This window comes from Arthrobacter sp. STN4 (assembly GCF_024539665.1).
Lineage (GTDB): Bacteria > Actinomycetota > Actinomycetes > Actinomycetales > Micrococcaceae > Specibacter.
Genome location: NZ_JAKZGX010000002.1, coordinates 57672 through 170957 on the forward strand (window position 1 = coordinate 57672; position 113286 = coordinate 170957).

Annotated in this window: 113 protein-coding genes and 1 pseudogene (1 of these 114 cut by a window edge); 49 read left to right on the forward strand and 65 right to left on the reverse strand. The window is 63.1% G+C overall.

Translation table 11 applies throughout. The features are described from left to right. The 8 genes from MMF96_RS02460 to MMF96_RS02495 all read left to right on the forward strand — a co-directional run bounded on the left by MMF96_RS02460 (position 1) and on the right by MMF96_RS02495 (position 9511). Positions 1 to 762 (forward strand): hypothetical protein, encoded by a 762-nt coding sequence (locus MMF96_RS02460; RefSeq protein ID WP_256882428.1) that lies wholly within the window; start codon positions 1 to 3, stop codon positions 760 to 762. A gap of 111 nt (positions 763 to 873) precedes the next feature. Next, on the forward strand, positions 874 to 1788 hold the full coding sequence (locus MMF96_RS02465; RefSeq protein ID WP_256882429.1) for a hypothetical protein: 915 nt from the start codon (positions 874 to 876) through the stop codon (positions 1786 to 1788). A gap of 153 nt (positions 1789 to 1941) precedes the next feature. Continuing rightward, positions 1942 to 2697, forward strand: a complete 756-nt coding sequence (locus tag MMF96_RS02470) for a hypothetical protein (RefSeq protein WP_256882430.1) — start codon at positions 1942 to 1944, stop codon at positions 2695 to 2697. Continuing rightward, positions 2694 to 3251, forward strand: a complete 558-nt coding sequence (locus MMF96_RS02475; RefSeq protein WP_256882431.1) for a hypothetical protein — start codon at positions 2694 to 2696, stop codon at positions 3249 to 3251. Before MMF96_RS02470 ends, MMF96_RS02475 begins: the two co-directional genes overlap by 4 nt. Then, complete coding sequence (locus tag MMF96_RS02480) at positions 3244 to 4314, forward strand: hypothetical protein (RefSeq protein WP_256882432.1); 1071 nt, start codon at positions 3244 to 3246, stop codon at positions 4312 to 4314. Before MMF96_RS02475 ends, MMF96_RS02480 begins: the two co-directional genes overlap by 8 nt. Positions 4315 to 4317: 3 nt before the next feature. Then, positions 4318 to 7077 (forward strand): FtsK/SpoIIIE domain-containing protein, encoded by a 2760-nt coding sequence (locus tag MMF96_RS02485; protein ID WP_256882433.1) that lies wholly within the window; start codon positions 4318 to 4320, stop codon positions 7075 to 7077. A 57-nt stretch (positions 7078 to 7134) separates the two neighbouring features. Then, on the forward strand, positions 7135 to 7989 hold the full coding sequence (locus tag MMF96_RS02490) for a hypothetical protein (RefSeq protein WP_256882434.1): 855 nt from the start codon (positions 7135 to 7137) through the stop codon (positions 7987 to 7989). 142 nt (positions 7990 to 8131) lie between these two features. Beyond that, complete coding sequence (locus tag MMF96_RS02495; protein ID WP_256882435.1) at positions 8132 to 9511, forward strand: hypothetical protein; 1380 nt, start codon at positions 8132 to 8134, stop codon at positions 9509 to 9511. Positions 9512 to 9634: 123 nt separating this feature from the next. Here MMF96_RS02495 and MMF96_RS02500 read toward each other — a convergent pair whose 3' ends face one another. Together MMF96_RS02500 and MMF96_RS02505 are read right to left on the reverse strand one after the other, a co-directional pair. Next, positions 9635 to 10204: a hypothetical protein gene (locus MMF96_RS02500; RefSeq protein WP_256882436.1), complete on the reverse strand. Its 570-nt coding sequence runs from the start codon at positions 10202 to 10204 to the stop codon at positions 9635 to 9637. Positions 10205 to 10524: 320 nt separating this feature from the next. Then, positions 10525 to 11814: a hypothetical protein gene (locus MMF96_RS02505; protein ID WP_256882437.1), complete on the reverse strand. Its 1290-nt coding sequence runs from the start codon at positions 11812 to 11814 to the stop codon at positions 10525 to 10527. Positions 11815 to 12009: 195 nt separating this feature from the next. Between MMF96_RS02505 and MMF96_RS02510 the strand changes: the two genes are divergently transcribed. After that, a complete protein-coding gene (locus MMF96_RS02510; RefSeq protein WP_256882438.1) occupies positions 12010 to 12324 on the forward strand; it encodes a hypothetical protein in 315 nt (104 codons plus the stop codon). An 18-nt stretch (positions 12325 to 12342) separates the two neighbouring features. On the opposite strand, the gene MMF96_RS02515 is transcribed toward MMF96_RS02510, so the two are convergent. Both MMF96_RS02515 and MMF96_RS02520 read right to left on the reverse strand, forming a co-directional pair. Further along, the gene (locus MMF96_RS02515; protein ID WP_256882439.1) at positions 12343 to 13047 is read right to left on the reverse strand and encodes a hypothetical protein; all 705 of its coding nucleotides are present in this window, start codon (positions 13045 to 13047) and stop codon (positions 12343 to 12345) included. A gap of 10 nt (positions 13048 to 13057) precedes the next feature. Next, positions 13058 to 13726 (reverse strand): excisionase family DNA-binding protein, encoded by a 669-nt coding sequence (locus tag MMF96_RS02520; RefSeq protein ID WP_256882440.1) that lies wholly within the window; start codon positions 13724 to 13726, stop codon positions 13058 to 13060. Positions 13727 to 13824: 98 nt separating this feature from the next. Here MMF96_RS02520 and MMF96_RS02525 point away from each other — a divergent pair, with 98 nt between their 5' ends. Beyond that, positions 13825 to 13995 (forward strand): hypothetical protein, encoded by a 171-nt coding sequence (locus MMF96_RS02525; RefSeq protein ID WP_256882441.1) that lies wholly within the window; start codon positions 13825 to 13827, stop codon positions 13993 to 13995. Positions 13996 to 14164: 169 nt separating this feature from the next. Here MMF96_RS02525 and MMF96_RS02530 read toward each other — a convergent pair whose 3' ends face one another. The 10 genes and pseudogenes from MMF96_RS02530 to MMF96_RS19845 form a co-directional block, all read right to left on the reverse strand. Continuing rightward, positions 14165 to 14512, reverse strand: a complete 348-nt coding sequence (locus tag MMF96_RS02530) for a hypothetical protein (protein WP_256882442.1) — start codon at positions 14510 to 14512, stop codon at positions 14165 to 14167. A gap of 168 nt (positions 14513 to 14680) precedes the next feature. Continuing rightward, positions 14681 to 14899: pseudogene (locus tag MMF96_RS19840) on the reverse strand (DUF4236 domain-containing protein); the annotation flags it as partial. A gap of 212 nt (positions 14900 to 15111) precedes the next feature. After that, positions 15112 to 15381, reverse strand: coding sequence for a hypothetical protein (locus tag MMF96_RS02535; RefSeq protein ID WP_256882443.1), 270 nt, complete (start codon positions 15379 to 15381; stop codon positions 15112 to 15114). A gap of 67 nt (positions 15382 to 15448) precedes the next feature. Then, complete coding sequence (locus MMF96_RS02540) at positions 15449 to 15883, reverse strand: hypothetical protein (RefSeq protein ID WP_256882444.1); 435 nt, start codon at positions 15881 to 15883, stop codon at positions 15449 to 15451. 205 nt (positions 15884 to 16088) lie between these two features. Then, a complete protein-coding gene (locus tag MMF96_RS02545; protein ID WP_256882445.1) occupies positions 16089 to 16382 on the reverse strand; it encodes an NrdH-redoxin in 294 nt (97 codons plus the stop codon). Positions 16383 to 16470: 88 nt separating this feature from the next. Beyond that, on the reverse strand, positions 16471 to 16854 hold the full coding sequence (locus MMF96_RS02550) for a hypothetical protein (RefSeq protein WP_256882446.1): 384 nt from the start codon (positions 16852 to 16854) through the stop codon (positions 16471 to 16473). Between the two features lie 96 nt (positions 16855 to 16950). Beyond that, positions 16951 to 17250, reverse strand: a complete 300-nt coding sequence (locus MMF96_RS02555; RefSeq protein ID WP_256882447.1) for a hypothetical protein — start codon at positions 17248 to 17250, stop codon at positions 16951 to 16953. A gap of 44 nt (positions 17251 to 17294) precedes the next feature. Continuing rightward, positions 17295 to 18143, reverse strand: coding sequence for a hypothetical protein (locus MMF96_RS02560; protein WP_256882448.1), 849 nt, complete (start codon positions 18141 to 18143; stop codon positions 17295 to 17297). A 31-nt stretch (positions 18144 to 18174) separates the two neighbouring features. Next, on the reverse strand, positions 18175 to 18372 hold the full coding sequence (locus MMF96_RS02565; protein ID WP_256882449.1) for a helix-turn-helix domain-containing protein: 198 nt from the start codon (positions 18370 to 18372) through the stop codon (positions 18175 to 18177). Between the two features lie 217 nt (positions 18373 to 18589). Next, the gene (locus tag MMF96_RS19845) at positions 18590 to 19639 is read right to left on the reverse strand and encodes a hypothetical protein (RefSeq protein ID WP_375141394.1); all 1050 of its coding nucleotides are present in this window, start codon (positions 19637 to 19639) and stop codon (positions 18590 to 18592) included. A gap of 1308 nt (positions 19640 to 20947) precedes the next feature. Here MMF96_RS19845 and MMF96_RS19850 point away from each other — a divergent pair. Further along, complete coding sequence (locus MMF96_RS19850; RefSeq protein ID WP_375141395.1) at positions 20948 to 21352, forward strand: hypothetical protein; 405 nt, start codon at positions 20948 to 20950, stop codon at positions 21350 to 21352. 108 nt (positions 21353 to 21460) lie between these two features. On the opposite strand, the gene MMF96_RS02575 is transcribed toward MMF96_RS19850, so the two are convergent. The 5 genes from MMF96_RS02575 to MMF96_RS02595 all read right to left on the reverse strand — a co-directional run bounded on the left by MMF96_RS02575 (position 21461) and on the right by MMF96_RS02595 (position 24833). Continuing rightward, positions 21461 to 21661, reverse strand: coding sequence for a hypothetical protein (locus MMF96_RS02575; RefSeq protein WP_256882451.1), 201 nt, complete (start codon positions 21659 to 21661; stop codon positions 21461 to 21463). A 158-nt stretch (positions 21662 to 21819) separates the two neighbouring features. Next, positions 21820 to 22470 carry a hypothetical protein gene (locus MMF96_RS02580; RefSeq protein ID WP_256882452.1) on the reverse strand — a complete coding sequence of 217 codons (651 nt, stop codon included), beginning with the start codon at positions 22468 to 22470 and terminating at the stop codon, positions 21820 to 21822. Between the two features lie 137 nt (positions 22471 to 22607). Further along, positions 22608 to 23078: a helix-turn-helix domain-containing protein gene (locus tag MMF96_RS02585; protein WP_256882453.1), complete on the reverse strand. Its 471-nt coding sequence runs from the start codon at positions 23076 to 23078 to the stop codon at positions 22608 to 22610. 490 nt (positions 23079 to 23568) lie between these two features. Next, a complete protein-coding gene (locus tag MMF96_RS02590; protein WP_256882454.1) occupies positions 23569 to 23784 on the reverse strand; it encodes a hypothetical protein in 216 nt (71 codons plus the stop codon). 203 nt (positions 23785 to 23987) lie between these two features. After that, positions 23988 to 24833, reverse strand: coding sequence for a GIY-YIG nuclease family protein (locus MMF96_RS02595; RefSeq protein ID WP_256882455.1), 846 nt, complete (start codon positions 24831 to 24833; stop codon positions 23988 to 23990). 190 nt (positions 24834 to 25023) lie between these two features. On the opposite strand from MMF96_RS02595, the gene MMF96_RS02600 reads away from it, so the two are divergent. Beyond that, the gene (locus MMF96_RS02600; protein WP_256882456.1) at positions 25024 to 25674 is read left to right on the forward strand and encodes a hypothetical protein; all 651 of its coding nucleotides are present in this window, start codon (positions 25024 to 25026) and stop codon (positions 25672 to 25674) included. On the opposite strand, the gene MMF96_RS02605 is transcribed toward MMF96_RS02600, so the two are convergent. Both MMF96_RS02605 and MMF96_RS02610 read right to left on the reverse strand, forming a co-directional pair. Next, positions 25658 to 25807 carry a hypothetical protein gene (locus MMF96_RS02605; RefSeq protein ID WP_256882457.1) on the reverse strand — a complete coding sequence of 50 codons (150 nt, stop codon included), beginning with the start codon at positions 25805 to 25807 and terminating at the stop codon, positions 25658 to 25660. The genes MMF96_RS02600 and MMF96_RS02605 overlap by 17 nt on opposite strands. A gap of 79 nt (positions 25808 to 25886) precedes the next feature. After that, positions 25887 to 27185 (reverse strand): hypothetical protein, encoded by a 1299-nt coding sequence (locus MMF96_RS02610; RefSeq protein WP_256882458.1) that lies wholly within the window; start codon positions 27183 to 27185, stop codon positions 25887 to 25889. A gap of 79 nt (positions 27186 to 27264) precedes the next feature. Here MMF96_RS02610 and MMF96_RS02615 point away from each other — a divergent pair, with 79 nt between their 5' ends. Further along, positions 27265 to 27501 (forward strand): hypothetical protein, encoded by a 237-nt coding sequence (locus MMF96_RS02615; protein ID WP_256882459.1) that lies wholly within the window; start codon positions 27265 to 27267, stop codon positions 27499 to 27501. 54 nt (positions 27502 to 27555) lie between these two features. Here MMF96_RS02615 and MMF96_RS02620 read toward each other — a convergent pair whose 3' ends face one another. Further along, on the reverse strand, positions 27556 to 27921 hold the full coding sequence (locus MMF96_RS02620) for an SHOCT domain-containing protein (protein WP_256882460.1): 366 nt from the start codon (positions 27919 to 27921) through the stop codon (positions 27556 to 27558). 649 nt (positions 27922 to 28570) lie between these two features. On the opposite strand from MMF96_RS02620, the gene MMF96_RS02625 reads away from it, so the two are divergent. Next, a complete protein-coding gene (locus MMF96_RS02625; protein WP_256882461.1) occupies positions 28571 to 29185 on the forward strand; it encodes a recombinase family protein in 615 nt (204 codons plus the stop codon). Positions 29186 to 29255: 70 nt separating this feature from the next. Here the strand turns inward: MMF96_RS02625 and MMF96_RS02630 are convergent, their stop codons facing one another. After that, positions 29256 to 30695 (reverse strand): Fic family protein, encoded by a 1440-nt coding sequence (locus MMF96_RS02630; protein WP_256882462.1) that lies wholly within the window; start codon positions 30693 to 30695, stop codon positions 29256 to 29258. 279 nt (positions 30696 to 30974) lie between these two features. Here MMF96_RS02630 and MMF96_RS19725 point away from each other — a divergent pair, with 279 nt between their 5' ends. Continuing rightward, positions 30975 to 32417, forward strand: coding sequence for a DUF2971 domain-containing protein (locus MMF96_RS19725; protein ID WP_256882463.1), 1443 nt, complete (start codon positions 30975 to 30977; stop codon positions 32415 to 32417). 109 nt (positions 32418 to 32526) lie between these two features. Here MMF96_RS19725 and MMF96_RS02640 read toward each other — a convergent pair whose 3' ends face one another. Beyond that, positions 32527 to 33462 (reverse strand): DUF4238 domain-containing protein, encoded by a 936-nt coding sequence (locus MMF96_RS02640; protein WP_256882464.1) that lies wholly within the window; start codon positions 33460 to 33462, stop codon positions 32527 to 32529. Positions 33463 to 33617: 155 nt separating this feature from the next. On the opposite strand from MMF96_RS02640, the gene MMF96_RS02645 reads away from it, so the two are divergent. Beyond that, the gene (locus MMF96_RS02645; protein ID WP_256882465.1) at positions 33618 to 33872 is read left to right on the forward strand and encodes a hypothetical protein; all 255 of its coding nucleotides are present in this window, start codon (positions 33618 to 33620) and stop codon (positions 33870 to 33872) included. Positions 33873 to 33958: 86 nt separating this feature from the next. Here MMF96_RS02645 and MMF96_RS02650 read toward each other — a convergent pair whose 3' ends face one another. From MMF96_RS02650 to MMF96_RS02680, 7 genes are all read right to left on the reverse strand, one after another. Then, positions 33959 to 34246 (reverse strand): hypothetical protein, encoded by a 288-nt coding sequence (locus MMF96_RS02650; RefSeq protein ID WP_256882466.1) that lies wholly within the window; start codon positions 34244 to 34246, stop codon positions 33959 to 33961. Between the two features lie 159 nt (positions 34247 to 34405). Beyond that, a complete protein-coding gene (locus MMF96_RS02655) occupies positions 34406 to 35011 on the reverse strand; it encodes a hypothetical protein (protein ID WP_256882467.1) in 606 nt (201 codons plus the stop codon). 119 nt (positions 35012 to 35130) lie between these two features. Beyond that, complete coding sequence (locus MMF96_RS02660) at positions 35131 to 35259, reverse strand: hypothetical protein (RefSeq protein WP_256882468.1); 129 nt, start codon at positions 35257 to 35259, stop codon at positions 35131 to 35133. A 314-nt stretch (positions 35260 to 35573) separates the two neighbouring features. Then, positions 35574 to 35978: a hypothetical protein gene (locus tag MMF96_RS02665; RefSeq protein ID WP_256882469.1), complete on the reverse strand. Its 405-nt coding sequence runs from the start codon at positions 35976 to 35978 to the stop codon at positions 35574 to 35576. Positions 35979 to 36165: 187 nt separating this feature from the next. After that, complete coding sequence (locus tag MMF96_RS02670) at positions 36166 to 36909, reverse strand: hypothetical protein (RefSeq protein WP_256882470.1); 744 nt, start codon at positions 36907 to 36909, stop codon at positions 36166 to 36168. A 65-nt stretch (positions 36910 to 36974) separates the two neighbouring features. Further along, positions 36975 to 37721: a hypothetical protein gene (locus MMF96_RS02675; protein WP_256882471.1), complete on the reverse strand. Its 747-nt coding sequence runs from the start codon at positions 37719 to 37721 to the stop codon at positions 36975 to 36977. A 240-nt stretch (positions 37722 to 37961) separates the two neighbouring features. Next, entirely contained in the window at positions 37962 to 38666 is a 705-nt protein-coding gene (locus MMF96_RS02680) for an SOS response-associated peptidase (protein ID WP_256882472.1), read from the reverse strand. A gap of 187 nt (positions 38667 to 38853) precedes the next feature. On the opposite strand from MMF96_RS02680, the gene MMF96_RS02685 reads away from it, so the two are divergent. The 4 genes from MMF96_RS02685 to MMF96_RS02700 all read left to right on the forward strand — a co-directional run bounded on the left by MMF96_RS02685 (position 38854) and on the right by MMF96_RS02700 (position 45505). Continuing rightward, a complete protein-coding gene (locus MMF96_RS02685) occupies positions 38854 to 40368 on the forward strand; it encodes a class I SAM-dependent DNA methyltransferase (protein ID WP_256882473.1) in 1515 nt (504 codons plus the stop codon). After that, the gene (locus MMF96_RS02690; protein WP_256882474.1) at positions 40361 to 41578 is read left to right on the forward strand and encodes a restriction endonuclease subunit S; all 1218 of its coding nucleotides are present in this window, start codon (positions 40361 to 40363) and stop codon (positions 41576 to 41578) included. Before MMF96_RS02685 ends, MMF96_RS02690 begins: the two co-directional genes overlap by 8 nt. 22 nt (positions 41579 to 41600) lie before the next feature. After that, a complete protein-coding gene (locus MMF96_RS02695; RefSeq protein ID WP_256882475.1) occupies positions 41601 to 44639 on the forward strand; it encodes a type I restriction endonuclease subunit R in 3039 nt (1012 codons plus the stop codon). A gap of 347 nt (positions 44640 to 44986) precedes the next feature. After that, positions 44987 to 45505, forward strand: coding sequence for a hypothetical protein (locus tag MMF96_RS02700; protein ID WP_256882476.1), 519 nt, complete (start codon positions 44987 to 44989; stop codon positions 45503 to 45505). Between the two features lie 30 nt (positions 45506 to 45535). Here MMF96_RS02700 and MMF96_RS02705 read toward each other — a convergent pair whose 3' ends face one another. The 3 genes from MMF96_RS02705 to MMF96_RS02715 form a co-directional block, all read right to left on the reverse strand. Beyond that, positions 45536 to 45862 carry a hypothetical protein gene (locus MMF96_RS02705; RefSeq protein WP_256882477.1) on the reverse strand — a complete coding sequence of 109 codons (327 nt, stop codon included), beginning with the start codon at positions 45860 to 45862 and terminating at the stop codon, positions 45536 to 45538. A 689-nt stretch (positions 45863 to 46551) separates the two neighbouring features. Further along, a complete protein-coding gene (locus tag MMF96_RS02710; protein WP_256882478.1) occupies positions 46552 to 47178 on the reverse strand; it encodes a helicase associated domain-containing protein in 627 nt (208 codons plus the stop codon). A gap of 46 nt (positions 47179 to 47224) precedes the next feature. Next, positions 47225 to 48352 (reverse strand): DNA methyltransferase, encoded by a 1128-nt coding sequence (locus tag MMF96_RS02715; RefSeq protein WP_256882479.1) that lies wholly within the window; start codon positions 48350 to 48352, stop codon positions 47225 to 47227. Between the two features lie 218 nt (positions 48353 to 48570). Here MMF96_RS02715 and MMF96_RS02720 point away from each other — a divergent pair, with 218 nt between their 5' ends. The 12 genes from MMF96_RS02720 to MMF96_RS02775 all read left to right on the forward strand — a co-directional run bounded on the left by MMF96_RS02720 (position 48571) and on the right by MMF96_RS02775 (position 57294). Then, positions 48571 to 49299: a hypothetical protein gene (locus MMF96_RS02720; protein ID WP_256882480.1), complete on the forward strand. Its 729-nt coding sequence runs from the start codon at positions 48571 to 48573 to the stop codon at positions 49297 to 49299. Then, entirely contained in the window at positions 49299 to 49700 is a 402-nt protein-coding gene (locus MMF96_RS02725) for a hypothetical protein (protein WP_256882481.1), read from the forward strand. Before MMF96_RS02720 ends, MMF96_RS02725 begins: the two co-directional genes overlap by 1 nt. A gap of 176 nt (positions 49701 to 49876) precedes the next feature. Then, positions 49877 to 50341, forward strand: coding sequence for a hypothetical protein (locus MMF96_RS02730; protein ID WP_256882482.1), 465 nt, complete (start codon positions 49877 to 49879; stop codon positions 50339 to 50341). 103 nt (positions 50342 to 50444) lie between these two features. Further along, a complete protein-coding gene (locus tag MMF96_RS02735) occupies positions 50445 to 51104 on the forward strand; it encodes a hypothetical protein (RefSeq protein ID WP_256882483.1) in 660 nt (219 codons plus the stop codon). A 114-nt stretch (positions 51105 to 51218) separates the two neighbouring features. Then, on the forward strand, positions 51219 to 51668 hold the full coding sequence (locus MMF96_RS02740) for a hypothetical protein (RefSeq protein ID WP_256882484.1): 450 nt from the start codon (positions 51219 to 51221) through the stop codon (positions 51666 to 51668). 83 nt (positions 51669 to 51751) lie between these two features. Further along, positions 51752 to 52954, forward strand: a complete 1203-nt coding sequence (locus tag MMF96_RS02745) for a hypothetical protein (protein WP_256882485.1) — start codon at positions 51752 to 51754, stop codon at positions 52952 to 52954. A 113-nt stretch (positions 52955 to 53067) separates the two neighbouring features. Then, positions 53068 to 54351 carry an SNF2-related protein gene (locus MMF96_RS02750; protein WP_256882486.1) on the forward strand — a complete coding sequence of 428 codons (1284 nt, stop codon included), beginning with the start codon at positions 53068 to 53070 and terminating at the stop codon, positions 54349 to 54351. 79 nt (positions 54352 to 54430) lie between these two features. Further along, positions 54431 to 55759 carry a DUF3440 domain-containing protein gene (locus tag MMF96_RS02755; RefSeq protein WP_256882487.1) on the forward strand — a complete coding sequence of 443 codons (1329 nt, stop codon included), beginning with the start codon at positions 54431 to 54433 and terminating at the stop codon, positions 55757 to 55759. Further along, complete coding sequence (locus MMF96_RS02760) at positions 55759 to 56292, forward strand: ParB/RepB/Spo0J family partition protein (RefSeq protein WP_256882488.1); 534 nt, start codon at positions 55759 to 55761, stop codon at positions 56290 to 56292. The genes MMF96_RS02755 and MMF96_RS02760 overlap by 1 nt, the downstream gene beginning before the upstream one ends. A 14-nt stretch (positions 56293 to 56306) precedes the next feature. Next, positions 56307 to 56564 (forward strand): hypothetical protein, encoded by a 258-nt coding sequence (locus MMF96_RS02765; protein WP_256882489.1) that lies wholly within the window; start codon positions 56307 to 56309, stop codon positions 56562 to 56564. Positions 56565 to 56646: 82 nt separating this feature from the next. Beyond that, complete coding sequence (locus MMF96_RS02770) at positions 56647 to 56811, forward strand: hypothetical protein (protein WP_256882490.1); 165 nt, start codon at positions 56647 to 56649, stop codon at positions 56809 to 56811. A gap of 234 nt (positions 56812 to 57045) precedes the next feature. Further along, on the forward strand, positions 57046 to 57294 hold the full coding sequence (locus tag MMF96_RS02775) for a hypothetical protein (RefSeq protein WP_256882491.1): 249 nt from the start codon (positions 57046 to 57048) through the stop codon (positions 57292 to 57294). Between the two features lie 161 nt (positions 57295 to 57455). On the opposite strand, the gene MMF96_RS02780 is transcribed toward MMF96_RS02775, so the two are convergent. Further along, a complete protein-coding gene (locus MMF96_RS02780; RefSeq protein WP_256882492.1) occupies positions 57456 to 57764 on the reverse strand; it encodes a hypothetical protein in 309 nt (102 codons plus the stop codon). 55 nt (positions 57765 to 57819) lie between these two features. On the opposite strand from MMF96_RS02780, the gene MMF96_RS02785 reads away from it, so the two are divergent. Beyond that, positions 57820 to 58236 carry a hypothetical protein gene (locus tag MMF96_RS02785; protein WP_256882493.1) on the forward strand — a complete coding sequence of 139 codons (417 nt, stop codon included), beginning with the start codon at positions 57820 to 57822 and terminating at the stop codon, positions 58234 to 58236. Continuing rightward, positions 58218 to 59477, forward strand: a complete 1260-nt coding sequence (locus tag MMF96_RS02790; protein WP_256882494.1) for a hypothetical protein — start codon at positions 58218 to 58220, stop codon at positions 59475 to 59477. The genes MMF96_RS02785 and MMF96_RS02790 overlap by 19 nt, the downstream gene beginning before the upstream one ends. Positions 59478 to 59486: 9 nt before the next feature. On the opposite strand, the gene MMF96_RS02795 is transcribed toward MMF96_RS02790, so the two are convergent. Beyond that, positions 59487 to 59744 carry a hypothetical protein gene (locus MMF96_RS02795; protein WP_256882495.1) on the reverse strand — a complete coding sequence of 86 codons (258 nt, stop codon included), beginning with the start codon at positions 59742 to 59744 and terminating at the stop codon, positions 59487 to 59489. A 281-nt stretch (positions 59745 to 60025) separates the two neighbouring features. Here MMF96_RS02795 and MMF96_RS02800 point away from each other — a divergent pair, with 281 nt between their 5' ends. Further along, positions 60026 to 60559: a hypothetical protein gene (locus tag MMF96_RS02800; RefSeq protein WP_256882496.1), complete on the forward strand. Its 534-nt coding sequence runs from the start codon at positions 60026 to 60028 to the stop codon at positions 60557 to 60559. Positions 60560 to 61043: 484 nt separating this feature from the next. On the opposite strand, the gene MMF96_RS02805 is transcribed toward MMF96_RS02800, so the two are convergent. Beyond that, entirely contained in the window at positions 61044 to 61781 is a 738-nt protein-coding gene (locus tag MMF96_RS02805) for a metallophosphoesterase family protein (RefSeq protein ID WP_256882497.1), read from the reverse strand. 953 nt (positions 61782 to 62734) lie between these two features. Between MMF96_RS02805 and MMF96_RS02810 the strand changes: the two genes are divergently transcribed. Beyond that, on the forward strand, positions 62735 to 63292 hold the full coding sequence (locus tag MMF96_RS02810) for a hypothetical protein (protein WP_256882498.1): 558 nt from the start codon (positions 62735 to 62737) through the stop codon (positions 63290 to 63292). Positions 63293 to 63301: 9 nt separating this feature from the next. Beyond that, positions 63302 to 63703, forward strand: coding sequence for a hypothetical protein (locus tag MMF96_RS02815; RefSeq protein ID WP_256882499.1), 402 nt, complete (start codon positions 63302 to 63304; stop codon positions 63701 to 63703). 137 nt (positions 63704 to 63840) lie between these two features. Here the strand turns inward: MMF96_RS02815 and MMF96_RS02820 are convergent, their stop codons facing one another. The 3 genes from MMF96_RS02820 to MMF96_RS02830 all read right to left on the reverse strand — a co-directional run bounded on the left by MMF96_RS02820 (position 63841) and on the right by MMF96_RS02830 (position 68564). Further along, positions 63841 to 65403 (reverse strand): hypothetical protein, encoded by a 1563-nt coding sequence (locus MMF96_RS02820; RefSeq protein WP_256882500.1) that lies wholly within the window; start codon positions 65401 to 65403, stop codon positions 63841 to 63843. 58 nt (positions 65404 to 65461) lie between these two features. Further along, positions 65462 to 66892 (reverse strand): integrase core domain-containing protein, encoded by a 1431-nt coding sequence (locus tag MMF96_RS02825; protein ID WP_256882501.1) that lies wholly within the window; start codon positions 66890 to 66892, stop codon positions 65462 to 65464. A gap of 1465 nt (positions 66893 to 68357) precedes the next feature. After that, positions 68358 to 68564, reverse strand: coding sequence for a hypothetical protein (locus MMF96_RS02830; protein WP_256882502.1), 207 nt, complete (start codon positions 68562 to 68564; stop codon positions 68358 to 68360). A 570-nt stretch (positions 68565 to 69134) separates the two neighbouring features. On the opposite strand from MMF96_RS02830, the gene MMF96_RS02835 reads away from it, so the two are divergent. The 4 genes from MMF96_RS02835 to MMF96_RS02850 all read left to right on the forward strand — a co-directional run bounded on the left by MMF96_RS02835 (position 69135) and on the right by MMF96_RS02850 (position 71157). After that, a complete protein-coding gene (locus tag MMF96_RS02835) occupies positions 69135 to 69692 on the forward strand; it encodes a hypothetical protein (protein WP_256882503.1) in 558 nt (185 codons plus the stop codon). Continuing rightward, positions 69689 to 70489 (forward strand): DUF2637 domain-containing protein, encoded by an 801-nt coding sequence (locus tag MMF96_RS02840; protein WP_256882504.1) that lies wholly within the window; start codon positions 69689 to 69691, stop codon positions 70487 to 70489. The genes MMF96_RS02835 and MMF96_RS02840 overlap by 4 nt, the downstream gene beginning before the upstream one ends. 32 nt (positions 70490 to 70521) lie before the next feature. After that, complete coding sequence (locus MMF96_RS02845; protein ID WP_256882505.1) at positions 70522 to 70764, forward strand: hypothetical protein; 243 nt, start codon at positions 70522 to 70524, stop codon at positions 70762 to 70764. A gap of 198 nt (positions 70765 to 70962) precedes the next feature. Then, positions 70963 to 71157, forward strand: coding sequence for a hypothetical protein (locus tag MMF96_RS02850; protein WP_256882506.1), 195 nt, complete (start codon positions 70963 to 70965; stop codon positions 71155 to 71157). Positions 71158 to 71163: 6 nt separating this feature from the next. Here the strand turns inward: MMF96_RS02850 and MMF96_RS19730 are convergent, their stop codons facing one another. After that, complete coding sequence (locus MMF96_RS19730; protein WP_256882507.1) at positions 71164 to 72552, reverse strand: recombinase family protein; 1389 nt, start codon at positions 72550 to 72552, stop codon at positions 71164 to 71166. Then, the gene (locus tag MMF96_RS02860; RefSeq protein ID WP_256882508.1) at positions 72452 to 73573 is read right to left on the reverse strand and encodes a CpaF family protein; all 1122 of its coding nucleotides are present in this window, start codon (positions 73571 to 73573) and stop codon (positions 72452 to 72454) included. The genes MMF96_RS19730 and MMF96_RS02860 overlap by 101 nt, the downstream gene beginning before the upstream one ends. 180 nt (positions 73574 to 73753) lie before the next feature. Here MMF96_RS02860 and MMF96_RS19735 point away from each other — a divergent pair, with 180 nt between their 5' ends. After that, positions 73754 to 75070: an alpha/beta hydrolase family protein gene (locus MMF96_RS19735; RefSeq protein WP_176615423.1), complete on the forward strand. Its 1317-nt coding sequence runs from the start codon at positions 73754 to 73756 to the stop codon at positions 75068 to 75070. Between the two features lie 69 nt (positions 75071 to 75139). After that, a complete protein-coding gene (locus MMF96_RS02870; RefSeq protein WP_256882509.1) occupies positions 75140 to 77158 on the forward strand; it encodes a DUF6541 family protein in 2019 nt (672 codons plus the stop codon). A 92-nt stretch (positions 77159 to 77250) separates the two neighbouring features. Here MMF96_RS02870 and galE read toward each other — a convergent pair whose 3' ends face one another. Beyond that, on the reverse strand, positions 77251 to 78264 hold the full coding sequence (gene galE, locus MMF96_RS02875) for a UDP-glucose 4-epimerase GalE (RefSeq protein ID WP_256882510.1): 1014 nt from the start codon (positions 78262 to 78264) through the stop codon (positions 77251 to 77253). A 191-nt stretch (positions 78265 to 78455) separates the two neighbouring features. Between galE and MMF96_RS02880 the strand changes: the two genes are divergently transcribed. Continuing rightward, positions 78456 to 79328, forward strand: coding sequence for a glycosyltransferase family A protein (locus MMF96_RS02880; protein ID WP_256882511.1), 873 nt, complete (start codon positions 78456 to 78458; stop codon positions 79326 to 79328). Positions 79329 to 79491: 163 nt separating this feature from the next. Here the strand turns inward: MMF96_RS02880 and MMF96_RS02885 are convergent, their stop codons facing one another. After that, a complete protein-coding gene (locus tag MMF96_RS02885; RefSeq protein WP_176615427.1) occupies positions 79492 to 79890 on the reverse strand; it encodes a hypothetical protein in 399 nt (132 codons plus the stop codon). Between MMF96_RS02885 and MMF96_RS02890 the strand changes: the two genes are divergently transcribed. Continuing rightward, positions 79868 to 82951, forward strand: coding sequence for a GH25 family lysozyme (locus MMF96_RS02890; protein ID WP_256882512.1), 3084 nt, complete (start codon positions 79868 to 79870; stop codon positions 82949 to 82951). The genes MMF96_RS02885 and MMF96_RS02890 overlap by 23 nt on opposite strands. Positions 82952 to 82980: 29 nt before the next feature. On the opposite strand, the gene MMF96_RS02895 is transcribed toward MMF96_RS02890, so the two are convergent. The 7 genes from MMF96_RS02895 to MMF96_RS02925 form a co-directional block, all read right to left on the reverse strand. After that, positions 82981 to 84111 (reverse strand): glycosyltransferase family 1 protein, encoded by a 1131-nt coding sequence (locus MMF96_RS02895; RefSeq protein ID WP_176615429.1) that lies wholly within the window; start codon positions 84109 to 84111, stop codon positions 82981 to 82983. Positions 84112 to 84168: 57 nt separating this feature from the next. Beyond that, complete coding sequence (locus tag MMF96_RS02900; RefSeq protein WP_256882513.1) at positions 84169 to 85278, reverse strand: acyltransferase; 1110 nt, start codon at positions 85276 to 85278, stop codon at positions 84169 to 84171. Further along, positions 85275 to 85691, reverse strand: coding sequence for a DUF2304 domain-containing protein (locus tag MMF96_RS02905; RefSeq protein WP_176615431.1), 417 nt, complete (start codon positions 85689 to 85691; stop codon positions 85275 to 85277). Before MMF96_RS02905 ends, MMF96_RS02900 begins: the two co-directional genes overlap by 4 nt. A gap of 4 nt (positions 85692 to 85695) precedes the next feature. Next, positions 85696 to 86334, reverse strand: coding sequence for a glycosyltransferase family 2 protein (locus tag MMF96_RS02910; protein WP_176615432.1), 639 nt, complete (start codon positions 86332 to 86334; stop codon positions 85696 to 85698). A gap of 83 nt (positions 86335 to 86417) precedes the next feature. Further along, a complete protein-coding gene (locus tag MMF96_RS02915) occupies positions 86418 to 86852 on the reverse strand; it encodes a hypothetical protein (protein ID WP_256882514.1) in 435 nt (144 codons plus the stop codon). 50 nt (positions 86853 to 86902) lie between these two features. Then, positions 86903 to 88168 carry a glycosyltransferase gene (locus tag MMF96_RS02920; RefSeq protein WP_256882515.1) on the reverse strand — a complete coding sequence of 422 codons (1266 nt, stop codon included), beginning with the start codon at positions 88166 to 88168 and terminating at the stop codon, positions 86903 to 86905. Between the two features lie 74 nt (positions 88169 to 88242). After that, positions 88243 to 89208, reverse strand: coding sequence for a hypothetical protein (locus MMF96_RS02925; protein ID WP_176615435.1), 966 nt, complete (start codon positions 89206 to 89208; stop codon positions 88243 to 88245). 165 nt (positions 89209 to 89373) lie between these two features. On the opposite strand from MMF96_RS02925, the gene MMF96_RS02930 reads away from it, so the two are divergent. Continuing rightward, positions 89374 to 91197: an ABC transporter ATP-binding protein gene (locus MMF96_RS02930; RefSeq protein WP_256882516.1), complete on the forward strand. Its 1824-nt coding sequence runs from the start codon at positions 89374 to 89376 to the stop codon at positions 91195 to 91197. A gap of 12 nt (positions 91198 to 91209) precedes the next feature. Here the strand turns inward: MMF96_RS02930 and MMF96_RS02935 are convergent, their stop codons facing one another. The 3 genes from MMF96_RS02935 to MMF96_RS02945 form a co-directional block, all read right to left on the reverse strand. Next, positions 91210 to 92433, reverse strand: a complete 1224-nt coding sequence (locus tag MMF96_RS02935) for a glycosyltransferase (RefSeq protein ID WP_256127686.1) — start codon at positions 92431 to 92433, stop codon at positions 91210 to 91212. 72 nt (positions 92434 to 92505) lie between these two features. Beyond that, positions 92506 to 93627, reverse strand: coding sequence for a glycosyltransferase (locus tag MMF96_RS02940; protein ID WP_256882517.1), 1122 nt, complete (start codon positions 93625 to 93627; stop codon positions 92506 to 92508). Positions 93628 to 93673: 46 nt separating this feature from the next. Then, on the reverse strand, positions 93674 to 94783 hold the full coding sequence (locus MMF96_RS02945; RefSeq protein ID WP_256882518.1) for a glycosyltransferase family 2 protein: 1110 nt from the start codon (positions 94781 to 94783) through the stop codon (positions 93674 to 93676). Between the two features lie 55 nt (positions 94784 to 94838). Here MMF96_RS02945 and MMF96_RS02950 point away from each other — a divergent pair, with 55 nt between their 5' ends. Beyond that, positions 94839 to 95975, forward strand: coding sequence for a glycosyltransferase family 2 protein (locus MMF96_RS02950; protein ID WP_256882519.1), 1137 nt, complete (start codon positions 94839 to 94841; stop codon positions 95973 to 95975). Between the two features lie 9 nt (positions 95976 to 95984). Further along, positions 95985 to 97049 (forward strand): non-hydrolyzing UDP-N-acetylglucosamine 2-epimerase, encoded by a 1065-nt coding sequence (wecB, locus tag MMF96_RS02955; RefSeq protein ID WP_176615441.1) that lies wholly within the window; start codon positions 95985 to 95987, stop codon positions 97047 to 97049. Between the two features lie 97 nt (positions 97050 to 97146). Here the strand turns inward: wecB and MMF96_RS02960 are convergent, their stop codons facing one another. The 11 genes from MMF96_RS02960 to glf all read right to left on the reverse strand — a co-directional run bounded on the left by MMF96_RS02960 (position 97147) and on the right by glf (position 110481). Continuing rightward, the gene (locus MMF96_RS02960; protein WP_256882520.1) at positions 97147 to 98190 is read right to left on the reverse strand and encodes a D-glucuronyl C5-epimerase family protein; all 1044 of its coding nucleotides are present in this window, start codon (positions 98188 to 98190) and stop codon (positions 97147 to 97149) included. Further along, entirely contained in the window at positions 98187 to 99359 is a 1173-nt protein-coding gene (locus MMF96_RS02965; protein ID WP_256882521.1) for a glycosyltransferase family 4 protein, read from the reverse strand. Before MMF96_RS02965 ends, MMF96_RS02960 begins: the two co-directional genes overlap by 4 nt. Further along, positions 99359 to 100351 carry a Gfo/Idh/MocA family protein gene (locus MMF96_RS02970; protein WP_176615444.1) on the reverse strand — a complete coding sequence of 331 codons (993 nt, stop codon included), beginning with the start codon at positions 100349 to 100351 and terminating at the stop codon, positions 99359 to 99361. Before MMF96_RS02970 ends, MMF96_RS02965 begins: the two co-directional genes overlap by 1 nt. A 3-nt stretch (positions 100352 to 100354) precedes the next feature. Beyond that, a complete protein-coding gene (locus MMF96_RS02975; protein ID WP_256882522.1) occupies positions 100355 to 101446 on the reverse strand; it encodes a DegT/DnrJ/EryC1/StrS aminotransferase family protein in 1092 nt (363 codons plus the stop codon). After that, a complete protein-coding gene (locus tag MMF96_RS02980; RefSeq protein ID WP_176615446.1) occupies positions 101443 to 102039 on the reverse strand; it encodes an acyltransferase in 597 nt (198 codons plus the stop codon). The genes MMF96_RS02975 and MMF96_RS02980 overlap by 4 nt, the downstream gene beginning before the upstream one ends. Positions 102040 to 102084: 45 nt before the next feature. Continuing rightward, complete coding sequence (locus MMF96_RS02985; RefSeq protein WP_256882523.1) at positions 102085 to 103374, reverse strand: nucleotide sugar dehydrogenase; 1290 nt, start codon at positions 103372 to 103374, stop codon at positions 102085 to 102087. Between the two features lie 152 nt (positions 103375 to 103526). Then, positions 103527 to 105626: an acyltransferase family protein gene (locus tag MMF96_RS02990; RefSeq protein ID WP_176615448.1), complete on the reverse strand. Its 2100-nt coding sequence runs from the start codon at positions 105624 to 105626 to the stop codon at positions 103527 to 103529. 9 nt (positions 105627 to 105635) lie between these two features. Further along, the gene (locus MMF96_RS02995) at positions 105636 to 106364 is read right to left on the reverse strand and encodes an ABC transporter ATP-binding protein (RefSeq protein WP_176615449.1); all 729 of its coding nucleotides are present in this window, start codon (positions 106362 to 106364) and stop codon (positions 105636 to 105638) included. 1 nt (position 106365) lies between these two features. Then, positions 106366 to 107244, reverse strand: a complete 879-nt coding sequence (locus MMF96_RS03000; RefSeq protein WP_176615450.1) for an ABC transporter permease — start codon at positions 107242 to 107244, stop codon at positions 106366 to 106368. A 4-nt stretch (positions 107245 to 107248) separates the two neighbouring features. Next, positions 107249 to 109261 (reverse strand): glycosyltransferase, encoded by a 2013-nt coding sequence (locus tag MMF96_RS03005; protein ID WP_256882525.1) that lies wholly within the window; start codon positions 109259 to 109261, stop codon positions 107249 to 107251. After that, on the reverse strand, positions 109258 to 110481 hold the full coding sequence (gene glf, locus MMF96_RS03010; RefSeq protein ID WP_256882526.1) for a UDP-galactopyranose mutase: 1224 nt from the start codon (positions 110479 to 110481) through the stop codon (positions 109258 to 109260). Before glf ends, MMF96_RS03005 begins: the two co-directional genes overlap by 4 nt. 226 nt (positions 110482 to 110707) lie before the next feature. Between glf and MMF96_RS03015 the strand changes: the two genes are divergently transcribed. Next, positions 110708 to 113286, forward strand: the 5' portion of a protein-coding gene (locus tag MMF96_RS03015) for an FtsK/SpoIIIE domain-containing protein (RefSeq protein WP_256882527.1). Its footprint extends 1945 nt past the window's final position; only the first 2579 of its 4524 coding nucleotides appear in the window; its start codon is at positions 110708 to 110710; its stop codon lies off the right edge, out of view.

Consider the following 113286-nt stretch of genomic DNA (forward strand, 5'->3'; position numbering starts at 1 on the left):
ATGGCAGCGAAGAAGAAGGAACCGAAGTGGCTGGAGCCTCTCGAATTCGCGATCGAGGAGCTCACTGAAGTCCGGGATCAGGCAACCGAAGGCCGCTTGCATACAGCTTCCGAGCTCCTTTCCGCCGCCCGCCGCGTCGAGGACGCCGTAAATGCTTTGGAGCCCTCCACTTCCCGCTTTGAAATTGACACCCCCTCGGTCACCACCGGGCTGGTCCGCGAAGCCCGCGCTCTGCCTGCAGGCGAGCGCCCCACCTGGGAGGCTGTCGCCGAAGCACTCGGGCTCTCCATGGCCCAACGCGCCTTCGACCGCCACGCCCCCGGCGGCGCGGCACGGCGGCAAGCCACTCGCGAGCGCGTTTACGCCGCGCGTACCCCCCACCCACGCCAGGAACTCCCCGGCCTCTCAACTGCCGAGGCCGAAGCGCACTTTAACGCAAGCAGAACCAAGGTCCGATCCCTCGTGGAGCAAGGACTACTCCACGCCTATCCCCACCTGAACGAAGACGGCACCCCCGTCACCGTCCGTCGCGCCGGAAAGGACATCGTCCAGCTCCGCTACTACACCGAGGGCTCCACCATCGAACAGGCTGCCAACGCGCTCAACGTGACGCCGGCCGAAGTGAAGGCCATGGCGGCGGCCGGGGAGATCGGATCTGCGCCGGTTCTCGATGCTGAGCATAAGCCGGTCATTGATTCGGCCACGGGGGAAACTGTGCGCTGGTACTGGCCGGAGCACACGCCTGTGGCTGCGGAGGAGTAGCCCGCACGCCGGAGAGGTTTCCAGCGGCCGCCTCACACATGACAAGCGACCGAGGCACACGCTAAGCTTTCATTAGCGTAGTACCGGATGTACTTTTTCGAGGAGCCCGCATTGAAAACACCCGCCCGCATCACCGCCGCAGCCCTGGCCAGCATGATCCTGCTCGGCGGCGGCGCTGCCGCAGCCCTGGCCGAAGACGGCGTAACCTCGCCGGCTGTACAGGAGCAGCAGAGCAACATCGGCTTGGTCGACGCAGATTTCACCGAGGAGATCACCCTCAAGGCACCCACGGGCGCCTATGAAAAGCCCAGCCGTGCGGAGGATTCCATCTACCAGGTGCGGAACGCACCGGCACCGGAAGGCTATCCGATGCCCGCAACGCCCACTTTCAAGGGCGCGGATGGCTTCGCGTGGGTAGCCGTAACTGACTATGCCTACGGGAAGTACGGCGGGCAGTTTTACATCCCCGCATCCGCCGTAGCTTTATCCGCACCGGCAGGCACCTTCCAAGCCGCCCGGGATGCAGAGGCTGAAACCCTCGCTGCCGCCCATGCAATCCACATGAAGGCCTTTTCCGGGACGGGCATCGTAAAGCCTGGCGCAGGCTGGCGGGCCACCGAGGACGCCTCCGCACAGCCCGTCGCGGTCGCGCAGTTTCCCGGCCTCGAGGCACCGATGAGCGAGCCATACTCGGTAGGCAGCGAAAAGTGGCGAAAGTTGCACGGCACGGATACAGCAGGCAAGGATGCCGTCTTCTTCGTGCGCGACGCCGACGTGAAGAACTTCAAGACGGACGCACCCGCCACCCCCACCGCCGCCCCAGAGGTCGTCCCGGAGGGCATCCAGTCCGCCGATGCGGTGAGCTCCACAGTGGGTGCCGGCCAGCCGAACAACCTCGGCGTGGCATTTGCCCTGGGCGGCTTTGTTCTGGTGGCAGGCGGCGGGTACTGGACCTGGGACCGGAAGCGGAAGGCGGTGACGCAAAAGGCAGGAGGAGCAGAGGAAGCCGCAGGCCAGGAAAGCTAAACAACCAACAGACAAGAAAGGCGAGTCGCAACGCGGCTCGCCTTTCTTGTGCCCGCGGGCCGTTATTACAAAAAGTTGCGGCCAAACGGGGTCCCGGATTAAACTAGATACAAACGTACAACCGGATGTATCTCGCGAACGGAAGCCAGCCGCATGAAACCTCTCTCCAGGGCAGTCACCACAGCTGCCGTCACCGCAGTCCTGCTGCTGGCTGGCCCGGCTGGCCTGGCATTGGCTGCAGACAGCACTGCGTCGGCAACCGCCCCCGAGCCCCTCCAATCTGAAAATAGTCTTCTGGAGGAGATCACCCTCAAGCGCGGCACAGTGCAGGTCTACGACCGGTACGGCCTCCCCCGCGCCGATCAGACGCCTGGCCTGCCAATTCTGGAGGGGCCAAGTACTGCAGCGCCGCTCCAAATCGCGGCGAGTGCGCCTTTCCAGTCACTCGACGGGACCTCCTGGCGGGCAGTGAGCCTCAAGACCGCATGCGTCAGCGGCAGCTACGCCGCGTTCTTCATTCCTGAGGCCGTCGTGGCTACCTCGGCGCCTGCGACCGCGCCGGCCACCGAGCTGCGTGCGGACCGCAACGGCGGCGTGCCGACCGTGCCCTGCACACCCAACGCAGCCGTGCCCTTTGCCCCGACCCCCGACACCTCCACCGTCGCCTCCGTCCACAAGGCCGCCACAGAGGCAGCCGTTTACAACCAGATGCTCCACGCCGCCAACCTCGCCATTGTTGATGCCCGCGACGCAAACGCCACGGACAACGCCAAGGACGTCGTCGAGGCTGAGCGGGGCGGCATGGGACCGGCCGGCGTGGCCATGGTCACCGGCGGGGCCTTGATTCTGGGCGCGCTGGCGACCGGCATTGCTGTGGCGGGGATTCGTGGAAAGAAGGTTCAGCGATGAGCGACCCGAAGGTTGTTCGCGTCAAGGTTGAGACGGTTTCGCCGCAGCAGCGAACGATCTTCCTGCTCCTGATGGGTGCTGGAATCCTCATCTTCGGAATGGTGGGCCAAGCATACGGCGTGCTGGATGCGATCGTCTCGGTTCTCGTGGTGGCCGCTTTCCACCTAGCGATGAATTGGAAGGATCCCTCCGGTTCCGCCGTTGCACGCCCGTCTCGAATGGCCGGCACTCTGGCCCAGGCGCAAACCGATGCCCCGGTCCTCTCGCTCCTCCTCAACCGCGGCAGCCGGCTCCTGGAACTGGCCAAGGGCCTGGCCAAGGGCGCTCTTTTCCTGGCTGCCAAGGCCGTCTTCTTCCACGGCTACAAGATCCTGCTGACGCCGATCAATATCGTCAACCAGCCACTTCCGTGGGCGGGGTTCGCCGTCCTCCTGGTAGCCGCCGCGGCCGCCTGGCATTGGGAAGGCGTCATGACCGCGGTCCGGCCTCTCCTGCGCATGCGTCCCACTCGCACTGAGACACCCGCAACCACGAAGGACTCCGACAATGCGTAAGCTCCCCCGCCACCTCGCCGTTGCCGTTCTCATGGCCGGTATCCTCACCGCCTACGTGCCGCTCGGCGCCCAGGCTGCTGAAGAGCCGGTGCCGACCGCGAGCGCAAGCGCTGAGGCCGGTTCGTCCAACACCGCTGCTGCAACGGCAACAGTCAGCAAGGATGCGCCAGTAACCGTCGGGGAGGGCGAGCTGATTGCCATCGGCAAGGTCCAGGTTCTGGAGCCGGGCACCGACAAGTCCATCGCCCAACTCGCAATCGGCGATCACATCAAATACACGAGCTTCGACCGCCGCGACGAATTCAACGCGAGCTACACGGTCACTACGGACCTGGGCCAGCACGGAAGCGTCGGCGACACCTTCGTCGTGTCCATGCCAGCGAAGGGGCTCGCTCTCGATCAGCGAGTGGTAATCAACAAGACCGCCGCGGCGAAATCCGATGTGCTTTCCATGATGGGAGGTCCACTCGGTGCTGCCGCCTACGACATATACTCGGCCCCCACCGGCGAAGCCGAGGTGATCGGAAGACTACTGCCCGGCCAGAAGTACCTGGCTTCGAAGCCCCAGGCGGGGGCCACATCCCTCTTCGGTAGTAGCCAGTGGATTGCCATTCTCACTGATCCCGCCACGGGCGCCTACGGGTGGATCCACGCCGAATCTGCCGCCATCGACGAGCACCCTGATGAGGCTGCGGTAGTGACCACGCCCGAGCCGGCAGACGCGGCCACAGCTGAGGCAACCGAGATCGCTGCTGAAACCCCTACACCCGAGGTGACGGCAAGCTCCACCCCCACCCCCGCTGTCGCCGCTCCGGCCGCCCAAGTGCCTGCCGTCAAGAAGAACACGACGCCGGTCATTGGCCTGGGTGCCGGGGCTGTCGTGCTGATTGTGGCTGGGGCGACTGTTGCTGCCAAGCGGAAGCGCAGGGCTGAGGAAGAGGACGGGGACGAAGTTGTTCCGGCCGAGGTGGCCGCGGCCGTGACCGTGGCACCTGAGGCCCCTGCTGAGGCCGCCTCTGCTGAGGTCGAAGACCCCGCCTCCTACTGGGAGGAGGAGGACTAGGCCATGGGCATCGTCAAAGGCGTCGCAACAGGAATCGCAAAGCAGGCAGTCCGCCGATCTGTGTTCTACATGATCGCCAAGGTCGTGGGATTCTTCCTGGCGATCGGCTTCGGTTGGTGGGGTGATCAGTGGTGGAAGGTCGCGAAGGATCCGCACTCGGAGAGTCCTTTTGCCCGGGCTGTCCAGTGGACCAGCTACGTGGCCTGGATGCTGATTTCGCTGGGCGCTGTGACGGTCTTCGGATACAAGGCGCTTCCTTTGGTGGCCTTCAGTGCCTGGGTGGTCACGCTCAGGATGTGTGCCATCGCCGGGATCGGCCTCCGGCCTACCGCCTTCATCCGCGTGTGGACGGCAGCCTTTGGCAACCCATTCGCCGGCGGCTTGCTGCTGGTCTTTGGCGTCCTGCTCCCCGTGGCCGCCGGATACCTCGTCTGGCCCCTCGCAACAGAAGTCCTATGGGCAGCTTGGTGTGTCTGGATCGCATCCAGCCACACCGTTGGGATCCTGCGCGCCAACCGGCACCGCATCGACCGTGAACTGACATCGCACCTGGGGCCAGCTCTGGCCACCGTGTGCGCTGTGTCGGTCCAGCAGTTCGACGACCAGACCGAATTCCGGCGGGAGAAGTCAACGGGTGCGATCATTCTGGAGCCGGCTCCGGCAAGCGTGACTTCGAAGAGGAATAACAGCAGCTTGGAGGCTGCCCTGGCCTTGTCAATGCCCGACTGGGTGGTCGACACCAAGCGCTCAAACCACCGCCGCCTCGTCCTCCGCCCAGCCGACTTCGCGACCCAGGAGCGCAGGCACATGCTCCTGGAGTCCGGTGGCCTCATGGACCGCGCCACCGTCGTGCACGACGTCGACCGCAGCCACCCCGTACCGCTCCCGGCCGGCATCGACGTCACCACGGTCGACGGCCACGCAGCCCTGCAGGCAAAGATCACTGCGAGGAAGGGCGAAGGCTGGACCGTCGGCGCCGTCGAGGGCTCGACCGCTTTCCTGATGAAGGGCGAATCGCCTGTGCGCCCCGGGGAAACAGTTTGGCACCTGGGCGCTGAAAGCCTCGGGGAAAAAGATGCTGCCCGCCTGGCCCAGGCCCGGGCTAAAGCCCTCAATGTCGACATCGTCGAGTGGGATTACGACTCCAAGACGGCAACCGTGGCCCGACTCCTACCAGCCGTCAAACACTTGCGCAACCGTCTCGCCCAACACATGGGCGTCCTGCGGCACGAGGTTGAACTCAAGGCGACCTTCGGCGTCGATGACTCCGGCGCCGGCATCCTGGCCGCCGTGGAGATATTCCGTGCCAAGACCCCTTCCGGCTCCTCGGCCAACCGTTCGCTGTGGTGGATCGACATTGCCTCGACAATCGTCGGGTCTGCCGGCTGGACTGTCCGCGAGGATCCGAAAACTGGTCACGTCCATATGCTCCACGGCGTGCCGCGCAAGCTGCCGGCCCGCGTACCGATGCAGGGATTGCTGCCCGAGTGCCAGGCACCCGCGGACTGGGCAACGCTGCCGCTCGGCCTGGACGCGACCGGCTCCGTCGTCGGCGTGGACCTGGAGCTTGGCCCGCACACGCTGGCCGCCGGCCCGACCGGATCGGGGAAGACGATCTTCCTGACCCAGCTGATCATGAGCGCCAAGATGCGCGGGCACGATGTGATCATGGTCGACTGCGTCAAGGAAGGCGCAGACTTCGAGGCCATCCGCCCCTGGTGCTCCGGCTGGATCGAAAATCTCTACGACGCCGCCGAGATGATCCAGAGCGTCTACGCCGAACTCACCCGCCGCAAAAAGCTCGTCAAGCAGCACAAAGTCCGCTTCTGGGCCGACCTGCCCGCGAGCGTCCGGGAAACGGAGAACGTTCGTCCGGTGCTGCTGGTGATCGACGAGTACTTTTCCCTGATCCTCCAGGTGAAGGTCGACAAGCTCCTCGCCAACACCTTGCTCGGCGACGAGCTGGAGAAGCAGAATACGCAGAAGGCAATCTTTGCGACATACGTCCAGAAGATCGCCCGCGAGGCCCGCTTCGTGGGAATACACCTCGCCATCGCCATGCAGCGCCCGGACGCTGCGGTCATCGGCGGGGAATTCCGGTCAAACCTTACCTCGGCCGTTCAGCTGGCCAAACCCGGCTCGCTGCCCGACCGGGCCTCCATCGCCATGATCTTCTCGGGCGACCAGGTCGACGCGGCCAGCGCAGAGCTCGCCGAACTGGACGACGCCCGGTCGCGCGGCCTGGCAGTCATGGGTGCTGACGGCGGCGGCGTGAGCGGCTTCCGCGTCGGCTGGGCCGAAGCGACCGCGATGCCGGAGCTGCTCCAGGCGCGCGGCATCCCGACCGCAACCCCTTGGGGCAGTCAGCCACACAACGTGCTGGGCGAAAAATACGAGGAGGCTTTCGACTACACCAAAAAGGCCGTCGTGGAGCTGGAATCCATGGATCTGGACGGGCTGGACTTGGACGATCTGGTGATGGAGGTCGACAACGGAGACGCGCGGAACGATTCCCCCGCATCTGCCGCCGCTTTCGATGTCGACGACCTCGGCCTCCCTGAACACCTCTCCCCCGCACCCATCGGCACTCCAACCACCGACCCCGACCCGTTCGCCGAACCGACCAACGGCGCGGCACCGAAGCGTCCGGCCCTTGTGATCGAGGACGACGAGGCCTTCGACGAGGGGCCGGCTGCGGTGAAGCCGAAGTTGGTCCCGGCGGGGTTGCCGCTGCCATTCGACCCCGACGACCCGTTCGCCTGACAGATCCATCAACAACCTACCCAACAACAACTGCAACACCGATCGAAAGGACACAAAATGTGCCGATCCATTGCCGAGACTGGCCGCCGATGCGCTGCCCACTCCCCCGAGAACCGTGCCGCCGAGCGCGCCCAGGTCCGCCTGGACTTCACTTTTGAGGATCACCTCGAGAGGCTCCAGGCTGAGACTGCCAGCCTCCGTGAGGTTGTGGCCGGCGGCGAGCCAACCGCCATCGGGGCCGCCGTCGCCGCATGGCTCAAAGCCTGGCGGGAGCTCATGGCTGCCATGGCCAAGGCGTACACCCGGGCACGGGCCAAGGCCGAGCGGGCCGCAACTGTCCTCGGTGAGCACCAGGCCGAGCGCCTGCAGCGGATCCTGGACGGCGAGCGCCGCGAGTTCGCCGAGAAGGCCGTCAAGGCCCACGCTGACGCTGTGGTGGCCCTGCGCCGGGCCGAGCAGCGCCGGCGGGAACTCCTGATCCAGGTGGAGATGGATGCCGCGGCGCAGGATCTTGGCACCCAGCACGACCTAGCCAAAATGGCATTGGAGGAGGCCGTCCAGCAGCTCACCCTCATGCACGCGGAGAGCGAGCGCCTTCGCCGCATCATCTTGCCGGCCGACGAGACTACTGCGAGCTCGGGGCCGCGCCGGGGGTTGCCCGGGCCGACCATGCTTGCCTTTCTTGAGGCCAAGCGCCGGGAGGATTTTTGGGCCGGCCAGCACACCCAGCTTACCCGCAAACTCCGGGAGACCCCCTCGAAGGAGGCCACTCTGCGCATGCTGGCAGCGGTCACCGAGGCATGCGAGGCCGGGCGGCAGTACGTGGCCGCCTGCGCGGAAACCAAGGAGGGGCTGCTCAACATCGGCCGCCCGCGCTCCACCGCAACCGAGTCCGAGCTGCTAGCCGCATAGCCGGCCGGTGCGCAGTACAAGAAGGGCCCTGCCGGTTGGTGGGGCCCTTTTCGTGCGTGATAGCGGATTGGCGGGATGCGGCCCGGGTCCCGTAGAATTATACATACCGTAGTTCGTTCGTATTTTATCGAAAGGCCGCCTCATGGTCCCCGCCCGCAACACCCGCAAAACACGATCGGCACATGTTCTCTCCGCAGCGGCGCTGGCCGGTGCGCTCCTCGTGGCGCCGCTGGTAGCTGCCGCTGCAGCCCCCGGCACCGTGCCGACGGCCTTCTCCCAGCAGGCCACTTTCACTGCCCCCGTACTGGCCGGCGATCCGGTGATCGCGGAGAGCAGCCCGGGCGATTTTTATGTGAATTTCCGCGAGGGAATCTCCAACATGCGCACCTCATACCAGTGGATGAGCGGCGGGCAGCCTATCCCGGGCGCCAACGGCCTGAGTTACGAGCCCACCGCGGCTGACCTCACCGCCGGTCTCTCCGTGGAGATTCGCGGAGAAATCCACCGCAACGGCATCGACGCGCCCGATGCCGGCCAGTGGACCCTGTCGATCCCGGCGGGCGGCTCGCGGGCCGATCAGACCGCCACCGGCGGTATCACGCCCGCGGTCATCACCACCCGGCCCACGCTCTCTGGCACGGCAGGCATTGGGCGCTCCGTCACCGTGGATCCGCAGGGCTGGGCAGGCTACTCCCTCAGCCATGAGTGGCTCTGCGACGGGCACGGAGCCGGTGAGGCGGCCAGCTACACGGCGACCGAGACTTGCGGCGCGGTGAGTGTCACCGTGAGGGCGTCCTCGGCATATGGCAGCGATCAGGTGACGCTGGCCGCGGAGATCGCACCCACGGTGAAGAATAGCCTGGCGCCGAGCGTGACCGGCGGCCGCATGGTCGGGGATGTACTGACCGCGCACCCCGGGGTGTGGTCTGCCGGCACCGTTCTGACGTACCAGTGGACTCGGGGTGGCGTGGAAATCCCGGGCGCCACGGGATCGACCTACACGCAGACGGCCGGTGACGCCGGCTTCTTCCTCGGCGTGCGCGTGACTGGCACGCACGGCGATGACGTGCCGCTGACCGTGGAGCCGGCCGACAACGGCGTGAGTGCCACCGGGGCCCTGGCGCCGCAGCTTGAGAAGCCGCCCGCCCCGCCTCGCGGTGACAACCTCGTGCTCGATCATGGCGGCGTCAATGGCGGCGTTCAGCCGCCACCCGCCCCGGTCGTCGATGAGTTGGGCGTGAAGCCCGGTGCAAAGCCGGTAGCAGTGAAACCCGCCGTGAAGCAGCCTGAAGCGAAGCAGGAAGTGAAGCAGGAAGTGAAGCGGCAGGGGGTGGAGAAGCCGGCCGTCCTGGCCGACGGCGTCGAGCCGGTCATCACGACGAATGCGCTGCCGCCGGTGGACGAATCCAAGCCTCAGCCGCAGGCCGCTGGCTCCCTGGCGCCGGCGGCTGGAGCTCTCGGCAGTCTGACCGGCATCCTGGCGGCAATGGCCAGCGGCGTCGCCCGGCTCCGGAAGCAATAGCCCCAAGAGAAACTAAACGCCCGCCTCATCGGTTTCGACGAGGCGGGCGTTTGTTTGGCATAAAAAGGCCCCGCAGCTTGGGGGAAGCCGCGGGGCCAAGCAACAATATTAGCCGACCGGAGGTTACTTGACGGTTACCACCGTCCCCGGCTTTACACCGCGCGCCAGCAGCTCCGCCACGGCGGAATCGGAGATCACCGTGCAACCGGGTGTCCTGCCACTCAGCAGAGTGATCTTGCAGCCCCAGGAGAAGCCGTGCAGCGCCTGCAGGGCCGCGCCCTCCCCCTCGAGATACTCATCCGCCCCCTGCGACTGATGCGCCGTCACGATCAGCGGCTGCTCCGAACACTGCTCGGATGCCGCCGTCTTGTACACGCCCACTACGAAAGTGCGTCCCCGCACCGAGTCTGTCCCGCCATCCATCTCAATGGCCGTAGAGTAAACCGCCTTGCCGGCATCGAGCAGGGTGACCGTCTTGGCCACCTGGTCGACGACGATCTCGAGCGGGGCTTTGGTGGTAGTGACCGCGGCTGATTGGATCCAGCCGGAGGCGTGATTGACCGAGGCTGGGGATGGCGCGACCGAGGGGAGGTGACGGCGGCTGGGCAAGAGCACGTGCAGCCAGCCTGAGGAGGTGCCGATGACCGGAAGGGCAGTGAGCTCGCCCAGGGTCTTGAGAGGCAGATAAGCCACCGGCGTGAAGCATGACGACGGGCCGGCGAAGACCGCAGTGCCTTCCTGCCGGGGCGTCGCAGTTTGACCCGCGTAAGGCGTCCCAGAGTCCTCAGGAGCTGCCGGCGTGGCCTGGCGGACCGTGGCCCAGGGCAGGCTGGCCGGGACCGCTGTGGGGCACGTGGCTGGTGTCGCGGACGCCGCCGGCATGGCAGCCGGAGAACCCGTTGCGGTCACCTCCGCGCTCTGCTCAGGGACAACTGCGGCACCGGTGGTGGTCCCGGCGCCGCAGGAGGCAATGCTGAGGCAGAGCAGGCCCACCAACAGGAGCCTGCGCACGTCTAGCCCTTCCGCAGCCGGCTGAAACCGGTCCCCAGGGCCGCCAGGAGGCCCGCCATCGCACCGAGCATGCCGGCGGATGGTGCCAGCGAGCCAGCAGCCTGAGGCTGAGGCTTGGCGTCACCTTCAACCGGAGCCTGCGCGTTCGTCGCAATGATCCCCGACTTCGCTGCCGACACCACGTCCACCGCGACCTTTGCCACCGGCACGGTCAGCGGATCGATGGCCACGGCGGGCTTCTCGACGGGCGCGACCGGCTTGACGCCCAGCGTGATGACCTCCGGCTCGCCGACGATGGCCGGCTTCAGGACCGGCGCCGAGGGCTTCAAAACGGGCACAACCGGCTTCTGAGCCACAGGGGCGGCAGGTTGTGCCGCCTCCAGCTGCGGACCCAGCGGCTCCGGGATCGGCGGGGCCACGGGGTTGGGCGGGAAGACCGGTTCGGGCGCTGCAATCGCTGGCGGGGGTTCCGGGGCGGGCTCTTCGACGGCGGGCGGGACCGGCGGGGCAGGTTCTTCGGCGGCCGGTGGGACCGGTGCCGCGGCCGCATAGGCGATCTGCCAGCTGGCCTGCTGCAGCGTCAGGGCATCCACGACAGTCCCGGAGAGGGTGTCCACGGACCCAGCGCGTTCGGGCACAGTGATCGTAAAAAGAGCCGCGCCGGCAGAATCGGCAGTCTGCCGTGCCAGCTCAACTCCACCCGAGGTGACAACGGCTTCCTTGCCGGGGCTCAGCTCGGTGACCGCGATGGCGGCCGTGTCGCCCGGCGTGAATTCCATCGAGGGCACCGCGGGGATCGGCTTGATCGGCAGCCCCTTGAAAACGTTGATTTTCAGGTTGGCAGTCTTGCCGCCAATGGCCTCCTGGACGGTCAGCGGGACCTGGCCAAGCCAGTCCGTATACCCGCCAGGCCCGTCGTGATATCGGACCGGGGCGCGCAGGATGGTCTCGAAGGCGCCGGCCGCGTCGGTGACCACTTGGACCGGCTCCAGTCCCGCCAGCGTGAGGGTCAGCGTATCGCCTGGCAGGTAATCGGTGCCGCGGAGCATCAGCGCACCGCCTTGGTCCAGTCCGCCGTCGGCTCCATTCATACGCAGGCTGGAAGGCCCTTGGGGAATCGGACAGCCTGTGCCGGTGAGCGCGCCGGCCGTCAGGGGCGGGCACGACCTGACGCTCATGGACATGACGGTCGGGGCGGCGGCTCCGGTGAGCGCGGGAGTGGCGGTCAGGAGGAGGGCCGCGATGCCTGCTGCGGCGAGGGTCTTGAACTTCGGAGTGGATTTTTGGTGCATGGGACGGGCTGCCTTTCAAGCGAATGGATCGAGTGATGGTGGCGGCTCGTGGCGATCTCTGAAATTTTGTGGATGAATCATTCATGTACTACGGTACGTATATTTCTAGCCTAAGGGACGTCCATTCGGCCTGTCGAATCGTGTAACAGGCCAGGCGACGAGGTCAGTGTCAGCCCCCTCCGGCAGAATGTTCCCATGCCTTCCGATGCACCCGAACATTCCCCCGTCACCCCGATCCGCTCCCCGACCGGCGACCCGGTCAGCGTCGTGATTGCGGGGCGAACATGGACGGTGGTGGGCGAGCCCGTGCGCTGGTTTGAGAGGCGGGAGAGGTGGTGGGAGCACACTCCGCGGCTGCCGTGGGGTACTGGGGCCGGGGTCATAGACCGCGCCGTGATTCGCGTCGAAGCCCGCCTGGGCCGGAATCCGCGCAGCGCCACTCAGACCTTCGAACTTGTGGCTGAGGCTGATGGGGCCTGGGCCGTCAGGGACGTGCTGCGCGCTGCCTGAGCTCGCGGGCGTGGCACGTCAGGACCCCAGCGACATCCGCAGCCGCTCGACGCCCGGACCAGCTTCCGGCATCATGTCCACCCACTTTGGCTCAGTCACCAGTTTTCCCAACATGTTAGCCATATGAGCACGGGCGGCAGGTTGATACTTGTAGCCACGCAGGTCGCGCGCTGTAACCACAGATGCCAAGGTGAGAAAATCCGTGACATGCCGTTCGCGGCCGGGGTCGTCGATAATTGCTAGCGCGCCGGCCTTACCCACTAGCGCTGCCATTAAAGTTGGGCGATTGACTTTGCCCGAGGATGCCCCCGCGTCCACCTCCACGACCTCCGCTTGTTCGACGGCCTGCTGGACGGCCGGCGCGGCGAGCGTTGTGCCGCCTGTGGCGCCCAGTCGACTCTCACTTCGCTCCCCGGTGTACCTGGGGATGAGAACGTCCACAACGGCATTGCCCCTGATCCACCGATGCTGGTGACCCGCCGGAGACTGGCCGGCTGACTCGAAACCGAGGCCCAGGAGCGCGGTCGTGAACGCCTTGAGGTGGTGCGGGTATGCGCGAATATCCAACGCGAAATCTGCATCCTTGGTCGGTCGCGGCGCAGTGGCCCCGCGCTCGACGGCGTGGAGGAAGACGGATTGGCCGCCGATGAGAATCCACCCGTGTGACAGGGCTTCGTAGATCTCAAAGATGGCCCGCCACGACTCCTCTTGCTCGGGAAGCATAGCGGGCAGTTTAATCGGCATGGAGAACCTGCCTGAGGATCGAATCGGCCGCCGCCTGCTCCCTTGGCCCGGGGCGCTCGGCCAGGTCCATGGCAGAAAAGACCGCGGGGACCTCTAATGGAAGGCAATCGACGGCACGAAGCTTCACGTTCGCCTGGATGCCTGGGCCGGCGGGGACCATGAACCACGCCTTTTTAAGGACAGGGAGGTCTTTCTTGGCCACGTAGGCCTCCACTTCGTCGCCCGGGAGCAACCCGGAGCGCGGATCCGAGACGCCTGAGAGACGGATCGCCGGGTCCTCACGCAGTTCTGCGATGTCCTCGTGGCTGACGGAAAAGTCCAGCGCTTCAGCTCTACCTGCCAACCACGCCTGCAGTTGGCCCTTCGGATGCTCGTGGGCGGCCAAGTTTCGAATATGCCCCTGCAGACGGTGTCGCTCTACGGCACTCAGCTCGGGCGGCTCGTCACCCTCCAGCTCCAGGGCCAGGGCCAATGCGCTCTTTGGCGCCATGGGCCGTCCGGCGGCCTTGATCCAGACTTTGTTCGCCACGGCCGCTTCGTCGATAACCCACTGACTGCCGACTTTTTCGGCTTCCAGGCGCCCGTCATGAATGAGCTCACGCACGCGCATGGAGCTCACACCCAGCTTCTTCGCGACTTCTTTCACTCCCATTGCCATTACACAATCCTATCGGAGTCGAAAGGATTGTGTAACCGGCTGAGATTGATCACTTCTAGAATGCGTCGCTTCATCGAGATGTCACCAAGCCCGTACCAGTGAAGCCGGCCGTGGCCTCCGCGGCCGTGGCCGTGGCCACCATCGTCGCCACCGGCATCGTCATTACGAAGCTGGGAGCGGCCGCCGGGGCCGTGGCCGGGCGTCCGGCCAGATCCCGACATCTCCGCCGCCGCATCCCGCGCCACGGCAAGAACCCCGCTCTGAAGTAAACCGCCCCGCCAGCGATCAGCCGATCAGCGGAACATGCTTCTGGATCCGGAAATCATCTTTCATCCGCGTCAACCTCAACATTGCCCGCCCGACCTCCGGCATGATGAACGGGGCGCTCACAATTCGACGGAAGCCGGACCGATGTACAGCAGACGCGGAGAAACTCGGCTACACCTCGCCCGACGCCGCAACCAGCTCATCTTCGATACGCTGGCGCCGGGTCCGCCGGACCTTGGCAACCACAACCAAGGCCACGATGGCCAGGCCGAAGACCGGACCGACTGCCGGGATGAAGCACACAAAGAGCGTCACCAAGCCCAGAAGCATCCACCGGGAAAAGACGGCGCCCCGGTTGATGAAGCGACTGGCGCGCCCGGAAGTCCAAAGTGGTTCCGCTGGTTCCCCGACTCGAGCAAGAATCTGCACCGCCTGGCCGACGGTCAGCTGCTTCAGGCTCGGCCGGACACCCGTTTTGGAAGCAACCTTGGCGCGCACGTATTCGCGCTGGAAGGTCATGGCCAGAGCCTCGCCGTCTGGCGCCAGCAGCTCTCGCCACTCCGCGTTACCGATCGGCTCCGCGGCAGTGGCACGTGAGGCTGCCGCGGGACGGCCGGGGCGAGTGCCGACACCGCGGGGTGAATTCGGGTGGCCGCCGGCGCCACTCGTGTGCACGTAGGAGATCCCGGTCCCGGGAATCCGTGCAGTGTGGTTGATCTTGCCGTCAGCCCTTCGGGTGACGCGGAGTGGCCCCTTGCCAACGCTGGCGCTCAACCCGCGCTTGGACGCTGTGATCCGTATAGGCCCAAAGCTCTTCGATTTCCGAATCCTAAAACTGCCCATGCCGGCCGCCCCTTTTGAATGAAGTTGTCTGTTGGGGCTGAGCATATCGCTCCTGGCCGACATTAAAAGAGGTCCGCGGCACACTGCGCGCCGCCTGAGGGCCTCGCAGCCCCTCCACGTCTACCGCTCCGTCAGAGCGATTTGGTCGGCCGTGGAGGGGCTGTGGGCGGGGCTACCAGTCGCCTGATCCCCGCGCGTCCAGCTGAGCGATCCAAATGGCCGCCTCGTCCTCGACCTTGCGCGCAGCCTTGGCGCGAGCCGACGCGCCGGCATCCTCATTCGACGAGTCTGTGGGCGTCTGACTCTCGCATGAGGATGCCGGGGAGCCGAGGGTCGCTCAGGCTGAAAAATCCAACCTGGTCCCGTGTCATCTCGCGAAGGCTGCCGTCCGACTGCGGCAGATAGCAGGTTGGCACGAATTCGTCATCGTGCCCGCCCAGGTTGTAGGCCAGGTCGGTGAAATTGCCGGGATCATAACCGGTGATCCCCTCGGCCTCGGCCAGCGTGATCATGCGGGCTTCGGGGGCGGGGGTGATGTTGTCCATGGTCGTGCCTTTCGATTGCGAATTGTTGGGCTGGAAGCTTGCTGCTGAGCTGTGCGTCGTCATGGCGTCAGGCGGCCATTGCGTAGGTGCGGGCGGGGGCCAGGCCGGCATCCAGCTCGGCCACCAGGGCGGCGTGGGCCTCGGCGCGGAGCTCGCGGAGGGCACGCAATGTAGCCGTTTCCAAGCGTTCCGCGACCAGATCTGCACTCCAGGCGATCACCGTGCGGGGATCGACCGACACGACCTGCAGGCCGTCGGAGTCGCAGAGGGTGAAGCCCCCTCCGGAGAGACGGCGGTGCAGCACGCCCTGCACCACGCGGATCTTGCCGTGGACGGCGAGGGCCAGTGTGAGCTGCCGGCCGAGCACGTGCTGGTGATCTGCGGGCTTCAGGGCGAACCGTTCCGCGAGCTCGTAGGCCTCGGCCGTGCGGTCAAAGCCGGCCAGGGCGTTAATGCGGACTGCGGGGGCGGTGGTGGGCTTGGTGGCTAAAAGGTTGCGCATGTTCTTTCCTAACGGTGCGGTGTTGCTTTTTGGGCCGGTCCGGGGTCCCGGGGGCTTGCCCCTTCCCATGCGTAGACGGGGGGCCCCTTTTCTGGGAAATGTGGTGAAGATCATAGAGGGCTACTTTCGCGCCCCAAAAACGCCAGGAACCCCGCATCAATCGATCTCGATGCGGGGTTCTGTTCGGTGAGCGGGTGGGCGGGGGTCAGGCGGCCTCGGTGGCCGTGGATTGCAGGGTGGGCTTGAGGCTGGCGATGCGGTCGGGCTGGAAGCCGCTCCAGTGATCGACCAGGATGCCGGTGGCGGAGTCGCGGACAAGGACCACTGGAGCCTGGCTGTGGCCCAGGGAGAGGGCCAGAGCGTGATCGGGGCTGAAGACATCCTCGTCAATCGCATGGGGGATGCTGTGCCTCGCCAGGTCGCGATAAGTGGCTTTGCACTGCACGCACCTTGGATTGGAAACGATCGTGACGGACGCGCTGGCGGGGTTGTTGCTCACGGATGCCCTCCTGGGGCTGGTAGGTGGCGCTGGCCGATTGACCGGCACCGTCTTTGTGGTGGTGAGCTTGTGGGGCCCTCAGGCGTTCCTATGCGGCCTCGGTGGCCTCGAGGTACTCCGCTGCCCAGTCGGTGCCGTCGTCCGGGCAGAAGTCATCTGCATCCAGCGACACCGGGCCGGCCGGCATCGCGACCTCCGGCTCCACGTCCTCTCGTTCAGCGGCCGCCGTCGCGGGAGCCTTGGTGGTCAGGGCGCGGGTGTTCTCGGTGAGGTAGCCGTAGCGGCAGGCAGTTTCGCCGATGTAGAAGATGGCGCCGAGGCCAAGAATTGTCTCCTGCTTGGTGGCACCGGAGCGCAGGTGGACGGTGATGGGGCCGACTTCGGTGATCTGGTCTGCCGGGCCGAAGACGACGAAGTCTTCCTGCTTTTGGCGGCGTCGGTACATGGGCCGGACTGGGGCAGGGATGGCCATGGTGGGGGTTCCTTTGCGGTTGTTGCCGAAATGTTGCGTGGTGTCAGTGCCCGGCAGACGGGTCGGTGGGCGGCTTGCCTGCCGGGGGTGTGGGGTCTAGATGCCTAGCTCGAAGCCGGCGCGGACAAGGGCGGCGCGGGCGGCTGCGAGGTCGGTGGCCTCTTCTTCGGCGGTCTGATTGCCCCAGAGGAGCTCGTACTGCCGCGTGCGGGAGCCTGGCCAGTGGCGGTTGATGAGCTTGGTGCGGAGGCCGACGCTGAGGAGTGCGGCGCGGGCAGCCTCGGCGTGTGCGACGTCGACCTTCAAGACGCTGGAGTTCATTTCGACAAGGCGGTCATCGACGAAGTCGACGTTGCCATCGGTGAGGTGGACGGAGGGGGTGTGGGCGGTTTTCATGGCGGGAGTGCCTTTCGGGGATGAAGGGTTGGTGTAGCGGGAAATCAGGCGGCGATCTTGAGTGCGTCCTTGACGCGGCGGGTAGGAAGCGAGTCGAGCTGCGGTTGGAGACCGGCCAGGCTGAGGGGGATGACATTCGAGCGGTCCGGGCCCTGCGCCAGGAAGCCGAGGGCATCCATCTGGAACCGGACGGCCGTGCCGTTTTTCTTGACCAGGTTGGCCTGGGCGTATCGGCGGCCATCTGCCTCGTGGCCCAGCTCCACGGAGTCGATGATGCTGACAGTCTCCGTGCCGCCTGCGTCCCGGCGGTCCTTGTAGACCAGGACCGTGCAGGGGTAAGCCGCGGGGGTGTCCATGCAGGCCTTGAGAAGGTCGATGACCCAGGACTTGTGAACCCGCAGGCCCTTCTTCAGCGCCGATCCGTCCACAATCCATATCGTGCCCATCATGCCGGCGGCGCGGTGTGCGGCATGGCGGGCCAGGATTGTTTCGCGATCGATCGGCGAGTGTTGGACCTCCACCGCGAATCGGTTTTGGGTGTTCTTCCGCCGGATCACCACATCCGCGATGGCACTCTGCATCCGCCACTCGTGGGCGAAGGCGTTCTTGAAGACCTCGTACTGCATCCGCAGGTGCCAGGCTCCAGCCGAACCCGTGAATCCCTCGCAGCCGGCCGCAGAGGCGTTGAGGTGGTAGAAGTGCGGCGCGATCTCCTCCCCCTCGCGGTAGAACAGTGGCGCGGAGCAACCAGAAGACCCACACCGGAGGACACGCGTGGCGGCGAGCGCACGGGCAGCCGTGCCGTCGAGCAGCGTGGCGTATTCCTGGACGTCGGCCGGGGCGGTCATCAGGGCGATGAGGCGGTTGTCTTCCGTGACTGCTGCGTAGCTCATTTGCGGGGCTCCTTAGGGGTTTCGGGTGGAGTTAGAGGCAGGCGCCGGCAGGCGTGTCGAGTCCCTGATCGCGGAACCATCGGGCGGGGATGTAGATCCGAGACCCTACGCGGGTCGTCTCAATGTCACCTGCCGTGATTGCCTGGTACGCCGCATGAGGGGTGATGCCGAGAGACTTGGCGGTCTCTGCGACGGAAAATCCGGCCCGGTGGACGATGGTCTTGCTCATGACGTTCTCCTTGGGGTTTGCACTGCACCGTTGCTACTGATACATACTCTACAGTAAACAATGGTGCAGCGCAAACTTGTTTCTTAGAAATTGTCTTCGTCTTCGTTGATTGCAGCCTGGAGTGGTGTCTGCGTTGCTGCCACGGCGGCTGCCAGCGCCGCCGCGGGGGTGACGGCGCTGGCTTGCGTATGCTTGGCCGGAGTACCCGCAACGCCTGCTAGAAATCGTCGTCTACGTCGTTGAATTCTTGAGGCGCACTATCAGCAGGTGTCGGAGCCTGCGTCGCGGCCGCAGTTGGCATCGCAAACGTAACCTTCGGCTGCTTGGCCGGAGCGTCCAGACCGATGGTCTCGATGGCGAAGATGAAGCCGCGAGGGCGCCCGACTCCCATGGCCGTGGGAGCCTCCTGATTAGGCTTAGTGCCGTTCGCCAGGTACTCCTGCAAGACCAGCCCGAACTGGCTGGCGCTCATGGTGTTGCCCAGGCGCTTCTTGATCGCCCGCATGAAAGCCGGGTAGATAAGGACCTGGCTGCGGTCCTCTGAGAGGACGCCCATGAGGTCGCGGTTCTTGGTGCCCCAGGTGTTGTAATCTGGGTCCTGAATCCACCCATAGACTGAGGAATCGCCGGCCGGCCGCAGCTTGCGGTGGTCCTCGAGGTAACCCAAGCCGCCGGCCAGGTAGTCACCGATCTCATGGACGATCTGACGACCGTAGCCGACCTCGGCTACCGACTCGTTGTTGGACTCGACCAGGGTGCTGAGCTCACGAGAGACGACCTCCATGCTCGGGAGCATGTCCGAGATGCCTTCCTCTGCCGCCCACTCGTGCAAGCGCAGCCAGCCGACTGCCAGCGTGGCTGAGTTCTCAGAGGCGCGGGACTGCCCGCGAGAGGAAGCCCATTCGCCCTTCATGCGGTCGTTCTCGGCACGGAAGGCCAGGACGCCGCCCGCTGCGTCGAGCTGGCGCATCATCCAGCGGATGAAATTGGCAAAGAACGAACGAGCCACCCCGGTGTTGCCGAACTGGTTCTTGAAATCGTCGATGGGCGAGTAGTGCATAGGCGAGATTGCAATGTCACCAGGTTGGAATTCGATTGCAACGATGCGGTTGATAATGGCCGGGCCGGACGGCGGGGCGCCCTCTCCGGAGATGAATGTCAGGGTGCTGATCGCGCTACCGCCCTTGAGGCCTCGCGCCTGCGTGCCCTTCGTCCCGGAGTCCGCGCCGTAGGACGCCTGGATCACCGCACCGACCGCGGCGCGCATGGCCTTGTCAGCGTCATGATCGCCCTCGAACCTAAAGTCGTCAGCAATGAACGGCGTGCTGTTTGCCCAGCCCATGGCAATCTCGGCCCCCACCCTGGAAGCGTTCTGAAAGCTCATGGAGAAGTCAGAACCGGTAATGCCAACCCCGGAGAAGAACGACTGCCCGCAGGAGAGAAGCCAGCTCTTACCCGAGCCAGAGGCGCCCAGGAGGAGGACGCTGGTCTTTCGGGAGAGAGGCAGGAACGCCGCAGCTACACCGCCCAGGAGTGCGAGCGCAGCGCTGGGCCGGTTCGGAACCGTGGCGAGCAGCGCCGGGATGCATTTGGCCGCGGCACGCAGTTCATCGCCTTCAGCGATCCGGTCGAAGCCGGTGGCTTCCTGTGCCGGCTTGAGCGCGCCTTCTTCCGAGTGTGCGGGCGCGGTGACCGTAAAGTCACGGCTGATTCCGTCTGCGGTCATCGACCCTGCGGGCAGCATGAGGACGTGCTTTCCGCCGGGCCGGAGGTACAAGCCTGTGGAGGTGAATTCCTGGCTTTTCAACTGCGCGTCGTGCCACCCCAAGGTCAAAAGCATGTTGTTGATCCGAGCCCGGTCATCGAGCTTGATGGGCAGGGCAATGCCGGCGTTGGCCTTCTCCAGGATCTTCCGACAGTCCACGGACTCGGCCGCCGTCAGGTCGTGCAGCTCAATTACGTAGCCGGATGCCGTGACGATCGTGACCGTGAAGAAGGCCTCTCCAACGGGGCGGGCCTCGCCGGTCACCTTCAGGAGCAGCTGCTGGGTCGAACGAGACCGGAACGCGATCCAGTTGGTGATCGGGACGTCGATCGGGTATGACTCGCCGTCGGGGCGCGTGGCCATCCGCGTCACATAGTAACCGGTCTGCGGGCCACCGACCTGGACGAACTCGCCGTCAGTAGGGTTCCCCATTGCCAGGCGGACTGTCTTGCCGGGGACCAGGCCATCCATGACCGTCGGCGCGGTTTTGGGGGCGGGTTCGGCTATCGTGCCGGCCACTGGCCCCACAGCCATGGTTGCGACTGGGTCGGTAGTGACACCGTCGACAGCGGCTGCCTTCACCACAGCCATAAGCGGCACTGCAATGTCCGTGACGGTGTCGGGTGCCCATGACGGCTCGGGCGCGAGGCGGATCGGGAGGGCGGATCGCAAGTCGTCGACTGACGGCTGCCCGACCAGCAGGTCGACCAGGCCTTTCAGGTCGTCGGTGTCCAGGAAGTGGGCTGCAACCCTGGCGGCCAAGCGGGTGTCGCCCTCGCAGAATGCCCTGATCAGAAAGCTGAAGGTGGAGTGCGAGCCGTCGTCCGGCTCCACGCCCAGACACTGGGCGGTGTACTCGCCGTAGACCGTGGCGCGCTCGATGCCATCATCGTCAACCGGGTGAAGGAGGACGTGGCGCTTGCCGTGCTCGTGGCCGCCGGCGCCGTCGGGGAATGTCATGCCGCCGACGTTGAGCTGCATGTCAAACACCCGCTCCAAAAACTCCGAGACCGGAAATGCCAAGTCGAGACGGGTGCCAGGGAGAGCTTCACGCTCGACGGTAGAGTACGCACGGCCGCTTCCGGCGAGACCGGAGCCAGCGGGAACAGAGCGGAGAGTGACAGCCCGGTTGGCCTTGGCCTCGGCGGCGAGGCGTTCTTTCTCGAGCGTCACGGCGGGGAGTTCCTGGAAGTCGGTGATGGCGAAAGCGTTTGACATGGTGTCCTTAAGTTGGAGTCGTAAGTCAGTATCGACGGACAGTAAGAGTTAGATTCGGAGTGTTGAGTCTTGGGGCAGATGGCTGTCTGCCCCAAGCCGGAAGGGCTAAAAGTCGTTGGCCTCATACCTGTGTTCAGTGAGCGACTTCAGGGCCGCTTCAACCAAATGGGTGGCCTCGTCAACCGGGTAGCCGAGCGCGAGCGCGAGCTGGATGACGTCGTCCAGCCTGGACCTGACCGACCAGAAGTCCGCCTCTTCACGTGCGCAGTTTCGGGCTTCCTCGGCCTCGGCCTTCATGGTCTGCACGAGAGGAGCCTCTGGCAGCTTCTGAAAGTCGGTGACGCTGAAGGCGCTCGTCGCGGCCGGCTGGCGAGCCGCGGGCACCTCTCTCGAAGCCGATTCGCGACGAAGGACAACATCTGGCAAGCCTTGGAATTCGGCTATCCCGAATACGGCGGCCACCCTCAGTTCACCTCGACGATCGAGATGGGGTTCAGGTTGCCGTTCTTTCCGATAAGCGAGCCTCCGGCCCGCAGGATCCGGAGTGGCTCTAGGACACCTCCGTCGAAGTGTTTCCCGTCCTGCTCGGCCCGATGGAGCCACCATCGCTTTGTTTTCAGGAGCATCTCCGCCTGCTCATCAGCGGTGGGAAGCTCGTCCAGGGCCCACCACGCGTGGTAGCCGCCACCGGTGTTGAACAGGATGGTTGGCTTGAGGGGGAAGTCCCGGAGCCACTGATCAGCTTCCTCCCAGGTGGGGAGGTTGTCGCTCTTGTGGGTTCCGGACCGGACGTCGATGTCGGCGAAGATGGCCGGGATCGGATAGACCTCGGACTTTTTGCCGCGGCGCCACCGGCCGTTCTGTTTGGCCTCCAGCACGATTGGCATGCGAGGGGCGATGCCAATATAGGCGGCACGGTCCTTGCCGACACGTTGGATGACTTCCCAAACGGCATCAGGATCGGCGAGCGGGACGTGGATGGACGGCATCATGCCGTTGTCTTCCAGCCAGTTGACCGTGAGCAGCGCATCTTCGGGGTAATCGTGACGTCCCCAGATGAGGTCGTAGTGGGTCTGCCAGTCTGTGGCGTTGAACCCGGTTGTCGCGAGGGCCATGGTGGACCTTTCATTGGGAGGAGCAACTAAGAACCACACTACACGTAACAGCAATAATCAGCAAATGAAAGTGTTACGCGGGAGTTTTTCGGCACAAAAAAAGGCCCGCCACATGGGCGGACCCTCAGGGTTGCTTGCTAGGAATTACGTGGGTCGCGGGTGCTGAGCACCCGGGTGATCCCGATTTCGTTTTGCGCTGCCTGTATCCTGCCCTCGTCGATCCAGGCGTACACGGTCTTGCGGGATACGCCGACCGTGCGTGCGTACTCGGTGACGCTCATGCCGGGGCCCTGACCGGGACGGGGACCGGTCCTGTCCTTCTTTTCCGATTCAGGGACCAACGCCTTGAGCCGGTTCGCACGGACAGACGGGTCGTAGCGGTGCAGCCTCCAGCGGACCTGGGGCTCGGTCAGTCCTGTGAGTTCGGCGAGCATGGCCCAGGAGACCCCCAGTCGCCTAGACGTGTCGATCTCGATCTCCATGAGGTTCTCGGCGGCAGCCAGCTCTTCCTTCGCCAGCCGCTCCCGGAGCGCAGCTGCTGCCACGCGGGAGATTGCGAGTGTTTTTTGTGCCTGAGGGTCTATGTCGGGGCTCGGGGTGGAGTTCATATAACCAGTATCCCCTACAATTCCGCATAAATTGCTTTGTGACGTCAGCGTGTCGCTCCGCAGAAGACTTCTGAGCGTCTCCACAGAACTCCGCAGCCGTTTCCGCACTTTTCAAACGCCCGTCGCGCTCCTACTTCCCTTTGTTTACAAGGATTTTGAAGATTTTCCGCAGTTCCGCAGGTTTTGGCGTCCGGGGAAGAGAGACATATATATAGAGGGAGAGACGTACTTGTAAAGATGGGGTACCTATATACATATACATATCCTCTTAATATATATATCTGTGGAAACTGTGGAAACATGCCTACATCCTTTGTTTGCAAGGAAATTGGCATGTGTGGAAGATCTGCGATTCCACGGAAACCAACTGCGGAAGGAGATTGGACGGCTAGGGTACAGTGTTGCGGAGCAATGCTGGTTGCCGGACGCGGCAAGGGGCGGCCCCGTTGCCGAACCGCCCTCTGCTTGCCATTCCGTTGTTTTGCCCCGGCTACCGCACTGTCGGGCTGATCACGTCAAGCGCAAGGTCTGCCAGGACTTCGGTGAGCCCGGCGCCCACCAGGATCGCCTTCAGCATTTCCACTACCGCATCGGCCGTGGCGGTAGTGGAAGCCAACGTTTCATGGGCGGCAATCGCGGCAGGGAGTTCGGCTATGGCCGCGGCGGACGCTGAGATCAATGCGAGCGTTTCGATAGTAGCGGACATGGTGACCTGGGGCTTCTTAAATGTGTTCACTGTGGCTTCTATGCCCCAGGCTCGCCACGGGTGTCGTTCCACCAAACCGGGCCCCACCCCACACCGCCCACCGCAGCGTCCATCGGACCGGCTGCCTCGCAGGCAGTGGTGGCACGGGGCCGCGTGCCGATATGTGCGGCACGAGGACACCTCCTGTACGAGCTGACGCCGCTTTAATTCCTGTTGAGGCCGAACTGCCGGGTGAGCAGGATCCGCTTGTAGTGGGACTCTGCTGCATCCACTTCCGCCATTGATGCACCCGGGTCGAAGACACGCAGAATGCTGAACTGAAAGTGCTGCCGATGGGTTGGGTCCAGCTTGTCCAAGTCACGCAGGCCGACGTTTCCGCCATGGCCCGTCTTCGCGTACTGACTCCAGCGTCCCAGCATGCGTTCGGCGCCATCGGCCTTCCCCACATAAAGCTGTCCGGTCTTGGTGTCAGCAATCAGGTAGATACCTTGGACCGAGCTCAAAGCCTGGCGCCATCGCCCGTAGCGCGAGTCCTCCATTACCGCCAAGAGTTCGATAAAGGGGAGCACCAAACCGTCAAAACCTGGGAAGGGTTCGGGGCGGGCGTCAGCGACCTCCGTGACCAAGAATCCGCCGCAGTCCAACGCCGGCTTCGCCCAGTTCACAGCGTCCTTCGACCACTCAACGACCAAGCGGCCCTCAAGATCGCTAAGGAACGGCGATGGCCGAAGATCGAAGCAGCGCATGTCCGCCGTCCGCATATCCTTAATTTCCCCATTGTTCTCGTACGCAAAGAGGAACCGAGACCGGCGGCCGCCAGCGGCAACGAAATTCAGCCAATACTTGGGCGGCGTTTTCCCGACTTTATTTCGAACTCCTTGCCAGCGCACGGACTCATGTATTTTTTCCGGGGTCAAGTCCGCGGGACCCGCCAGCCCGTCGGCATTGTATGTGTGACGCAGCAGCAAAATCTCACGCGGATCGACTCCGGAAGCCTCAACGATGTCACCGAAGGTTAGCCGCCCCGTGAACGGTGTAGTTATTGTCACCCAGCTGAGTCTAGCGGCGTCCTCGAAAAGGCACACCCGCGCCTTGCGCTGCATACTCAGCAGGCACCACGTCACACACCGCCCGGATTCGCACCCCAAAATCCGTCACGCGCATTGATTGCTGTGTGAACGGCGGTGGTGAGCAGTGCGAGTGGCCGTACGACGTCGGGGGCTGTGGCATGCTCGATTCATGCACAGTTTGGACCAAGAAGTCGAGAGCAGTACTCGCCTGCAGTTCACCATAGAGGGCCTATGCGCCGCGGGATTCAAGGGGTTCGTGCCGTTCGGGGCGCTTCAGGGGCACGCTGACGAAACATGGGGAAGGCCTGGCGTCTACGTCGTGATCCGGGAATGGCCGACCGACGTCCAGCTCATGGAGTTCAACCCCACGTTCGAGTATAAGGACCACAGTCCTATGCTCCCGCTCGAAGAGTTGCAGGCCGCCTGGGACCTGCCTACACCTGTCCTGTACATCGGCAAGGCCGGCGAGCTGAATCGAGGCGTCAGTCTCAAGGACCGGCTCAGTCTGTACCGCCGGTACGGTGCCGGGACAGCAGACAACCACGCCGGTGGCAGGGCAATCTGGCAGGTGCCCAACGCGGACAAGGACCTTCTCGTTTGCTGGATGGCGACCCCGAATGTCTACCCCGTCTGCATCGAGGAACAATTGCTGCGGCAATTCATAGCCGAATTCGGCATGCTGCCGATGGCTAACAGAAGAAATGAGTCCCCCTGCAAGCACCTAACGCCTTGCCACTGGGAGCCGGCGGGCCTATCCGACGCCGACCATTGTCCCAATCCGCCTCCCGCCGCGCCCACCGTCTCTACCTGGCCACTCTGACACTCAACAGCCGCGAACCCTCAGGAACTGTTCGTCGCAGTTGGTCGAATCCGGCTGCGTAGCCCTGGCATTCCACCTCGGTGTGCTCAATGGCGTCCGTCTCGATGGTTTCCAGGGTGGCCGTGATGATCATGATCCAAGGATAGGCCAGCCTGCCAGCTATGTACTATGTCAGACCACCGGAACATACTTTTCCCGTGAATAAATCCGACTTACGATTCCAGTGAGATGGGATCCGTGTGTTTTTGATCGGAGCCGGTGTGTAGCCTCAGCTGTGCGGCTGGGGACCAAAGGCTGTTGGTCCTTGTTCCGTTGTCGTTGCTTTGATGGTCGTAGATTTCACGGTAGCTGCGTTTCGGGTGCCCTTGGTGCTTGATCAAGTGGGCACGGATGGCGGTTGCGTAATCCGAGGGGTTGTCGGCGCGGAGCAGGGCGAGCCGGAAAAGTTCCAGCAGCAGGTTCAGGCGGGCTCGGTTGCGGTAGGAGAACTCACGCTCTCCGATGATGGTTCGTACGCGGGTGAGTGCGTTTTCAAGTGCTCCATTGGAGTAGACCGGAGGGATTGAGCTCCTGCGTGTGGTTTGCCGTCGGACCTGCTCGCCATGAATCAATACCCAGGTTTGCAAGGGCAACGGGCCCGTTGTCTTCACGGCAGTTTCAAAGGAATCCCACGCTTCCCTGCTGGTCAGCGCGTTGTGGAACAGGCCCCGCAGTTCGCTGGCGACGGCCGTCCGGCTCAGTACCTGGGAACCGCTGGCGTATAGATGATATTCACAGGAGTGGTACCGTTCCCTCCAGAAATCGGCACCCCACCTGGCTATGATCGCTCCCCGAATGGCAGCGTCCTCATCAGCGACAATTGACATCGGCTCTCCTGGGAGGTGGGAGAAGAATTCGCACCATGCCGCCGCATTCTGTGCTGGATGGGCTTCCAGCCGCCACAGCCTGCCATTCTTCCCCTCTCGGTCATAGCCATAAGCAGCCAGTACCGAGTACAGCGGTGTACTCGTCTTGATCTCGCCGGTTCCTCGCCACCAGAACCACAAGGAGTCCAGAACGAGGACTTCCGGCCAGCTTTCCTGCGCCTGCGGTGCGGCCACCACCGGCACGAAATCAGCCATCCATTCAGCCACGGTTTGGCCGTTCTTGACCTCATGCTTCAGCTTCAATGGAGAGTTCCCCATCGCCTGCATATGCACGCGTCTGGCCGCGTCGGTGTAGCTACTCCCTCGGCCAACATCGACCAGAGCGCCGGCAATCTCACGAATCAGATATTCAAATTGGGCCGGTGCCGCGGGCCCTTCGTAAGCGGCAATGTGGTTCTCACACTCAACACACGTCTCCAGGCTCGTACGTGTCCGACTGACCACACCAAGGAAGCGGTGAAACTCACCTCCTGGAAGAATGCACCGCCAGCGCTGCCGAGGACGCCCGCCATCCTTCTGGATACCATCACGAACAACCCGACCCTCCGGATGCCCACGAGGGCAAACCGGGACTTCACCAGCCATATGGCAATTTTACGCCTGACCCATCTCACTGAAATCGTAAGTCGGGAATAAATTCGATCCAGAAAATAATGCAATCCTTATGTCCATCGTCGATGCCGAGGACCGCCATCCGAAACTTGCTGATGGGCCGACGCGCCGTTTGCCGGTCTGGGAGATGCCGCTGGTGAATGTCGGTGAGGTGTACGGCCGCGCGGTCGCCTACACCCGCTCTTTCGGCCTCATTAGTTGGCGGGACGACGCCAGCGGGCAACGCATGGAATGGTTCCCCGCCGACGCGATTCATCGGGTTGAGCGAAGTGACCGGCATGGTCGGTGAGGACCCGGGCGCGGGTGGGCCGGCCCGGAGGCCCGACGGAAGTCGGGTTAGTCTTTACGGCGCGCCGATCACCCTGCGCTTGAGCATCTGGAACTCGTCGGCGGTGATGGCACCCTGGTCGCGGAGGGTCGCCAGCCTCATCAGCTCCGCTGAGGCGCTGGCGACCGGTTGTTGCCCGACCACGACTGGCGGCCGTTGAGCCACAGAGTTGAGGACGATTCCGAGAATTACGATGGCCGCCCCGAAGCCAATGATCGCCCAGTACACCCCCATCTGTGCCGGAGCCGCCGCGGCGCAGGCGTCAGCCACGTGAGTCAATTTCCCATTCATGGCATTGGCAATATCTTCACCTGCGGCCTTCGTGTTGCTGCCAGCGAAAGCTCCACCGCAGTTTCTCCCTACAGGGACGGTGTAGCCCATGATGGCACCCACCACAATGACACCAATCCCCAAAACGAAGGGCCATGCCGGGCCTGACGTCTTCCCACCCCGCCGAGCCGGAGACGGGGCAGGCGAGCCCAGGGGCACGGCCTCTGCTGGCAGTGGTGGAGACGGCTCCGTGCCGCCAAATCCCGGCTGTAGGAATTCCGGCAACGGCTCGCCGGGGTAGGTCGCGAGGCGCAACCGCCGGTATGGCTCGACAGCACGCTCGTACTGAGCGTCAAGCTCGCCCAGTGCGCGCAGGTACTCGGCCCTCAGTTCCGGGGTCTCTTGGCCTAGCTGCACAGCCTGATGTGAGTACCAGGCGCGCACGTCCGCTATGCCGGCCTGTCGCTTTCTACTCGCTGCCGAGGCGGCTTCGGTAGCTGATACGGAATCGTCCTTCATGGTGCTCCCCCGGAGTGATAGATATCTGAAATCTGATCATAGGTGGTGCACCCAACATCAACAGCGTCGACATTCAATTCTCCATCCGAACACATGCCACTTATCTGAAAACCACCGCGGTTTTCGGAGCGTACATACAGGGACGGGTTTCGTGACACAGCCAGGCGATTTCAGCATCCCGGCACTCCCTGTCACCTAATCGTTCGTTTTAGTGATGCGACAAAATCAAGGAGAAAATCACATGTTGGTCGGCTACGCACGCGTTTCAAAATCAGACGGCTCCCAGTCAACCGACCTGCAGCGGGACGCTCTCCTGGCCGCCGGCGTCGAGCCCGGCTCCATATATGAGGATCATGCCAGCGGCAAGCGTGATGACCGGCCGCAGTTGGCAGCGGCCCTCAAAGCCCTCCGCGACGGCGACGCGCTGGTGGTCTGGAAGCTCGACCGGCTCGGCCGCTCACTGAAGCACTTGGTCACCACGGTGGAAGATTTGACCGAGAGGGGGATCGGCCTGAGGGTTCTGACCGGCCAGGGCGCCGCCATCGACACCACGACCGCCTCCGGCAAGCTGGTCTTCGGAATTTTTGCGTCCCTGGCCGAATTTGAGCGCGAACTGATCCGCGAGCGAACTGCTGCAGGCTTGGCCTCAGCAAGGGCCCGCGGCCGCGTAGGAGGTCGGCCGCCGAAGATGACGCCGGCGAAGCTGCGGCTGGCAGTCGCGTCGATGGGCAGGCCGGGGACCGTAGTGGGTGAGCTGTGCGCCGAGCTCGGTGTTACCCGGCAGACGCTGTACAGGCATGTGGGGCCGACGGGTGAGCTTCGGCCGGATGGGGAAAGGGTGTTGGCGGGGAAGTGAGGTGAGTGTTGCTTTCTAGTAGTGTGGCGAGCAACTAGGAAGGCGGGTCATGGCTAAGCGGCAAGCTGTCCTATTCCGGAGCCCCATCCGAGGGCAATCTGCCGTGACTCTTGAAGATGTTCGCCAAATCTTTGCTGAACTTCTGGGTGACGTCGGCGACAACTGTGGCGGCGAGATTCCGAAGTCGCAGGTCGGCACCGACGCTTAGGTCAGGGCTGCAGTCCTCAAGGTTGAAATACACATCTGCACCCGCGTCGTGTTGGATTGCTAGTGGCGGGTGACCACTCAAGTCGGTATATCCGCACTGAACGCTTGTCCTCGTTTCGTGCTTGTCAACTTCGTCAGCGCTGAGTATTACCTCAACGTCTCCATAAATATTTGTGTAGGCATAGTCGAGGATTGCCCGCTCGGAGGCTTTTGATACTGAGTAGCTCTCCACATAGGCCACGTTGAATCTGACCTTTGTGCCATCGAACCGTCTTGTGCATTCATTCTCGATTGCTTGGAACATTGCCTCCTTAAGTCGCTCGGCAGCTTCCATGCTCGTTTCCAACGGTTCATCACCGCTGCGTAAGAGGCGTTCGATATCGCCGAGGATGTTCTCATTTGAATCCGCAGCCTTCGCGCCCTCCATTAGTTCGGCCAGCCAGGAATAGGTTTCGAGAGCCCTGGCAGCAACGTAGTCCACCATTTCCTGGTGCGCATGCCGGTCCGCTGCTTCCAGCGCCTGGAGGTACAGCCTCTTACGCCCAGCAAACACGACCAAAGGTATGCCAAATTCTGCGAGCAACGGGATGGAACCGACGACACGGGCCATCCTTCCGTTTCCATCCGCGAATGGATGAACGTGCGCTACTGCCCAGTGGACGTAAGCACATTGGATAACGGGGTGAGATGCACGAAATGATTCTGTGCGCATGGTATCCACAAGACGCTTCATCTCCGGTGCGACATCTTCAACTGGCGCGTAATGGAAAATTGTGCCGGCACGATTTCTTACGTGATTAGGCTTGGTCTTATACGCGCCGGGCTCATATGGTTGCTGCTGGACGCCAACCACGGTCTGGACAGGGTGCGTCCGCTGGGAGCGCGTAGCCACCCGATGCAGCTCCCGGATATCAGTCTCGGCAAGAGGTCGACCAAGATCCGCGGACGCTAAGTCTCGAACCGCCAGGTAGGCGGCGAGCTGGTCCTCGAAGTGCTGACCCGCACCGTCCCCGCTGTCGGCCAATTCCTGTTCCCAGCCGTCGGATTCCATGGCGACGCTCTGAGTTGCACCCTCGTCGTAGAGATCCTCCACGGCACCTGTCTCGAAGGCTGTTGCGCGCAGTATCCTGTCCTGAGCCCACCGCAGGCCCTTGCCACCTCCGGGATCCCCCGCCGCACGCAGCCGTTTCAAGAGGACTTCAAACTTAACTGCATCGACATTGAGCGTTGCCCAATCGTCAAAATTGCAGATGCTCTCGTATGAGACATGCGGGACGGTACTGGGCAGCGAGGGCTCGGTCATGGAAACCACTCTATGGGACGGACTACAGCGATCAGCTAACACCCAATGTCCAGTTAGGGTCTGGGCCATCCGCCAGATGTGTCAGTCTGTCCTCCCAGAGGACCCTATCTCGATGCTCTGCCGCTGCTGTGCCTACGTCCAGATAACCTGTACCCCAGCTGGGCACCATGTGTGCGGAGGCGGGGGTGTTGCTGCCCGGAAGGGCTAGCAACGCGGCACAAGCGCGACGACTGGGCGGCGCAACAGCCCGATGTCATCGCTCAGTGGGATACTTGGGCCGTGAGGGACGACACCGAGGACAAGCCAGAACCCAAGACAGAGCCCGGGAAGTCGGCGCCGGAACGAGAGGAAGCCAACAAAGCCCTCGAAGGACGCGAGAAGGAACCGCCGTCACTCTCTTCCCAGGTCGCACTTAGTCGTGAGCTCACGCCAGAGGTGCTCGCTCAGTTTCGGAGTATGGTCTCCCAACCGTGGATGCGTGCCGACGCAGCGTCAAGCATCGCGCACAGTGTCTTGGCGTTTCAGGCTGCACCCGCTCTTCGCGATTTCCAAAAGACGATCCGGGACATCGCCGCCCTTTCTCCCCCGGCGACCTCCGCTTGGTCAATTACTCAGATGGCAGCTGCAGGCGCTGCACTGCCCAGCGGACTTCGTGATGCACTCCGCAACGTTGGGGAATCAGTGGACCGATCAGTACTCAGTTCGCTGACTCCCTCGGCCGCTAGCATCGCGGCTATGGTGGCTGTCCTCACAAGTGCCGCGCGTGGCGCGTTGCTGCCAGATTTTGCGACGAAGACCCAGGCGTTCCTGACCACCGATAAGCAGCTTCGCTACCGTAGAAATTGGCCGGTGTGGCACTACACGAATGGGCACGCATTGCTCTCCATCCTTGAGACAGGGCAACTCTGGGCGTCAAACCCCCAGAACCTCAATGACGCTTCCGAGATGACTCACGGTTTCGGCGTCATTAGGGATGCATTCGCCGAGCAGGCGGCATTGTCGAAGAGCTCTGCGCGGAGCGGTTCGGACAACTGGGCGTCATTGGAGAAGGTGCTGTCATCTGTGCTGGACAAGACCTTCGTCGATAGCATCATCACCGATGTTTACTACATCTCTGCTTCGATGGAAAGAGACAGCTTGACCTTGTGGCGAAATTACGCCGACGGGGACGGCTTTGCGATTGGCATCGATGCTTCGGTTGAACTATCCGCCGACGGGCTTTACGTCGACGCGGACGACGATGACAGCCACTTGAGGGAAGACATCCCTCTGATAAGCGGCTGGTATCGCGTAACCTACAAGATGCCGGACAAGCAAAAACTCGCGCAGGCCTTCATACAGAGCGCGATCGAGGACGTAAAAAACACCGCTGCGAAGGACCGCTCGGCTTTGGTGTCAGAGTTGCGGAAGCAGGCAGTCATTCTGGCATCGGTAATGAAGCACGAGGCATTCAAGGACGAGCGTGAAGTTCGATGGATATCGACGAACTACACGACATTCGATCCCGTCCACTACGAGCATGGCAGAAAATCCATCGTGGCCGTCTTGCACGCCATGACATCCTCCGCGGAAGGTGATCGCCCTTTGCCAATTAAGGGCCTTTGGTGCTCGCCCATTCCCGACGACGGGATCCTAAGAACGATGCAAGGCCTCCTCCGGCAGCGGGGGTATGAACCCGCCAGTCGGAACGTAAACAAGTCGAAGCAGCCATTTCGAGGGTGAGAGTGCGCGGAGGCCCACGCCCGTCATTTGTCAGGCCCACGCACGTTCGCCACCGCCACAAATCGTAGTAACCAATCCGCTATTACGATTCGTGGGGGTCAAATCGCAGTTAGCGCGGCGTTGTGCGATTCACATCGGCGCTTCGCCAACTGCCATCGAGCCCAAGGTAGCGGCGCACGGTCACCTCGTGTCCGCTGCCGGGCCTGTAGAAAACCCTCTTGTGGGCGAGCGCTATCTGGGCGCGGTTCAAGGAAGCCACGAAGCCAGCGTCCGCTACGTCCACTGAGAACCTAGGGTCGCCGCGCTCGGACGGATAAGCCATGGCAGCGTACCTCGGCGTCAATGGGAGAATTAGCGCCTTGGCATCAAGCAGAGGCGGGCGTCTCCGCGGATCCATCCCCGGGGCAATTCCAATCGCTGGGCAGTCGCCCAAGAGGTACTCAGTGCCGATCGGTGCGGGCCGGATCGAAAGACTGAAGTTCGTGAGGTATGTCCGAGTTTTCTGGAATACATCCTCGATCCATTGCTGAAAGGGCTCACCCCGTTCCTCGAGGGCCTGGATCGGGTCGAGAACGGCATCAGCCATCTCCTGCAGGATCGATGGTGCTTTTGCCAGGTCTAGGCCGTACTTCAGCTCGGCGAGCCTCGTCTGCAGGTCTATGTTGGCTCGTGTGCGCGCTTCGACCTCGGCCAACGTGTCGGCATGGATCCGCTGGGCTTCAAGGCTTCTGGCGAAGTGCAGGGCCACGAAATCGTTGACCTGGGGTCTCATTGCTCGGAGCGATTCGGGCTGGCCCCGGAGCAGCGCGACGAAAACGTCCGTCATAGGGTTCTCGACCGTCGCCCACAGGCTTTCCATTCGGTCCCCATCAAACTTGACGAAGTGGTGCTCAAACCCGACTGAGCCCGGCGGGCGGGCCGGGAACACGCGGCCAGAGCTGACGTCCACTTGTCCAACGGACCCGTTCTTCATCCGGGGATCCTGGGAGAAGCGAGCTATCAGTGCCCTCGACACGTAGTGCTGCTTGACAATCTTGGCGGTCACCCTGAATTTGTACCCCGCCAGAGGCCACAAATCAAGGCAGTCCGCCCGGAGCAGTCCGAAACGGGTCCGGCCTGCCGACCCGAGTTCGTTCGACCATAAGAGTCCGCTGCTCCGGCCCATCGACGCCAGCCGGTGTCCAGGCTTACCGTGAAAGCATGACCGAATCGCCAATCCCCGCCGATGCTATTGCCGCACTCCTTGCAGAGCCCGCTCTGCCTGCCTCAGCCCGGCTGCCGCTGGCCGAAGCCAAGACGTATACGGAGCGGTGCCTGGCCCTCCACGGGCTCATCAACAACCTGCCGCTCGACTTCGTGAAGTCCTTCAATGACAAGCACGGCACTCTCCTGGCCAATGCGACGACCACCGCGGTCCACTACCTCACCGCCCAGGGCCTCGTTCCACCCCCCTGACAACTCCACCCACCCCTCCCCCAAAAAAAACGACCCGCCTCCCTATGGGACGCGGGCCGTTTCTGCGAAGCGCTTGCCTGGGGCGACTATGCGGCTTCGCGGGTGGCGACCGCGTGGTCGGCGACCTGGAAGAGCGAAGCGCCGGCCTGGCGGCTGGCGAGGGCCAGGGCCTGGTTGCGGCTCACGACCTCGGCCGCCTCCTGGACGGTAATCCCAGTGAGGTGTGAGATCTCCAGGGCCGTGGCTGCGAGCCAGACGCCGTCGGGCAGTTCGGCCTCAGTCGACTGGCGGGCCGGGCGGTAGGCGGCGCCCTGGGTGATCAGTTCCTGGGCGGTGAAGACGGCGTCGGTGCTGGTGTCGGGCTGGGTGTTCAAGGTGGCCTCCAAGGGCTTAGTGCGGATATTCCGGCCCGGATTGTTCCGGGCTGCCCTACCCCATGCGTAGACGGTTCGGGGTCCCCGGCGCGCGGCCATGATGTCCGCTGCCGCCCGGCGGCGATCGATCAAAAATCGGTGCCGCCGAACCGAGCCGCATCAAGAATCCAACAGTTGCGGGCGCAGGAGTCGCACGATTGTAATGATGGTCAGTAACGCCGCCGAGGCCAGTAAGAACCAGGCTACCCACGGGCCCACGATCCAGGTATCGGGCAAGCCGCTCAGCAAAATCGATAACCCGATCAGCGGAAGTCCCCGAGCGTTGATCGTCAAAGTACTCTGATCCGCCTGTCGCCGCTCAGCTTCCAGCTTCGTCATTGCGGCGTCATGAGCAAGCCGCAATGCATCCAGAGAGTGCCGCAGCGCGTTGATTTGCTCGGCCAGATCGCGTTGCAGCGCGGTGACTCTCCCTGCCAAGCCATTCGCGAACGCCCGCAGCTGCTCAATTTGGGCGCCAACCTCACCCGCCAACGGGGAGGGAAGTCGGCTCTCCCCTATCGCTATTGGCGTACCGAAGGTGACAGTTCCTCTCGCTGCGCCTGCGTGCACATTCACCGACTGGCGCCGTCGCACCCACGCCCAGACCCTTCGGCTCAGCGTCGCGAAGTCTCTGCCAACCCGTTTGGCTGCACCAGGCACGGTCAAAATCGCGCCCCACAGCCCGAAGGCGACACCCACAACTCGGACAAAATCAACGAGGAACATGCCGACATCCTAGCTGCGGCCCTCACGTCCTCCCTCCTCCGCCTGCTCAAGCAGCCCCGCAGCCGCACCGCCTCGGCCAGCTCATCCCGAATCAGGAGGCCTTGGAGGGTGCAGGCCCGCTACAAGGCCTCCCTGGAGCTGGAGACGCACTGCAGCGGCCATGGGACCACGACTTCATCGTCGTAGGCAAACACAGCCAGCACCTCGATCAACTGGCCACGATCGCCCCCTTCCACGTGCCCCCGCACGATCAGCTCCTAAGGCGTGACCGCCACTTCCGCATCCCGCTGCAGGCTCTCGACAAGCTCTTCGACCAGGCCGAGGGCCATGCCGGCCGCTGCGGCTGTGGCAGCCGCGAGGGGGCGCTGCACGGTCCTCATCTGGTCGCACCGGGTGAGGTAGCGGCGAAGGTAAACGTCGACATCCGAGACGCCACGCCCGCTAAATCGAGCCGGTTCATCGCCCTACGCCGATCTTCCGTCCCTCCCATCGCCGTCCTCCTCGCTTTCGATCAGCTCAACGCTGCGAGTGACGGGGTCTTGTGTGCAGCGGCGCCAGGCGTTCAGAAGAGCTCATCGTCCGCAGGGCTGAAATAGTCATCCAGGGCATCGGGCTTCGCTGGCGCCGCAGCGGCGATCCACTCGCCCGTGAGCTCGTGGGTACCGGGCTCGATGAAGCCGGTCGCAATGCCGAAATCGACGATCGCCTGCTCGGTGAAGACGGCCGAGCCGCCGAGGTAGCCGACCGGCCCGGGCAGCTTGGCGAGCAGCGGGGTGAGCTCGGAACCCTCCCTGAGCAGCTTGGCCTTCTTCGCGAGCCAGATACTCACACGATTGGCGTTTGGCAGCCGCAGGATTGATGCGGCGCGCACCCCGTCCACGAGGCCGTGTATTGGCGCGAGGTCATCTTTGAGGTTGGGAGGTGCAGGCATCTCGCCGAAGTCGAGGTCATCCAGATCGTTCGTCATGCTTCCACGGTAATTTGAAATTACCCACAGGGCGACTCTTGTAATAACGGGCTAAGTAATTCTGAACTACCCGGCAGGCAGGAGCGGAGAGCGCCCAGGGTAGTCAGGAATTACCTCGCTCAGACTAAGAACAGCCGAAGGTAGTCCGAATTTACCGTGCAAGTACCGCGGGCAGGGTAAATTCTAGCTACCCTGCCATCCTCCGCAGCACGTCCTGCTCAGCTCTGTACGCCTCCACGGCCGCCTGGTCAGGCTTCACGCCCATGGCCTTGAAGTAAGCCGCAACTGTGCCCTCACCGAGCATCTCGTCACCGGCGACGACGCGTCTGGCAATGCGTTCGGTGTGGCCCACCCTCGCCGCCAACTCAACGGTAGTCAGCCCGCTGGCCGCAAAGCCGGCAGCCAGCTTCGCACGGGCCGTTCCGTCGATGAGCGCCTGGCTGGCCGCGTGGTATTCGGGTGTCCGGTCGGCCCAGATGCCATGCACCGGAGGTTCAATTTCACCTGGTCCACCGTCCACACCCACCACACGCCCTTCAACTGCCGGGCCGTCATAGCCATACTCTGCCAAGTCGTTCCCGTCAGTGAACACGGTCGTGGCCGGCACGTCCGCCCAGATGACCGGCCAGTCGTTCTTTTCGGAGGCGTCTTGAATGGAGTGCCGACGCCCGTATTGGAGACTGAGGGTGATCCAGTCGCCGCGGTTGATCGTGCTGAGGCCGGGCGGCAGAGCCCGGTAGATCCGGACGGTGGCCGCGGGGTTGTCTCTTGCGATGGACAGCTGCCGCATGGTTTCCGGATCTGACTCGCCGGATCCGTAGAACTCCGGGTGCGTGTACACGTCCGGGCCGAAGGAAGCTGCGAGGCTGGTGATCGGGTTCGAGTAGCCGTCGTCCGTAGGCGCTCGGTGGCTGCCCTGGTATGCCTGCATGGGGCCATTCTAAGAGGTGGCAGCCGCCGGGGACCAGTTCGGTAGTCGTGCTTCACCGCTGGGTACTAGCCTCCTGCGTTGCAGAGAACGAGACTGTATGCGCCTGTTGATGTCTGTTTTGACACCTCTGTGCCGTCCATCAGGATTCTGCAAGTTATCGACGTCGTCGTTTCGCCGGCCGTAGCGCCGACCCCCAGCGACCAGAATCCATATGCACTCGTGAAGTCGTCACCATCGAATCTGTACTTCTTCACGATGGGGCCGGTACGGCTAACCGTGTCGCTCTCCTGGCCATTCTTGTTTCCCACGAAATTTGAGTAGGTAATTCCATCAATCGGACCGTCGGCTTCGACGATGTAGGTGATCTCTTTTTCTGTGTCTCGTTTTGCCTGGGCGGCTTCTGCGGCGGCACGTTTCGTCGCAGCAGCCTCGGCGTCCGCGGCCGCCTTACTGGCGTCCTCGGACGCCTTATTGGCGGCCTCTTCTTCCTTCTTTGCGACTGCGTCAGCTTTCTCTTTTTCGGCGTCAGCCTTCTTGGCGGCCGCTGCGTCCGCCGCGTCGAAAGCGGCTTTCGCCTCTTTGACACTGACGCCAACGGTAACCTGGACATTTTCGGATGCGCCTACTCTGGCTCCCGCTGCAATGCTCTGCGCGGTGACAATCCCTTCCCGGGGGTAACGCGTTTCGAATACGGCTCCGTCCGGGTCTACTATGGTGAACGAAATTTCTGAAAAGGCCATGTCAGCGACGCCCTCACCTAGCGGATTTCCGACTAGATCAGGCATAGACCTAGCCATCTCTTTTGTGGCCACTGGCCTGCTAGACAGGGCCCCGTGACTTTCTGTCTGTGATCCTGCAGAGCATGAGCTTAGACAAACCACTAATACGATTGCCCCAAGTATGCCGAAATTCGATTTCATGGTCGTCCCCCAAGTGATGATGATGATTTGTCTAGAATGCAGGTTCAATCTACTCGATCGCCTGGACAAAGCGGCACTTGAAATGGTGCGTGCGGTCCGTTGAGCAATGGGGAGAGGATTTAGCCTCCGTCATTAGACACCCACAATCAGCTCCGGCCCGTTGTTCCGCACATTACCGACAGCCTTGCCCACTTCCCGCGGTACCAGTACCGGATCCGGGATCGCATCCAGCAACGATCGAATCTCACTCTTGTCGGTCAGCGCCGGGTCCAGCCAATCGGACTGCAGATCGCCTGCCGGCACGATGACCGGCATGCGGTCGTGGATGTGCCCCAAGGCGTCGGCCGCGGGCCGCGTCAGGATCGTCGTGGTCAACAGCCATTCATTGTCCTCGCCTTCCGGCACCTCGGGATCGAGCCAAAATTCGTACAGACCGGCGAAGCCCAGCAGGCCGTCGTCTTCCGGGTGCAGGTACGTCGGAATCTTGCCGCCACCCGCCGTTACTTCCCATTCGTAGTAGCCGTCCGCCGGCACCAGGGCTCGTCGCTTCACGGCTGCCGACCGAAACGTCGGCTTCTCCAACACGGTCTCCGAGCGCGCATTGATCGCCCGCGACCCGACACTCCGACTCTTGGCCCACACGGGCACCAGCCCCCACCGCGCGGTCTCCAGGCGCCTTGACGGCTCGCCGTCCGCCCCGCGGCCCGTCACGATTCGCACGGCTTGGGTCGGCGCCACGTTCCAGCTCGGCCGCAGGTCGTCGCCAATGACCTCGTCGATGTCGAAGGCCGAGACGAGGTCAGCTGTGGCTCTGGCAACTACAAATCTCCCGCACATACGGCGAGTCTAGGTGGGGGCGTTGAGGATGGGTAGGGGTGCGAGTGTCAGGGCCGGGTCGCATTCTCACTTCAGCAGATCGGCGCATACACTCTCAAGTGAGGCTGGCCCGCGCCGCATACGAGACCGGGAGCGCATAGGGCTGCCCCGCAGGTATTACTGCACTGATCGACTGAATGGACCAGCTTTGACTCTCGCTACAACTGAACCCAATCACCTCACCCAGCAACAGCTGGAGCAGACGTTGTGGAGGGCCGCCAACGCGCTCCGCGGGCCCGTCGACCCGGGCGACTTCAAGGCCTATGTTTTCCCGGTCCTGTTTTTTAAGTGGATCAGTGACAACTGGGACTTCAAGCACGCCGAAGCAGTCGCCGAATGGGAGGACGACCTCACCGACGAGATCGAGGCCGACTATCATGTCTTCGACCTTCCGAAGGGCTCTCACTGGGTCGACGTCTTCGAGACCACGAGCAACGTCGGCGCCGCCCTCCGCGACGCGCTTCAGGGCATCGAGGCCGCCAACCCGGAACGGCTGGCCGGCGTCTTCGGTGACGTCAACTGGGCCAACGAAGACCGCCTCCCCTCGACGGCGCTCAAGAATCTTCTCAAATCCTTCCACAGCGTCACCCTCAACCCGGACACCGTTTCCGGGGACATGCTCGGCGCCGCCTACGAATACCTCCTGCGGGAATTCGCCGAAGCCTCCGGCAAGAAAGCCGGGGAGTTCTTCACCCCGCGACACGTGGTGCATCTGCTGGTGAAGATCCTGGACCCTCAGCCGAAGGAATCCATCGCCGACCCCGCCTGTGGATCGGCCGGCATGCTCGTGGAAACAATGAACGCCGTCCAGCTGCACGGCGGCGACCCGCGCACCATGCGCCTCCACGGGCAGGAGATCAACCTGACCACATCGGCCATCGCCAAAATGAACCTCTACCTGCACGGGCTCGACGACTTCACGATCGTCCGCGGCGACACCTTCTCCAACCCCCAGCTGCTCAACGGGGCCGAACTGCAGAAGTTCGACGTCACACTCGCCAACCCGCCGTTCTCGCTCCAGAATTGGGGTGCCGACAAATGGGCCACTGACCCGTACGGCCGCGCCGTCGGCGGCGTCCCGCCCAAGGGTAACGGCGACTGGGCCTGGATCCAGCACATGATCGCCACCATGAAGCGCCGCACCGGACGCGTCGGCGTCGTCATGCCCCACGGCGTCCTGTTTCGCGGCGGCCAGGAAGCGAAGATCCGCGAGGAAATTCTCGGACGGGACCTCCTCGAAGCGGTCATCGGCCTGCCCACCAACCTGTTCTACGCCACGTCCATCCCCGTGTGCATCCTGGTGTTCCGCGCGACCAAGCCCGAAGAGCGCAAGAACCGGGTCCTGTTCATTGACGCCTCCAGCCAGGTGCAGCCGGGCAAGAACCAGAACACGCTGTCAGACAAGAACGTTGACGCCATCGACGCCGCCTACAAATACGGCGCCGGCATTGACGGCAGCGGCCTCAACCCCCGGCTCGTCCACATCGACGAGATCGCCGACAACGGCCACGACCTGAACATCGGCCGCTACATCAAGGGCGAAGCCGCTGCCGAGTCCGACGTCAAGGGCGCCCTGGCAGCCATGTTCGCCGCCCAGGAAGAACTCCTCAAGGCGCAGACCGTGCTCGCTGCCAAGCTGAAGGCGGCGGGTTTCGATGCGTGAGGGGTGGCGTCGGGTTCGGCTCGGTGACGTCACCAAGCAACACATCGACAAGTTCAAGGTTGAACCCGGCAGCGTCTACAAGAACCTCGGTGTCAAGTGGTACGCCGAAGGGGTGTTCTCCCGCGAACCAAAGCTGGGCTCGGACATGAAAGCGACTTCGCTCTACCGGGTACGCGAGGGGCAGTTCATCTACAACCGAATGTTCGCTACGGAGGGCTCCTTCGCGCTCGTGACAAAGAGATTTGCCGATGGTGTTGTCTCGAATGAGTTTCCCGTCTTCGACGTGGACTCGTCATGTGCCCTGCCCGAATACCTGCGCTTGCACTTCCAGCAACCCACGGTTTGGGCGGATGTGGCAGCCGAGTGTGTTGGAACGACGAAAAGCCGCAGTCGCTGGAAGGAACAACGATTCGCTGAGTATGAGGTCGATCTCCCACCTCTCGAAGAGCAGCAGCGCATCGTTGACCTGATCGGGTCACTGGACGAGGCGATCGAGGCGGCGGATGGGGCTAGTGGTGCAGCTCGACACAGCTACCTAGCCCTTGCGGGCGCTTTGCCCGGGCCCCCCGTCAGACTCCGTGAAGTCTTGAGTCAAATCGACGCAGGCAAGAGTCCGCCTGGTGAAGAGCGAACCCCTTCTGGATCGGAAAGGGCGGTCCTCAAAGTTAGCGCAGTGGGTGTAGCAGGCTTCAAGTCAGATGAAGTGAAGGTAGTTGCACCCGATACGTATCTCCCAGCCAAGTCCGCTCTCTCGTCGGGTGACATCATTGTGGTGAGAGCAAATGGGGTTCTGAGCCGCGTTGGGGCAGCTTGTCGCGTCCCAAAGGACTTCACAAATCTTTTCCTCTGTGACAAGACACTGCGCCTCGTGCCTAAGGATGGACTCTTGGACTCGGATTGGTTGCTTGCTTGCCTCAAATCGTCTGGTGTTAGGAATCAGATAGAGGAAAGAGCCACGGGGTCTGATATGCGAAATCTTACCCAGAAAGCAATAATGGAGCTGGAGATTCCGGCTCCGCTGATTGAGACCCAAAAGCAAATCGGCTCTGCACTCAGGTCAGCAGATGCGGTCGCCGCCTCCGCAACAGCCTACGCCGCCTCCCTTCGCACCCTTCGCTCCGAGCTTCTCACCGTTCTGCTTTCCGGAGAGCATGAGATTCCGGAGTCGTACGGCGTCGACATCGCAGCACAGCTCGAACCCGCAGCCTAAACACCGCACCCAGGGGGATTTCTTGACCACATCGGCAGCCTTCAACGAGGCCAACTCCGTCCAGCAACCCATCGTGGACTTGCTGGAGGAGGGAGGCTGGGCCTACAAGGACGGCGCCTCGCTGCCGCGCGGCTTCGACCAAGTGTTCCTGGAGTCGGAGCTGGCGGCAGCCTTGGTGCGCCTGAACCCGGTGATCGCCGCCGTGCCGACCCGGGCCGCGGATGTCATCGCCACGCTGCGAACCCTGACACTCAAGGCTGGGCAGGACGGGCTCGTCCAGGCGAACGCGAAGTTCTCCGACTGGCTGCGCGGCGAACAGGCGATGGCGTTTTCCGGCCATCCGTACCATGAGCCGGTGCGGCTGATCGACTTCGAGCACCCGGAGAACAACCGCTACCTGGTCGCCGACGAGGTCACCTACGGACCCGGGGTGAAGAAGTCCCGCTTCGACATCGTCCTGTGGGTGAACGGCATCCCCCTGGTCGTCGGGGAGACGAAAACGAACACGAGCGCCGCGGTCTCCTGGGTCAAGGGGGCCAAGGACATCCATGACGTCTACGAACGGAAGGCCCCGGCCTTCTTTGTGCCCAACGTCCTCTCCTTCGCCTCGGACGGCAAGGAGTTCTTCTACGGCGCCGTACGGCAGCCGATCGACAAGTGGAGCCAGTGGGGGTCCATGGACTCTGCCGCGACCCTGGGTGGCTGGCCGCGGGTGAAGCAAAGCGTCGAGCTGCTGCTTTCGCCGTTCCAGGTGCTGGCGATGCTGTCCGACTTCACGCTGTACGAAAAGTCCGACAGGGACGGCGTTGCGCAGTTCTTCAAGATCCTGGCACGCTACCCCCAAGTGCACGCGGCCGACGCTATCTACAACCGTGTCCTGGAGCCTGGCGGCAAGCAGGGCCTGATCCAGCACACCCAGGGATCAGGCAAGACCCTGGCCATGGTGTTCGCCGCCGGCAAGTTGATGAAAACCCGGGCGATGAAGAATCCGACGGTGATTGTCATTGCGGACCGGACCCAGCTGGTCACCCAGTCAGCGGACCAGTTCCGCACCACGAACGACGGCGGGATCGCCACCCCGGAGACGGCACGGGAGCTGCAGGAGATGCTGCGCCGGGATGACCGCGGCGTCATCGCCTCCACGGTCCACAAGTTCAAGGACGCCGGCGTGCTCAGCACACGGGACAACATCATCGTCCTCATCGACGAGGCGCACCGCACCCAGGAAGGCGACCTGGGCAACAAGATGCGCGAGTCGCTGCCCAACGCCCGTTTCTTCGGCTTCACCGGCACACCCATCTCCGACGGCGACAAGAACACCTTCAAGCTCTATGGCGACCCCAAGGACCCCGGCTTCGCGCTGAGCGTCTACGACTCCGACCGTTCCATCGCCGACGGCACCACCGTCCCCATGCATGTGGACCCCCGCATGGTGACCGTCCACATCGACAAGGCCACCATTGACGCCGAGTTCGAGAAGATGGCCGCGGAGCAAAACCTGGACGATGAACAGAAGGACTTCATCGCCTCCAAAATCAGCACCCTGGCCGTCATCGTCTCCAACCCGGAACGCATCAAGGCAGTCTGCACCGACATCATCGACCACTTCTATTCGGTCGTCGACCCGCAAGGCATGAAGGCCCAGGTCGTCGTGTACAACCGGGCCATGTGTGCCGCCTACGAGGAAGAGCTCACCAGTCAGTTGATCGCACGCGCCGCCGGCGGCACACCGGATGAGGCGGCCGTTGTCATGACCGTCGGAGGGAAGGCGGACGGCGGCGCCGACTACTCCAAGTACGAACTTGATCAGGCCGCCGAGGCCGCCTTGCTGAGGCGGTTCCGGAACTTCAACGACCCGTTGAAATTCCTGATCGTCACCTCCAAGCTCGGCACCGGCTTCAACGCCGACAACGAGGGCGTCATGTACATGGACAAGCCGCTGCGTCTGCACACGCTGTACCAAACGATCACCCGGACCAATAGGACCTGGAAGAACCCCGTCACCGGCAAGGAAAAGAAATACGGCCTCATCGTCGACTACTTCGGCATCGGGGACGAATTCGCCAAGGCCATGTACCCGACCGACCCGGAACGGGCCCGAAAGAAGATCGAGGTGGACGGCCTCGTCGAGGAGTTCGCCGAGCAGCTGGACGACACTTTGGCGCGCTTCGTCGGCATTGACCGGACCGTGGCCGACCACGCCACCTTGCAGGCCGCATTCGAACGGATACCGGAAGGGAAGTTCCGGGACCGTTTCGCGGTCCAATTCGGCACCCTCAGCGGCGTGTGGGAGCTCCTGTGGCCCGATTCCCGGCTGGATCAGTACAAGGACGACTACAAGTGGCTCGCGAAGGTCTACGACGCCTCACGGCCCTCCAGCGGCGGCTACGACCTCCTGTGGGAACAGCTCGGCACCAAGACCCTGGCCATGGTCCACTCCAACATGACCAGCCAAGGCGTCCTGAACATCGGCATGACCGCCGTCATCGCCGAGGAAGACACCCTCGAAAAGCTCAAGGACGCCGGCATCTTCCCACCCAAGAAGGAAGGTGAGACCCAGCCGGAGGTGAGCCTGGAGGACGTCGTCGACGGCATCTCAGCCCGGATCAAGAAGCGCCTCGCCGGCGCCAACGGCGACCACCCCGTCTACAAGTCCCTGGCCGAACGACTGGAACGGATCCGACTCAGCGCCTTCACACGCTCCCAAGACTCCGTCGACTACCTCAGCCAAATCTTCGTCCTGGCCGCCGACCTCACCAACGCCGAAACAGCGGAAGACGAAGAAGGCGAAGCCGGCCTGGATGTCCTGGACCCGAACGTCGGGGCCCTGACGCAGATCTTCGAGGAATACAAGCCCGCGGGAGTACCGGTCATCATCGGCGAGGTGGTGCGCGACATCGACGCCATCGTCAAGGCCGTCAGCTTCTCCGGCTGGAGCGAGACCCAGCGCGGCGACAAGATCGTCCGGCTGGAAGTCCGCAAGGTCCTCAAACGCTACGAGCTCCACCGCGTCGAGGGGCTCTTCGACCACGCCTACAACTACATCGCGGCCAACTATTAGGGACCGATGATCTAGTGCCTCAACAAGCAATGCCCCGTTCGGTGTGAACGGGGCATTGCTTTCACCCCGCGTGTGCGGGAAATATTTGGTGTCGACGTAGCAGTCGTTGTATTTCCAGGAAACACCCCGCGTGTGCGCGGAAATATGGCTGGTAGTCCCCACCGCTTACTTGCAGATGGGTTCATTCGCGCGCCGGAGAATAGCCACACCGTCTATGTGTGCGGCGTCCCTGGCCAAGAACGACTGACCCCTCCCGCGCCCTAGTCAACGCATGGTTTCCGCCGGGCCGTTCCGTGCCCCGTGAGACGTGCCGGCGGCCGCCGGCCACAACGTTGAGAGGCACCATTTTGAAGTATCAGCGAGGATCCCTGGAGCATCGGGACGCTTTCGAGGCTCCCACCGAGCAGGTGGCGGAGGCAGTGGTCGGGGAGCTGGGCCAGAAGCCGTACCCGGGCAGTGCGATGGCGGAGACGGCGGCCGCGTCGTTGGGCGACGCGGGGTTCACGGAACAGGTGAATTACTGCATCCTGTACCTGTCCATGTTCACCCGCCGGTCGGTGGTGAACCCGCATGACCAGGCACAGCTGGCCGAGCGGCTCAGCCCGGCCGAGTTATCCCCGTTCCCGGACCTGGCGATGATCGCGGCCGCGGCGCTGCTGGACTTTCCGCGGGCCGTCACCAAGGGCGAACTGCTCCTGGGGATCTCCGAGCGCGAGGGTCGGTGGATCCTCGCCCAGTCGTTCCTTGCCGATGCCCGGTCCCATAAGGGCTCGGCCCGTCGCGGCGGACGGCAGGAACCGCCACGGTGGGCGGACTTTCGGGATGGCCGGGGCAAGTTTGCTGTCGGGTTAGTAGCGGCTGCGTAAGCCCTGGTGACGGCCGGGGCCGGCCCTGGGTCATCCCATGGAGTAGACGAGAAAGCTGATCAGCAGGAGTGCCCCTCCGATGAGATCGATTGTGCCGAGGACTTTCCCGGCGGCTGCGGGAACGCCGAGGGATTCTGCCTTGTTGGCCTGGCTGATCGCCAGGGGCCCCAAGATGATGCCCAGGAAGAACAGGCCAATGACACCGAGGGCCAGGGAGTTGGAGCGGTGGCTCTGACCCTTGATCTGTTGGGAGTAGTCGAAGTTGGATTGTGGGAATCCGGTGGAGAAATTTTCCGGCGCCGACCGCCCCAGCCCGCCGTTGTGGACGGCGCCCGCGACCTGGCGTTGGCGTGCCATGAAGGGGTCCTTCGGTTTGCTCGCCCCCCGGGTGAGGTAGAGGACCAGGCAAACCCCGCCAACGCAACCGATAACCGTGAACAATACTGGAAGAAAAACCGATTCCATATCAATACCCCCACATCAAAGAACACGAATTCCGTCCGGATGATTCGGCGGGATTCGTGTTCTAACCAAACGGACCGATCGAGTGAATGTCCGCGCCAGAGCTCTTTGGCGACCACAGTGGTCGCCACAATGGAACCGATGTTCCTGTCGGTTCCGGTGTCGCTCAATTGGACCATAGCACTATTGGATTCCCCTTGAGGGAAATGGAGACCCGGGTGACGGCACCGGGATGAAAAGCGAGACTTCAATTCACGAGCAGCGTCATTCAGTTATGTGTCGCACCGCAGGAAAGTTGCATCGCCGGCACCCCTGGTCGTGCCGACTTTCCGTCCGGTCCGCACAAATGGGGTCCATGACTTCAGCGACCGCTGCCCCTACCACTGCCTCAACCACCGATGTCCGCAGCCTTATCGTGGCCCATCATGCCTCCATCTCCAAAGTCGACCCGGCACTCGTCGAGCAGTTCATTGCGGCCGCCCAGGGCGCCGGCCTTATGCCAGAGCGGCGGGCCACGGTCGAATGGGCCGTCGAGCCAGTCCAACGGCAAAACGCATGTGCTGATGACGCAGTAAGGTTGCCGCCTACTTCCCGCCCCGCGGCAGCCACCACCCCGGCAGCCGACCGTCCAACTCATCGAGGCGCCAGTCGGCAAGCTTGCCCCGGAGTGCGTGCCCGCGCTGCGTCTGCAGCCAGATGCTGAGTGAGCTTTCTTCTGGCGACCGAGGTGGCCTGTGCCTCGGCAGTCTCCCCCGTTCCGTGACAAATTCTACGGACGCGAAAAGCCGTTGCCGCCAGCGGACATCTTCTTCGCGCTGACGGTCCGGGGTAACCCAATCACCAAGCTGGTCGCCCAATTCCTTGGCCTTCTGCCATCCCAAGTTCTGCGCCACGAACGCATGTCGCTGGTGCGACAGCCAAGCGTAGAGACGCGTCTCGCCGTCTTCCTTGCCCGATTTAGCTGGGCATCGACCGTACTTGGCGACAAAATCCCTCAGCTCCACGAGCCGCCGCCTCCACTGGTCACTCGGCGTCTTCGGTGCCGCAGCGTGGTCCGCAGCCAGAGCCGAGTCGACCGCCCTTCGCCGTTCCAGGTGTCTCTTCACGGTGGACACAGGGGCCTCAACCAGCTCAGCGATGCGGGTTGCGGTCAGACCGGCCGCGTACATCTGATCCCACTCAGGGTGGGCTGAGAAATCGTCAAGATGCACGGTGGCTTCCTCTCCCCTCTTCGCCGGCACGTGTTTGTCGCCCAGCCTAGTGGTGCGCTGTTGAGATTCCCACGGCCCTCGCGACTCGCGGCCCGATGTGGCTCTCGAAAAGATCTCCGCGCTCCTCGATGGCCAACACTCGGCGCCCGGTCTGCACAGCGGCCACAGCTGTGGTTCCGCTCCCAGCGAAGGGATCCACGACCAGCTCGCGCGGCTCCGTGGCCAGTTCGATAATTCGTCGGAGCAGCCCTTCCGGCTTGGCCCAAGGAAACGGCTCGGTGCCATCAGCGGCCAGGGCGGACTGCTCCCTGAGAGCATCCTCGTGAGTGGGCATCTCCGGGTCCAGCTGCCAGCTCCATAGACTTCCGACCATCTTTGACCGCCCACCTGGAGATGTGTATGAGGGCCGGAATGGCAGCTGCGGTACAGAAAAATCGGCACCCTCATTGATCATGTCCAGCACACGGGCTGCCGAGTAGCGGCTCGGTATCCGAAGGCGGAGGGGTGTCGCGTTCCGCCCGCGCTCCACAACGAGGTCGGCGGTCAAGTGCACCGCCACGCTCGCAGTCGAGTGGTCGCCTGCCAAATAGTGACCGTCGGGGACTCCGAACCGGACCGACCCCGCAGGAAAGGTTAGTGTTTGGATCCGGTTGCCCCTGTGAACCAGGGAGACACGCTTGCCTTTCTCGGTGGTTCCGGATGTGAATGGTGCCAGCTGACGCGCGTCTTTGGCATAGATCAGGATCGGGTCGACGGTCGAAACGATGTGCTTCGCCGCGTACGACGGGCGCCTGGTCCTCTCCCAGGAGACCGTTCCGATGAAGTTTTCCTCGCCGAACACTTCATTCAAGTCAGACCGTACAAGTGCGGCTTGGCGGTCGTTGATATGCAGCCACAATGATCCTTCGGGCCGCAGCAATTCGCGACAGCTCGCCGCCACCTCGGATATGAGCTCGCTCCACGCCGAAGCTTCACGAAAGTCCCTGTAGCCTAACCGCGTCGTCCGGCCGGTGTTATATGGCGGGTCCAGATATGCGACTTTCGCCGTCCCTGCATGTCCCGCTGCGGCGAGTTGCGGAAGCATGACCCGTGAGTCGCCGTGAATCAATTCATGAAGTTGCACCCACCAATCTTGCCCTTGAAATTTGATGGGTTCTGCGGGTTTGAGTGGCATTTACACATGATCTAGATCACAAAACAGCCCGATTTGGCCGAATGAGGCGTCCAGCGGTGAGAGTGGTGTCCCCTGCCGCATACATGGCTATTAGCAAACGCGGAAAGGGCAGCAAGACGGCCCGGATCGCACCAGCGGCAACCGCTGGGAAGTCGCTACACGCCTAATGCGAGTCGGCACATACGGCCGCGCACCACACCACGAAAGAGTTGAGCGTTTTGAGCAAGAAGCAGTCCAAGAACCAAAGCAAGCAAACCCAGAGGCGTTCGTACGCACATGGCGGCAAGCGACGCGGAGGCGCAGCACCTACAGCCGCTGGCCGTCGTAATGGCCCCACGTTCGCCGTGATCCACACTGTGACTCCGGAAGACAGCCCCATTTCAGGGATGTACACGATGGACGAAATCCTGAGCTTGCGTCAGCTCCATCCCGGCGCCAGCGAACTGCCCGAAAAAGTGATGCCAGGTTGGGCTTGGCTCGCAGCCGCCGCCACTGATCTTGCCGATGCTGGGCATCACGACTTCCCGGCAGCGCTTACAGCAGTACTGCGAGGGCAGGACATGTTCTTGCAGAAGCGCGCCGAAGGCCATCCGCCTGTCCGCGTCGCAGAACACCTTCTCCGCATTCATGAACTGGTCACCCGGGTTACCTTTAGCATTGACGAACTGGCGGAGTGGAATGCCGTCTATGAGGATGATCAGAGCGTGCCGGAAGCAACGCTCCCGATCATCTGTTGGCTGGTAGACGCTATCCGGAAATTGTCGCGGATAGTATCCATCGATGAAAGCTTGGCAATCGAAGCTGTCGGGCGCGTACAAATGCTGGCCCTCGAGAGGAGAGCCAGTGGAATTACAACGACCCAATTCGCTCATGAGTTGAGCTCTTCATATCTGGATGTCATTCGCAGTGGCCGTGCAGCTTACGGCAAATTTGAAACCGGCCTGTGATGACTACCACCACCGACACCTCTCTCTCCGATGCTCTCATCGGATTCCACACCGACGACCTGATCGGCCTGATTGCGGCACTTGCCGCGGTCCAGGACGGTCGCATCATCCTCGGCTCACCCGACCACGCCGAGCTTGTTGACCAGGAGCTGCTGGCCGAAGTGAGCGAGGCCATGGCGTTGACCTCCATTGATCTGCTGATCGAAGCGGTCCAGGGCGGCCTCGAGGAGCGGCACTGGGAGATTGAGGCAGCTATGGAGGCTTGGGCCCTTTGGGGGCACCGCACAGTCTCATGGGCTGCAGCGCTCCTCGATGCGGCCGACGCCGTGCGCGGGCGGGAGATGGGTCAGAACGATCGGCTTGGAGCAGTGAGCACGTTTACGGCTTTCACGGCTGCGTAAAAAAGAACCTCTCCCCGGGCGCCATGCCAGATATGCCGCACAACATATCGCCCGAACTATACGTCCCATCTTACGTTACGTATCCCAATGGGGATACTTATTGAAGAAGCACGAAAACGAAATCTCTCGAAAGAGAACAACCCAGGCCCACCGGGCCACAACGAAAGGCCACACCCATGAACGTCCTCACCTTCCCCCAGACACTGGCCGGAATCACCCCCACCACCCGCGTAGCGGCAGAGACTGCCATCGTCGCAAAAGTAAACGAGACGATCACCAAATTGCGCCCGGCGCTCGATGCGCTAATGGCCGTGGTCGAAGCCACGAAGTACGGCAGCGAAGATAACGGTCCCCGCGATGACGTCCACCAACGTTGCCGGGCTGCGTGTATCGGTTTCTGCCAGGAGGCCCTCCGGTACGCGATCGCTACCGCTCTCTACGAATCTCCGGAGATCGGAGTGACCCGCGGTACGGACGGCGCGGCCATGGGCTTCAGCGGCCATGGTGCAAGTGGAGAAATTTACATCGTCGATTTTGGATACATGGCGGGCGAGCTCACGCCTGTTGAGGACTTCTTGACCGGGATCGAGGTGGCCGTAGAAGCGGCCATCGCGGACCACTTCGACCATCTTGCCGGCTAACCACCACAGCCACCCTGCCCGCCGACCCGTCGCCGGCAGGGTGGTGCCGCTGTCGTCCCCAACATCGCCGACGACGTCTTTTCCTTCGTGGCCGCGGCTCGATGTGACGCTCTTTCAGCTCGCCGCGTTCCTCGATAGCCACGACGCGCCGCCCTGTCTGCCCGGCGCCCAGGCTGGACGTTACGGCTTTCATGGCCGCGTAAAGATTCTCAAAAGTTCTTTCGAGATTCTCTTACATGGGGTCCCCCTAGAACGACTGGATCTATGTAGGGAAAAGGCACCACCACGAATCAACATCAATTTACCGCCCATCTGGGCAGAAGCGAGCACTACGATGTACCAGAATGTCCGCGTTACCGAAGAGAACTACGAAGCTCTCGAGTCTGCCATCTACCACCTGAGCGATGCGCCGCCCAGTGAGTTGAATGCCGATGACATGCTGTTTGCGGCCCGAGAGGCCGAGGCCAAGCTCGACCGCTTGGCCATTCCTGCGGGGCTCCGTGCCGGCACGCTTGCGATGACGCGCCAAAATCCCGCTGCGAGAACGGCCGGGGTAAAGCATGACTACTCCATCGTGGCAACCCTGGTTCGCGATGGCGAAGGTTGGCGTCTGAAAGACATCACCAGGAAGGAATTCACCGGTGCCGGAGTGAGTCTCGTTATCAACTACGGGCAGTTTGACGATCGCCGCATGCTCGAGCAGATGGGCGTAACGCGACTCCGCATGCTCCCCGAAGACGCTGACGACGGCTACGACAACTAACTCCAATTGTCACGTCCCATCGGCCCGGCCGCGAATCGCCTTGGCCGGTGGGACCCCCAGCCCGAACCAACACCAAACCACCACTGTCCAATGTGGCAAGTAGGAGAAACAACCATGACCCCCGACCAAACCCTCACAGCCATCGAAACGCTCTCGCTATACGGAATCTGGACCGAAAACGAAGTGCGCGGCTCACAAGATTCCTCCGGCCTGACCGCCGACCGCGTTTACATGAGCATTCGCGGGGGCGGCATTGGCGCCAGCGCCTGGGTCGCACACATCCCCGACATTGATATGCGTTGGGGTTTGAAGCGGGTGTTCGTCGATGATGACCAAGGGCCCACTGACGGCAAGCCCCAGAAGTCAGGCGGTCGTACCTGGACACTCGAGCTCGATGGGATATACGAAGTTCGCGGCCTGTGCATTGGCTCAAAACGCAGCGAGGACGGCTTCTTCCTGCGCCGCGGAGAAGAGGTTGCTTGGATCGGCGAGGCCCGCACCGAAGTTATCCAGGCCATCAAGACCGCCAAGAAGGCGCCCGTACTGGCCGCAGAAGCCGCGTAGCAGACCCTCTGTGGCGGCAGGACCACCACCCGCCGCCACAGAAGGTCTGCCCGCTCACAACCCGCCAAGAAAACGAATCCCGTATGAACAACGCGCTCCCACCCTTCGACCCAAGCAGTTGGAACGGCATCGATCTGCCGGCCATCGACCGCGTCGCAACATCCGCCACACACATACGCTTCACCATGCGCAACAGCGCCTGGGAGGGAACCACATTTTTACATCCGGCGCGCAGCTGCGACGACAACGGCGATGGCACCTGGACCCTCCGCTTCGCACCAGATTCCTACTTCACACTCACCGACGGCACACGCAGCGGCACCATCGGCGCCCAACAGTTCTATGAAGACCGCGCCGCCCCACTGGCAGAACCCGGCGAGCCTTTCGCTATCACGCCCGTATTCAATTCTGCAGGCTGGAATGATGTCGTCCTGCCGGCCACTGACCACGTGAGCTCCACCTATTCACACCACGCCTTCCGGCTGGTCAACAGCCGATGGGAAGGCGTCATCGTTCGTCACCCGGCCACCATGACCGCTGTCAACGATGACGGGTCGTTCACCCTCCGGTTCCCGGCCAGCTGGGGCTTCAAGGTGGGCGACGGCCGCGCCGAACAGCCGATCACCTCACGCGAGTTCTTCGAGGACCGCAGCCACCGTCGGGACACGCCCGGCGATCCTTACATCTGCACCCCGACCTACGCACCCGGTGCCTGGAACACCTTTCACGTACCAGCCGCGGACGTTGCGGCTGGGGAGGGCAGCGAGGCGGTCACCGTGATGCTTACCGCCTCCCGTTGGGAGGGGCTCCACTTCAAGCACCCTGCGTCGCTCACCACGGAACACGACGACGGCTCGACGGCGATTCGCTTCGGGCCCGAATGGGAATTCAAGCTGCTCGGCGGGGAGACCCCACTGCCAGTGTCCGCCCGTGAACTCTTTGAGGACCGCACCAACCGGCCGACAACCGCCAGCGAATCATTGGCGACCGAGCAGGCGGTCTGGCACAAGCTGCGTTTCTCGTCAGCGTACTTACGCGCGGTCAAGGGAGGCAAAAGTGCTCCGTCGATCCGCATCCGATTCCCATGGGCTTCTGATCACCCCGATGCCATCGTCTTCCATCCCGCGAAATTGGTTCGTGACTCCCGCCGGTTCGGCGAGATCAGGATCGTTTCCTTCCACGAGAACTGGACCTTCAGGCTAAAAGACCGCGACGGCACCGAAATCGAAATGAATGCTGAAGAGTTCATCGCCGTCACGGAGAAGTGGGCCGACAAAGAGCCCTAACGGGATGACGTTTTTGAGAGCCTCTCACCGAGAACTCTGGCGCCCGTCACCTCCGTCACCATCCCTGATGAGCTGCGCGATCCCGCGCACCTCGAAGTCAAGTAAGGAAAACCATGGCCCTCGCCACAGCACCTGAGCTCGCCACAGATCCCACTTTCACGCTCGAACAAACCGTCGCCCTGGAACGCTTTGCCAAACTCCGCGTAGGCGGGGTCTTCATGGAGCAGGGCATGGGCAAGACTCGTGTGGCTGTGGAGCTGGCCAATTACCGCACTGACAGCCTTGACGCTGTCTTGTGGGTCGCACCGTTCTCCGTGCTGGCCGCCGTAGAGACCGAGGTCGCAAAGTGGGGCTGCACCCTCCCCGTGCGGTTCCTGGGCTACGAGACCCTAGCTCAGTCGGACCGCACTTATCTTGAAGTGCTGGCCTGGTGCGAGGATCGCAAATTCCTGATCATCGCCGACGAGTCGACCTTCATTAAAAATGGCGATTCGAAACGCAGCAAGCGGATGCTGCAGCTGCGCAAACATGCCGACTATGCTCTTGCCCTCAATGGCACGCCGTTAACCCGTGACCTGTGGGATCTGAAACGGCAGATGGATTTCCTGAGCCCGAAGATCCTGGCGACCGATGACCGGGCCTTCCGGTACAAATACTTCACGATGAACAAGATGATCGATGACCGGGGCGAGGAACGCATCTGGTTCGAAACCTACGAGCCCAATGTCGCGCATCTCCAATCCCTAATGGCGCCGTACATTTTCGAAGCAAAGTTGCAGTTCGGTTTGCCTGAAACAACCCTGGTGCGAGAGCACTCCGCCAGTCCCGAAGGCCACCTGGCCTACGCGGTGGTGCGTGATGAGTTCTTCAAGGCTTGGGAGACCGGCGCCGATGAAATGGCCTTGTACGAGATGCTCGGCAAGCTGGGTCTGATAGCTGCCACTGATCCGCTGAAGTGTGAGAGCGTGGCCGTATGGGCGCGCTACCGGCACACGCTGGTCTTCTGCCAGTACCGCGAAGAGCAACGATTGATCGCGGCAGCGCTCGATGGCAAGTGCCTGGTTATTAACGGCGACACCCCGGCTGCAGAGCGGGTCTCAATCTTCGAGCGCTCCAAGACAGAGCTAGTGCCGCTGCTTCTCACCTATGGTGTCGGTTCCTTCGGTCTCAACCTGCAGCACTTTTCGGAGTGTCACTTCGCCTCCTTGGGTTTCCACTATGGCCGGCAGCAACAGGCCAAAAGCCGAATCCGCCGGCTGGGTCAGGAGAGTGCGATCGAGTACACGGAGCATGTGACCGATCTGGGCATCGATGCGCTGATCGCCAAGAATCTGACGAAGAAGGGCTGGCTGGCTGACCTCGTCCGGCATGCTTTCGATCCGCGCACGATTCTCTAGCAGCCGGAAAACTATTACACGATTTGCGGCAATGTATCCCGAAATGGGATAATTATTAGAGAGAGATAAGGAGGGCACCATGGAGACAGCACTGGTACAGAATGTATGGGAAGCGACCCAGGAACGCCTCAAAAGGACCTTCGAGGAATTCGACAACGTCATCGTCGCCTTCAGTGGCGGCAAGGACTCCGGCGTCGTGCTCAACGCCACGATCGACTACATGCGTGATCACGGAATCACCAAGAAGATCTCCGTCTACCACCTTGACTACGAAGGCCAGTACACGGCCACGACCGACTACGTTACCGAGATGATGACCTCCAATCTGGATCTCATTGAGCCCTACTGGATCTGTCTGCCGGTCGCCGCTCAGTGCGGCGTCTCGATGTACCAGGATCACTGGAGGCCCTGGGATCCAGAACAGCAAGAAATCTGGGCGCGCCCCATGCCCGAGCACCCCGGCGTAATCAACACTGGGAACGTGCCGGCCGACTTCCCGGCCTACGAAGGCGTGTGGGATTACAAATTCAATGTCCAGTTCGCCCGCTGGCACCATCGGATGAAGGGCGCCGAGGAGACTGCCGTCCTTGTCGGTATCCGCGAACAAGAATCCCTGCACCGCTACGCGGCGATTAACCGTCAAGACAAGCAGAGCACCTACCAGGGTCTCAAATGGACCACCGAAGTCGCCACTGGAATCTACAACGCCTACCCCGTGCACGACTGGGTCACGGAAGATGTTTGGGTTGCCCACGCAAAATTCGACTGGACCTACAACGGCCTCTACGATCTCTTTCACCTGGCAGGCATCGGCATCCACCAGATGCGGGTGGCCTCCCCGTTCAATGATGCGGCCACCGACTCCCTGAAGCTCTACCGCGTGCTCGAACCGGCCATGTGGGCCAAGCTCGTGGGCCGCGTCAACGGTGCCAACTTCGCCGCCATCTACGGCGGGACCGCTGCCATGGGCGCGAAGGGTGTGAAACTGCCGCCAGGCCACTCCTGGAAGACTTACGCCGAATTCTTGCTGACCACACTGCCCGTTGCGGCACGTGAAGGCTACTTGAAGAAGATGGCCACCTCGATCAAGTACTGGACCGAGACCGGCGGTGCACTGCGGCTGGAAACGGTTCAGCAACTCCAGGCCGGCGAGACGGCCGGCGTCGAGTTCCTCGGAGCGCCCACCAGCAAGCGCACATACTCCACGCCCTACGAAGTGGTCCGGTTCGCTGAGTATCCCGATGATCTGCTAGAGATCAGCAATTTCGCTGAAGTTCCCACCTGGAAGCGGTTGTGCATCACGATCCTTCGCAATGATTACAGCTGCAAATACATGGGATTCGGGCAGAACAAACTCGAACTCGAAAAGCGCAAGACCGCACTCGCCAAGTACAAGGAGATCCTCTAGTGTCCAAGGTTTTCACCTCCCCCGTTTACGGCGTCCAGGCCGTCCCGCTCGAGAAGATCCGAGCCAACGCCTACAACCCGAACAGCGTTGCCCCACCGGAAATGAAGCTCCTGGAGACTTCCATCTGGGAAGACGGATACACCCAGCCCGTGGTCGCCTATTACCTGACCGAGGAAGATGTTTACGAGATAGTGGACGGTTTCCATCGATACACCGTGATACTCACTAGCAAGCGGGTCCGCGAACGCGAGGGTGGCATGCTGCCGATTGTCACGATCGACAAGCCGCTCGAAGGGCGCATGGCCTCCACGATCCGCCATAACCGGGCCCGCGGCACCCACAGCATAGAGCTCATGAGCGGGATCGTTGCCGAATTGGTTGAAAGTGGGATGGGTGATGCGTGGATCATGAAGCATATCGGAATGGATGCCGACGAGCTGCTGCGGCTAAAGCAGGTCACCGGCCTCGCCGCACTGTTCCGCGATGCGGAGTTCTCCGCAGTACGGGCGTCCACCGCCACAGGGGTGATTTAGCCGTGGCCGACCGGATGATCAGCCTTCGCATTTCCACCCCCGCACTGGTCCGGCTGGATGCGAAGCCGGAGGGCCGCAGCGCAGCACTGCGGGGACTCATTGAAACTATCGCCCGTGGTGAGATCCCGGAGGATGCGGAACCACGCACGCGAGTACAGGTCAGCGCCCGTGTGGACAGCGTGCTGGTAGCTCAGGCTAGGACCGCCGCCGCCGCAAACCAACCACCCCTCGATCTACCAGAGGCCATCGAAGCCCTGCTGCTGGAGGGATAGCACGCAGACCCACGCCACCCATGCCCGCTGAGCGGGTCGGCGGGCAGGGTGTCGTCACCGTCACCACAGCAAAGGAGCCAACATGTTCAAGGCATCCATCGGTCTCATCGGCCTCTCCGGGAGTGCATGGGGCTGGGCCGCCGCCACCCAGGCCGGCTCAACTGCGGGCATCCTCGCCGCGGCCGCAACCACCCTCGCAGCCGTCATCCTACTGGCCCTTGGCGCCAAAGCCGTCCTACGCGACTGACCGCTTGGCTGGCCGGCTGGCGGATCGGTGGGCGGCCAGCTTGGCCGATTGCTGAGGAAGTCGTGGCTGCGGCCAGGCCCTGGCCAGCATGCACGCCTCAGACAGGATGTCCATGGCTCCCGGTAGGCTTGGGAGCTGGTGTCCACCACTATGGTCGGACGGCACTCCTGGTCTTGGCCCTCCACTCATTGGACGGTGCCGCGTCGAGTGTGAAAATCGGGGAAAGAGACAAACATGAGCGAAGTCCAAGCGGCAGCCCACCGGATACTCGTCGCCGGCCACAGGTCACGAATCCGCAGCGCTTATGGTCTTGGCCTCGGACTCGTCATTGCCATTCTGGGTCTCATCTCGACCGCGCCTGGCATGTTCTGGCTCGGCGTCATCGTGATGATCGTCGCCGGGATCATGTTCGGCCGTGCAAACGGCCGCATCCGCCAGGCCGAGCTCGAGGTCGCCAAGGCAGGTCAGACCCGCTCCGATTGACACGTCGCCTCGGCCGCCGAGCCGGTCACCGGGCCGTGCGCCGGCCCGCCAGACGGACCGGAGCGCGGGACGATGGCGCCGGAGACGCCGAGGAAGATTGAACGCTTCGCCATGGGGGTATTATGCCGTGGCGGGGGCAGCGGAGAGCAGGGGCTGCGGAACTACTCCCCTGCGCGCAGCCTCTCGATTTTCTTCTGCAGCGGCACGAGCAGGATCATCTCTGCGGAGGTCGGGATCGCCGCGGGGAAGCGAATTCTTGCCACTTCACGATACGCGTCCATGGCCGCCTGATTTAGGACGCCATACCTGGCGAGCTGGTAGCAAACCTCTGCGAGCGCTCCGCCCAAGGCCTCCAAGAATTCGACGATCTCATCGGGACGGCCGGCGTGGTCCCAATAGCGTTCGCCTCGCATGAGCGCTGCAGCCTCGGTGAATGCCTTGATCTGGGGTTTTTCAATACCGGTCGTCATAGGCTCCATGTGTACGGAGCCGCCCATCACTCCGCACACATGGAGTGGGAGCGAAATGTTTGCTGAGAAGAAGGGAGGAGCCATGGCCTGGCCAGAGCCCTTGTGGGAGATGCGGACCCGCCTTCCACCCTGCCCCAGCTATCCGTATTACGTCCCTGACCGGCTGTGGGAGCAGAGCTACCTCACGGCGAAACGTGTCACCTTGCTTCCTATGAATCTCAAGTCGAATCGTCTTTATCGCTTCGAGGTCGTCGACCTCGCCGACCTCGAGGACCGCGCGCGTGCGTACTCGGCCCTCCTGGTGCACGGCACAAGCGACGAGCTCTATTTCTACCTCGATGCTGACCTCCTCTGCGAGGTGTGGGACGAGATGATCCTGCCCCGAGCAGACATCCGCCCGGCATGGCAGCCACTCGTGGATGCCTGGATGAAAACGAAAAAGGAGCCCGGAGAATGGCCGACAGCCGAATGACTCGCCCCCATCCAACACCCCCTGCCACGACCGCCGACCTCGTCACCATCCTGCTCCCCTTTCTGGGCGCCCAGCTCATCGCTGAGCTCGGCGGTACCGAGTCGGATTCCGACGTGCCACAGTGGGCAGCTGGTGAGTCCCGTCCGGCGGTACGAGGTTTGGTTCGGCTGCGGGTGGCTTATGAAGCTGTTTGGCTGTTGGTTGAGGGCGGGCTGGCCAATGCCGAGATCCGGGCGTGGTGGGGATCGGCGGGCTCGATTGCCGGCATGGGCCGTGATCCTTCACTGGTCGATGAACTCCGATGGGGTTCGCTCAAGGACGGCGCCAAGTTGATCCTGAAGGCGGCCCGGGCGGTTGCCGGCGCGGAGGTTGAGCCGATGATTTGGCCTGTGACAACCTTGATCTTGATGGACGTGGACGGGGTCCTTCTCCCATTCGATTCCTTCGGCGCCCCAGTCCACACTTCTGATTTCACTGAGCTGGAATACTGGCAGCCACCGCTCGTCCGGCCGACGACCTTTCCCTACGACACCGCCACCATCTCGGCGATTAATCGGTGGGCCGCGATGCCCACCGTGGAGCTCAACTGGTTGTCAGCCTGGGGCCGATACATTGACCTCCTCGCAAAACAGATCGGGCTCGGGGACTTCCCGCTTTTCGATCAGAAGACCGATGTGGATTCGTATCGGCAGAGACCTTGGAAGCGGCTTTCTCTGTGGACGTTCCTCATTGACGAGCTCCCCGTAAACCAGCCACTCCGGATCCTTTGGATCGATGATCGTGATGCAAAAGGCGCCGGCAAACAGCTTCGCGGTATGAGGTCAGTGAAGCTTCATGCTTCCTTGGTGATCGAGCCCCGCAGCAACATCGGTCTCTCGCACGAGATGATCCAGCGTGCGGAGGAATTCCTGGCAGGCGGAAGTGAAGATGCCGAAGATGCACCATCCGTCCGCACAGTGTTCTTGCGGACAGCAGCCGATGTCGCAAGCACCATCAAAACCGCCAGGGAAGCACGCGCATGGTCGCTGGATCAACTGGCCGTGATGTCCGGTGCTTCGACCGCCACCCTGGAGCGACTGGAAGCGGGCGACATGCTCACAGAGGATCTCACCGCCGTCGTCGTGACACTCGAGGCCCTGGATCTTCACGCCGCCGCGCTCCCCTCCATTGCCAGCACAGTCAAGCTCGAGGATGTCGACCTGGCTGCCGAAACGGAAAAACGCTTTGGCCCGGATAGCTGACCGCGCTAATCACCCCCACGGCCGCATGGGTCCCAGAAATGCCTTCCATTCTTCGGACGCCCTCCTGAGCCGCTCGGGCCCCTCCGAGTGCGCCACCAGGATGGCGCCAATAGCCTCAACCCGCGCCGTTGGGCTCTGCTCCCCGATGGTCACGAGCCAGGGCAGCGCGTGGTCCAACAGCTCCACCACGCTCGGCAGCCCGCCAAGCGCCGCCTCGACCGCGAGCACTTCCAGCTCCAAAACTTCATCCTGCTCACCCGCTGCCATCACGCAACCTCATCGCTTGTCGCCTTGGTTGTCATTGTGCCCCACGCGTGCGTGCGTGGGTCTGTGGAGTACATGTGTGTGGCGCCGGGCGCAAAGCTGGCCGCACGCTGGCGACCTAGGCCGCGGCCGGTGGGTGGGCTTGCAGGGTCCGGCTCGGTGTCGATTCGGCGACGACGCGGTGTGCGGGAGCTCGTCGTTGAGCGGGTTGTGAGGCGAGCCGCCTACGCATGGGGATGCGTGAGAAAGCAGACCCAGCCCGAGAGTAAAGGTGGCCACCCGCCATGGCATCCACAACTTCATTCGATCGCATCGCCGAGATCCGTGCACGACATCGGCCGACCCCACCGCCGCCAGCAGCCAAGCGGCCGAAGATGGGTGTTGCGGTGGCCGCGCTGCGGCAGCTGGTATTCGAACTCGCCCACGAGGCTGGGCTGGCCGACGCCTTGCTGGGCTGGGTCCAGGACGCAGCAGAGGCTGTGGGTGAGACGCCACCCGACCACGTTGAGGTCACTCCGGAGCACGTGGCCATGGCAGCGGAGTTGCTGATAGAAAAACTAATAGGCTCGCACCCATGGCTCCGACAGGACAAGTGGGATATGGACGCGCCGGTGTGGTCAGATTCCTTCGTATGCCCGCCGGGCCTCGTCATGATCGGGGCCAGCGACAGCCTGCGCTCCAAAATCCTCATAGACACCGGGTGCGGCCGGCTGATGGCTCCTGTGGTGCACCTGCCGATGACGGTGAGCCCGCGCGAGATGCGCCGCTGGCTGGTGCCCACCGAGGTCGCCTCATATTTCGAGGAGCACCTCTTCTAGCAATCCGAGACGGCCCGCAGCCCGGGCATGAAATAGGACGCTGGGGCTGTTGCCTGCCGCCCGGCGTGTGCAGGCCTCCGAAAAAAAACTGTATGCACTTGCTGCGAACCCGGGACGGGCGATAAAGGCGAATTAGAATCCGGAGACCTGGCACAGAATCGCCCTTAACACGGCAAGCCAGGTATCGCCAGAATTTTTGCCTACTAAGGCACTTCTCACCGCACCAAAATTCACACCGCCGCGACTTCATTTTCGTGAAGCGCCCCACGCCGCAACGCCATCACTGCGTGTGGCCAAGACCAAGACCTTCAATGGCCTGCGGCCCGCGGTACCAGCCCGCTTGCGTTCCGCCTATACCCCCGCTCCGAGGTCGGCCAGGTCACCGGAGCGGTGCCCGCAGCGGCGTGCGTTTGTGGTGAGACTTGGCAGCAAGCAAGGTGAGTGGAGCGGGATCGCGCGCCGCAGGCGGAGGAGGGGGTGAGAGCTAGAGTGGGCGCACGGTGAGATCGCTGAGAGTAAGTGCGACAGCATTTCCTTCGAAGCCATCTCGGTCCAGGACATGAACGACGGTTTCGGAATCGGGCAGTTGCTGCGTGAGACTTTGATGCCAATGCCCACAGAAGGTCAGGGCCGGGTGGGTGGCGTCGACGGCTTCGCGAATCCGCAGGCGGTTCTGCCAGGCGTCCCACGCAACCAACTCCGGAAGAGGAGTGAGCAAGCCAGACTCGAGGCCCGTCACACCAGCCGGGGCTTCATGGGCAATGAGGACGTCCAGCTTCTCGGTGCTCAAGCGTTCTACATCGGCAACAGTCGTGGATTCCTCCGGCCACCAATTCTTGCCTTCGGTGCGCCAATCCTGATCGACACTCACGGCTCCGCCGAGGGCGCCGAAGCGAACACCGTCTTCAGCCCAGCGGTGGCCGCGGGGTGCGTAGCGAAGACGATCGGAGATCACACCGAACCCCTCATCGTCCAGGGGCAGAGCCCGTAAGGCGAGATGGTTGTCGTGGTTGCCGTCGATGAAAATCATTTGCAGATCGAACCGGTCCAAGAACTTTCCAAGGACCTCGGTGTAGCGATCCAGATGGTGCAGCCCACTCCAGTGGACACCAATATCTCCTACCTGGATAACCCGCGAGTGGCCGGCGCGAGAAATACGCCTAAGGACAGCCTCCGTTTCTCGGCTGTTACTGTGCAGGTCCCCTACGATTGCGATGCTCATGTCACCCATGTGTACGGCCTGCCCCGGACCGCCAACCAATCCGCTCCCCCGCGCTGCGCGCCGCAGTCGGATAGCTCAACGGTCCGCACTCCAACGAGAAGCCCACCGTGTCGCCGTCCGCCTCGTTGGCCGTCACGCCGGACTGCCCCCTCCCAGCCGCGCAGCGCCACCGCAGCCAGGTCGAGCGGCGGTCAGCACGTCACCCAGGTCAGCGGATCGGTCAGCGGGGATCATGCAGTCATCCTCTCAGCAATCTTGGACGCGCAGCGGCCAATGGGAACGGAGAGTTTCGCGGGGAGGTGGAGCGAGTTGGTGGGCGTGGCGGTGATGGGAGGCGCGCCAGCGCCGACCTTCACTTAAATGGCTCGCGGCTGGCTCGTTCGACCTTCCGGCGCATCGGCTGCGGCTATCGCCGGCCAGACCGCGACTGCGGCGTGGAGTTGCGCTGCACGCGGCTCCGCACACATGGTCGCCACCGCGGCCGGCAATTCGACTGGCCGCACTGATCGGTGGGGTTTGAAGTGGCGAGTGAAAGGGAAGTAGTCGGGCGCTGGGTCCGGTGCGAGTACCTGTATGAGTGCGGGTTCGTGCTCCCGGAGCCACTCTGCGAGGCGTGCCATCGGCAGCTCTTCTTGCGCTACATGGATTTGGTCCCGTTGGAGGAATTGTTGGCCGAGCCGCTGCACGGATGTCTGCACACGCTCGCGGCCGTGACGGTTCTGAGCACGGTCCTAAGCGGTCCTGCCGAATTGGTGAGCCAACTTGCGGATGACATTGGCGCGCATGGGTGGAATTACGCCCCTGACTTTGGCAGCGGCGAGATCATCCACTGACCGGCGGGCGGTATCGACCGACGGTTTGACTGGCCACCGAACCTCGTGCAGGTGTGGTGTCCCGATCTACGCATGGATGGTGTCGACCGCAGCAACATTTCCGCGAAAGGGCTTTAGGCCATGAAAACACTCATCCCCACCACTATCGTTCAGGACCTTGGCTCCCTCGATGCCACCAATGATCTTCACCTGACCGCCATCCACGAGGCCGGCCACACCGTCGCCTACTACAAGCTGGGCCGGGAGGTCATCTCGGTCAGCATCCAGAGCGCGGAGGAACACCGCGGCTTGACCTTGCCTGTGCCGGCAATGATCGATGATATTGATCGTGCACAGGTTCTCGTTGCTGGTCCCGTCGCCCAAGCGATGGCAACACTCGCCGCTGCCGAGCCGGACGAGTGGGGCACCGATGAGCAGGAAATTTGGGCGGACCATGCCGCCGGCGCCCTGATGTCCGGTGGCCAAGGCGACATCGAAGATTTTCCTGTATCCTTCACGGACCGCGGCGCCGCCTTCGACATGTGGGCGGATGTCGTCCGGCTCCAGCTCACCGCGCTCTGGACCCCGCTCATCGCCCTGGCCGAGGCCCTCGTGGCCCGCGAGACGCTGACCGGTGCCGAAGCGTTCGCCGTCCTGGACGGCGCACTACCGGCGGATCACGACCTGTTGCGGCGATAGGCTGGCGGCATGAGGCTTGAGGAGTACGTGCCGACGGCGATCGCCAGGTTGACCGCCCGGGTCCGCGAGCACCTGGCCGTCGGCGACGATGCCGCAGCCCTGGTCTACCTGCAGAAACAGCTGAGCTTGATGGAGCAGGTGTTGGATGGCGATCCTTGCCCGCCACTGGACGCGCCAGCAAGCATAGGCGACCACTGCTGGCGCGCCCTGATTTCGGCCGCACTGCTCGACCTCCTTGGGGATCAGTGGCCAGAGCCGGAAGCGCTGCCGGAACCATGGTTCCCGATGGGCGAGACCGGTGCCGACCGGGCCGAAACCGAGAAGGCAACCCCCGCCATCCTGACCCGCGCCAACATCTTCACCGAGCGGCAGAGCTTGCGGTGGCCACCGACAACCGCCCCGCTCACCTAATCGCCTGGCAAACGATTCGCTGCGCGGACTGGCGGGCTGCATGGCAGGAGGGGCTGGGTAAACAAGAGCACCCGCACAGTTCCCCATGCGGGTGCTCTTGTTGTTGATGCAATTAGAGGAATGGTGTCCCCTTTGGGCTACGCGGCTGCCAGCACCTCAGTGATAGCCGCATCACGAACGACCCAGGCACTGGCCTTCGCTACTTTGTCAGCATCCCACTGCCGGAGCGTCAGGCGGGCAAAAAGGTCGGCTTCGATCGCGGCCTGCACTTCCAAGCTCATAGCCGGTAACCCGTTGAGCTTGTTCCGCATGTCCGCCAGCCAGGCCTTCTGCGCGACCTCGTCGGCGTCGCCCCGCGGAATGCTCATGTGTGCCGCGCCCAGGTGATCGAGCCCCCGCGCGGCCCGCATGGCAACCAGCCTCTTAGCCGGCAGCTCGCCCTCAACGTCGAGCGCGGCTGTGATCCAGCCGCCAATGATTCTGCCGCTAGCCGCATCTCGCACCCTAGTGCCGATCATCCTGCCCAGTCCGGCCTGGACAGCGGCAGCTACTTCCACCGGATACGTCCGCCCGGCGAACGCCTCTTTCGAGGTCTCGATCCACCGGGCCATCTTCTTCCCGCCCGAGACGCCGGGTTTCGGGACCGAAGTGAAGGGCCCAACAAGCTCTGCGACAATTTTCCGGGCATCTTCCTTGACGCCCCGGAAATACTGGAGCTCATCGGTTCTCGTTGCTGCCGCCTCACTGTAGGCCTCCTCCGCCATGCGCCTGGCCTCAAGGCAGCCGTGCTCCCGGCTGTACAGGTCAAGCGCCGCGGTCAGCTCTGCGCCGGTCTTGGCACCGGTGACGCCGGCCGCTGCAAGGGACTTCCGGTCCAAGGAAGCATTCCGTTTGCTCACACCCAGGGCAACTGGATCCAGGCCGCCGGCGTCGGCCGCAGCAACCCACCAGGCCCTGTGGCCGAGGGGCGAGGAGCCGTAGTTCCAAGCGCTGTGTGTTACTGACCGGATGAGCTCTGCCGCCAAGCTCTCCGCCCCCTCGATGCCCCTGAGTGCGAGGATGGTTTCCACCTGGCTGGCGGCGGTTTCGCACTGGTCCGGGGTGAGTCCGCGGTTCATCTTGAAGCGGCGGGCGGACGCCTTACGGGCCGTCTGGAGCTCAGAGATCATGGCCATGGTAACCAGGTCGTTGAGCGCCCGTTTTGAGGTCGAGGTGGTCCAGCCCGTGAGGAGATTCATGCGCGCATAAGAGAGCTGTGTGGTCGACCAGCCCTTCTCGGAATTAATGGAGGCCAAGAGGTCCATCCCGACCACCGCGAGGCCGACCCGCAAGCGCAATTGCGTGGCCGGCGACATTGGCATCGCGTCGGCCTTCGGTGCCCCCAGAACCGCCTCAGCCCAGGCCTCATCATCCAGGCCCTCGTCGCCAACCCGACTGCGGTTTGGTGTCCCCTTCGAAAAATCTGAGAGCAGTCTTCCGACGAGCAGCCGCGACACTGCCGCCGCGTTCCGCCGGGCCCCCTGGGGTGAGGATGCTAGCGACGACCGTTTCGCGGTAGCCAAGACACGTTTGAGCGGCGTTACCTGCCCGATGTCTAATCGCACTAGGTTGTTTACGTTCGCTCTCATGAGGTTGTTTACAACCTCTCTCGTGCCCTTGTTTACAATCGATATCGCTAGCTTGTTGACGACCGCTCGCATGAGGTTGTTGACAGCCTCAGCACCTGTTCCTGGCTGTCATTGGGAACAGGTGCTGTGGCTATGATTCCTTGGCGAGGGTCTTCTTCATGTAGGTCCGTTGTTTGTCAGTCCAGTCCGCTTTCTGGTCGCGGACTCTCGCGCCGCTGACTGCCCAGAGAGGGAAAATACGGCGGGTGATGGCAGGGCGTATGGGTAAGGGGAAATAGACGCTTTCGATTCCGGTGGTGGTGTCGAACATGCTGTAGTCGCTTTCCGTGCTGATCACTTGGTAGGTCCCGGCCAGATTGCTGGGAATCATGATCTTCAGTCCTTGGAAGTAGATCTGGGGGTTTCCGCGGGTGACGACGACCAGGTCCACGGCGGCATCTCGGAGCCGCCCGCCTGCCGGAAGGCGCGGTTCCGCTGCCGCCGCGGTGGTGGCGGTCCGTGAGAGGTCTTGGATCTCTCCCGCGGGTGCCTCTGCGGCATTCTGGGCGAGCCTGTTGTCGCGGTAGGAATCGGCGCGGGCCTGGAGTTCCTTGTGGCTGATCGGTATCCGTTCCGAGGGCCGGTGGTCGGCCGCCTCCCATGCCTGTCCCGGGGTCATCGCGCCGGGCAGGGCCTGATGCCTGCGGCGATAGTTGTAGTAGCTGCGAAAGTCAGTGATCAGCGTGGTGAGCGCCGCAAGGCTCGCCGGTGCGTTGGCCTCCAGGAAACGCCGCAAGGTCTGGTGGCTGCGTTCGTTCTTCCCCTGGGTCTGCGGATGATAACCACGCCCGCTGATTCCCAAGCAGCCATGGTCAGCCAGGAACCGCTCGGTCCCCGAAACGATGCCCTGCCGTGCCTGGTTGAAGGCCCGGCCGTTGTCACTGAGGAGTTCCCTGGGCACCCCATGGGCGGTGAATGCGGCACGGAGCGTGGCGATGGCATCGGTGCCGTTCTCCGGATCGGGGAAGCACATGGTGCCGACATCGAAGCGGGTGGAATCATCGAGAAGCTGATAGATCGTCACCTTGGTGCCAGCCTCGTCGGCCAGCCGATATTCAAGGGCGTCCAACTGCCACATCTCCATCGCCGCCGAGCGGGCGAACCGCAGCCACGCCGAGCGCGGTCGCTTGCGGGGATTCGCCTTCACCGCCCCGGCTGCGGAAAGGATTCTCGCAATTGTCGCCACCGAGGGCACCGGCAGTCCGAACTCGCCAGTGTCAACCCCGACGAACCAGATCGACTTCGGCCCGCTGCCCCACCCCTCTTTTTCCAACCGGGTCCGAATCCGCAAGACGGTATTAGTGGTGTTCTGGCCAAAGGTCCGCACAGGATTCTTCGGCGCCGAGGAGCGTGGATTCAATGCCTTGTTTCCCTCCTGAAGGAAACGGCGGCGGATGTTGTAGAAGGACGGACGGCTGATTCCCAGGCGTTGGCAAAACTCGGACACGCTGGGCCCGTCTGCGGCCAAGGGGTCGAATTCGACAATCTGGCGGCGCACGGAAGGAGTCAAGGATTTAGGCATCCTTAATTATCGAAACCGAGTCCCGCCGTAGTTCAGCAACCCTCCACCGGCGTAAACAAGGCCTTGAGACATCCTGTAAACAGGGTGTTGAGACATACTGTAAACAACGTCATGAGAGAGTCTGTAAGCAAGGTAGCGAGACATCACACGTTACCTGCCCGAGGAACTGTTTGAGCCCGGGCCGGCTGGCTACCTGCTTTCTGGCAAAGACCAAGATTTGCTGGTCGGTACAGCCGAGCGAGTAGCCACGCACGGCCAGGTCGCGCAGGAAGACGGGCGCAGAGAACCGAGACGGAGGGCGGGAGGAGGAAAGTTGCCTGAGGGCCTGGAGCTGCACGGGAGTGAGAGAAGGACCAGTAACATTCATGTAACAATTTTAACAGATTCTATGCGTCTTTGGACGAAGTCCAGAAGACAGCGATTATAATCTGGCTCAAATCAGGCGCCAAGGAAGGGAGACCGCCGGCATTCGATCCACGACCCCGGCCAAAGCCGGCAAGCCACACCGAGCAAGACGGAGCCGATTCCCACCCCGGGCGGCAAGTTTTCCAGCAAGCCAGGCGTCACGGGTAACGATCCGAAGCCGCTTCGAAAGGCAACCGACACGAAGTCGATCCGGAACCCGCAGCGTTGTCCTGGTCGTTTACCTGCCGGCTAACGCCGGGCCGCTGCTTCGGCTTAGGACTACGTCCACGTCTCCGAACGGCAGTCGACCCGTTGTTCCGATCGTTGACCTTGTCGATACCCGTAGAGGCGGTCGGCGATTTGATGACCGAGACGTTTACCTTTAAGTTCCCTCCCTCACCTCCCACTGGTTCATCCGGCTCACGGCGGCCGGCTCACTTCGGCGGGGTCGGGTCGGCTCAGCCCTCCCGCAGAACGGTTCAGACAGGCGGTTCACACCGGTTCAGACTGGCGGCTCATCGACCGGCTCACCCTTCCCCCGGACCAGCTCAGATAGGCAGCTCCCTGGACCGGCTCACCCGCCGCCGCGGGCGGGCCGGCTCGGACCGGCGGTTCATCGGCGCGTCACCCCTCCCCGCGGACCGGCTCAGACACGTGGCCAGGGCACCGGTTCACAGTGGCTCATTGGCCGGCTCATTCGGCACAGGCTGGCGGTTTATCAACAGGCCCGACACCCCCGACAGACGGGCTCACCAGACAGTCCAAGAGCCGGTTCACCGCTCCGCTCTGAACCGGCTCATCTCTCCATTCACGAGCGGTTCACTCAGCAGCCCAGCCCGGTCCAAGCACGGCTCACTGGACGGTTTCACCCTTCCGCGAAGACTGGCTCATCAGGCAGCTCAGACAATGGGCCATGCTGGCTCACCAGTCAGCTCATTCGGTCCAGGCTGGCGGCTCACTGACCGGCTCAGGGACCGGCCCACACGGCTCAGGCGCGTGGCCGACCACCCTCCCACGAGCCGGTCCGCTCACCCCCCCTCCATCCAGCTCACATGGCGACTCAGCCGGCACGCTCGGCGCCGAGCTGGTCGGTGGGCACGGTGGTCCGGGTGGGCGGGTCGTGGGCCGTCGCCATGGCGGTGGCGGGCTCGACGGTGGGCGACCCGGGCGACAGGACGGAATGGTGCGGGCGGCCATAGGTGAGCTGGAACCAGGGGGCGCGACTGGGACGCCGGGGCCGCCTCGACGCCACCATCGGATCCGCCAACGATTAAGGTGATCTTAATCGTCACTTGCGGATTTTTGAATTCTGCTTAATACTTGTGAGTGCGGATGTTGCTGCTGGTGCCGTGGTGGGCACCGGGCGAAAGAAGAGAACCCCCTCAGTCAGGATTGCGACTGAGGGGGTTCTCTTCTGCCCAGCGTTAGGCTTCAGCGTCCGGAGCGTTCCTGGCTCGCCCGCCTTTGGGCTCATACTCAGCCAGGACGGACGCAAAAGCTTCGATATCTGCGGCTCTGTACGTGCGCCCATTGTTAAGCTCAGCGCCAGGGTGTCCAGTGTCGTCCAGCGCAACCGGGTCCGGAAAAAGCATGGGGAGCGCGCCCTGGCCTTTGCGCTTCCGCCACTCCCACAGCCTGATCTGGTCCCGGGAGACCCCCAGGTACTCGGCCGCGCGTGCGGCATCGACCAACCCGGACACCGAGCGAATTTCTCTTTGGATCTCCATATGCCCATCATCCAGTATTTTCCGCCAGGACGCAACGCTTGCGTTGCAACATTCGATATGCCATACTCGAAGAAGTTGCAACGCCAGCGTTTCAAAAGAAAGGAAGATTCATGCGCCAGGATGTGGAAGTCTTCGTCGAAGGGGAGGACCGCGTGATCCTTCGGTGCCCGGCCATCTCTCCCGGCCTGGCCGTCTTTCTGGAGGGAATCCCGCACCGCTGGCTGCACGAGCGGGGCGCCTATAGCTTCCCGGTCGAGTACGCCGATAGCGTGCGTGCCCTTGCCTGGAGTCACTTCATGACAGACGGGTCGGCGACTTTGAGCACCTTCACTTTGGACGTCTCCCCGTACGCCGCCGATACATCCATTACCTTCGCCGGCCGTCTGATCGTCGAGCGCCGGCAGCCGAGTCGGCGCCCTGTCTTGGGCGCGGGAGTGGCCATAATCCGAGGATCCTTCGGCTGGGACGAGGACCGCCCCGCCTTCACCACCGCACGCCTGGGCGCCAACAACGCCATCCTCCAACTGGTTCTGCCGCAAAGCATCCGCGATCACGGCATCCCCGGCCTCACCGAAGTCCCTACTATCGGCCGCCGCGAGGCATTGCAGGCCGAGTACGGCGCGCTTGCTACCCGGCTGGCCTGGATCCGGAATGAGTTGGCAGCATGATGGAACCCCGCAAGCGCGCAGCGCGCATCCTCCCCGATAGCCCCGCCTTTGCTGGCGTCGTTTCGGTCAGCGTCGGCGTCATCTTCCTGGCAGCTTGCCTCGTGAGCTTCTCCGGTCAAGCCGAAGTCGCAGGGACCTACCTCGGGCTGGCCGGGTGGCAGCGTTACTTGATCCCCCTGGTGGTCGACGTGAGCCTCCTGATTTACGCAGCGGCCGCACTGGTTCGTCGGGCCCGGGGGGAATCAGCGCGGGGAGTCATCATCGCTTCGGGCTTCTGGGTCATGGTCTCCGTGGCAGCAAATGTCGTGCACGCCTTGCAGCCCACTCACATTCTCGTGGGGGCCGTGCTTGCTGCCCTCATGCCCATCGCTATCCTCATGGCATCGACGGTTGCCGAATCCTTGCTGGTCGCCCCGCCCGCCGTTGGCGAGAAGCTCGACCGCGAAGCGGCCCTCACCGTGGAGCTCACCGAGGCCCAGGCGGCCGTCGCGGAGAGCATGGCGAAAGCCGATCAGCTTCGGAATCAGATCGCGAAACTCGAGGAGGCCGCGAAGCTTGCCGCCACAGCCACACAGCCGGTAACCGTGGAGGTCAAGGGTTCGCCCCGGCAGAAGGCATTGGCCGCCGTTCCGGTAACCGCCACCCCGGCCGCCGAACGGGATGTCCGCATCGTTGAGCTCAGGGCCTCCGGCGAGACCATCCCGGAGATCAGCCGCCAGGTGGGTTCCTCAGTATCCACGGTCAAGCGCATCCTGGCCGCCTCGGCGGCCCCCTCAGCCGCCACGTCCGCAGCATAACCAGCAACAACAACACCGCAAAGGAAATCACCATGCAAACACTCCTCGCCCGCCTCGCCGAGATCTTCCCCTCGACCGCGAGTCGCATCGGCTTCTCCCTGCTCCTGTCCGCCCTCCTGGTCACCGGCGGCGTCGTCGCAGCCAACGCCGCTGGCAGCACTTCAGGGGCCACCCCTGATGCCCCGGTGCACAGCGAGCTCCTGGAGAAGGGCCAGGCCAGCCAGCCTGGAGCCGCCGAGGAGGCCCGCCAGATCGAAGCCATCCTCGGCCTCTAACCACAAGGCCTTCGGCCAGAACAACAGGATGCCCCGCTGAACGGTAACGGGGCGTCTTGCTGTTTTGGTGGCAGGCGGGTGTGTGGTTAGGGCTGGGGCGAGGGACCGTCCGCACACATGGGCGCCATGGAGATCGAGACGCAGCCGGCCGTGAGCGCCGGCGACACCCGTCGCGGGACTGGGCGCATAGAAGCCACCATGACCACTGCACCAGCTTTCACCCGCGAGTCCGTCGCCGCCTTCATCCGCGCCAGCCGCGCCGCCCAGGGGCTCCCGCCCACGATTGACGACCCCGCCGCCCAACGCCGTGTTCTCGCCGCCATAGACCGCGTACACGCCGCACAGGCCCGGGAGGCTGCGGCAGCCGCCAAGGTGGCAGCAGAGGCCGCGTAGGGCCTCCTACCGCCGCCAGGAGATCTCGAAGCGGCGGGGGTCGAAGACTTTGGCGCCCGTCGTGATGAGACGGGGCAAGATCTTCACCTCAATGAAGGTGTCTTCCAGCAGCTTGCGGCGTTCCGGCGTCGGCATCGCTGGCCACGCGGCCCGCAGCTCCGCGCCCGTCTGCCTGGCCCGTCGGGGACGCACGTCCGGCTCAGGCAGGTCAGCAAGTTTCTTCTTCACAGCCTTCGCGGCGATTGACCATTCGGCCATGTCCATTTCACCTGAACCCGCCATTTCGGCCAATGCGTCCTTGCGCTTCTCCAACTTCTCGCGCTCCGCAGCCCATTTGGCCAACTCGCCTGCATCGTTGGTCTCTAGCTCGGCCGGCCGGTCACGGGCCTGGAAGAGGACCTCGGCCAGGAACTCCTCGGCCGGCGCCGCGTTTATGGTCAACCCGCCACAGTTGGGTGCGCCCACGTTCTTGGCACAACGATAATTCGGTGTCCGCGATTTACCGCCAAGCCCTCTCACAAGCGGGTACCCGCACTTCCCGCATTTCAGCAGCCCGGTGAGTAAGTGCTTCCGAGGGCCGCCACGCTTCACGCCCGATTGCCCAGGTGCCAGGCGCGCCCGCAAGAGCATCGAAGTTCCATCGTCGATGATCGCCGGCCAGGCGTCGCGAGCCGTTACAACGCCATGATGCTCGCGATGCCCAGCGATTCGGGCAGACCGGACGATGGCTACGATGGTCGATGCTCTCCATGTGGCGCTGGTGACGGTACCGACACCGCGGGCGTTTAAGTCCCTTGCGATGTCGTTGAACCCTTCGCCGGCCAGCACGCGCTCGGCCAGCTCGCGAATGATTTCCGCCTCGGCCGGAATGACGGTGGCATCTGCCGTCATCCCGAAAACCCGGCGCCCCGGCCATTTTCCATGCTCGGCCAGTTCACGGTGCTTTCTGAGGATCCGCTCCTGGGCCTTTTCCCTTTCTGCAGCGGCTACAGCTCCGAAGATGTGTGCCTGAAAGCGGCCGTCGGCAGTTGCCAGGTTGAGCGCGCCGCCCGTCACCGAGACAATGCCCACGTCGGTGCTCCGGGAAAGTTCGATGAATGCAACAAGCTCCGCCATCGATCGGTGGAGGCGGTCGGTGGAAAAGACGAGTGCAAGGTCAATTTTCCGGCCCTCCATAAGCTCACGGAGCTCCAGATACGACGGGCGGGTTTTCAGCCCCGAAGCAGAAATATCGTTGTCTTCGAGTTCGGCGACGATTTCGATCCCGTGATCAGCGGCGTATTTCCTGCAGTCTTCAAGCTGCCGGGCTACGCCAAGCCCTTCTTGAAGGAGGTCCTTGGAGATGCGCGTGTAGATGGCGGCGCGACGGGGTGCGGGAGTCGTGGTGGTGGTCACCGCAACAGCATACGGTGTACGCCGCGGAAACATGTGATGTGCACGTTTTTGACGAGTTGGCTAGTGGCCAAAAAAGTACACGCTTTTTTGAACATACCGCTTCGTGGGCCGAGTTCGCATGGACGCTGGCCATGCCGGGCAGCCCGCTATTCAAGGCAATCAACATGTCCAGGCTTTCGGCTTCGCGGACCTCGCCCACGATGAGCCGTTCGGGGCGCATGCGCAGGGCCTCCTTGACCAGGCGCCGCAGCGGGATTTCGCCCACGCCTTCCAGGTTCGGCTGGCGGCACTGCAGTCCCACCACGTCACGCAGTGGCAGCTTCAGCTCGAAAATCTCCTCAACCGTCACCACTCGCTCACGGGAACCGATGCCGGCCGCGAGGCAGTTGAGCAGCGTGGTCTTGCCGGCCTGCGTGGCACCGGACACCAGGATGTTCAGGCCGCTGCTGACGGCGGCGCCCAGGAAGCGGGCCGCCTGCGGCGTCAGCGAACCAAGCTCCACCAGGTGCTCGAGGCGGCTGGCGCGGGCGGTGAACTTGCGGATGTTCACGGCCCAGTGCCGCGCCGTGATGTCCGGGATGACAACATGCAGCCGGGACCCGTCCGGCAGGGCGGCGTCAACGAAGGGGCTGCTCAGGTCCAGCCGGCGGCCCGAACTTTTCAACATGCGCTCGACGAGGTCGCGCACCTGCTGCTGGGTGAACGCCAGCGGGGTCAGCTCGGATTCGCCGTTGCGGGCCACGAAAACCTCATCCGGGGCGTTGAGCCAGATTTCCTCAATGTCGGGATCGTCCAGGAAGGGCTGCAGGGCGCCAAAGCCGGCGACGGCGTCGTACACATGCTGCATGGCGTCACCGGCGTGGGCCAGCGGCGGCACGGCACCCACCAGGGACCGCTCCCCATAGTCATTGACGGCCGCTTCCACCAGCGTGCGGACCTCGCTGCCCTGGCGCAAGGGGTCAAGGCCCTTCCGACGGATGAGTTCCCGAACCTCATCCTCCACCAAAGCAAGTGCATCCATAGTGCGTCTCCGCCCCCGCGGTCCGGCTATTTTCCCCTTGTCAGTGGAGCCTAGCCCGGCACATGGAGAACGCGCTAGAGGCATTTGCGCACCTGTGGACAATGGCGGGCGACAACGGCCGGGCCATTTTCACTGGAATTCCCCAGCAAACGGCCACGGAACGGACATTATTCTTGTGACGTGAATCAGTTCTTCCAGATGCCAATCATCAACGGTGCAATTCCGGCCATCCTCATCGCTGCCGGACTGCTCGCGCTGCTGTGGCTCCTTTGGGGGAACAAGCGTCATCTGACCCTCTGGGCTCCCGCGGCATTGGTCATTTCCATTGCTGCCGGCACCGCCTTCTGGTACTTGGCGGAAAAGGTGTGGAACCTGTGGGGCGAGCCGTTGCCCGGACAGCTGTACGTCTATGCCGGCCTGGCGCTTTTCGCAGTACTGCTGGTCGTGCCGAAGATCCTCGCCCTGCGGCGCCTCTGGGCCAGATTGCTCGTGCTCCCTGTCGCCGCCATCGTGCTGGTATCGGCAGCAGGGCTGACGAATCAGAACTTCGAGTACTACCCCACCGTCGGGTCCCTTTTTGGTGACACGGGGACAATCGTCAAATCGCTTGCCCAATTCGAAGCCAGCAACGGACGGATGAAGCTCACTGCTCCCGGACGGCCCACCACGGAAGCGACATGGCAGCCGCCCGCCGACATGCCGTCCCATGGCGACGTGCTCACAGTGCACATACCCGGGACCCTCTCCCATGAGATCTCATCCAACGCCTACGTTTACCTGCCGCCGGCCTACCTGGCGACGCCGCGGGCCAACCTCCCAGTGCTGGTGTTGATCCACGGTGTTCCCGGGGGCACCATCGACTGGCTCCGCGGCGGGCAGATCAACAAGTTCATGGACAACTACGCAGCCGCCCACAAGGGACTCGCGCCAGTGGTGGTGATGCCCGACGCCGGTGCGTGGTGGTCGTACTACCCGCCGGTCTGCATGAACAGCCGGGCCGGCCAGGCCGCCACCTACCTCACGCAGGACGTACCAAACTGGGTCAAGAAGACCTTCGGCGCAGGCACCTACTCCTCCCGTCAATGGGCCATCGGCGGCTTTTCCTATGGCGGTACATGTGCCATGACCCTCGCCGTCAACCATCCCGGGGTCTATCCGACATTCATTGACAGTTCGGGCGAATCGGAGCCCACCATCGACCAGGGCCATGCCGTGCTGATCAAGAAGTACTTCGGTGGCAACACCGCCGCCTTTGCAAAGCAAAACGCGCTCGACATCCTCAAGACCCGGCACTTCCATGGGGTTGCCGGGGTGGTCACAGTGGGGGCCAGCGACAACCAATACAGGCCCCAGGGCATTGAGGTCTACAAGGCCATGAAGCATGCCGGCATGGATGTCCGCCTCCAGGAAGCCCCTGGCGGGCACGCATGGCCCGCCTGGAAGTATGGCGTCTACCACAACATGGCATGGCTGATGGGCCGTCTGGGCCTCAGCTAGGGCAGGTCAACCACTGCGCACAATTGGCAACCACGTTGGATTGTTAGACTCGGGGCGGACTTCTAACGATTGGCGGATAGTGGCATGACTTGGTGGCAAGCGGTACCGGCAATATGTACAGCCGCTGCTTTGCTGTTCGTACCCGGATACATCTTGGCGCGCGGGTTGGGGGCAAGGGGCTTCGGCGGCGCCGCAATGGCTCCACTGGCGTCGTGCGGGCTGGTGGGGGTTGCAGGCATTCTCGGCGGGCTGGCGCACATTTCATGGTCGGTCTGGCTGCTCGCCGGTTTCACGATCGCTTGCACGGCGGCTGCCTGGGTGCTGCGACGGATTGCCTACCGTAAGGCCACACCCTTGAGGGAGACCAAGGGACCGGTCTGGCTGAACTGGATCGTCATGGTTGCGTCACTGGCGATCGCAGCCAAAGTGATTACCGGCCGCCTGCTTCCGGCGATGGGGGGTCCGGACTCGTTCGGGCAGGTTTTTGACAATATTTTTCACCTGAACGCCATCAAGTACATTCTTGAAACGGGCAACGCATCGACCCTCAATTTGGGAAACTTGGCATCCGGAGGCCACGGAGTATCGCTCTACCCATCTGTATGGCACTCGATTGCCGCCCTCGTAGCCCAGCTCGCCTCAGTCAATGTCTTTGTTGCCGAAAATACGCTCACGGTGGCCGTTGCCGCACTTCTGTGGCCCTTTGCCTGCATCTGCCTGGTGCGGGGCATCCTTGGGCCGCGTGTCCTCCCCACCGTCGTGGCCGGGATCCTGTCCGCCGGATTCTGGATCTTCCCCTACCAGCTGCTGCAGTGGGGACCGTTGTTTCCCAACACGCTGTCCTACAGCATCCTGCCTTTGGCATTGTTGGTGGTGGCCGGCCTGTGTGGGCGGCTAAGGGAACCGGTGGCCGATACATTTACCCTGTCCATGATGCTGCTGGTGGGCATTGCTGCGCTTTTCCTGACCCAGCCCAACGGTTTCAGTGCACTGCTGGCCTTTTCGGTGCCCATTCTGGCCGGCTCCTGGTTGCGCGTATTCGCGGCTGGAATTCGCGCCCGCAAGGGCACCCGGTACGCACTCTTCACGGTGTTGTGGGGCCTGGCAGCCATCGTCGCCCTGCTGGTCATCTGGACTGCGCTGGTTCTCGGCTTCGATACCTGGAAGCCTTCCAGGTCCTTGCCCACGGCGGTCAAGGACGTCTTAACGGGCGGGCTGCTCGGTGGGCGGTTTACGTGGCTGGCGTCCTTGCTGGCCGCCGCAGGACTGCTGGTCATCCTCGCCAAACGCCGCGGCTGGTGGATGATCGGCTCCATGGCGGTGGCCGGCGGGCTGTACGTCGTCGCAGCTTACCTGCCCACCGGACCGGTCCGACAATTCTTGATTGGCAGCTGGTACCAGGATCCCTACCGGCTTGCCGGACTGGTTCCCCTCTTTACCATTGTCCTGGCGTGCGTTGGCGTGGACGGCGCGGCGTCAGCCCTCACCGCCGCCATCCGCTGGCTGGCGGCGAGGACCTTGCACCGCTTCCAGGACGCGCTGGTGCATCCGGCCACCACCGTTCGGGCGGCCGGCGGCCTCCTGGCCCTGGTGGTGGTTGCCTCAGTCCTTGTCCCCCTCTCGATGCAGGCAAACCACAAGGGCTTGGACGAAGTCAGCGCCAAGATCAGGACCTCGTGGTCCTGGACCCCTGGCTGGGTCGTCTCGGCGGACGAATACAAACTGATGCAGCGCCTCGACAAGGACGTTCCGGCGGATGCCGTGATCGGTGTTGACCCCTTCAATGGCGGCTCACTGGCGTATGCGGTATCGGGCCGGAAAGTGTCCCAGTACCATCTGACTCCCGCCCCGTCCGCGTCCGTGTCCTTGGTCGCCAAGGATTTGGCCACGGCCGCCCCGGGCTCGGCAACGTGCAGGGCAGCCGCGAAGGCGAACATCAGGTACGTCCTCGACTTCGGCTCGTTCTACATGCTCCAGTTCCCGCAAGCCAGGATGTATCCGTCCTTCGTCAATATCAAGGACTCGTCCACCTTGAAACTGGTGGACCAGCAAGGCGCCGCGAAGCTCTACAAGGTAGTCGGTTGCTAGGCTGCCGGCCCGCCAGCAGCCAGGCGCCCGGCGTCCGCTAGCTTGACGCGGCCGGGCCCGACGCCGGAAGGCCCGTCGGACCCGGCGCAGTCCTACGCGTCGTACCCCTGTGGGTTCTCGCGCTGCCAGCGCCAGTGGTCCTGGCACATCTGCGCCAGGTTCCGGTGGGCGGACCAGCCCAGGTCAGCCAGCGCGGCCGAGGGATCGGCATAGCTGACCGCGGCGTCGCCGGGGCGGCGGGGCGCGAACTCAAAGGGCACCGGCTTTCCGGCCGCCGCGCCGAAGGCCTGGATGACTTCCAGGACCGAAGAGCCGTTGCCGGTGCCCAGGTTCCAGCGGAACACGCCGGGGTGGGCGGGGAGGTAGTCGAGCGCCGCCAGGTGCCCGGCGGCGAGGTCCATTACGTGGATGTAGTCGCGCACCCCGGTGCCGTCCGGCGTCGGATAGTCATTGCCGAACACCATGACCTTTTCGCGGCGCCCCACGGCCACCTGGGCCACGAACGGCAGAAGGTTGTTGGGGATGCCGCTGGGGTCCTCGCCGATCCGGCCGGATTCGTGCGCGCCGACGGGGTTGAAGTAGCGCAGGAGCGCCACGCGCCAGGTGGGGTCGGCTGCACCAAGGTCGGTGAGGATGTCCTCGATCTGCTCCTTGGTGCGCCCATAAGGATTGGTGGCGTCCAGCGGCATCTTCTCAATCAGCGGGACCTCTTCGCTGGCGCCATACACGGTGGCCGAAGAGCTGAAAACGATGGTGCGCACGCCGTGCTTGTCCATGGAGGCCAGCAGGTTCAGTGTGCCGACAATGTTGTTTTGGTAGTACATGAGCGGCTTGGCCACGGACTCCCCCACGGCCTTCAGCCCGGCGAAGTGGATGACGGCGTCGAAGCCGCCGCTGTCAAAGAGTTTGTCGACGCCTGCAGCATCGAGGAGGTCCAGTTCAACAAAGTCCGGGTGCCGTCCGGTGAGTTCCTCGACGCGGCGCAGTGACTCGGCGGAGGAGTTGGCCAGGTTGTCGAGCACGACGACGCCGTGCCCGGCCTCAAGCAGGCAAAGGACAGTATGTGAACCTATGTAGCCGGCACCGCCGGTAACCAAAACTTTCATGGTTTCCAGCCTATAGTGCCCGAACGGAAGGTGTGCCCGTGCAGACGGGCCAGGACCCTGTTCCTTGGTTGTCGAAGTGGCGGCACTTCCCGGCATTCAGCTAAAGTCGGATGGGCTGCTTCCGTATGCACGATGGTTAAAGTCGCTCGTCGCCTGACCCCAGTAACTAAAATGGAATGCCGAGGTAGCCCGTGCCGCAGTTGAGCGTGATGATTCCCGTCAAGAACGGGATGCCGTATTTGAAATCCACCATCGCAAGCACCTTGTTCGCCATGCCACGGGACTCGGAGCTGTTGGTCATGGACGATGGCAGCACGGACGGCACTGGCGGATTCCTTGCCACCGTGAAGGACAGGCGCCTGAAGGTCTTTCGGAATGAGGAGTCCATCGGCGTTGCCGCCGCTGGCACTGCCTTGCTGGGACAAGCGACCGGCGAACATGTTGCGCGAATGGACGGAGACGACATCTGCCTCCCGTGGCGATTCTCCGTGGAGCGCAGGGCCCTGAGGGGCGTGGACATCGTTTTTTCCCCCATGTTGCTGATCAGTGCACGCAACTTGCCTTTCAGGCCGCATTTGGAGCGCGGCTTGTCGGTGGATGCGGTGCCACTGCACCTATTGCTCGGCAATGTGCTCGCAAACCCAACGATGTACGGCACCCGCGCCGCCCTCGAGTCGTTGGACGGTTACCAAAAGACACACGCCGAGGACTACGACATGTGGCTTCGGGCCGCGGCCTTGGGGATCCGCATGCGCCGAATTGACGCACTGCCCACCGTTCTCTACCGCCGCCATTCAAGCCAGTTAAGCCGTTCCCGCCCATGGGACCGCAAAAGCGACGACGTAGTCCTGGAAGCTTCATTCCAGGCATTGGCTGGGGCCGCCATCGGGTTCGAGGGTTCGGCATCAACCGTCCTCTACAACCGTCCCCGTTCAAACCAGCCTTACCCGACGGATCCGGACATTCAGGCCTTTGCGGACGGTATGCTCAGTGCGTGTGCCCGCCTCAAGAAGGACGACCGGCGGATACTGGAAACGCGGCTTCGATCCATATACCGACTTTAATGCCTGCAACACGTAACAGGAACCCGCTGCGCTGAAACGGGCATGTCCTTGCCCTGTGCGGCGACAGCTTCGCAGCAGCGTACAACATTTGTAACATAAGAAACATTGTTCACTCCAGTATCACCGGAGTACTCTATGTAGCAAGTTGCTCTGGGGGCGTACTTCAGGCACAAGCCTGCGCTTCGCCGTCTTCAGGCCACAATTTGTTGACCCATCGAACCGGAGAAGATTCCATGTTTTCACCTAGGAACCGGCTGGCGCGTTTTTCGACCCGAGCACTGTTGCTTGGCGCCGCCAAGGTTGCGGGTACCGGGCTGATTGCCGTCTCCGTTGCCATTACGATGGGAACATTGCCTGCCACGGCCGCCCCGTCGGATCCAGTTCCTGCAGCTTCTTCCACCGCGTCGCCCACGGCAACAGCTCCGGGTACAGACCCGGCTTCAGTTGCTACTGCGCCTGCAACTCCCCAGCCGTCGCCGAGCGCCAGCCCAACACCAAGTCCTGCCTCGACGCCAGGGTCCTCCCCTTCGGCAGCCGAAATGGCGAAGTACGGCGCATACATGGGGATAGGTCTCGTCAAAGAGGGGGCCGGCCAGCAACAATCGCACAGTGGAACAGGAACAAAATCATCCCTCTCGGCCTCGGTTGCCCAACCACTTTCCTCCGTTTCACCGGGCGGGGTGCTGGGCATGGACGTCAGCGGCTGGCAGACCTCCGACGCGGCGCACTCCATAAGTGACGTCGACTGGACTGATCAATGGAGAATGGGAGCGCGGTTTGTCTACATAAAGGCTACGGAGGGGACCTCTTTCCGCGACGCCTCGTTTTCCTCCCAGTACGTGGGTGCCTCCAGCGTGGGCATGTTGCGCGGAGGCTACCATTTTGCCCGCCCTGACCAGTCCGACGGTGCCACGCAGGCCGACTTCTTCACCAGCAACGGGGGTGGTTGGAGTGCGGACGGCAAAACCATGCCCCCACTTCTGGACATTGAAAACAACCCATATGGAGCTGAATGCTACGGCCTGAGCGCGTCGCAGATAGTTTCGTGGATCAGCGCGTTTTCCAAGGAGGTCCAGGCGCGCACGGGTCGATTGCCCATGATCTACACCAACTACTACTGGTGGCAGGACTGTACGGGAAACTCGGCCGCGTTCACCAACCAGCCGCTCCACATTGCCGCCTATGGCACATCCAGTCCCTGGATTCCGGGGGGCTGGCCAAACTACAGCGTATGGCAGTACAGCTCCAGTGGTCCTTTTGCCGGCGATTCAAACACGTGGAACGGGACGCAAACCAGTCTGAATACTTTTGCCACCAATGCTGATTCCCCTGCACCGCCGCCCGCGTCTCCGCTAGTCAACCCGTCCATTGTCTCCACTGCGGATATGGTTGCCGCCGACAGCACCGGCGCGCTTTGGGACTACCCCTCCAACGGAGCAGGCGGGTTGGAACCACGAAAGCAAATCGGCCAGGGCTGGACAGGCATGCGTTCCATCACCGTCATCGATTGGAATTCCGACGGCGTCTTGGATCTGCTTGCCCAAAAGACCACGGGCTCGTTATCGGTCTACCCTGGTTTGCCAGGTGGAGGATTCGGCGCCCCCCAGACGTTGGCCTCCTCCGGCTGGGGCGGCTACCAGTTGACGGTGGGCTACTGGCTCAATTCTGCCCCATACCCACAAATACTGACGCGCTCCGACTCGGGCGTCCTCACGCTGTGGAAAAACCCGTCCGGTGGCGGAATTGACGCCGGAACACAGATCGGCCAGGGCTGGAACTCGCTTAACCTGACGATGGTCGATTTCGACGGGGACGGCAACCAGGACTTGCTGGCCCAGGACACTACGGGTACGGTCCGGCTATACCGTTCCAACGGGGCTGGCGGCTTCATGGCCGAGACCCGAAAAACGGTTGCCACTGGCTGGAATGCCTTCACGAGCGTCACGGTGTACAGCGGTTTCGCTTTTCCCGGTTCCACCGGCTTGATCCAGAGGAATACGTCCGGCGGGATTCGTTACGTGCCTGTTCCCGGCAATTCGAGCTTCGGTACGCCATCAGCGCTCGGTAGCGGATGGAATCCGTATCTGATTGCCGGCGGCGAAAACATCAACACCAGCCTCCCCGCCACACCTGACCCGTCCATCAAGTCCGTCTCGGATGTTGTGACGGTGGATGCTGCCGGGAACCTCTGGCGCTACCCTGTTGCGAATGCCGGGCTCGGCGCGGGCACACAGATCGGATACGGGTTCACCGGCATCAAATCGATACACGTGACCGACTGGAATGCTGACGGCACCCTGGACCTGCTTGTCCAGCGCACGGACGGCCGGCTGCTGCTGTATCCTGGTGCATCCGGAGGGGGATTTACCGGGGTCCTCACCCTTGCCGGTTCCGGCTGGGCCGGCTATGACATGACCGTGGGCCAATGGATCCGCGGAGGAAGGTTCCCTTCGATTGTCGCGCAGGCCGCCAACGGATCGCTCACATCGTTCACCACCACCAATGGAACATCCCTGAGCGCCGGAACCGCAGTTGCTCAAGGCATGACCCGGATGCACCCCGTCATGACCGACTTCGACGGCGACGGCAACGCCGACATCGTGGCTGTCGACAACATCGGCCGCCTGATACTCTACAGGTCAAACGGTGCGGGGCAGCTCATTGCGGAGACACGCCCCGTTATTGGGACAGGGTGGAACGGCATGACCAGCGTTGGCCCCGCCAATGGATTCACGTCATCGGGATCGACAGGACTGCTGGCCAAGACCGGCAGCGGGAACATGATGTACTACCCGACGTCCTCTTCCCACTTTGGTGCGGCATCAACCATCGCCACCGGATGGGGAGCAAACGCTGTTGCCGGAAGCCAGGCGCTGGCGGGCCAACAAGCCCTCACCAGCCCGAACGACGTCATTTCTGCCGATGCCAACGGCATACTTTGGAATTCCGCAGCGACCGGAACTGGGCAACTTCAGCCACCATACCCAATCGGTAGGGGCTGGACGGGCCTGAAAAGCCTGCATGTGATCGATTGGAACCAGGACGGCATCCCGGACATCCTGGCCCAGTGGTCCTCAGGCACCATGACCGTCTATGCGGGTACCACAGGCCCGGGCTTTGCAGCCCCCATCACGGTGGGCACCGCAGGATGGGGCAATATCCGCATAACGACAGGGAAATGGGTGTCGGGCGCGCCGTATCCGGGGGTCCTCGGAATCAATGCCGCGGGCCAAATGTTCTATTGGGCCAACCAATCGGGAGGTACGCTTTCGGCCGGAAACCAAATCGGGACCGGCTGGGGGCCGCTGCGCATCATCATGGTCGACTTCGATTTGGATAGTCGAGCGGACCTGCTCGCCGTTGACGGGCAGGGCCTCATGCGCCTGTACCGTTCCAACGGAAGCGGCAACTTTGTGGCTGAGACCCGCCCGGTGGTGGGTTCCGGCTGGGCTGCCTTCCAGCAGTTTTCCGGAGTAACCGGCTTCACCGGCCCCGGCAGCACCGGAGTTCTCGCGGATTCCTCGGACGGATCCGTGCGGTACTACCCCATTACGGCACCACGCAGTTGGGGCGCGCCAAGCATCCTGGAACAGACGGTCTCAGGGACAACGATCAGTTATTAGACTGTGTACGTCCCGCTCCCGCGCCGCGACTACCGCGTGCCCGCAATTTCCTTGACGGCAGTTTCCCAAACCGCCATCTGCGATTCAGCTGACAACGGCCTGGCTGCAGTCTCGGCCGCACGCTTCCAGCCGTCGATGGCTTCGGGAGTCAGCGACCAGAGAGTCTTTCGCAGCGACTCCGCAGAGAAATCCTCTGTGATGGCACCGAGCCCATATTTCTCCACCAGCCCCGCCATGGCCGGCGACGGCCCCACAATGAGGCCGATGCGGGCCTGGACCGCCTCGAAAAACTTGTTGGGCAGGGCGTTCTTCAAATTAAAGTTGGTGGGCGGCAGGAACACCAAGGAGACGTCGTACTTGCTCAGGGTGGCGACCAGTTCCTTGTACGGTACAGGTTCGCGGAAAGTGATGGAAGGAACGGATTCGGCCATGGCCTTGAGCTCCGCCACATAGTCTGGTTCGTTGGGCATGACGATCATGTCCAGGGAGAGCCAGTCCGGGGCGCCCTTCATGGCCTCAATGAAATTCTCCAGTTTCCGGTACCGTTGCCCGGCGGCGCTGTGGATGAGGCGCACCTTCTCCGGTGTTGGTTCAACCCTGCCTTCAACGTACGGAGCCGCATTCGTAACAACGCCCGTCGGTGTTCCGTAGTCTTTGAAATATTCATCTGCGATGCCCTGGGACACTGAGGTTACCGATGAGGCTCCCGCAAGGTATCGGGAGCACAGCCACCGCATGAACGGCGCGATAAACAGCCGCCATTTAAGGTTGTCTTCCTTTTCGCGTGGTGCAAACTCGTGCAGGTCCGAGTGGACTCCCAGGCGCGGTTCAAGGTCCAGGGCCAGCGGCAGGGTGTTGAGGTCATTAGCCAGAATGATGTCAAAACGGCCCTTGGGCAAGAGGGCGCGGGCCGATTTCACGGCTGGGAGTCCGTTGTAAACCTTGGCATACTGGCGGCTGACCAGCCCAAGCTTGTCAGACGGCCATCCCCGGGAGTCTTCAGGGAGGGGATAATGCTCCTCCACGCCGTCAGGGGCCCCACCATAGGCGCAGGTGCTCACGCGGTACTTTTCCTTGAACAACTCCACCTGCTTCAGCACCCGGGGGTCTGATCGAATGGGGGAAAATGTCAGGATAAGCAAGGAAGGAAGCTCAGTCATGTCCTCCATTATTCCCGATGGCGCGTTGTGCCAGGACCCACGCGACGACTGACGCGGCTAAAAGACCCTGCGGAGAAGCGGCACCTTCGAGGCCAGCCACGAAATGGCAAAGCTTGCCACCAACGTGACGACATAGGCCACCGCTACTGCCGTGAGTGACCTGGCATGAAGGACGGCCGGAACATTGAGCCGAATGGCCTCGAAAATGACCAAATGAACCAGGAACACCCCAAAGGATGCATTGGAGAGCGCCACAAGCAATGCACCGGCCCTTCGCGGAATGTTGATAAATTCCACCAGGGAAAGCCCGACGACGAACACGCCAAGCGCGGCCAGGGCAACGCCCGCACCCAAATATGAAACGGAAACCAAACGGTCTGCCAGCGGCAAGACGCCCCGGTGCCCGTAATGCCAGACAGTGAAGGCGATGAGCCCCACCGTCACCATTGCTGCACCTGCAAGCGGCAGACCCCTTAACCGGACCTGGCGAAGCGCATACCCCGCCGCAAAATATCCGACATAGGGTATCCAGTACGTAAAGACATTCATCGGTATCGGCCGGGATACCCCGAAAATTCCCAAAACGCCAGGCACCATGAAGGCCACCACAGTGACGGCAAGAAGTGTACCTGCGGTTATGAGGGAGCGCCGGCGGCCGTTGGCAGTGATGAACACTGCCAACAAGGGTGCAATGGCATACAGGCCCAGGATAAGCCACAGGAAGTACATCTGCGTAAAGACCGAACTGTCATAAAGCAGTTGCAGGACCCGCGCGGTGGTTAGGTGCTCGTGCCGCATCCAGAGGCGCACGCCCACCAAGTAGACCGCATTCCAGACGATTAGTGCCGGAACCAGCCGGGCCGCACGCTTGCGGTAAAACGTGCCTGGTGATTCGCGCACCTGCCGTGAGCCGAGCAAGAGTGCACCGGATATCATGACGAAAACGGGAACAACCCAGATGAAGCCGATGTCGATGGCAGCTGCGCTCCACCAGCCACGGCCGCTCTTTGGGGCCACCCCTACGCGAAGTCCAAAAACGTGGATGGCGACCACACCGCAGATGCTGAGGACCCGCAGTACGTCAAGCCCGTAGTTGCGCTGCGCGCTTGCCTGCTCCGCACGAACGACCGTGACCGTTGGTTTTCCTGATCCGGCGTCACAGCTCATCCGGCGGCAGCTCCGTTGCTTTCAGAGGTCGACGGAGCCTCTTTCACCGACATGGACAAGGCGGCAACGGCTGGCGCCTGGGTCCGGTTGACTTCGTCCAACGCCACCCTTCGAGACAATTTGGTCATAGTGGTTTCCATGTGACGAAACCGCTGGTATGTGGTTGCCATGAACACAAGGAAACTGACGATCAGCCCGTAGAGAACCAAATCGGTTCCGCGGCCTATGCCAAAGAACCTGGCAATATGCGTCAGCATCTCCGGAAAGAAAATCGACAAGGCTGCGATGCAGGCAAAAAGCACCAGCATCATGCGTCGGATGGCCAAGTGTCGCGCATTGGAGCCACCACGCATAAGGGCGAGTGAAACGATCACAACAGCGAGGACAAGGACGATTTGAACAACAATTTGCACTATGTCACCTAAACAAAAGGTCGGCGAGGATGTTTACCGAATTCAGAAGGGACTGGCCCTTGCCCTTTGAATAGTCGGTATAGATGATTTCCACCGGTTGCTCCACCCATTTGGGCTTCATTTCAGCAACCTGGTGAACCAGCTCCGAGGCATGCGCCATACGGTTCTGCGTCAAGTGGATGCCCCGGGCCACCTTGGGGCTCAAAGCACGGAGTCCGTTGTGGGCGTCCGTCAGGGCCAATCCGGTGGCCATGCGCGACTGCACGGCCGCCGTCCGGAGCACAAGTCGCTTGGCTGGCGAGAGTTTGGTCCGCTTGTCCAGGAAACGCGAACCAAGCACAATCTCGGCCTCGCCGGACTTGATGCGCTCTGCCATAGCTTGCGCATCAACCACGCGGTGCTGTCCGTCCGCGTCGAAGGTGATGATGCAATCCAACTCGGGATCGTTAAGGGCATACTCGATACCAGTCTGAAGTGACGCCCCTTGACCAAGGTTGACCGGGTGCTGCACTACCACTGCCCCGGCGTCACGGGCCGCCGTCTGGGAGCCGTCAGTGCTGCCGTCGTCGACACAAACGACGTACGGGAACACCTTTCGGAGCCCCGTGATGACGGCGCCGACAACCGAGGCCTCGTTATACATGGGGATGACTATCCAAGTTCGACTCACCGCTCAAGTATCCCATATGCCCCAGCCACGGCGTGGCCGGCGCTTCCCGTGCTGCCTCAACCGCGGGCAGCCTCTGACAGTGCGTTGGCCATGGCGAAGGGGCCGTGCATCAGGCGGGCATCGGTGCGTCGCCGCAGCTTCCACACAGCCCTGTCGGCCTCCGGATCCGCCGAAACGATCACATCGGCGCGGCAAAAAATATTCGTCAGTTCCCGGTTCGCTTTCAGCGCACGCGCCACCCGACGGGAAGCAAGATTGTACTTCGCCAAGCGGGCCGCGATGCCCAGCGGCCCGGGCCTGGCAGCCAAGGATTCCACGAGGGCACCGAGCCGGCCCGCGGCAGGGACGCCAAGTCCGACGACGACCACTTCGTCGTGGCTGACAGGTTCCCTCACGGAGGGCCCCTGCACATAACCTGCAACACAATGGAGGGCAATACCAAAGTCTGACACGGCCTCCCTTGCTTGACGTACCAGCTCATCAATTGCCATGTCCGGCCGCTCGGCGCGGCCCAGCAGGATGGCGAGTTGAAGGGGTTCCCTCACTGTTTGCTCCTCTCCGAGGGTTGCGCAGGCTGCCCGGCCCGTTCGTCAAGTTCCGAGCGGAGTTCGGCGATTGCCGGTCGGAGCGTGGCGGACCGTTCAAACTGCTGCCCGAATTCCCATGCCGCTTCCCACTTGCCCGGGTCGGGTGCGGCGAGTTCCTTGGCGCAGGCTAGCAGCGCAGCTGCGATGCCTTCTGGTGTCAGGTCCCTGGCCTCAAACCAAAGCGGGTAGTTGCGAAGAATTGTCGACGCGGCGCTGTCTGCTGCGTGGACAGACACAATGGGCAGGCCCGTTGCAATGTACTCCGCCGTTTTTCCGCCCGTCACATACTTTCCCGGAGGGAGTATTAGCAACAGCGCATCAACTCCTTGATAGAACGTGGCAACATCGCGCTTGGAGATGGGGCCTTCGTAGGCAAGGCCCCGGTGCATGCCGGAATTGAAAATTTCCAGGACGTTTGCCGGAACCAGTCCGGTAGGGCTCAGCTTTCCGCGGAAGACTGCATGCGCCATCTGCGCATCGTCCTTGCCGAAGGCCGCGTCCCATCCCGCCAGGAACTCGGCCAAGGGAACGGCCGTGTATTGAAGGGTGCCAAGGTAGCCGATACGTGGTTCCATGGTTTTTCTGGCCTCAGGACGGCGGTGACCCGGTTGGGGGTCAAATCCGTTCGGCACCACGCGCATGCTACGGATCGTGTCGGGATACCTGCGCGCGTATTCGTCGAGTATGGGCTGGTTCACAAACCACGTACGCAGCGCCCCTTTCAGATAGCCATGTTCAAGCCTGCCCCGCTCCGATACGGTCGCGAAAATCTCAGCACCGGTGAACGTACTGAATGACCAGGCGTCCCGGTAGTCCAGGACATAGGGAACATCAGGCAGCTCACGCGCTATTTTGTACGACACATAGGGCGCCGCAGAGGCCATGACCAGGTCAACGGGGTGCTCCCGGTGAATTTGGTGCACGGCCTGGCTGGCGGGGCCAAACCACGACGCGTGAAAGTCCTCGGGAAACCCCTTGCTGCTGCGCCGACGAAAAAGTTCCTTCCAGATATAGGGTGCCTCAATCCGGAGCCTCGAATAACGCCGAAGGTCACGCCGGTTCGGTTCCTCCGAACCGCCGTCGGATACGTGGACCACGTTGATCGTGGGGTCGATGGCATCCAGCAGCCGTCTGTCTGCTCCGGTCACCTCGGCCCAGATGTCCGCGTCAACAGTGAGGACCGTAACATCCCAGCCAGCTTCTGCGAAGCCGTTCGCCACTGCCGTGCAACGGTATACCGAGGAAGCCGAGCTGGGCGGAAAGGCAAACGAAATATAAAGAAGATGGGGCCGGTTCACTTTGCCGTCTCCAACACTTTCTTGTAGCCGGCTTCGAGCCGTGGCAGCAGGGCCGCCGGGCCGTGGTTCTTGATGATGTAATTCACACTGTCGAGCCTGCAGGAGAGCGCAGGCGGGTCGGCCAGCGATTCACGCACGGCCGTGCCCACATCGACGCGAGCCACGGAAACCGTGGCAACGTCCGCCGGATACCCGGCATGCTGGTCGGCAAAGATCGTGGGAATGCCCATGCCCATGGCCTCCAACTCGCTTGTGGCCAATATCCCAGCGATCTGTCCCACGGCAATGTGGGCGTGTGACATTTCCCGAAGGAAATCTGCCTTGGGCATCTTCGGCAGAAGTTCCACGCCCATTGCACCGACCTCCGCTGCACGGTCGCCCCAGTCCAGTCCGACGATGTCAACATCCATTCCGGCCAGGGCAGCCACAACGTCGGCGGCTGTCTGCACCCAGGCGTCGCCGCCCTTTGATGCGTCCCAGCGCGAAGGGAAGAACACCCGGGGCCTGTCGGCCGGAGACCATTTGGGAAGCTCGGCGAGGTCTATCGGAATGGGCATGTATTCAGCATCGGACCGGGCACGCTCTGCTTTTTCTCGATTGTCCGGTGTGGCATACCAGACATGCCCGGCGCCATCCACGTCAGCCCGGATCGCCGCATGGTGCTGCTCTTGCCAGTAGTTTTCCCGAATGTCAGTGCCGTGCAGGGTCAGTGCATATGGCCGTGCAAACCTGCCACGAGCCCATTTTGCCCTTCCGCCCATGTTGACATGCCAGAGTTGCGTACGCGGGTATGCCGAGGCCTGTTCCAGGAGGAACCGGTAGTAGGCAGCTTTAGTGCCCCCGCGGGTCCACGGTCCCTGAATGATCTTCCAGGGCTTACCTTGTCGTTGTCCCTCCGTGACAAAGGTTTTGCCAACATCGGCGCAGTCGAAGAGTTGCGTGACCCGGATTTCCTTGTTCATGCCATACATTCTCGCATTGAACCCGCTCCCACCGGTGTCAGGCAACGCGCCCGCTGGGCCTGGGTCGCGAACTTCATCGGTCCGCGAAAGCGCACGGGCAAGGCGCTCTTCAGGCAACCCCCGTAGTATAGGAAGGATTCTTCCACTGCAGTTCTGGAGTAAAACTTGAAAAACCTGCGACGCACTCTTGGCCAACTGCTGCCGCTTCTGCCGGCCAACGCGAGAAAATTCCTGTATCTGTTCGCGTCGTTGTCTTCGGTACTGGTCCTCGTTGACGCAGGGGCCTTGGGCGTTTTTGCCTTGGTGTTGAACCAAATCATGCAATCCCAAAGTTCCGGCCACCCAATGATGCTGCCGATTCTCGGAAGCATCTCAGACAATGTCGGCCTCTTGATTCTGGTGTGCTCGGCGGCACTGATGATCATCAAGTCGTTCCTGAACATCTGGCTGCAGTGGGTCTCAACCCGTAAGTTCGCCGATTACGAGTTGGAGATCGGCACGGTCCTCTTCCAGAGCTACATCCGTGCCCCCTGGACGTCGCGCCAAAACAGGTCGACCACCGAACTAGTGCGCATGATCGATGTGGGCATAGCCAACACCATCGCCGGCGTGCTGTTTCCTGCGGTTGTCTTGCCGTCCCAGGCGTTGACGTTCGCATCCGTGCTGGTCATCCTTGTTGCTGCTTCATGGCAGACGGCGCTTATTACGGTCCTTTACCTGGGCCTTATTGCGGGTTTCCTGTATCTGTATTTGTCGAAAAAGTCCTACGAGGCGGGTAGGGTAAACCGCGATTCGGCCATGCGGATGTCAACACTGGTCTCGGAGATGCTGGCGGCACTAAAGGAAATCACGCTCCAGGACAAGGCCGAGGAAGTCGGCGCAGTCGTCCTCTTGAGCCGCGAAAAGGCCGCAAGGTCCAGGTCCAACATTCGTTTCCTGGCTGCTGTGCCGAAATTCGTCATTGACATGGCACTTATCGGGGGCTTCCTTCTCATTGGAACCGTTGGGTACTTCAACGGCGGCATCGCCGCGGCCATGACCTCGGTGGCGATTTTCGCCCTCGCCGGCTTCAAAATGGTCCCGGCTCTTACCACCATCCAGTCGCAGGTGACGCTGGTGCAGTCGACGCTTCCCTACACGGAACTTGTCATGGCCGATATTCGGGACGCCGAGGACTTCCGCAACAATGCCGAAAAACTGGGCAGGACCCCCCTCGGCGGGGAACCGAAAATCCTTGAGTTGCGCAACGTCGAATTTACCTACCCTGGCGCCACCAGCCCCGCAGTAACGGATGTCAACCTGCGAATCCCGCTCGGAACATCGGTTGGTGTGGTCGGTCAGTCCGGCGCCGGCAAGTCGACATTGATTGACATCTTCCTGGGCCTGCTGGTGCCCTCGAGCGGCACCATGACGCTCGATGACGTTCCCCTTGAAGAGGTCCTGGCAGCCTGGCGAAAGCGTGTGGGTTACGTACCCCAGGAAGTCGCAATTTTCGACGGCACCGTGGCCCAGAATGTTGCCCTCTCATGGGGTGGCGACGTCGACGAGGACCGTGTGCGCCTTTCATTGCGGCGCGCCCAATTACTTGAAACCATAGAGGCGCGCCCCAACGGCATTCATGGGCGGGTTGGCGAGCGCGGCGGCTCACTCTCCGGCGGCCAGCGTCAGCGCCTCGGTATCGCCAGGGCGCTCTACATGGACCCGCTTGTGCTTGTGTTGGATGAGGCCACCAGCGCCCTCGACACCGCCACGGAGGCTGCGGTGGCCGCGGCCATCCATGAACTGCAAGGCGATGTCACTGTTATTTCAGTGGCCCACCGGCTGTCCACCATCCGCGACAACGCGCAGGTTCTTTACATGAGCGGGGGCACGATTGAGGCCAGGGGGACTTTTGATGAAGTCGTTGCCGCAAACCCAAATTTCGCACGGCAGGCTGCTTTGGCGGGATTGACTCCCCTGGAGCCGGTGACCGAACCTGGTATGAAGTGACGGGGCGTGGCCTCAGCCGCCGGCAATGAGTGCAGCGGCAATCTCGGCGTTGGCTGACCCATCGTAGTCTCTGGCCCAAACTGCCCGTGGGTCATAACTTTGCGGTGCGGCGGCCATTACTTTGGCCAGCGCACAGTTTAAGTCTTCCCGCGTAAAACTGGCCGGAATAAGTTCACCGGTTTTAAGGTCGCGCCCAACTATTTCGGCTGTGCCGCCCACATCGGTCGCAACAACGGGAATGCCATAGGATATGGCTTCCATGATGCTTACTGGCAGGCCTTCCGACGCACTGACGTTCACGAAGGCTGTAATCCGGTGTGTCCGGTAGTACTCCATGATTTCCGGGTGCGGGGTCGCCCCGCGGATTTCGATGGACAGCCCGGGGCGGTCAACCAGGGCTGCTCGTTTGCGCAAGGCATCTTCCAACACCCCGCCGCCGAAATGGATCCAAGTCAGGGGGGAGTCGAGCTGCAGTTCCTCAAGCGACTCAAGAATCCGTTCGACGCGCTTGACTGCGATCAAATTCGAGCAGCTGACGATGGTTCGCCCGGATCCGTCAACCAGGGGACGATCTGCCTCGAGCGGCTTGGCGGTTCCGAGCCTGCTGGTAAATATCTTGCCCTCCAGGCGCTCCCCCGGGTACTTTTCCATGAGGTAGCCCCGTGCGGATTCGGAAATGGCCAGGATGCGATCAGACCTGGCAAACATGGAAGGCCGAAACGGCAGGTACCCGGATTCTTCTTCGTAGAGGTCGTATCGATGAAGCCTCAGGCTCACGTTTTTGACGTCTCGTGGCAACCATGGGACCAGCAGGCCTGCCCCCATGCCCCAAAAGGCATAGGCGCTCGTTTCGGCATTCGGCTTCGACAAGGACCGGCGAAGCCGAGGATCGCAAGCCAAGGACATTCCAACAGCCACCGCCGAGAGGAATCGGCCCACGTGTCCTGCCAGCCTCCCGGACCGAAATTCTCGCCTCACGATGCCGATTGAGCGGGCCAGCAGGGAAGGCGTGAGACAGGCCCGGACCTTGGCTGACCGGGCACTTCCATACAGATTTCCGCCGTAGACAACGTTTGGTGGCAAGTCCACCATCGGAGCAGAGGCACCCGGCGTGTAATTGAAGACTTCAATTTCATCAAAACGGGCCGCCAGGGCTGCAATTTCGCCGCCAACAAATACATGGTCGCCATGGGCGTAGGGATACTGGTTTGTCAGCAGAACAAGCCTGCGCATCATTGTCACGTTAGTCGTCCCTGAGTAGTTTGTCTCGGTTTCCGGGCCCCGACTGGTGCGAGGCATTCGTGTGCGCTAGGCGCGGGTGATCGCGGCCGCATAGGCGTCGTCGAATAGTTCACCAACGGCACCCGGTGCGAATCTGGCCCGGATGGGCGCAGCTATGGCTTCCGCCGGTTGGTTCCGGAACGCCGAGACGGCGGCCAGGACGGCCCGGCCAAGAACGTCCGGGGTGAATTCGTCGACGAGCCTGCTGTTGGCTGCGTCTGCATAGTCACTGAAGCCTCCCACCCGCGTGGCCACCACGGGGCGGCCGGCGGCAAGGGCCTCGGCCGCCGAGGTAAAGAAGTTTTCCTGGGCCGTGGGCAGGAAAAACAGGTCAGCCGCGGAGAGGTGCCCGGCCACTTCGGCCGGACGCACCGAGCCAGCCAACGTGACCTGGTCCGCCAGTCCCAACCTCGATATGAGGGACTCGCACTCCGCCCGCTGTGGACCGTCACCCACCCAGGTCAGCTGCGCCTCCGTTCCCTGGTCGCGCAGCCAGGCGACGGTTTCGATTGCGGCCAGGGGGCGCTTGCGTTCAATCAGGCCGCCGACTGCCACCAGCCGCAATGGGGAGCCGAAGTATGCGGGTGCAACGGGACCGCGGCCCTTCACCACGCAGGGAACGACCCGGGCGGCGCGGGGACGGGCGAAACGCTGCATTTCGGCCGCGAGTTGACCTGTTACACCTGTCACTACGTGGGGGAACCGGAGCACGCGGCGCACTCCCGACAATTTATCCCACAGGGACGAGACGCTGGCCGGGTTGACCACGCCGTTCCAGTGCTCAGTGTGCACCCAAGGCCGGCCGCGCCCTGCAACCGTGCGCGCCAACCAAGCCGGCAGGGCCACCAGCACTGAGGAGAACGCCATGGTGTGGACGACGTCGGCCCAGGCCATCTCCCCTGCGAGCAGGCGCTCGCAGGCGAGCACGGTTCCCGGGCGCTTGGGGTCCGCCAGTACGCGATGCACCGGCACCCCTTCCCACTCACCGTTGACGTGGCTGGGCATGGCCAGGGACGTCCCAAGCCGCACATGGACCACGCGCACGTCATGGCCCTGGCCGCGGATCGCTTCGACATGATCGGCGTTGAACGGTGCCTCGGTGGGGTTATCATCATGCGGGTACCAAGTGGCGATGGCCAGGATCTTCATGTGTTCCTTGAATGGGGTTGTTCTGGATTTCTGTGCGCTTGGAAGGTTAGGACACCAGTGCCGAGGCACTCATGAACCGTAGGGGGGCTTCCGGGTGCAGGAGCTGGGTGGCGTCCCTGGGCAGCCAGGTGCGCGGGTTCGTGAAAGTGCGCCGGAGGGTGGCCAGTGACTTCATCTCCACGGAGTCAGCTTCCCGCCGCGTCACGGCGTCGAGCAGGGCCCGGTCCGCCACCGACAGTGGACGGGCGGCCGTGGGGGCGGCGAACAACAAGGTCCGGGCGGCTGCGGCCATTTCGGCGGCGTCTGCAGCACCCCAGGTACCGGCCTCGGCACGCAGCAGCACGTGCCCGAACAGGTGGACGCGGATGAGCTTGGTCACGATCGAGGCACGTTGGGCGGGGGCCAAACCGGCAAACCAGTCCGATTCCACCAGGTCCGTGGCGAATGCCAGGTCTTCGGCCACGGGACGCGGCGTTGCCGTTACCCGGACTGCGGCGTCGTCGTGCACGAGGTACCGGGGAAGGCCCCGGCCATAGCTCACGCTCGCGCCCGAGAACCAGAGCTTGGCGGAGAAGGACTGGTCCTCGCCGGTGACGTACCGGGTGGGGAAGTCCAGGCCCAGCGAACGGACCAGTTGCAGGCGCATTATGCCCAGCGGTGCGGTGCGGTAGGTGAGGCGGTCGGCTACCGGGTCGAGCCCGGCGGTCCTGGTGCGGCGCACGACGGGCGTGTGGATCGCGGCCCCGCCGGCGTGCGCCATGGGCGCGATCAGCACGTCGGCGCCGTCCCGGACGGCAGCCTCGACCCAGCGGGCCAGGGCGTCCGGCTCCAGTGAATCGTCGCTGCCCATGATGGACACCCAGGTGCCGGTGGCCAGCGACAGTCCAAGGTTGAAGGGTCCCGCCGGGCTCTTGATCCCATCGGCATACGCCACAAAACGGACCAGGTTCCGGTGCCCGGGCGCCACGCGGGCGCGAATCGGCTCCACGTCGGTGTTGTGGCATACCACCGTGACACGCAACCGCCCGGCCGCGCCGGCGTCCGTCGGCAAACCCGAGGCCATGAGCGAGGCGACGGTGCGCTCAATGGGCCTGTCAGGGGTGTGCACGGCCACCACCACGTCGACCAGCACGGAATCCTGAGAATTGTTGTCCACCCAGTAAGGTTATCGCGGAACCAAAGGAACCAAGCGGGAACGGGAGGGCGCGGCCATGAGCCAGTGCATTGAAGTGGTCATACCGGTGCATGAGACGGCCCGGCCACTGGAAAGGGGGCTGGAATCCGTCCTGGCCCAGCGGTCCGAACTTGCCGCCCTCGGTGTGAAAATCGCGGCCACTGTGGTCTGCCACAACATCGCCACCGAGGCCATCAAGGGCAGCCTCACCCCTTCCCTGGCTTCGGACGACGCCGTCACCTGGCTGGGGCACAATGACGGCACCCGGTCCCCCGCAGGGCCGCGCAACGCGGCCTTGGACCGCAGTGCCGCCACCTACATGAGCTTCCTGGATTCCGACGACTATCTTGAACCCGGTTCCCTCGGGGCTTGGTGGAAGGTGGCCGAGGCCTTGGACGCCGCAGCCGTCATTGCCCCTCTTCGGACACCGGAGGGCACGATCCTCCGTTCCCCGCGCATCCGTCCGTCAAAACCGGCCGTGCTGGACGCGGTCAAGGACGGGCTCGCCTACCGTAGCGTGCCCTACGGACTTCTGCGCCGTTCCGCTTTGCTCGCGTGCGGTTTCCGCTACGCTGAGGGCATTACGATCGGTGAGGACCTGGAAGCCGCCCTAAAGCTCTGGTTCCGGGGTGGCCGGATCGTTTATCCGTATTCCGCGCCCGCGTACCACCAAACCGACGCATCGGGCACCACCAGGGTTACGAGCGCCATCCGCCCGCTCGCGGAGGAATTCCTGTGGCTTGACGCCCTGGTCCAGGCCCCGTGGTTACTGTCCGCTTCGGTTGTCGAACGCCGGACCATCGCCCTGAAACTGTTCCGCATCCACGGCATTGGTGCGCTGCTGCGCCGCGGCTCACCGCAATTCAGTTCCGGAGCGCCAGTTTGGTCAGAAGATGATCGTGCGGCCTGGGCCCAAGCCCGCTCGCACCTCCTCCGCTTGGCCGGCGGCGCCCTGCCGGCACTGTCGCGCCGCGATGCAGCCCTTGGCCGTGCCGCCGCCGAAGCCGGGGACGACGAGCAGTTGCGTGCCGCCGTCGTCCGATACGCTCGCGCCGGCAGGCTGGGGGAAATGGCAACGGACCGGCCGGCGGCCATGTTTTCAGCGGACTCCGTGCTCAGGCACTACGCTGCCGAGAGGCTACGAACGCGGTCCGGAGTGTTCGCCCTCGGTTAGGCTGGGACCATGCGAATTTTGAGTGTGGTGGGCGCACGCCCCCAGTTTGTCAAGCTTGCCCCGATTGCCAAGGCCATGGAGGGCCGCGCCGAACACGTCATTGTCCACACCGGGCAGCACTACGACGAACTCATGTCCGACGTCTTCTTCCAGGACCTTGGCATTCCGGCTCCGGACTACAACCTCGGCGTGGGCTCGGGAAAGCACGGTGAGCAGACGGGCGCCATGCTTGCAGGCCTGGAAAACGTCTTCGAGGAAGCCAAGCCCGACGTGGTGCTGGTCTACGGCGATACAAACTCCACGCTGGCCGCGGCCCTTGCCGCCGTCAAGATCCACATTCCCGTAGCGCACCTGGAAGCGGGGCTGCGATCCTTTAACCGGCGCATGCCTGAGGAACACAACCGGGTGCTGACCGACCACGCCTCGGACCTGCTGCTCTCCCCCACGCAGGTGGGCATGGACCACTTGGCGTCCGAGGGCCTGGCCGAGCGCTCACGCATGGTGGGCGACGTCATGACTGATGTCCTGTACAGCGTGCGGGACCAGCTCGCCGCCCAGGACCCGTCCCTGCCTGACGGCGTCACGGCCGGCAACTACTACGTCTGCACCATCCACCGGCCTGACAACACGGACGACCCTGCACGCCTGAAGGCCATTGTGGGGTCGCTGGCTGCCCTGGGCAAGCCGGTGCTGCTGCTGGCCCACCCCCGGCTGAAGGCCCTGGCCGAAAAGCACGGGATCGACCTGGCGGCGGGTTCCATAGTGATTCATGAGCCGTTGGCCTATCCGCAGCTGGTCAACGCCGTGGCCAACAGCTCCGGCGTGGTCACCGACTCGGGCGGGCTGCAGAAGGAGGCGTTCCTGCTGCGGGTGCCCTGCACCACCATCCGCCCGGAAACCGAATGGGTGGAAACGGTGGAGCTGGGCTGGAACGTACTAGTGAATGGCGACCTCGGCAAGTTGGCCGCAGCCGTGGAACGCCCTGCGCCGGCCGCTACCGACGCCGCGCCGTACGGCGACGGCCATGCCGCCCAACGGACGGTCGATGCACTGCTGGATATCTTTGCAAAATAAGCGCGTTTGCCCATGAGGGCCCCGGGCAGTTGGCCGGGGCCCTCCGCACGTCCATTATCGGTGCGCAGGCGAATGGTCATGCACACCTGCCGGGCAATTATGCATCGTGGTCCGCATGCAGAAGGTCAGCCTGCCGCGAAAACTCATCGTCACCTGTCATCCCGGCCATCGTGCGAAGCTGGCTGATGACGCCTTTATGATAGTTTGCCGGGTTGTCCCAAACTGTCCTGCCGTAGTAGGTCGGCGAATACCAGCTGGGTTTTCCCGGATTTCTATAGGCACCAAACGAGTCGCGAATACTGGATGCCCCAACATCGAACAGCCATTTGACGTGTCTGTCACCGGATATCCGGTAGTAATCATAAAGTCCGTACAACGCATAAATATGGCCGTTGACCACGTGGGCGTTCTGTTCGTCGGCAAGGGCGGCATATTCCTCATAGTAGAGAAACTTTTTGCCGTCCAGCAGCTTGACGTTTTGGAACCATGGACCGGCCTCCACCTTCGGCTGGTCATATGACTTGACAGTCGATGCCGCCATCTTCTTCCAGTGCTTGTCGCCGGTAGTCTCGTACAAGTTGACGAAAACCGACGTCATCATGCCTTGGGCCATGCCTGAATACCATGGCGTTCCAAGGCGCAGCGTCCTGACATCATGTGCAAAGCGGTACGGAAACCAAAGTGCCCCTTTGTCGTCAGTCACAGACCACTTGACCAAATAATTGGCAGTGGAGACTGCCCGGTCCAAATACTGCGGATTCTTGGATTCCTGGTACGAGGACAGCATCTGGCTGATGTACCAGGCTGAATTCACCGGGTGGTAGACGGCTTGCCCGTGCAGTTTTGTGACCAGGACGTTGTTTTCGTTGGTCTCGCCCCACCTGGTGTCCTCCAGTGGCACCACGAACCTGCCGATGTAGGGTGACGTCCCATCGCGGCTTAATTCGAAGCCTGAATGGTTGAATTTTGGGCCCCAAATGGCGTCCCTCAAGGAAAAAAGACCACCGGAAACTGCCAGAACCACCACCATGGCCACAATTCCGAGGGCAATGCGCCGACGGCGAATGATGCGGCGCCGCCTGAGCCTTCGGAATTGGGCATTGGACGCCACGGCAGTGGTCGCCGGCGTTTGAATTGTCATTTCACATTCCCCAATTTCAGTACGGCCTGGGCGGCAACCCGCCCCGATGCCGCCAGTGACGCGTTCTGAAGGACCCACCGGACCCTGGCATCCGCCGACGGCGAGCCAGCCACGACAGCCTCGTGCAAGACGGCCGACATGGCCTCGGCAACCGCCTGGACGTCGTAGGCGGCAGCCGCGCCGAGCCGGCCGGACTCGACGACGGCGGCGCCGTCGCCCTGCCCCGCGAACACCACAGGGGTGCCGCAGGCGGCGGCAGCATAGATCTTCGTGGGCTTGGCAAAGTCGTAGCCCTGGCCCGGCTTGATGCTGACCAATGCCGCGGCGGCGCCCCGTATCCAGGCGGCGGCATCGGCCGGCGGCACGACCCCGCCAAAGTGGACCGCACCCGGGATGGCCTGGGCGGCCACGGCCTTGAGGTGCCCTTCATCCGCGCCCTGGCCGAAGAACCGCAGCTCCACGTCCGGGAACTTTTCGCGGACCAGGGCCAATGCCTCGATGAAAATGGCCGCGCCCTGCCACTCGCTCATCGTCCCGGTGTACACGAAGTAGGGGTGGCCGGCGGATGCAATGGGCCCATCCGGGCGGAACACGGCCGTGTCCACACCGTTGCCGACGACCTCGATCCGGTGTGCGGGCACGTTGAAGTGCGCCACCTGGCCCGCCACCGGCTCGGAGACTGCGATGACCTTCGCGGCGCGCCGCAGCACAAACCCTTCCACGGCACCCATGAGCCTCTTGACCGCTGCGGGCACTTGCACGGCGGAAAGCGCCTCGGTCCACACGTCGGCCGCATAGTAGACGAACGGGCGGCCGCGCAACAGCGACGACAGTGCAACCACCAGCCCAGTGGTGGGCGGCGGCTCCGAAACCACCAGGTCCGCCTGGACGGACAGAAGCCGGAAAAAAGCGGGGATGTCAAAGCTCAGGTACTGCACATAGCCCCGGACGTTGCCGCCCCGATCCCGCAGAACGGGCCAGCGGCGCAGCCCGTACCGGGGCTTGAACACTCCCGATCCCTTGGGCGCCTTGGACGTGATCACTTCCACCTCGGCCCCCTGCTCCACCAGTCCGTCAACCAACGCCTTTAAACGGAAGGCCGCCGCCCCCACTTCCGGCGTATAGAGCCGGGTGGCGACGACGACCTTCAACGGTTTTTGTGCTGTCACTAAGACGGGATCCTGACGATGGCGCCGGTACGGGAGGATTCCAGCACGGCCTCGGCCACCACCAGCGTGTCCTGGCCTTCGGCCATGGTGACAACGTCGGTGCGCAGCCGCAGCACGGCGTCACGGAAGGCCTCGTGTTCGGTGCGCAGCGGCTCGGGCTTGGCGATGGCCAGCCGGGTCACGTTGCCCTCGGAGACGCCGCGGAACGCTGCCATGGAGTCCCACTGGGTGGCCACGGTTCCGTTTTCGTAGAAGGTGAGGTCGGCGGTGACGGTGTCCGCCACAAACGCGCCTTTTTCACCCGTGACGATGGTGAGGCGTTCCTTCATCGGGGACAGCCAGTTCACCAGGTGGTTGGTGATGATGCCATTCTCCAGCTTGCCGGTGGCGGCGACCATGTCCTCGTGCGGGCGTCCGCTGCGGGTGGTCGTCTGGGCGAAGATCGACTCGAAGCGGCTCTGGGCCAGCCAGGCGGTCAGGTCGATGTCGTGCGTGCCGAGGTCCTTCACGACGCCGACGTCGGCGATGCGGGACGGGAACGGCCCCTGCCGGCGGGTGGCGATCTGGTAGACCTCGCCGAGTTCGCCGTCGGCTATGCGCTTGCGCAGCGACTGCAGCGCAGGGTTGAAGCGCTCAATGTGCCCCACGGCCCCGACCAGGCCCTTGGCAGCAAAGGCCTCGACGAGACGCTGGCCGGCCGGTACGCTGGCCGCGATGGGCTTCTCCACCAGGGTGTGGATTCCCGCCTCGGCCAGGGCCAGGCCCACTTCCTCGTGCATGCCGGTGGGCACGGCGGCGACGGCCATGTCCAGGCCGGCGGCAATGAGCTCTTCGACGCTGTGCAGAACGGGAAGGTCCTTGGCGACGCCGTGGGGGTCGCCGAAGGCATCCGCCACGGCCACCAGGTCCACGCCCTCCACTTCACGGATGACCCGAGCGTGGTGGCGTCCCATCATGCCCAGCCCGATGAGTCCTACGCGCAAGTTCGCCATGCTTTAGGCACCTGCCTTGACGAGCGTGTTCACGGCGGTGACGATGCGCTCAAGGTCGTTCTGGGTCAGTGACGGGTGGACCGGCAGGGAAAGGACTTCCTTGGCTGCGATCTCCGTGTTGGGCAGGTCCTCGGTCCTGTTGAAGGAGGGCAGGCGGTGGTTCGGCACCGGGTAGTAGACACCTGAGCCGATGTTGTACTCGGAACGCAGGCGCTCGTGCAGCTCGTCCCGGCCTTCCGGCACCCGGATGGTGTACTGGTGGTACACGTGCTCGGCGCCCTCGGCCACCTTCGGGGTTCCCACACCTTCGAGGTTGGCGCTGAGGAAGGCTGCGTTCTCCTGGCGCTGCTTGGTCCAGGCTTCCACCTTGGTGAGCTGGACGCGGCCGATGGCTGCGTGTAGGTCCGTCATGCGGTTGTTGAAGCCCACGAGTTCGTTTTCGTACTGCTTCTCCATGCCCTGGTTGCGCAGAAGGCGCAGGTTCCGCTCAACGGTGGCGTCCGACGTCGAGACCATGCCGCCCTCGCCCGAGGTCATGTTCTTGGTCGGGTACAGGCTGAACATGGCGAACTTGCCGAAGGTGCCCACCTTCTTGCCGTTAAGCGCAGCGCCGTGGGCCTGGGCTGCGTCCTCGTACAGGTCGATCCCGTGCTTCTCGGCCAGGGCAGCAAAGGCTTCGGCGGCGAAGGGGTGCCCGTAGAGGTGCACCGGCATGATGCCCTTGGTCTTGTCCGTGATGAGGGACTCGACGTGGGCCACGTCCAGCGCGTAGTGGTCCAGTTCAATGTCGGCGAAGACGGGCGTGGCGCCGGTCAGGGCCACGGAGTTGCCGGTGGCGGCAAAGGTGAAGGACGGGACGATGATCTCGTCGCCGGGGCCGACACCGGAGGCCAGGAGGCCCAGGTGCAGGCCCGAGGTCCCGGAGTTCACGGCAACGCTGGCACGTCCATCCAGGAGCACGTGGGAGAACTCGGATTCAAACTCGGCCACCTGCTTCCCCTGCGCCAGCATGCCGGTGGCCATGACGGCGTCGACCGCTGCCCGTTCCTCGGCTCCGATGATGGGTTTTGCTGCGGGAATGAAGTCCTGGCTCATGCGTTGTCCTCTGCCTCTTTCAGGGAAGTTCCATCTTCAATATATTTGGCCCCGGTTTCCGGGCACACCCAGAAGCCGCCGTCCGCCTTGAGGGGGAAGCCGGCCTTGCCGACCCATCCCAGGCGGCGGGCTGGTACGCCTGCCATGAGGGCAAACGCGGGGACGTCCTTGGTGACCACGGACCCGGCCGCGATGGTGGCCCACCGGCCGACGGTCAGCGGCGCAATGCACACGGCGCGGGCACCGACGGAGGCGCCGTCCTCGATGGTGACCCCCACGGGGGTCCAGTCGTGGGCGCTCTTGAGGGAGCCGTCCGGGCTGACGGAGCGCGGGTAGGTGTCGTTGGTGAGGACCACGGCTGGGCCGATGAAGACGCCCTTTCCGAGGACGGCCGGCTCGTAGACCAGCGCGTAGTTTTGGATCTTGGTGTTCTCGCCAATTTTGACGCCGGTGCCGACGTATGCGCCGCGGCCGACTATGCAGTTCGCGCCGAGCTCGGCGTCCTCCCGGACCTGGGCCAAGTGCCAAATTTTGGTGCCTTCGCCAAGGACTGCCTGCTCGGCGACGTCGGCGCTGGGTGCTACATAAGTCATGCTGGTACTCCTGGTCACATACGGATGCGGACGGGCTGTGGTTACCTATGCCTTGCCAATGACACGGTAGGTGACGCCGTCCCACTGGTCGGCTGAACTTACCCGGCGGCCGTCGATGAACACCTTGACGCCGGGCAGGTCTGTCGGTGTGAGCTGACGGTACTCGGTGTGGTCGGCCTGGACGACGGCCGCATCAACCGGCTCGCCCAAATGGTAGGCGACGAAGCCAAGCTTGTTCAGCTCCGCGTCCGTGTACATGGGGTCATGGACCAGTGCGGTCCCGCCTCTGGTCGCGATGGCCTCGACGGCGTCGAACACGCCGGAAAAGGCGGTTTCCTTCACCCCTCCGCGGTAGGAGGCACCCAGCACGACGACGCGTGCCCCGGCGAGGTCTCCATAGGCACCTTCAAGCAGGCCGATGGTGTAGTCGGGCATGTCCGCGTTGGCGGCACGCGCGGCACGGACCACGGTGGCTTCCGGGTCGTTCCACAGGTACAGGCGCGGGTAGACCGGGATGCAGTGGCCGCCGACGGCGATGCCCGGCTGGTGGATGTGGCTGAACGGCTGCGAGTTTGAGGCTTCGATGACCTGGTAGATGTCGATCCCCGTTGTCGCCGCGAAGCGGGCAAACTGGTTGGCCAGGCCGATGTTGACGTCCCGGTAGGTGGTTTCAGCGAGCTTGGCCAGTTCCGAGGCTTCCGCGGAGCCAAGGTCCCACACGCCGTTGGCGCGGTTCAGGTCAGGGCGGACGTCAAAGTCCAGCACGGAATTGTAGAATTCGACGGCCTTGGCGGCACCCGCATCGGACAGTCCACCCACCAGCTTGGGGTACTTGCGCAGGTCCTCGAAGACCCTGCCGGTCAGGACGCGCTCGGGGGAAAAGACCAGATGGAAGTCCTTTCCTTCGACCAGGCCGGATCCCGCTTCCAGGGCCGGCTTCCAGCGGCTGCGGGTGGTGCCGACAGGCAGGGTCGTCTCGTAGGACACGAGCGTGCCCGGTGTCAGGTGCTTGGCAAGCTCGGCCGTTGCGGCGTCCATCCAGCCAAAGTCCGGCTTGGCGTCCGAGTCGACGAAGAGCGGGACCACCAGGACCACCGCGTCGGCTCCAGGGACCGCCTGGCCGTAGTCCGTCGTGGCCCGCAACTTGCCGGCCGGCACCAGTTCGGAGAGCAATTCCGGCAGGTGGGCTTCTCCGGGGAAAGGTTCGGTGGCGGCATTGACGAGGTCCACCACGGCTTGGTTGACATCCACACCCACCACGTCGTGGCCCTTGGAAGCGAACTGGACGGCCAGTGGCAGGCCGATCTTACCGAGTGCAATGACAGCAATCTTCACGTTTTAGTAGCCTTTACTTTTCGATCTTGGCGGCATGGGGCGGTGCAGCCGTGGACCACGCATTGTTATTAGAATATCCGCAGTTTGCGGGCCGGACGCGCACCATGAGAGCCGGGCCACGTCGGGCCGTGCCCGGCTGCGCCTTCCCAACACTAGATCTGGCGTTCAATGTACGGCGCCAAAAGCTTCGAAAAATCACCGTTGAGGTGGTCCGCGTCGTAGTAGACGGCGACGTTCCCAACCACGGCATAACACCGGCTCGAATCGCAGAAGTGGTCGGTCAGGTCAATCAATTTCACCTTTGGCGATTTCATGGACCTTGCCGCGGAAACCAATGGGTCCGCCGGCTGGGCAACCGCACGCGGAACTGCACACTTGAGCGGCCGTGCCGGATTGAGCGCCACGCACTGCGGATCGCGGACGTAGCCGTTCAGCGGCGGATCGGCCATGACGTACACGGTGCTGCCGGCAGCGGCCCAGCGGCCCCAAAACTTCGGCAGCCCGGCGCGGTACTGTGCGTCCTGGCTCCGTCCCGAGCCGTCGTCGACCGTTTCTTTCCGGGCAAAGACGGAGTAAAAGACCTTGTCGGGCTTGTCGGCCGCAATCATGTTGGCGATGGACCGGGCACCGGCCATGCAGGCTGCGTTCCCGGCTGGATCACCTTTGCCGCGGTACCCGGCAAAAGTGACGTCGGCCACGGGGCACCCGCCCAACAACGAATACGTCAGCTTCCAGTGGTTCTTCCTTGCCAGCACCAGAAGTGCAGGCTTCCACTGCTCGGCGTGGGAGTCCCCGGTCAGCCAAACCGTGGTTGCGCCCTTCTTCCCGCCGGAGAAGTCACAGACGGCGACGGCCTTGATTCCCGCCCCCTTCCGGTTGGGGTCGGTGGCGCATTCGGGGGCCGAGGCGTAATACCGGTTCCCGGGGCCCATGACCGTGACGGCAGCCGGCCCGAGCGCGTCGGTGCACCCCTTCTGGGCAGGCAACGCCGCCGGGCCGAGGCAGGGGCGGCCCATTTGCTGTTCCTGCACCGCCTCTGCCCGGCTCTCCTGCAGGGCGCCGCCCCACGTCATGCCGCCGGCCAGGATGGCAAGCATGGCAAGGCCCGCCCCCATGCCAAGGAATGTGCCCCGCGGGCGCTGCCCCAGGATCTTCCAGGACTTGCCGCGGTCCTCCACCAGCACCTTGGTCAGCCAGGCAAGTGGCACACAGACGGCAATGATGCCAATTTTCACCCACGCGTTCAGGGGTGCCAGCAGGACGTAGGGTGCCACGACGATCATCGGCCAGTGCCACAGGTAAATCGAATAGGAAACATCGCCCACAAACTGCACCGGCTTCCATGCCACGAAAGGATGGAAGGGAACGCGGGTCCGGCCCGTCCCGCCGGCGATGACGGCGGTGGCCCCGATGACGGGAAGGAGCGCCGACCATCCGGGAAACTCGGTCTGGGGGCTGAAGGTCAGGGCGGAAGCTGCAATGGCAAGCCATCCAAGCACCGCCAACACGTCAGCGGCCAGCCGGGGCAGGGCAACCTTGGCCGCGGCAATGGCCAATATCCCGCCGGCCGCGAATTCCCATACCCTCACAGGGGTGACGAAATAGGCGGGGTTTGGATTGCCCGCGGTGAAGATGATCGAGTACACCAGGCTGGCCGCCCCCAGCAGGGTGATTCCCGTCAGAATCGTCCTGCGACGGGCACCCAGCCGGGCACCCAGGCGATACAGGCCAAAGAGCGCCAACGGCCAGAGGAAGTAGAACTGTTCTTCCACAGACAGGGACCAGTAGTGCTGGGCGATGGTTGCCTGGTTGTTGATCGCCGAGTAATCGATGGACTGCCCGGCCAGGGACCAGTTCTCAACGTAGAAGGCACTGGCCATCACTTCGCGTGCTGTGGGCTGCCATTCCGAATACGGCACCCAGATGGCGACGGCCACCGACCCGGCGGCAAGCACGATGAACGCGGCGGGCAGCAGCCTCTTGATCCGCCTGGCATAAAACCGGCCAAAGGACAGGGCTGACGTACCAAAGATCTCCTTGGCCAGGTGCGATGTAATCAGGAAGCCGGAGATGACAAAAAAGACATCGACGCCCACGTAGCCGCCGGTGAGCCGGTTGGGCCACAAATGCGTCAGGACCACCATCGTCACCGCCACGGCTCGAAGCGCCTGGATGTCAGGACGGAACCTGGCCCGTCTGGCTCCCGCGCGGGACTGCGGGCTGGATTGGGTTTCCCCTATGACGAGGTTCAAGCCTGGCGCCTACGCCCCGCGCAACTTCGCAACGGCGTCGTGGATGGATCCGTCGAAGGTGACATGGCCGTGGTCCAGGACCACACCGCGGCTGCAAATCCGTGACACCAAATCCAGGTCGTGGCTGACCACCACCAAGGTGCGCCCCTCGGCAGCCAGCTCCTGGATTTTGGCAATGCACTTCTGCTGGAACGGTTCGTCGCCGACAGCAAGGATTTCATCGACAAGGAAAACTTCGGGATTGGTGTGCACCGCCACGGAAAAGGCAAGGCGAAGGTACATGCCCGAGGAGTAGAACTTCACCTCGGTGTCGATGAACTGGCCGATCTCGGCAAAGTCGATAATCGACTGGAACCGTTCGTTGATCTGTTCCTCTGTCATGCCCAGGATGGCGCCGTTGAGATAGACGTTGTCCCTGCCGGAAAGGTCATGATGGAACCCCGCGCCCACCTCGATCAGGCCCGCAACCTTTCCCCGCGTGCGCACCGTTCCGCTATCAGGAATCATGACCCCGGAGATGTGCTTGAGCAGCGTTGACTTGCCTGACCCGTTGAATCCGAGCAGGGCAACGGTCTCCCCCTGCTCCACCACCAGGTCAACGTCCCGGAGGGCATGGAACTTCTCGGACAGGTCACCCTTGCGGCCCTTGATGAGCCAGATGAAGGCTTCCTTCAGGGACCGGGTGTGGCGGAGCACAAACTGCTTGCTTATGCCCGTGACTTCGATTGCCGTTGTCATGCTACAACTCCTGGGCGAAGCGGCCTTCAAGCCGCCGGAAGGTCAGCTGGCCCCATACCAGGACCGCGGCCGAGACCAGCAGTCCCACGGGTATCCAAAGCGATAGCAGGTGGGGCGGTATCCCGGCCGAGCCGTCCGTCGTCGGAAGCCAGAATGCATAGTGGAAGGTCTCCACGGCGATGGTGATGGGGTTGACCTGGTAGATGGAGTACCACGCTTCACCCAGCTTGTGCTGGACCATGGTCCACGAATACATGACGGGGGACGCCCACGTGGCGATCATCAGGAGCATGTCCACGAAGTTTTCGGAGTCCCGGAAGTAGACGTTGGCGGCACCAAACAACAGTCCAAGGCCCGTTGCCAACAGTGCGATGATGATGAACCCCGCCACCGCTGCGAGCAGTTGGAGAAACGAAGGGTGCCAATCGGAGAAAAGACAGGCCACCACCAGGATGAGCAGCTGCGGGAAGAAATGGACGGCAGAAACCCACACCGACGCGACCGGGAACAGCTGGCGCGGCAGATAGATCTTTTTGATCAGTCCGCCGTTGCCCACTATGGATCTGGAGGCGTTTCCCAGGGCTTCGGTGAAGAAGTTGATGAGGATGATGCCGGAGAACAGGTAGATGGCATAGTTGGGCAGCCCCGACTTGTTGGTGGAGCTTTGTTCGAGTCCAAGGAACACGCCCAATGCCACGTAAAACACAATGAACTGCACGCCCGGCTTCACGTAGGACCAGATGATGCCCAGCACCGAGCCGCGGTAGCGGACCTTGAGTTCCTTGCGTACCAGCAGTTTCAGCAGAAAACGCTGACGGTACACGTCCGCCAGTCCACCACTGGTCCCCGGACGGACCAAGCCATCCTTCGCTGTTTCCAAGAGTTTAGTTTTCACTGATTTCGCTATGTTCGGCGAAGGTCTTCTCCCAGGCTTCCACGGACGTGATGGCCGCGAGGGCGTCACGGTACTCTGCCTTCAGACGCGGCCACTGCCGCAGCACCTCGCCATGGACCTTGACGCTGTCCACGAGCAGCTTGCGGACCAGCTTGGGATCACGCTTGTACCACGACGCCGCGCTCCCCTCCGCATTGCTGACAATGGCACTGTCGAACTGGGACATGCGCCACCACTTGTTGTCCTGGTGCGCGACGACGGCCTCCGGATGCTGTTGCCGCTGGTCGGTGACGGGCGTGGCCACCTGGCGGATAACATTCTTGGCCAGCCAGGGCGCCAGCTTCACGAGCGAGGGGACGGAAAAGCCTTTGCCGCGGCGCGGGAGCCTGGCAACTTTGACGGCCGGGAATTCATCGACGTCGGGCTTGAACTGGGTTTCAGTGTAGCCTGCGGCCAACGCCCGGATCTCCGGCAGGCGCGTGGGCAGCATGCCGTGCAGTCCCGCGGGCCCCTTCATCAGGTCGCGCAGGGCATCGATGCGGCCCTGGACGGTGTAGTACTGCATGGAAATGTTGTGCTTGAGATCCAGCTTGAGCGAGTTCTCCACCAGTCCGCCGCCGTGCTCATAGGGGCTGTGCAGCAGGGCAAAAATAAACCGGTTGCGTGTGTGGAAGTAGGACTGCCAGCCCACCATGTCGTCCTTGTCGATCCAGGACACATGCCAAACGGCGGCACCGGGCAGTGACACTGTGGGGTACCCGGCGGCCTTGGCGCGGACACCGTATTCGGCGTCGTCCCACTTGATGAACACCGGCAGTGACAGGCCGATTTCCCGGATCACCTGGGTCGGGATCAGGCACATCCACCAGCCGTTGTAGTCCACGTCAACGCGCCGGTGCATCCATGCCGTGTCGCGCAGGGTTTCCTGGGAGAAGTTGTGGCGCATCTGCTGGTCCGGGTTGGGTTCGTCCGGGCCAATGATGTAGGGGTTGACCACCTCACCAAGGGTGTGGAGGACGTTGCGGTCGTGCAGGTCGAACATGTGCCCGCCCACGAGGGTCGGCTTTTTGCAGTAGTCGGCGAACACGGCCAGGCGGGTGATGCTCTCTGGTTCCACCACCACGTCATCGTCCAGGAGCAACACGTAGTCGCTGTCGTTCTTGACTGCTTCGTACATGCCACGGGCAAATCCGCCCGAGCCGCCCAGGTTGTCCTGGTTGATGATGCGCAATTTGCCGCCCAGCGCAGCGGCCACCTCGGCAAAGCCGTCCGCTTCGGCCACCTTCTGTGTTCCCTGGTCGACAACCAGGACTTCCTTGACGGACTGCAGTGCTTCCGGGTGCTCACCAAGAATGCGCAGGTTGTTGATGCAGAAATCGGTCTTGTTCAGCGTGGTGATCTCAACCGTGATGTCACCGTTGGTCCGTGGTTCCTCATCGGTGAGCCACTCCGCAGCCTGGATGGCAACGGCTTCCGCCCCGGCGGTGACGTCGAACCAGTACCAGCCGCCATCGCCGAAGGGGGCCAGCGAGAGGTCAAAGGTGCTTTCCGTAGCGCCCTTCACCCTGGTTGTCTCGACATGCTGGAGTGAGCCCCGGGCGTTTGACTTGTATACGGAAACAGTTCCCGCGCCCTTGGTCACAACACGAAGGCGAACGGTGCGCAGCGGCGTCCAGCGGCGCCAGTAGCTCGCCGGGAAGGCATTAAAATAGGTTGAAAAAGACAGCCTTTGGCCCGGGCGCGCGGACGTTGCCGTCCGCGAGACGACATCTTCGTAGCTTGCCGTATTGGCACCATCGGCCGCGCGGGCCGGTTTTGCCTGGCGTTCCCCACGGACAGTGGTCGGCGAGTCACCAAAGGCGCCCGCCGAAGTGCCCGCATCCAGGTAGAGCGGCAGCGTTTCCTGGTCGGCATCGCCGGGCAGGATGACCCGCTGGAGCGTGCGCCAGCTGCGCGAGTCCCCGTCCGCCGTCGTGCTTTCCGTCTTTGTTGCTACGCTCACGCGTCAACTCCTCCGCTTTGCAGCTTCGCCCCGCCGGTAAAGTGCGGCTTGATCTTGTTGTCGAACATGCTCAGGGCCGAACCAATGGCCATGTGCATGTCGAGGTACTTGTAGGTGCCCAGGCGGCCGCCAAACAGCACTGACTTTTCACCGTTGGCCAGGTCGCGGTAGGCCAGCAGCTTCTTGCGGTCCTCTGCCGTGTTGACCGGGTAGTAGGGTTCGTCGCCCTTCTCGGCGAAGCGCGAATATTCACGCATGATGACCGTGGCGTCCTTGGTGTAGTCCCGTTCCGGGTGGAAGTGGCGGAACTCGTGGATGCGCGTGTACTTCTGCTCCTCATCCGGGTAGTTCATGACCGCACAACCCTGGAAGTCCTCGATGGGCAGCACTTCCTGCTCGAGGTCGATGGTGCGCCAGGAGAGGTCGCCCTCGGCATGGTCGAAGTAGCGGTCCACGGGCCCGGTGTAAATGACCGGGACCTGGCCGAGCACTGCGTTGCGTGAGAATTCGCCGGCCTCAAAGAAGTCGGTGTTGAGCACCACTTCAATGTTGGGGTGATCGGCCATGCGCTCAATCCACGCCGTATAGCCGTCCACCGGCAGGCCCTCGTGCGTGTCGTTGAAGTAGCGGTTGTCATAGTTGTAGCGCACGGGCAGGCGGGAAATGATCGACGCCGGCAGGTCCTTCGGGTCGGTCTGCCACTGCTTGCCCGTGTAGTGCTTGATGAACGCCTCGTACAACGGGCGTCCGATCAGCTGGATGCCCTTGTCGTTCAGGTTGGCCGGGTCGGTCCCGGCCAGCTCGCCCGCCTGCTCCTGGATCAGGGCCCGAGCCTCGCCCGGGCCCATGGCGGAACGGAAGAATTGGTTGATGGTGCCCAGGTTGATGGGCATCTGGTAGACCTCACCCTTATGGGCGGTGTACACCTTGTGCTGGTAGCTGGTGAACTGGGTGAAGCGGTTCACGTACTCCCAGACGCGCTCGTTGGAGGTGTGGAAGAGGTGGGCGCCGTAGCGGTGGACCTCGATGCCCGTCTGCGCCTCGTTTTCGCTGTACGCGTTGCCGCCGATGTGGTGGCGGCGGTCCAGCACGGCCACCTTCAAGCCCAATTCAGTGGCGGCACGTTCTGCAATGGTCAGGCCAAAGAAACCCGAACCGACGACGATTAGGTCAGCGTTCACAAACTCTCCTGTGTTCCTTGCGCGGCGGTATACAGGCACAGCAGTGCCACGCCTACCGTCCTAGGTTACCTGACCGTTATCCAAACTCCGCCTGCCGGGCGTATGACCCATGGCACGTTGGGCCCGTTCATTCCTCCACACGGCGGCCTGCCGGCCGGGTTGTTGACAATGTTCGACGCCGGACCCCACGGACACTTCCCGCCAGCCTAGTCTCGGAGGACACGGCGGCCGCACGGCCGCGGGAAACGCGTGGAAGGAAAGGACTGTGCGTCTGGAAATCACCGCAGTGGCCGGCCCCGGCACCGATCCGTTTGACCCGGCCGAACTGAGCATTTTCCTGCCGGACGGCATGCTGGCCGAGGGCCACCTGTCCGCAGCGGACCTGTCCGGCGGGGCGGCTGTCGCCGGGGCACTGAACGGTCGCTGGCCCGGCGCCGCGTTCACGGTGGCCGGGCTGCCACTGGACCGGCTCCGCGCGGGGCGCCCGCCCCTGACGGACGGCGCCGTCGTGGTGGTGCACGGGACCGCGCCGGCACCTGCTGGTGGTCGGCATCCGTCGGGACCTGACGCGCCTGCACAACTGGCCGTCTGCTCCGGTCCCGGCGCCGGCGCCATTTTCCCGCTGCACCGGGGCAGCTACGGCCTGGGCCGCGGGCGCTGCCGTATTTCCATCGCCGACCCCGCCTTGTCCAGGCGCCAGGGGACGCTAACTGTCGGCGAGCGCGCCATCGTCCTTGAGGCGGCCCCCGGCGCAACCGGCTTCAGCCTCCTCCGCGGCTGGCAGGCCAACCCCCTGGCCGCCGCCGTCGCCGTGAAGGGGCCGGCCATCATTGAAGTGGGCGACCTCATCCGCTGTGGCGCGACCGGGCTGCTCCTGCAACTCTCCACTCCTGTGTCCACGTCGACGGGCCGATGTGCGATGCCTGGTGGAAACGCTGCCCGGACGGGTGGCCGCAGCGGCACCGGCAACGTTGGCGCGACCTTGAACGAGGACGGTCAGGGCGATGCCGGCCGCTCGGGAGAAACGGGCAGCCTCGGGCACGGCGGGGCTGGCGCGCCTGGCCTAACCGGGGGAACGGACATGGACCGGCCAAGCGGAGTCAGCGGGCCCCTGTTGGGCGCCCGTGATTTTGCCGGTTTGCTGGATGCCGGTGCCCTCGCCGCGCTGTCCTTGCCCGCCAGGTCCGGACAGCTGCGGAACCGTTGGGGCACCTTGGCCACCGGCCTGCTGCCCCTGGCCGTGGGCGTGTTGCTGGCGTGGCTGACCGGTTCGTTGATGTTTCTGGCGTTCGCCGCCATGGGCGCCGTCGCCGTCATTTCGCCTCTCGTGGGTGGTGCCAGGGACCGGCGGGGATTCCGCGCGTCGGTGGCAATGGCTGCTGTGCAGAATGCTGCACGGCGTCTGGCCGCCTTTCCCGGGGCGGATGAGCTGTTTTCCGGCGCACTGCAGAAGACGCTGCCGGATCAACCCCTTGCCGGCCCGGGCGGATCTGGCCGCACAGGACTGCAGGCGCCGGATCCAGGCCAAGGAGCGCTGCCTTTTTCCGGCCGGCGGCTTGCCCTCCGTGTGGGCACGGCCCACCAGTGCGCGAACCTTGACACGGCATCCGCCGGTCCCGGCCTGAAGGTGCCTGTGTTGACCCATTCCCCGGTTACGGTGCCGTTGGGGCAGGGTCCGGTGCAGATTTGCGGTGCCGCCGGGCCGCTGCGGCTGTTGCTCCATTTTGTCCTGATGCAACTGGACGCGGCCGGCGTGCCCGTGGTTCTTTTGGCGTCCGCCGGCGACCAGCCCCTGGCGGCGAGGTTTTTGCCGGGCACAGTGCTCTCCAGTGGACGCCTGCCGACCCCGGCGGCACCTCCGGTCCCGCCGGGAGGCGTTGTGGTGACATTCGATGAGCCGCAGGAACTGGTCCGGGCGGCCTATCCGGGCACGGCCGCGGTCTTTTTCTTTACACGCGCGGTCGAACACGGCACTGCGGCCACCGGGGTGCGGCTGCACCTTCAGGGGGACACAGCCTGCGGCCTGCTGGACGGGCTTTCATTCGTTCCTGACGGTGTGCCCGCGGAAATCTTCGACCGCTACGCCCGTGCCAGGGCAGGCTCGGGACGCCACGAGGTGGCGGCGGATCCCTTGGCACCCTGCTCTGTTCCGCTGCCCGGACGGTGCCGGGCACACCAGGTCGTGGAGGGTTGGCGTGCCTCCGCAGGCGGTCCGCTCAGGCCGGTTCCGGTCGGGCGCTCGGCAGCAGGGCAGGAAATGTTCAGTTTCGCCCAGGACGGTCCACACCTCCTCGTGGGCGGCACAACGGGCTCCGGGAAGTCCGAGTTCCTGAGGACCCTGGCGGGCAGCCTGGCGCTGGAACATTCCCCCGCCGATCTTGAATTCATCCTGGTGGATTTCAAGGGCGGCGCCGGCCTGGGCGCGTTGCGGAAGTTTCCCCACACCTCCGCACTCGTCACGGACCTTGACGGACACGGGATGGACCGCGTCCTGGCTTCCCTGCGGACGGAAATCCACCGGCGCGAAACCCTGCTGGGTGCCGCCGAGGCTGCCAATGCAGACAGCTACCGTGCCAGGCGCGCTGCCGGCAGCATCTTCGGCCGGTCAGGCGGGGGAGGCATGGCCCACCTGGTCATAATGGTCGATGAGTTCCGGGTGTTGGTGGACCAGTATCCCGATGCCATGGGTGAGTTGATGCGCATCGCGGCCGTGGGACGTTCGCTCGGCATCCACCTGGTCTTGGCAACCCAACGGCCCCAGGGGGCGGTCAGCGCCGACATCCGCGCGAACGTCACCTCCTCCGTATGCCTTCGTGTACAGACCAGCCTTGATTCCCAGGACGT

What these genes read in the sequence shown, in the direction of transcription:
- MMF96_RS02530 (WP_256882442.1), bottom strand. Translation starts at nt 14,512, where the DNA reads ATGACCTTCCAGCGCGAATACGTGCGCGCCAAGGTTGCTTCCAAAACG.
- MMF96_RS02460 (WP_256882428.1), top strand. Translation starts at nt 1, where the DNA reads ATGGCAGCGAAGAAGAAGGAACCGAAGTGGCTGGAGCCTCTCGAATTC.
- MMF96_RS02560 (WP_256882448.1), bottom strand. Translation starts at nt 18,143, where the DNA reads ATGAGCTACGCAGCAGTCACGGAAGACAACCGCCTCATCGCCCTGATG.
- MMF96_RS02610 (WP_256882458.1), bottom strand. Translation starts at nt 27,185, where the DNA reads ATGGCTGGTGAAGTCCCGGTTTGCCCTCGTGGGCATCCGGAGGGTCGG.
- MMF96_RS02515 (WP_256882439.1), bottom strand. Translation starts at nt 13,047, where the DNA reads ATGCTTCCCGAGCAAGAGGAGTCGTGGCGGGCCATCTTTGAGATCTAC.
- MMF96_RS02585 (WP_256882453.1), bottom strand. Translation starts at nt 23,078, where the DNA reads ATGAACTCCACCCCGAGCCCCGACATAGACCCTCAGGCACAAAAAACA.
- MMF96_RS02520 (WP_256882440.1), bottom strand. Translation starts at nt 13,726, where the DNA reads ATGGCAATGGGAGTGAAAGAAGTCGCGAAGAAGCTGGGTGTGAGCTCC.
- MMF96_RS02565 (WP_256882449.1), bottom strand. Translation starts at nt 18,372, where the DNA reads ATGAGCAAGACCATCGTCCACCGGGCCGGATTTTCCGTCGCAGAGACC.
- MMF96_RS02745 (WP_256882485.1), top strand. Translation starts at nt 51,752, where the DNA reads ATGAACAACGCGCTCCCACCCTTCGACCCAAGCAGTTGGAACGGCATC.
- MMF96_RS02620 (WP_256882460.1), bottom strand. Translation starts at nt 27,921, where the DNA reads ATGGGCTACACCGTCCCTGTAGGGAGAAACTGCGGTGGAGCTTTCGCT.
- MMF96_RS02725 (WP_256882481.1), top strand. Translation starts at nt 49,299, where the DNA reads ATGACTACCACCACCGACACCTCTCTCTCCGATGCTCTCATCGGATTC.
- MMF96_RS02655 (WP_256882467.1), bottom strand. Translation starts at nt 35,011, where the DNA reads ATGTTCCTCGTTGATTTTGTCCGAGTTGTGGGTGTCGCCTTCGGGCTG.
- MMF96_RS02730 (WP_256882482.1), top strand. Translation starts at nt 49,877, where the DNA reads ATGAACGTCCTCACCTTCCCCCAGACACTGGCCGGAATCACCCCCACC.
- MMF96_RS02740 (WP_256882484.1), top strand. Translation starts at nt 51,219, where the DNA reads ATGACCCCCGACCAAACCCTCACAGCCATCGAAACGCTCTCGCTATAC.
- MMF96_RS02630 (WP_256882462.1), bottom strand. Translation starts at nt 30,695, where the DNA reads ATGACCGAGCCCTCGCTGCCCAGTACCGTCCCGCATGTCTCATACGAG.
- MMF96_RS02780 (WP_256882492.1), bottom strand. Translation starts at nt 57,764, where the DNA reads ATGACGACCGGTATTGAAAAACCCCAGATCAAGGCATTCACCGAGGCT.
- MMF96_RS02980 (WP_176615446.1), bottom strand. Translation starts at nt 102,039, where the DNA reads ATGACTTATGTAGCACCCAGCGCCGACGTCGCCGAGCAGGCAGTCCTT.
- MMF96_RS02715 (WP_256882479.1), bottom strand. Translation starts at nt 48,352, where the DNA reads ATGCCACTCAAACCCGCAGAACCCATCAAATTTCAAGGGCAAGATTGG.
- MMF96_RS02590 (WP_256882454.1), bottom strand. Translation starts at nt 23,784, where the DNA reads ATGTCCGCTACTATCGAAACGCTCGCATTGATCTCAGCGTCCGCCGCG.
- MMF96_RS02835 (WP_256882503.1), top strand. Translation starts at nt 69,135, where the DNA reads ATGCGCCAGGATGTGGAAGTCTTCGTCGAAGGGGAGGACCGCGTGATC.
- MMF96_RS02670 (WP_256882470.1), bottom strand. Translation starts at nt 36,909, where the DNA reads ATGCAGGCATACCAGGGCAGCCACCGAGCGCCTACGGACGACGGCTAC.
- MMF96_RS02750 (WP_256882486.1), top strand. Translation starts at nt 53,068, where the DNA reads ATGGCCCTCGCCACAGCACCTGAGCTCGCCACAGATCCCACTTTCACG.
- MMF96_RS19845 (WP_375141394.1), bottom strand. Translation starts at nt 19,639, where the DNA reads ATGCGCGCCGCGGTCGGTGCGGTGATCCAGGCGTCCTACGGCGCGGAC.
- MMF96_RS02790 (WP_256882494.1), top strand. Translation starts at nt 58,218, where the DNA reads ATGGCCGACAGCCGAATGACTCGCCCCCATCCAACACCCCCTGCCACG.
- MMF96_RS02950 (WP_256882519.1), top strand. Translation starts at nt 94,839, where the DNA reads ATGAGCCAGTGCATTGAAGTGGTCATACCGGTGCATGAGACGGCCCGG.
- MMF96_RS02975 (WP_256882522.1), bottom strand. Translation starts at nt 101,446, where the DNA reads ATGAGCCAGGACTTCATTCCCGCAGCAAAACCCATCATCGGAGCCGAG.
- MMF96_RS02770 (WP_256882490.1), top strand. Translation starts at nt 56,647, where the DNA reads ATGTTCAAGGCATCCATCGGTCTCATCGGCCTCTCCGGGAGTGCATGG.
- MMF96_RS02795 (WP_256882495.1), bottom strand. Translation starts at nt 59,744, where the DNA reads ATGGCAGCGGGTGAGCAGGATGAAGTTTTGGAGCTGGAAGTGCTCGCG.
- MMF96_RS02775 (WP_256882491.1), top strand. Translation starts at nt 57,046, where the DNA reads ATGAGCGAAGTCCAAGCGGCAGCCCACCGGATACTCGTCGCCGGCCAC.
- MMF96_RS02555 (WP_256882447.1), bottom strand. Translation starts at nt 17,250, where the DNA reads ATGAAAACCGCCCACACCCCCTCCGTCCACCTCACCGATGGCAACGTC.
- MMF96_RS02925 (WP_176615435.1), bottom strand. Translation starts at nt 89,208, where the DNA reads ATGAACAAGGAAATCCGGGTCACGCAACTCTTCGACTGCGCCGATGTT.
- MMF96_RS02490 (WP_256882434.1), top strand. Translation starts at nt 7,135, where the DNA reads ATGTGCCGATCCATTGCCGAGACTGGCCGCCGATGCGCTGCCCACTCC.
- MMF96_RS02625 (WP_256882461.1), top strand. Translation starts at nt 28,571, where the DNA reads ATGTTGGTCGGCTACGCACGCGTTTCAAAATCAGACGGCTCCCAGTCA.
- MMF96_RS02470 (WP_256882430.1), top strand. Translation starts at nt 1,942, where the DNA reads ATGAAACCTCTCTCCAGGGCAGTCACCACAGCTGCCGTCACCGCAGTC.
- MMF96_RS02815 (WP_256882499.1), top strand. Translation starts at nt 63,302, where the DNA reads ATGAGGCTTGAGGAGTACGTGCCGACGGCGATCGCCAGGTTGACCGCC.
- MMF96_RS02820 (WP_256882500.1), bottom strand. Translation starts at nt 65,403, where the DNA reads ATGCGAGCGGTCGTCAACAAGCTAGCGATATCGATTGTAAACAAGGGC.
- MMF96_RS02850 (WP_256882506.1), top strand. Translation starts at nt 70,963, where the DNA reads ATGACCACTGCACCAGCTTTCACCCGCGAGTCCGTCGCCGCCTTCATC.
- MMF96_RS02885 (WP_176615427.1), bottom strand. Translation starts at nt 79,890, where the DNA reads ATGTATGCGCCGTACTTCGCCATTTCGGCTGCCGAAGGGGAGGACCCT.
- MMF96_RS02840 (WP_256882504.1), top strand. Translation starts at nt 69,689, where the DNA reads ATGATGGAACCCCGCAAGCGCGCAGCGCGCATCCTCCCCGATAGCCCC.
- MMF96_RS02605 (WP_256882457.1), bottom strand. Translation starts at nt 25,807, where the DNA reads ATGATCATCACGGCCACCCTGGAAACCATCGAGACGGACGCCATTGAG.
- MMF96_RS02540 (WP_256882444.1), bottom strand. Translation starts at nt 15,883, where the DNA reads ATGCGCAACCTTTTAGCCACCAAGCCCACCACCGCCCCCGCAGTCCGC.
- MMF96_RS02995 (WP_176615449.1), bottom strand. Translation starts at nt 106,364, where the DNA reads ATGACAACGGCAATCGAAGTCACGGGCATAAGCAAGCAGTTTGTGCTC.
- MMF96_RS02800 (WP_256882496.1), top strand. Translation starts at nt 60,026, where the DNA reads ATGGCATCCACAACTTCATTCGATCGCATCGCCGAGATCCGTGCACGA.
- MMF96_RS02495 (WP_256882435.1), top strand. Translation starts at nt 8,132, where the DNA reads ATGGTCCCCGCCCGCAACACCCGCAAAACACGATCGGCACATGTTCTC.
- MMF96_RS02535 (WP_256882443.1), bottom strand. Translation starts at nt 15,381, where the DNA reads ATGGACAACATCACCCCCGCCCCCGAAGCCCGCATGATCACGCTGGCC.
- MMF96_RS02785 (WP_256882493.1), top strand. Translation starts at nt 57,820, where the DNA reads ATGTTTGCTGAGAAGAAGGGAGGAGCCATGGCCTGGCCAGAGCCCTTG.
- MMF96_RS02960 (WP_256882520.1), bottom strand. Translation starts at nt 98,190, where the DNA reads ATGACAATTCAAACGCCGGCGACCACTGCCGTGGCGTCCAATGCCCAA.
- MMF96_RS02935 (WP_256127686.1), bottom strand. Translation starts at nt 92,433, where the DNA reads ATGATGCGCAGGCTTGTTCTGCTGACAAACCAGTATCCCTACGCCCAT.
- MMF96_RS02970 (WP_176615444.1), bottom strand. Translation starts at nt 100,351, where the DNA reads ATGGCGAACTTGCGCGTAGGACTCATCGGGCTGGGCATGATGGGACGC.
- MMF96_RS02480 (WP_256882432.1), top strand. Translation starts at nt 3,244, where the DNA reads ATGCGTAAGCTCCCCCGCCACCTCGCCGTTGCCGTTCTCATGGCCGGT.
- MMF96_RS02505 (WP_256882437.1), bottom strand. Translation starts at nt 11,814, where the DNA reads ATGCACCAAAAATCCACTCCGAAGTTCAAGACCCTCGCCGCAGCAGGC.
- MMF96_RS02915 (WP_256882514.1), bottom strand. Translation starts at nt 86,852, where the DNA reads ATGGCAATTGATGAGCTGGTACGTCAAGCAAGGGAGGCCGTGTCAGAC.
- MMF96_RS02550 (WP_256882446.1), bottom strand. Translation starts at nt 16,854, where the DNA reads ATGGCCATCCCTGCCCCAGTCCGGCCCATGTACCGACGCCGCCAAAAG.
- MMF96_RS02940 (WP_256882517.1), bottom strand. Translation starts at nt 93,627, where the DNA reads ATGAAGATCCTGGCCATCGCCACTTGGTACCCGCATGATGATAACCCC.
- galE (WP_256882510.1), bottom strand. Translation starts at nt 78,264, where the DNA reads ATGAAAGTTTTGGTTACCGGCGGTGCCGGCTACATAGGTTCACATACT.
- MMF96_RS02690 (WP_256882474.1), top strand. Translation starts at nt 40,361, where the DNA reads ATGCGTGAGGGGTGGCGTCGGGTTCGGCTCGGTGACGTCACCAAGCAA.
- MMF96_RS02900 (WP_256882513.1), bottom strand. Translation starts at nt 85,278, where the DNA reads ATGAGCTGTGACGCCGGATCAGGAAAACCAACGGTCACGGTCGTTCGT.
- MMF96_RS02910 (WP_176615432.1), bottom strand. Translation starts at nt 86,334, where the DNA reads ATGTATAACGAGGCCTCGGTTGTCGGCGCCGTCATCACGGGGCTCCGA.
- MMF96_RS02810 (WP_256882498.1), top strand. Translation starts at nt 62,735, where the DNA reads ATGAAAACACTCATCCCCACCACTATCGTTCAGGACCTTGGCTCCCTC.
- MMF96_RS02615 (WP_256882459.1), top strand. Translation starts at nt 27,265, where the DNA reads ATGTCCATCGTCGATGCCGAGGACCGCCATCCGAAACTTGCTGATGGG.
- MMF96_RS02805 (WP_256882497.1), bottom strand. Translation starts at nt 61,781, where the DNA reads ATGAGCATCGCAATCGTAGGGGACCTGCACAGTAACAGCCGAGAAACG.
- MMF96_RS02665 (WP_256882469.1), bottom strand. Translation starts at nt 35,978, where the DNA reads ATGACGAACGATCTGGATGACCTCGACTTCGGCGAGATGCCTGCACCT.
- MMF96_RS02765 (WP_256882489.1), top strand. Translation starts at nt 56,307, where the DNA reads ATGATCAGCCTTCGCATTTCCACCCCCGCACTGGTCCGGCTGGATGCG.
- MMF96_RS02645 (WP_256882465.1), top strand. Translation starts at nt 33,618, where the DNA reads ATGACCGAATCGCCAATCCCCGCCGATGCTATTGCCGCACTCCTTGCA.
- MMF96_RS02825 (WP_256882501.1), bottom strand. Translation starts at nt 66,892, where the DNA reads ATGCCTAAATCCTTGACTCCTTCCGTGCGCCGCCAGATTGTCGAATTC.
- wecB (WP_176615441.1), top strand. Translation starts at nt 95,985, where the DNA reads ATGCGAATTTTGAGTGTGGTGGGCGCACGCCCCCAGTTTGTCAAGCTT.
- MMF96_RS02485 (WP_256882433.1), top strand. Translation starts at nt 4,318, where the DNA reads ATGGGCATCGTCAAAGGCGTCGCAACAGGAATCGCAAAGCAGGCAGTC.
- MMF96_RS02510 (WP_256882438.1), top strand. Translation starts at nt 12,010, where the DNA reads ATGCCTTCCGATGCACCCGAACATTCCCCCGTCACCCCGATCCGCTCC.
- MMF96_RS02600 (WP_256882456.1), top strand. Translation starts at nt 25,024, where the DNA reads ATGCACAGTTTGGACCAAGAAGTCGAGAGCAGTACTCGCCTGCAGTTC.
- MMF96_RS02680 (WP_256882472.1), bottom strand. Translation starts at nt 38,666, where the DNA reads ATGTGCGGGAGATTTGTAGTTGCCAGAGCCACAGCTGACCTCGTCTCG.
- MMF96_RS02705 (WP_256882477.1), bottom strand. Translation starts at nt 45,862, where the DNA reads ATGGCACGCCAACGCCAGGTCGCGGGCGCCGTCCACAACGGCGGGCTG.
- MMF96_RS02580 (WP_256882452.1), bottom strand. Translation starts at nt 22,470, where the DNA reads ATGGCCCTCGCGACAACCGGGTTCAACGCCACAGACTGGCAGACCCAC.
- MMF96_RS02845 (WP_256882505.1), top strand. Translation starts at nt 70,522, where the DNA reads ATGCAAACACTCCTCGCCCGCCTCGCCGAGATCTTCCCCTCGACCGCG.
- MMF96_RS02895 (WP_176615429.1), bottom strand. Translation starts at nt 84,111, where the DNA reads ATGACTGAGCTTCCTTCCTTGCTTATCCTGACATTTTCCCCCATTCGA.
- MMF96_RS02860 (WP_256882508.1), bottom strand. Translation starts at nt 73,573, where the DNA reads ATGGATGCACTTGCTTTGGTGGAGGATGAGGTTCGGGAACTCATCCGT.
- MMF96_RS02890 (WP_256882512.1), top strand. Translation starts at nt 79,868, where the DNA reads ATGGCGAAGTACGGCGCATACATGGGGATAGGTCTCGTCAAAGAGGGG.
- MMF96_RS02755 (WP_256882487.1), top strand. Translation starts at nt 54,431, where the DNA reads ATGGAGACAGCACTGGTACAGAATGTATGGGAAGCGACCCAGGAACGC.
- MMF96_RS02475 (WP_256882431.1), top strand. Translation starts at nt 2,694, where the DNA reads ATGAGCGACCCGAAGGTTGTTCGCGTCAAGGTTGAGACGGTTTCGCCG.